Source organism: Prosthecodimorpha hirschii (assembly GCF_001305515.1).
Taxonomy (GTDB): domain Bacteria; phylum Pseudomonadota; class Alphaproteobacteria; order Rhizobiales; family Ancalomicrobiaceae; genus Prosthecodimorpha; species Prosthecodimorpha hirschii.
The window spans coordinates 824,688-939,282 of record NZ_LJYW01000001.1 but is presented as its reverse complement, the minus strand read 5'-3'; the positions used below and the strand labels follow the sequence as shown (position 1 = coordinate 939,282).

Sequence of the window (114,595 nt, the reverse complement as noted above, 5' to 3'; positions counted from 1 at the left end):
CGATCCGCTCTCGCCGGTCTTTGCCGGCGATCTCGGCCTCGGCCCCAATCCGAAGCTGATCGCGCGCGCCAAGGCGGCGGACCTGATCGTGCTGGTCGGTGGCCGGCTCGGCGAGATCCCGTCGCAGGGCTATACGCTGCTCGACCTGCCGGCGCCGCAGACGAAGCTGGTCCATGTCCATCCGGGTGCGGAGGAACTCGGCCGGGTCTATCGGCCGACGCTCGCCATCCATGCCGCGCCGACCCGCTTCGTGCCGGCGCTCGCCCGTCTCGGCGTGGCGCCGAAGCCGTCCTGGCGGGCCGAGGCCGAGGCCGCCCATGCCGACTATCTCGCCTGGAGCGGCACGGCGACGCCGCAGCCCGGCGACGTCAATCTCGGCGACGTGATGATCTGGCTGCGCGAGAACCTCCCCGACGACACCATCCTGTGCAACGGGGCCGGCAACTACGCCTCCTGGATCCACCGCTTCTACCGCTTCCGCCGCTACATGACGCATGTCGCCCCGGCCTCGGCCTCGATGGGCTACGGCATGCCGGCGGCGGTCGCGATGAAGCGGCTCTTCCCCGATCGCCCGGTCATCTCGGTCAACGGCGACGGCGACTTCCTGATGAGCGGCCAGGAATTCGCCGCCGCGGTGCAGTATCGGCTGCCGATCGTGGTGGTGATCGCCGACAACGGCCAGTACGGCACCATCCGCATGCACCAGGAGCGCGACTATCCCGGCCGCGTCTCGGCGACCGAACTGGTCAACCCCGATTTCGCCGCCTATGCCCGCGCCTTCGGCGGCTTCGGCGCCACGGTCGAGCGCACCGAGGAGTTCCCGGCCGCCTTCCGGGCCGCGGAAGCCTCGGGCTTGCCGGCGATCGTGCATCTGAAGATCTCGCCCGACGCCATCCTGCCGGGCACCACGCTGACCGCGATCCGCGACAAGGCCCTGGCCAGCCGGTGAGGGCCGGGCGGGCGGCGCCCTTCGCGGCCCCGCGGTCCCGGACCGCAGCCGGCGCCGAGGGGGGCGGCCGCCTCTTGGCCCGATCAGCCGAGATAGGCGCCGCCGTTGACGTGCAGGGTCTGGCCGGTGACGTAGCGGCCGGCCGGGCCGGCGAGCAGGCGCACCATGGCGGCGACCTCGTTCGGGCGGCCCGGGCGGCCGACCAGCGGCATCGCCTGCGCCGGCGCGACGCCGGCGCTCGGGCCGCGGCGGGTCTCGATCACGCCGGGGACGACGCAGTTGACGGTCGCGCCCTGGGCCGCGAGGTCGTGCGCCAGCGCGCGGGCGAGGCCGGCGAGGCCGGCCTTGGCGGCGACCACATGGGCGCGCCCGGCCGCGCCGGCATGGCCCGACATGCCGCCGATGACGACGATCGCGGCGCCGTCCGAACCGGCGAGCAGCGGCGCGGCGGCGCGGGCGAGCCAGAAGGCGGCATCGAGATCGACCGCCATCACCTGGCGCCAGTCGGCCGGCTCCAGGTCGGCGAGCCGGGCCGCGCCGCGCAGGGCCGCGTTGTGGACGACGATGTCGAGCCGGCCGAAGGCGCCGACCGCCGCGCGGACCAGATCGCCCGCCGTCTCGGGCCGGGCGAGGTCGCCGAGCGCGAAGGTCGCCCGGCCGCCGGCCGCCCGGATCAGCCGGGCGGTCTCGGCCACCTCCGCCTCGGCACTGCGCGCATGCGCCACCACCGCCGCGCCGGCATCGGCCAGCGCCAGCGCGATCGCCCGGCCGATATTGGCCGAGGCCCCGGTGACCAGGGCGACCCGGCCGGCCAGTTCGCCGCCGAAGGCGATCGGCGTCACGTCGCTCATCGGAACATGTCGCTCATGGGGTGTCGCCCGCCCGTCAGCCGGCCGCGGCCGGCTGGAAGAACTCGGCCAGGCGGTTCTTCTGCACCTTGCCGGTCGTGGTCAGCGGCAGGTCGGCCTCCTTCACGAAGCGGAAGGCGCGCGGCAGCTTGTAGGCGGCCAGTTCGCGCCGGCAGCGATCCATCAGCTGCGCCTCGGTGATCTCGGCGCCCGGCTCGGCGACCACCACCGCGCCGATGATCTCGTCGCGCACCGCATCCGGCACGCCGACCACATAGGCGACCTTGACGGCCGGCTCGGCCATCAGGATCTCCTCGACCTCGGCCGGGGCGACATTGATGCCGCCGGTCTTGATCATCTCCTTCAGCCGGCCGCGGAAGAACAGGAAGCCGTCGGCATCCAGGAAGCCGAGATCGCCGGTGCGGAAATAGCCGTCCGGCGTGAAGGAGGCGCGGTTCTTGTCCTCGTCCTTGTAGTAGCCGATCGTGACGTAGCCCTTCATCTGCACCTCGCCCGGCTCGCCGACGCCGCGCGGCGCGAAGGTCTCCGGATCGACGATGCGCAGGTCGACGCCCGGCAGCGGCCGGCCGACCGAGGCGTAGCGCTTCTCCGGCGGGTCGAGCCGGCCGTCGGACACGGTGCAGTTGCCGTAGGTCTCGGTCAGCCCGTAGATGTGGCAGATCTCCGTGACGCCGAGCTTGATCAGCCGCTGGAACTGCTCCGGCGAGCCGGTCGAGCCGCCCGAGCGCAGGCGGGAGAGGTCGTATTTCGGCCGGTCGGGATGTTCGTCGAGCGCCTGGGCGATGTTCGGCGTGCCGTAGAACAGCGTGCAGCGCTCGCTCTCCAGGATGGCGAGCGCCTCGCCGGCATCGAAATGCTCCTGCAGCACCGTGCAGGCGCCGTGGGTCAGCATGTTGAAGAGCGCATTCTCGCAGCCGAGGCCCCAGTAGAGCGAGACCACCAGCCACAGGCGGTCCTCAGCGGTGACGTGCATCCGCTCGCCGATGTTCCACATGTTCTCGATCAGGCCGAAATGCTGGATCTGCACGCCTTTCGGGGTCGAGGTCGAGCCGGAGGTGTAGAGGAGATAGGTCACGTCGAGCGGCGATATCGCCGCCTCGGCCGAGGCCAGCGCCGCGTCGGGGACGGGACGCCCCCGCGCGAAGACATCCGCAAAGGCGATCGAACCCTTCGGACCGGCCGCGCCGACATGGATGATGGTCTTCAGGCAGGGCAGGCTTTCGGCATGCGGCTCCATCTCGGCCAGCATGGCGACATAGTCGTATTTGAGGAAGCGGTCGGCGACGACCAGCCCGTCGGCATCGGAATGCTTCAGGATGTAGTGCAGTTCGCGCGTCGTCACCCAGGTGTTGACCGCCACCATGATGCCGCCGATCGAGCAGATGGCGAGGTCGGCGACGACCCATTCGGGCTTGTTGCCCATCAGGATGGCGATCCGGCTGCCCTTGCCGAAGCCGAGCGCGATCAGCCCCTTGGCGAAGGCGCGCACCTCGTCGCGCAGCGTCGCGTAGGTGTAGCGGACCGGGCCGGCGACGAGCGCCTCGTGGTCGGGATAGCGGGCGGCCTGTTCGGCGAGCAGGGCCGGAACGGTGCGGCTCGAAGGCATGGGCATCGGGGCGTCCTCAGGCGAGCGAATAGAAGCGGCGGGCATTGGCGCCGGCAATGGCGGCAGCCTCCGCAGGCGTGAAGCGGGTGCCCCAGCGGGCGGCCCGGGCGGGCAGGTCGCGGATGAAGCCGGTCCAGTGCGGCAGTTCCGAGCGCTCGCCGCTGAAGCGCGCCCCGGAGGCCTGGTCGGAGGCGAACAGGATGCGCTCGATGCCGACCAGGCCGCGCCAGGTCGCCAGCCGGGCGACCAGCTCGGCCTCGTCATGGCCGAGCGTCTCGTTCCAGTTGGAGATGTCGAGCACGCAGTTCGGCAGGTCGGCGATCAGTTCGGCGGCGCGCTGCCACCAATGCGGAAAGCCCGCATGGCAGAGCACGATCTTCAGGTCCGGCACCTCGCGCGCCAGCCGCGCGACATGGACCGGGTGGACCGGATTGGCCTCCGAGAAGTCGAAGCCGGCGAACTCGGTCCAGACCCCGGTGCGGGTATGGATCTGCACCGGCACGCCGAGATCGGCGGCGAGCCGCATCAGCGGGCGGAACGCTTCGTCGGCGACCGAGAAGCCGTCCGGGGTGATCTCGCCGATGCCGACGAGGCCGCCGTCGCGGATCGCGCGGCGGACCATGTCGAGATGGCCCGGGCGGCGGTGATCGACGCCGGCATGGCAATAGAGCCGGCCGGGATGCCGCTTCTGCAGCGCCGCGTAGTAGTCGATCTGCGCCTCGACGCCGACCTCGGGCTCCTCGCCGAAGACCGGCGCGCCGACATCGATCATCATGATCAGCGAGGTGGCGACGCCGGCGGCATCCATATTGGCGACGAACTGGTCGCCGTCCGGGTCGACGATGCCGGAGAGCAGTTTCGGCAGGATCATGTCCGGCCGGCGGTCGGGCGCCTTGGCGGCCCAGCCCTCCGCCGCCCGGGTGAAGAAGGCCGGCGGCACGAAACCCGCGCCCCAGACATGCGCATGCGAATCGACGAAATCCACGAGCGGTCTCCCTGCCCGGCATCTGCGGCCGGGTCGTTCCCGGTCGCGAGTGTTGGGCAAGAGCCCGGCGCGGACAACGCCCGCCACGGCTGTCGGCCGGTATAGCAGCTATAGGGCGGCGCGGGGCGGGGTGGGGCGGGGCGGTGCGGGGTGGGGTGGGACGGGGTGAGCCGGTCCCGCCCCGGGCGGCGGATTGCGCAGCGTTTTGCGGAACCCTCCCCAATCTCGCAACGGATCCCCGGCCGGAGCGCCAGCGGAGAGCCGGGGCCTACTCTCACGGCGACTTGCCGCTGTGCTCGGATTCGGAACGCGGTTCTGATGCGGCTGCGAGGCGAGTGGGTCCCGGATCGGCGGCCCTACGGGCCTTGTCCGGGATTGCGGTTTGGGGGGGCAGGGAGCCTCGCACGATGGCCGGGTTCCCCGGCGAGGCCGGGCGGCCCCGCTGCGGTCGGAGCCACAGCCTGGGGCGGCCCTCGATCTCTCAACGGATCCCCGGCCGGAGCGCGAGCGGAGAGCCGGGGCCTACTCTGCCGGCGACGGGCCGCCGCGCCGGGCTTCGGAACGCGGTTCTGATGCGGCTGCGGGGCGAGTAGGTCCCGGATCGGCGGCCCTACGGGCCTTGTCCGGGATTGCGGTTTGGGGCAGGGGGCCTCGCACGATGGCCGGGCGCTCCGGCGAGGCCGGCGATCCCGATGCGGTCGGAGCCACAGCCCGGGTCGGAGCCACTGCTGCGGTCTGAGCCACAGCCAGGGGCGGCCCTCGATCTCCCAACGGATCCCCGGCCGGAGCGCCAGCGGAGAGCCGGGGCCTACTCTGCCGTCGACTTGCCGCTGTGCTCGGCTTCTGAACGCGATCTTGATGCGGCTCGGAGGCGAGTAGGTCCCGGATCGGCGGCCCTTCGGGCCTTGTCCGGGATTGCGGTTTGGGGGGGCAGGGAGCCACGCACGATGGCCGGGTTCCCCGGCGTGGCCGGCGACCCCGATGCGGTCTCAGCCTCTACTGCGGTCGGCGCCACAGCCTGGGTCGGAGCCGCTGCCAGGGTCGGCGCTCGATTTCGCAACGGATCCCCGGCCGGAGCGCGAGCGGAGAGCCGGGGCCTACTCTGCCGTCGACAGGCCGCTGTGCTCGGCTTCCGAACGCAATCTTGATGCGGCTGCGAGGCGAGTAGGTCCCGGATCGGCCGCCCTACGGGCCTTGTCCGGGATTGCGGTTTGGGGCAGGGGCGCCTCGCACGATGGCCGGGCGACCCGGCGAGGCCGGCGACCCCGATGCGGTCTCAGCCACTGCTGCGGTCAGCGCCACAGCCAGGGTCGGCCCACCATCTCCCAACGGATCCCCGGCCGGAGCGCGAGCGGAGAGCCGGGGCCTACTCTGGTGTCGACAGGTCGCCGCGCCCGGTTTCTGACCGCGATCTTGATGCGGCTGCGGGGCGAGTAGGTCCCGGATCGGCGGCCCTTCGGGCCTTGTCCGGGATTGCGGTTTTGGAGGTGGTCACCGGTTCTGCCACAGCCAGGGTCGGCGCGAGCCGTCAAGCGCCCTGGCCTTCGGGACGGTCCCGCTCAACCGTCCGGGCGGTTGGATTTCGGCATCCAGATGCCGTCGTGGACCAGGTCGCGGACCAGTTGGGTGACGGTGCGGGCGAGGGCGCGGGTGGTCTGGGTCATCGGGCGCTGGGTCGATGTGGCGAGCACCAATTGGCGCGCCAGGCGCGGCTCGACGATCGGGGTGACGACGAGCTGGCCGGCGGCGACCTGGCGGTGGACGCCGGCATAGGGCAGCACCGTATAGCCGAGCCCCTCCTCGACGAGGCCGAGACAGGCCTGGAAGCTGTCGATCTCGTATTCGACGTTGAGCTCGACCTGATGCGCCGCAAGGAGATTTTCCAGGAGCACGCGCAGGCCGTGCGGATGGGACGGCAGGATCATCGGCAGTCCGGCGAGGTCCTTGCCGGTGACCGGGCCGGCGCGCAGGGCGGCCGGCGTCGTCGGCGGGCCGATCAGCAGCAGTTCTTCCTCGATCAGCGGCTGGGTCAGCAGGGTCGAGGTCTTCGGCGCGTTGTAGAGCACGGCGACATCGATGCGGCCGGTCGAGAGCCATTCGAGCACATGGCCGCTATAGCCCTCCTGCACCTTCAGGCGGACGCGCGGCAGTTCCTTGCGGAAGCGCTGGATCAGCGGCACGGTCAGCACCGCCCCGGCGGTCGGCGGCAGGCCGATCACGATCTTGCCGGACGGGTCGCCGCGCATCTGGTCGATCTCGGCGGCAGCCAGCCGGGCCGTGTCGAGGATGGTCCGGGCGCGCGCCACGAAGGCGGTGCCGGCCTCGGTCAAGACGATGCCGCGGCCGTTGCGATAGAGCAGCTCGATGCCGAGTTCCTCTTCCAGGCTGCGGATCTGGCGCGACAGGACCGGCTGCGCCGCCGCCAGCATCACGGCCGCCTTGGAGAAGCTGCCGAGATCGGCCACGGCCAGAAAATATTTGAGCTGCTTCATCTCCATGGTCGGAGCCGCCTCCCAGCGTTGCCGCGCCTTATCGTTCGAATATATCAGCTAGCGCGGCGCGACAGCTTATCGGGCGTCCGGGTCCGGTTACCATGCAGTCCGAACCCATCGGCCATGCAACGGACGAGGATGGACGTGCTCGACACCCCGACTTCAACGCCCCAGGATTCGCTGCGCGACCACATCCGCGATGCCGTGAAAGCCCTGTGCGCGCGCTTTCCCGGTGCCTACTGGCGCGAGGTCGACGGCGAACGACGATATCCCGGCGAGTTCGTCGCCGCCATGACCGAAGCGGGCTATCTCTCGGCCTTGATCCCCGAGGCGTTCGGCGGCTCGGGCCTCGGCGTCACCGAGGCGGCGACGATCCTCGAGACGGTCCACGGCATGGGCTGCAACGGCGCCGCCTGCCACGCGCAGATGTATGTCATGGGCATCATCCTGCGCCACGGCAATGCCGAGCAGAAGCAGCGCTGGCTGCCGGCCATCGCGCGCGGCGACCTGCGCCTGCAGGCCTTCGGCGTGACCGAGCCGACCGCCGGCACCGACACGACCTCGATCGCCACCACGGCGGTGCGCCGGGGCGACCGCTACGTCGTCAACGGCCAGAAGATCTGGACCTCGCGCGCCGAGCATTCCGACCTGATGGTGCTCTTGGTGCGCACCACGCCGCAGGCCGAGGTCAGGAAGCGGTCGGAGGGACTGTCGATCCTGGTCGTCGACATGCGCGAGGCGGTCGGCCGCGGCATGACCATCCGGCCGATCCGGACCATGATGAACCACGCCACCACGGAGGTCTTCTTCGAAAACCTTGAGGTGCCGGCCGATCATCTGATCGGCGAGGAGGGGCGCGGCTTCAAATATGTGCTCGACGGGATGAATGCCGAGCGCCTGCTGATCGCCGCGGAGTGCATCGGCGACGCCACCTGGTTCATCGACAAGGCCTCCGCCTACGCCTCGGAGCGCGTCGTGTTCGGCCGGCCGATCGGCCAGAACCAGGGCGTCCAGTTCCCGATCGCGCGCGCCTATGCGGAGATGTCGGCGGCCCGGCTGATGGTCTACGAGGGCGCGCGGCGCTACGATGCCGGCGAGCCCTGCGGCAAGGAGGCCAACATGGCCAAGCTGCTCGCCTCGGAGGCCGCCTGGCATGCCGCCGAGGCCTGCCTGCAGAGCCATGGCGGCTTCGGCTTCGCCGAGGAATATGACGTGGAGCGCAAGTTCCGCGAGACCCGGCTCTATCAGGTCGCGCCGATCTCCACCAACCTGATCCTCGCCTATATCGGCGAACACGTCCTCGGCATGCCGCGCAGCTATTGAGCCGGCCCCGCCCGCCGCCGCGGCCGCTTTGTCCGGCGCGCGACGGCGGCGGGCGGGCGCGGCCTCAGAGCATCTGCTTCAGGGCTTCCAGCAGATAGGGCCGGAAGTCGCGATAGTTCTCGATCATCGGGAAGTGGCCCATGCCCTTCATGATGGTCAGCGAGGCGCCGGGGATCGCGGCGGCCGCCTGCTCGGTCTGTTCGGGCGTGCAGCTGTAGTCGTATTCGCCGGTCAGCAGCGCGACGCGGCAGCGGGCGGTGTCGATCGTCTTGATGTCCTCGCGCGCGTCCCAGTCGAGGCTGTAATAGTGCACGTCGCCCTGGTACACGCCGGGGCCGGATTGCGAATAGTACCACCAGTTCTCGCGCCGGCTGGCCTCCGGCGAGGTCGGTGCGTTGAGGCCGTAGGTATAGCTGGCGCAGAGTTCGCCGCCATGGATCGCCGGATGGTGCAGCAGCTCGTTGTAGCGGCCGGGCGCATAGGCGGCGCTTTCCAGGCCGACGATGCCGGTCAGCTCGTCCTGGTAGTCGGCCGCGACCTTGAGCACGATCGCCCCGCCCATCGAGCAGCCGAGCACCACCGGCCGGTCCAGTCCGAGCGCCTGCCAGACGGCCCGGATGGTCGCCAGATAGCCGGCCGTGGTCAGCCGGTAGCGGGTCAGCCACCAGTCGTCCGGCGGGTTGGAGCGGCCGTGCCAGGGCATGTCGAAGGCGATCACCCGGAAGCGCTCGGTCACCCAGGCGTCGTTCAGGAGGTGGCGGTACTGACGGCTGTCGGCACCGGCCGTGTGCAGGCAGAGCAGCGGCAGGCCCTGGCCGGCCTCCTCCAGGAAGATGCGGTGGTCGACGCCGTCGATCGCGACCGTCAGGTAGCGCCCGGCAATGGGTTCGAAATCAGGCATCGGGCGCCCCCGTCTCGCGCATGATGTTCATCATCCGGTGCAGCGCCCGGGCATTCTGCATGGCGGCGAGGCTGTCGCCCTCCAGCACGAAGGCCGGCACCCGCATCAGCATGGCGAAGAAGTCGTGGTAGAGCGGCGGCGGGTTGGGCGACAGGAACTTCGCCCAGACCTCGACGGGGGCGCGGAAGCCGAAGGTCGCGCGCACGTCGAATCGCGGTGCGGCGACGATCTCCGCGATCCGGCCCTCGACCACCTTCACCGCATGGCGGTTCTCGCCGAAGGTGAGCATGAAGGTCGCGGTGAACCAGCGACCGATGATGCCGAGTTCGCGGTCGGCATTCACGCGCGACCGGTATCGCTCCATCCAGTCCGGGCCCGGATAGGGGCCGGCTTCTGCCGACATGGCGCTTTCCTCCCGATTTTCTTGCAGGACAGGACGGACGCTAGCGCCGCCGCCGCGGCAATTCGACCGATAACAGGTATTCCGGGCGCGACAGCGGCCCGACCCCGGTTGCCCGCTTCGCCGCCGCCGCGCTTCCGAACGCCGCCGACGCGGAAAAGGTCTTGAATGCGGGCGCGAAACCCACTAAGCGACTGCCCGGTTCGTTTCCGGCCCGGCCGGACCCCGTGTAGGACAGGACGACGATGGCCAAAGAGAAATTCAACCGCGACAAGCCGCACTGCAACATCGGGACGATCGGTCACGTCGACCACGGCAAGACGTCGCTGACGGCCGCGATCACGAAGGTGCTCGCTGAGACGGGCGGCGCGACGTTCAAGGCCTACGATCAGATCGACGCGGCGCCGGAAGAGAAGGCGCGCGGGATCACGATCAACACGGCGCATGTCGAGTATCAGACGCAGAACCGTCACTACGCCCACGTCGACTGCCCCGGTCACGCCGACTACGTGAAGAACATGATCACGGGCGCGGCGCAGATGGACGGCGCGATCCTGGTCGTGTCGGCGGCCGACGGCCCGATGCCGCAGACGCGCGAGCACATCCTGCTCGCCCGCCAGGTCGGCGTTCCGGCGATCGTGGTGTTCCTGAACAAGTGCGACATGGTCGACGACGCCGAGCTCCTGTCGAGCTACGGCTTCCCGGGCGACGACATTCCGATCGTGAAGGGCTCTGCGACCGAGGCGCTGAACAACGGCGACGCGAAGCTCGGCCATGACGCGATCCTGGAGCTGATGCGCAACGTCGATGCGTACATTCCGCAGCCGGAGCGTCCGGTCGACCTGCCGTTCCTGATGCCGGTCGAGGACGTGTTCACGATCTCGGGCCGCGGCACGGTTGTGACGGGTCGCGTCGAGCGCGGCATCGTGAAGGTCGGCGAGGAAGTCGAGATCGTCGGCATCCGCCCGACGCGCAAGACGACCTGCACGGGCGTCGAGATGTTCCGCAAGCTGCTCGACCAGGGCCAGGCCGGCGACAATATCGGCGCGCTGCTGCGCGGCATCGAGCGCAAGGACGTGGAGCGCGGCCAGGTGCTGTGCAAGCCGGGTTCGGTGACGCCGCACACCAAGTTCGAGGCCGAGGCCTATATCCTGACCAAGGAAGAGGGTGGCCGTCACACGCCGTTCTTCTCGAACTACCGCCCGCAGTTCTACTTCCGCACGACGGACGTGACCGGCGTCTGCCAGCTGCCGGAAGGCACCGAGATGGTGATGCCGGGCGACAACGTGAAGCTCGTCGTCGAGCTGATCGTGCCGATCGCCATGGAGGAGAAGCTCCGCTTCGCCATCCGTGAAGGCGGCCGCACGGTTGGAGCAGGGGTGGTCGCCAAGATCATCGCCTGATCTTGGCGAACGGCCCGTCGCGGACAACCGCGACGGATGGCGGTGCCGGCGTCGTCGCCAAGATCATCGCCTGACAAAGGCGAACCGCCTGTCCCCGATCGGAAAATTGTTCGGTCGGAGGGGCAGACGCGGTGGAAAAACGGCATCGGGGGCTTTCGCTTCCGGCGCCGGGATGGTAGCCAAGGCCACGGCCCAATGGCTACGCTGATGGACTACAGGGGTATAGCTCAGTTGGTAGAGCGGCGGTCTCCAAAACCGCAGGTCGCGGGTTCGAGCCCTGCTGCCCCTGCCATCAACTTGCAGAAGATGCATGATTCACTCTTGTGGTCGGCGTCGGAACGCATTAGGTAGACGGTTCCTTTCAGGGCGTGTGGGGGTGGTCGCCTCTACGCGCCCGCCTGTCGTGAGCGGCGGATGGCCAAGACGAATCCTTTCATGTTTCTGCAGCAGGTCCGCGACGAGGTTGCCAAGGTCACTTGGCCAACCCGTAACGAGACCGCCATCACCACCGTCATGGTGTTCGTGATGGCGACGATCGCGGCCATCTTCTTTCTCGTCGCCGATCAGGTGATGGGATGGGCCGTCAGTTTGATTCTCGGCCTCGGCCGTTGAGCGACGCGAGACCGAGCACCGTCATGGCCAAGCGCTGGTACATCGTCCACGCCTATTCGAACTTCGAGAACAAGGTCGCCGAATCGATCCGGGAGCGTGCGCAGCAGCAGCAGCTGTCGCATCTCTTCGAGCAGATTCTGGTTCCGACCGAGAAGGTCGTCGAGGTCAGGCGCGGTCGCAAGGTCGATGCCGAGCGCAAGTTCTTCCCCGGCTACGTGCTGGTGAAGATGGATCTGACCGATCAGGCCTTCCACCTGATCAAGAACACCCCGAAGGTGACCGGCTTCCTCGGCTCCGACAACAAGCCGATGCCGATCACCGAATTGGAGGCGATGCGCATCCTGCAGCAGGTGCAGGAAGGCGTGGAGCGCCCGAAGCCGTCGATCTCCTTCGAGGTCGGCGAGCAGGTGCGCGTCTCCGACGGCCCCTTCGCCTCCTTCAACGGCGTCGTCGAAGAGGTCGACGAGGAGCGCGCGCGCCTCAAGGTGGCGGTCTCGATCTTCGGCCGCGCGACGCCGGTCGATCTGGAATACGGCCAGGTCGAGAAGGTTTGACCGGTCGCCGGCCCGTCCTGCCGGTCGCGTCTTCGGGATGCGGCCGGATGTCGGGGCGACCAGAGTGCTCGTGAGTGTCAGCGTCCGTCGGACCGGTCGAGCAGGGCTCCTCCGGCGCGGACGCGATCGGAATTTGACCGCTGCGCAGAGGCGTCCGACGCCGGCGGAACGGTCCGATCGGAACCGATCGCCGTTCGGGGAGGACCCGACGGGACCGGTTCCGGGAGCCCGCGGAGATGGCCCGCGGGTTCGAACGGATCGGGACGGCTCGGAAGAGCGGGACCGGTCCGGGTTCGCGGCGAAGGGGCGGCCCAACTCGGCCGTCTTCGCGGGGAACCGGGAACGTCGATGGCGGCCGCGTTCGGACCCTTGGGGTTTCGGGGCACGGCACGGCATCAACCCGGCGGACGCCTTCGGGCGGACGGCGGGGGCGGGGGGTCGAACGGTCGTCGCCGGACCGTGAAGCCGAACCGCCACTCCGACGCCGCACGGACTTCCGGTCCGGGGCGGCACCACCGAAGGAGAGAGTGAAATGGCGAAAAAGGTCCAGGGCTACATCAAGCTCCAGGTACCGGCCGGCGCGGCCAACCCGTCGCCGCCGATCGGTCCCGCGCTCGGTCAGCGCGGTCTGAACATCATGATGTTCTGCAAGGAATTCAACGCGAAGACCCAGGAGATGGAGAAGGGCACCCCGTGCCCTGTCAAGATCACCTACTTCACGGACAAGAGCTTCACCTTCGAGATCAAGACGCCCCCGACGGCGTATTTCATCAAGAAGGCGGCCAAGCTCGAGACGAAGAAGAAGCCGGGCAGCGGGTCGAAGACCCCGGGCCGCACCTTCGTCGGCGAGATCGACAAGACTCAGGTCAAGGAGATCGCCGAAAAGAAGATGAAGGACATGAACGCGAACGACATCGAAGCGGCCATGCGAATGGTCGAAGGGTCGGCCGCGGCCATGGGCATCCGGGTGGTGGGGTGAGACCATGAGCAAGCTTCCGAAGCGCATTGCCAAGTCCCGCGAGGGCATCTCCCGCACTAAGCTCTATCGCCTCGACGAGGCCGTGAAGCTGGTCAAGGACCGCGCCAGCGCGAAGTTCGACGAGACCGTCGAGATCGCGATGAATCTCGGCGTCGATCCCCGCCATGCCGACCAGATGGTCCGCGGCGTCTGCAATCTGCCGAACGGCACCGGCCGTACCGTGCGGGTCGCGGTCTTCGCCAAGGGCGCCAAGGCCGATGAGGCCCGCGCCGCCGGTGCCGACATCGTCGGCGCCGAAGATCTGGTCGAGCGCATCAATGGCGGCACGATCGACTTCGATCGCTGCATCGCCACCCCGGACATGATGCCGCTGGTCGGCCGCCTCGGTAAGGTGCTCGGCCCGCGCGGGCTGATGCCGAACCCGAAGGTCGGCACCGTCACCATGGACGTGACCAAGGCCGTCAACGACGCCAAGGGCGGCGCCGTCGAGTTCCGCGCCGAGAAGGCGGGCATCGTGCATGCCGGCATCGGCAAGGCCTCGTTCACCGAGGGCGCGCTGCTCGAGAACATCCGCGCCTTCGCGGATGCGGTCAGCAAGGCCAAGCCGACGGGCGCCAAGGGGACCTATCTCCAGCGCGTCTCGATCTCCTCGACCATGGGCCCCGGCGTCAAGATCGACCCGGCGAGCCTGTCGGTCGCGGCGAACGGCTGAGTGCGGACCGGCGCCTCCGAGGAGGTGCCGTCCCAGACGATTTCCCGGTCGGTCCGCTCGCGGATCGGTCGGGACGAGCCGGACCGGACGGGCGGGTTTCCGCCTCCCGGTCCGACCTGTCCGAGACTGCAGGTGCCGGTTCGCCGGCCTAATCCCTACCGCCGGGTGCGATCCGAGGGGGCCTGCATGAGACGGGGAAGAGCAGTTTCTCCGGAGCCGTCGCGCTCCGGCGGATCGGTTCGGACCGTTGGTCCTCGAGCCCGCGGAAGCGGGGGAGAGGGGGCAGGAAGTGAGCGGGCTTCCGTATCGGCCGCAAGGCCTGTCCGGGCGCCCATTTGCAACCCGCCCTCGGGATCCTCTCGAGGGCATACGAGAACGAGGCAGTCGTGGATAGAGCGGCAAAGCGCGAACTCGTTTCGACCCTGAGCGTCCAGTTCAAGAACACTGGATCCGTGGTCGTTGCGGGCTATCAGGGACTGACGGTGGCCGAGATGAATGCCCTCCGGGGCAAGGTCCGGGCCGCCGGCGGAACCGTCAAAGTCGCGAAGAACCGCCTTGCCAAGCTGGCTCTTCAAGGCACTGAACTCGAGCCCATCGCCGGCCTCTTCAAGGGGCCGACCGTGATCGTGCAGGCGACCGACCCGGTCGCCGGCCCGAAGGTGGCGGTCGAGTTCGCCAAGACCAACGACAAGTTCGTCATCCTCGGCGGCGGCATGGGCAAGCAGGCCCTGAACCCCGACGGGGTCAAGGCGCTGGCAGCCCTGCCGTCGCTGGACGAACTCCGGGCAAAGCTCGCGGGCATCATCAATCAGCCCGCCACCAAGCTCGCGTCGGTCATCGCCGCACCGAGCGGAGCTCTTGCCCGCGTCATCAAGGCGAATGCCGAGAAGGACCAGGCCGCGTGAGGCCGGAATGCCCGGTTCGCCGCCGCGGCGCCTGATGGCGCCGGCTGCGGACCGGACCCGAACCGAAATCCGAATTGTCATTCTGAAGGACACTGAAAATGGCTGACCTGTCGAAGATCGTCGACGATCTCTCCGCCCTCACCATCCTCGAGGCCGCCGAGCTCGTGAAGCTCCTCGAAGACAAGTGGGGCGTCTCCGCCGCCGCTCCGGTGGCGGTTGCCGCCGCTGCCGGCCCGGCCGTCGCCGCCGCCCCGGTCGAGGAGAAGACCGAGTTCACCGTCGTCCTCACCGACGCCGGCGCGAACAAGATCAACGTCATCAAGGAAGTCCGTGCGATCACCGCGCTCGGCCTGAAGGAAGCCAAGGACCTGGTCGAGGGCGCTCCGAAGCCGGTCAAGGAAGGCATCTCGAAGGACGAAGCCGAGAAGCTCAAGAAGCAGCTCGAGGGCGCCGGCGCCAAGGTCGAACTCAAGTAATCCTGTTGCCGGGGCTTTCGGGCTCTCGTGCAATCCAATGCCGCGTGCCGGGGCCGACTTCGTCGGCTCCGGCCGTGTCGCCGAAGGGGGTCGGTTCCGACCTTCCTCCGGCCCAGTGAACGGAATCAATCGGTTGAAGGCTTCTGTTGAAGTTTTCGACAAATGCAGGGCGCCTTCGGCGACCATCCCGAGAGCCAGACCGCCGCGGCGGCGGATGCGGTTCTCCGGATTGCCGTCGGATACCCGAGCGAGGAGCGACAATGGTCCAGACGTTCAACGGTCGCAGACGTGTCCGCAAGTTCTTCGGTTCGATCCGCGAGGTCGCGGAGATGCCGAACCTCATCGAGGTGCAGAAGGCGTCCTACGACCAGTTCCTGCAGATCGACGAGCCGAAGGGCGGGCGGGCCGACGAAGGCCTCCAGTCGGTCTTCAAGTCCGTCTTCCCGATCTCGGACTTCCAGAATCGCGCGCTCCTCGAATTCGTCCGCTTCGAATTCGAGCTGCCGAAGTATGACGTCGACGAGTGCCGCCAGCGCGGCATGACCTTTGCCGCGCCGCTCAAGGTGACGCTGCGGCTGATCGTGTTCGATGTCGACGAGGATACCGGCGCCCGCTCCGTCAAGGACATCAAGGAGCAGGATGTCTACATGGGCGACATGCCGCTCATGACCGACAACGGCACCTTCATCGTCAACGGCACCGAGCGCGTGATCGTCTCGCAGATGCACCGCTCGCCGGGCGTCTTCTTCGATCACGACAAGGGCAAGACCCATTCGTCGGGCAAGCTCCTGTTCGCCGCCCGCATCATCCCGTATCGCGGCTCCTGGCTCGACATCGAGTTCGACGCCAAGGACATCGTCTATGCGCGCATCGACCGGCGCCGCAAGATTCCCGTGTCGTCGCTGCTGTTCGCCCTCGGTCTCGACGGCGAAGAGATCCTCGACACCTTCTATTCGAAGCTCAGCTACATCCGGGTCGGCAAGTCGTGGCGCACGCCCTACGACCCGAACCGCATGCGCGGCTACAAGGCGACCCAGGACCTGATCGACGCCGACACCGGCGAGGTCGTCCTGGAGGCCGGCAAGAAGCTGACCGCCCGCCAGGCCCGCATCCTGATGGAGAAGGGCCTCAAGGCGCTCAAGGTCTCGGACGAGGACGTGATCGGCCAGTATCTGGCCGAGGACGTCGTCGACGCCTCGACCGGCGTGATCCAGGCCGAAGCCGGCCAGGAGATCACCGAGAAGCTGCTCAAGCAGCTGCTCGAATTCGGCTATGAGGAACTGACCGTCCTCGACATCGACCACGTCAACACCGGCGCCTATATCCGCAACACGCTGGCGGTCGACAAGAACGAGACCCGCGAGGACGCGCTGTTCGACATCTACCGCGTGATGCGCCCCGGCGAGCCGCCGACGGTCGACACCGCGGAGGCGATGTTCCATTCGCTGTTCTTCGACGCCGAGCGCTACGACCTGTCGGCCGTCGGCCGCGTCAAGATGAACATGCGCCTGGACCTCGACGCCGAGGACACCGTGCGCGTGCTGCGCAAGGCCGACATCCTGGCGGTCATCAAGACCCTGGTCGACCTGCGCGACGGCAAGGGCGAGATCGACGACATCGACAATCTCGGCAATCGCCGGGTGCGTTCGGTCGGCGAGCTGATGGAGAACCAGTACCGCGTCGGCCTGCTGCGCATGGAGCGGGCGATCAAGGAGCGCATGAGCTCGGTCGAGATCGAGACCGTCATGCCGCAGGACCTGATCAACGCCAAGCCGGCGGCCGCGGCGGTGCGCGAGTTCTTCGGCTCCTCGCAGCTGTCGCAGTTCATGGACCAGACCAACCCGCTCTCCGAGATCACGCACAAGCGGCGTCTCTCGGCGCTCGGCCCGGGCGGTCTGACCCGCGAGCGCGCCGGCTTCGAGGTGCGCGACGTGCACCCGACCCATTACGGCCGCATCTGCCCGATCGAAACGCCGGAAGGCCCGAATATCGGTCTGATCAACTCGCTGGCGACCTTCGCCCGGGTCAACAAGTACGGCTTCATCGAGGCGCCCTACCGCAAGGTCAAGGACGGTAAGGTGACCGAGGAGGTGCAGTATTTCTCCGCGATGGAGGAATCCAAGCACTATGTCGCCCAGTCCAACGCCAAGATGGACAAGGACAACCGGCTGACCGAGGAACTGATCGTCTGCCGGCATGCCGGCGAAGTGATGATGGTTCCGGTCGATCGCGTCGACTACATGGACGTGTCGCCGAAGCAGCTGGTCTCGGTCGCCGCGGCGCTGATCCCGTTCCTTGAGAACGACGACGCCAACCGCGCGCTGATGGGCTCCAACATGCAGCGCCAGGCGGTGCCGCTGGTCCGCGCCGAGGCCCCCTTCGTGGGCACCGGCATGGAGGCGGTCGTCGCCCGCGATTCCGGCGCCGCCATCGCGTCGAAGCGGTCGGGCATCGTCGACCAGGTCGACGCCACCCGTATCGTGATCCGCGCGACCTCCGATCTCGATCCGTCGAAGTCGGGCGTCGACATCTACCGGCTGATGAAGTTCCAGCGCTCGAACCAGAACACCTGCATCAACCAGCGCCCGCTGGTCAGCGTGGGTGACGTGATCGAGAAGGGCGACATCATCGCCGACGGCCCGTCGACCGATCTCGGCGATCTCGCCCTCGGCCGGAACGTGCTGGTCGCGTTCATGCCGTGGAACGGCTACAACTTCGAGGACTCGATCCTGCTCTCCGAGCGGATCGTGCGCGACGACGTGTTCACGTCGATCCACATCGAAGAGTTCGAGGTGATGGCCCGCGACACCAAGCTCGGGCCGGAAGAGATCACGCGCGACATCCCGAACGTCTCGGAAGAAGCGCTGAAGAACCTCGACGAAGCCGGCATCGTCTATATCGGCGCCGAAGTCCGCGCCGGCGACATCCTGGTCGGCAAGATCACGCCGAAGGGCGAAAGCCCGATGACGCCGGAGGAGAAGCTCCTGCGCGCCATCTTCGGCGAGAAGGCCTCCGACGTCCGCGACACCTCGCTGCGCGTGCCCCCGGGTGTGCAGGGCACGGTCGTCGAGGTGCGCGTGTTCAACCGGCACGGCGTCGAAAAGGACGAACGTGCCATGGCGATCGAGCGCGAGGAGATCGAGCGTCTCGCCAAGGACCGCGACGACGAGCAGGCGATCCTGGACCGCAACGTCTACGGCCGTCTGAACGAGATGCTGACCGGCAAGGTCGCCATCGCCGGTCCGAAGGGCTACAAGAAGGATCAGACCGTCAATCAGGAGCTCCTTGAGGAGTATCCGCGCTCGCAGTGGTGGCAGTTCGCCGTCGCCGACGAGAAGCTGATGGGCGAGATCGAGGCGCTCCGGAACCAGTATGACGAGAGCCGCAAGCGCCTCGAGCAGCGCTTCATCGACAAGGTGGAGAAGCTGCAGCGCGGCGACGAGCTGCCCCCCGGCGTGATGAAGATGGTCAAGGTCTTCGTCGCGGTGAAGCGCAAGATCCAGCCGGGCGACAAGATGGCCGGCCGGCACGGCAACAAGGGTGTCGTGTCGCGCATCGTGCCGCTCGAGGACATGCCCTATCTGGAAGACGGCCAGAACGTTGACATCGTGCTCAATCCGCTCGGCGTGCCGAGCCGCATGAATGTCGGGCAGATTCTGGAGACGCATCTGGGCTGGGCCTGCGCCGGCATGGGCAAGCAGATCGGCAAGCTGCTCGACGCCTACAAGAAGAACGGCGAGCTGGCGCCGCTGAAGTCGACCATCGTCGACATCTACGGTGCCAACATCAAGGGCGAGCAGCCCTCCGAATACGACGACGCCTCGGTCGTCCGCCTGGCCGAACAGGTCAAGCGCGGCGTCTCGATCGCGACGCCGGTGTTCGACGGCGCCAAGGAGCACGACATCGAATCGGCTCTCGGCAAGGCCGGTCTGGCCCTGTCGGGTCAGATGACGCTGTATGACGGCCGCACCGGCGATCCCTTCGATCGCAAGGTCACGGTCGGCTACATCTACATGCTGAAGCTGCATCACCTGGTCGACGACAAGATCCACGCCCGGTCGATCGGTCCCTACTCGCTCGTCACCCAGCAGCCGCTGGGCGGCAAGGCGCAGTTCGGCGGTCAGCGCTTCGGCGAAATGGAAGTCTGGGCGCTGGAGGCCTATGGCGCGGCCTACACCCTGCAGGAGATGCTCACCGTCAAGTCGGACGACGTGGCCGGCCGCACCAAGGTCTACGAGGCCATCGTGCGCGGCGACGACACCTTCGAGGCAGGCATCCCGGAGAGCTTCAACGTGCTCGTCAAGGAAATGCGCTCGCTCGGCCTCAACGTCGAGCTGGTCAACGCCAAGGGGCGGCCGGATGACGGCCCGCTCAAGATCGACGCCGCCGAGTGAGGCGCCGGTCTCGGGGATGAGGTGAGCGCGGCGGCCCGGCTGCCGCGCTGCCGCCGCGGTTCCGCCTCACCCGGTCTGTATGTGTTTGGCTGAAATGGAATTCCTTTGGCGGGATGCCGGTGCGACTGGCCACGCGTCCGGTGCCCCGCAGGAGAAACGGCCGATGAATCAAGAAGTCATGAACATCTTCAATCCGCAGGCGACGGTCGCCCAGACCTTCGACGCCATCCGGATTTCGATCTCCAGCCCGGAAAAGATCCTGAGCTGGTCGTACGGCGAGATCAAGAAGCCGGAGACGATCAACTACCGGACCTTCAAGCCGGAGCGGGACGGTCTGTTCTGCGCGCGGATCTTCGGGCCGATCAAGGATTACGAGTGCTTGTGCGGCAAGTACAAGCGCATGAAGTACAAGGGCGTCATCTGCGAGAAGTGCGGCGTCGAAGTGACCCTGTCGCGCGTCCGGCGCGAGCGCATGGGCCATATCGAGCTGGCCGCCCCGGTCGCCCATATCTGGTTCCTGAAGTCGCTGCCGAGCCGCATCGGCATGCTGCTCGACATGACGCTCAAGGACCTCGAGCGCATCCTCTATTTCGAGCACTATGTCGTCACCGAGCCGGGCCTGACCCCGCTCAAGCTGCACCAGCTCCTCTCGGAGGAGGAGTTCGTCAAGGCGCAGGACGAATATGGCGAGGACAGCTTCACGGCGATGATCGGCGCGGAGGCCATCCGCGACCTGCTCGCCTCGCTCGACCTGCCCAAGCTGACCGAGACCCTGCGCCAGGAGATCGCCGAGGCCACCGGCGAGCTGAAGCCGAAGAAGCTCGCCAAGCGGCTGAAGCTGATCGAATCCTTCATCGATTCCGGCAACAAGCCCGAATGGATGATCCTGACCGTCGTCCCGGTCATCCCGCCGGACCTGCGTCCGCTGGTGCCGCTCGACGGCGGCCGCTTCGCGACCTCCGACCTGAACGACCTCTACCGTCGCGTCATCAACCGCAACAACCGCCTCAAGCGGCTGATCGAACTGCGCGCGCCGGACATCATCATCCGCAACGAAAAGCGCATGCTGCAGGAGGCCGTCGACGCGCTGTTCGACAACGGCCGCCGCGGCCGCGTCATCACGGGCGCCAACAAGCGGCCGCTGAAGTCGCTCGCCGACATGCTGAAGGGCAAGCAGGGCCGGTTCCGCCAGAACCTGCTCGGCAAGCGCGTCGACTATTCGGGCCGTTCGGTCATCGTCGTCGGTCCGGAGCTCAAGCTGCACCAGTGCGGCCTGCCGAAGAAGATGGCGCTCGAGCTGTTCAAGCCCTTCATCTATTCGCGTCTCGACGCGAAGGGCCTGTCGTCGACCGTCAAGCAGGCCAAGAAGCTGGTCGAGAAGGAGCGTCCCGAGGTCTGGGACATCCTGGACGAGGTCATCCGCGAGCATCCGGTGATGCTGAACCGGGCGCCGACGCTGCATCGCCTCGGCATCCAGGCCTTCGAGCCGGTCCTGATCGAAGGCAAGGCGATCCAGCTGCATCCGCTGGTCTGCACCGCCTTCAACGCCGACTTCGACGGCGACCAGATGGCCGTGCATGTGCCGCTCTCGCTGGAAGCCCAGCTCGAAGCGCGCGTGCTGATGATGTCGACCAACAACATCCTGCACCCGGCCAACGGTCTGCCGATCATCGTGCCGTCGCAGGATATCGTGCTCGGCCTCTACTATCTGTCGATCATGGCGGAGAACGAGCCGGGCCAGGGCATGGCCTTCTCGAACCTCGGCGAGCTCTATCATGCGCTCGAGGCCAAGGCGATCACGCTGCACACCAAGGTGCGCGGCCGGTATTTCGGCGTCGACAAGGAGGGCAACCGCACCTCCAAGATCTACGAGACGACGCCCGGCCGCATGCTGATCGGCAACCTGCTGCCGAAGCATCATGCCGTCCCGTACGATGTCTGCAACCAGCTCATGACCAAGAAGACCATCTCGGGCATGATCGACGCGGTCTACCGCGCCTGCGGACAGAAGGAGACGGTGATCTTCTGCGACCGGATCATGTCGCTCGGCTTCTACCATGCCTTCAAGGCCGGCATCTCGTTCGGCAAGGACGACATGGTCATCCCTGACACCAAGGCCAAGCTGGTCGAGGACACCCAGGCCGCCGCCAAGGAGTTCGAGCAGCAGTACCAGGACGGCCTGATCACGCAGGGCGAGAAGTACAACAAGGTCGTCGACGCCTGGGCCAAGTGCACCGACCGCGTCGCCGAGGAGATGATGAAGCGCATCTCCGCGGTGCATAAGGACGATGACGGCCGCCAGCGTCCGATCAACTCGGTCTACATGATGAGCCACTCGGGCGCCCGCGGCTCTCCGGCCCAGATGAAGCAGCTCGCCGGCATGCGCGGCCTGATGGCCAAGCCGTCGGGCGAGATCATCGAGACCCCGATCGTCTCGAACTTCAAGGAAGGCCTGACCGTGCTCGAGTACTTCAACTCGACCCACGGCGCCCGTAAGGGTCTGGCCGACACCGCGCTGAAGACGGCGAACTCGGGCTACCTGACCCGCCGCCTCGTCGACGTGGCCCAGGACTGCATCATCACCGAGCAGGATTGCGGTACCGATCAGGGCATCCGCGTCCAGGCGGTGCTCGATGCCGGCCAGGTGATCGCCTCGCTCGGCATGCGCATCCTCGGTCGCGTCACGACCGAGGATCTGGTCGACCCGAACACCGGGGCGGTCGTGATCGGCAAGAACCAGCTGATCGCGGAAGCCGACGTGAAGCGGATCGAGGCGGCCGGCATCCAGTCGGTGCGCATCCGGTCGGTGCTGACCTGCGACACCAAGATCGGTGTCTGCGTGCAGTGCTACGGTCGCGACCTCGCGCGCGGCACGCCCGTCAACATGGGCGAAGCCGTGGGCGTCATCGCGGCGCAATCGATCGGCGAGCCGGGCACCCAGCTCACCATGCGCACCTTCCACATCGGCGGCACCGCGCAGGTGGTGGACTCGTCCTTCGTCGAATCGAACTTCGAAGGCACGATCCGCATCCGCAACCGCAATGTCGTGCGCGATGGCGACGGCAAGATCATCGTGATGGGCCGCAACCTGGTCGTCGTGGTCGTCGACCAGGACGGTTCGGAGCGGGCGACCCATCGCCTGATCTACGGTTCGCGCCTGTTCGTCGACGACGGCGACAAGGTGAAGCGCGGCCAGCGTATCGCCGAATGGGACCCCTATACCCGTCCGGTCATCTCCGAACTGGACGGCGTCGCCGGCTACGAGGATCTGATCGACGGCCAGTCGATCCAGGAATCGACCGACGAGGCGACCGGCATCACCAAGCGCGTGGTCATCGACTGGCGCGGCTCCAGCCGCACGGCCGACCTCAAGCCGGCGATCGTCGTGAAGGGCCAGGACGGCAAGATCCTGCGCCTGTCGCGCGGCGGCGAGGCCCGCTACATGCTGGCCGTCGAGGCGATCCTGTCGGTCGAACCGGGCGCTCCGATCCGGGCGGGCGATGTCATCGCCCGTATCCCGCTCGAAAGCGCCAAGACCCGCGACATCACCGGCGGTCTGCCGCGCGTCGCCGAACTGTTCGAGGCCCGGCGTCCGAAGGATCACGCGATCATCGCGGAGATCGACGGCACCGTGCGCTTCGGCAAGGACTACAAGAACAAGCGCCGGATCATCATCGAGCCGTCCGACGCTTCGCTCGAGCCGCGGGAATATCTGATCCCGAAGGGCAAGCACGTCCATCTGCAGGATGGCGACATCATCGAGAAGGGCGACTTCATCCTCGACGGCAATCCGGCGCCGCACGACATCCTGGCGATCAAGGGCGTGGAGGCGCTGGCCGCCTACCTCGTCAACGAGATCCAGGAAGTCTACCGGTTGCAGGGCGTGGTGATCAACGACAAGCACATCGAGGTGATCGTTCGCCAGATGCTGCAGAAGGTCGAGGTCACCGATGCCGGCGAGAGCCCGGAACTGATCAACGGCGAACAGATCGACAAGATCGAGTTCGACGCGATGAACGAGAAGCTGGTCTCCGAAGGGCTGAAGCCGGCCTCCGCGGTGCCCGTGCTGCTCGGCATCACCAAGGCCTCGCTGCAGACCCGGTCGTTCATCTCGGCCGCGTCGTTCCAGGAGACCACCCGCGTCCTCACCGAGGCCGCGGTCGCCGGCAAGGCCGACAACCTGGAAGGCCTCAAGGAGAACGTCATCGTCGGCCGTCTGATCCCGGCCGGCACGGGTTCGGTGATGAGCAAGATCCGCTCGATCGCCACCCATCGCGACGATCTCATCCTCGAGGAGCGCAAGGGCCAGCAGCCCGCCGGCACCGGCGAACAGCCGGCCATCGCGCTGCCCGCGGCGGAGTGATCCGCACGGGCTTTGCCCGGACCAAGGCATGAGGGCAGGGGCCGCGGCGCAATCCGCGGCCCCTGCTTTTTGTCGTTCGGAGCATTCGGGCTGCCCTGGGGCCGGCCGCCCGGCCAACCGACCGACTCGGCGGCCCGGTCACCGGACCGCACGGGACGAATCGTCAAAGGGCCGCGGCATCCGCGCGGCCGGACGACCCTGCCGATGCGGTCCCGACGACGGTGCGGGGGCTCGGTCGCCGATTCTGCATGGCGGCGGCCCGCCGTCGCTGGCTTATGCCGGACCAGCAGGCGGTCTGACCCGTGATCAAACGCCAGCGACTGTGGCGGCGGTGCCGGATCTCGGCGCAGCCCGGTCCGGGCCGGTCCGGCGGAATGCCCGTTGCAACAGGATGTTGTCGCGGGATCCGAAGCCATCGGACGAAGCCGGCCGGGACGCTTCGGCCCGGACGGCCCACTGCCGCTGCGGCATCGGATTGGATGCAAGGGCATCGCGTCGGGGCGCCCGGCGGGCTCCGAAGCGGGGTGGCGGCGGGGGGGCGGGATCGCGGAAAGCGCGGCTTTCCGGCTCTTTTGCCCCAGAGATGGCTTGACTGCGACGGACGACCCTCCTATGTTCCGCCCACTTTCGCGGCAGGCCCGTCGGTAGCCCGTGATCGAGTGAGTCCAATGCACTCGAACAATGGCACCGAGACGCTCTCGCGAAACCGTGACCTAGGAAAGCCGAGGATCATGACCCGAGCGGTTTAGCCGTTCCGGTCCTCTGACTTTTCGCGCCGAGCGCGGACGTAAAGTCCGCAGCCCGGTGCTTGTCGTCGTTGTCGCGAGCGAATCGGATTCGCAGCGCTGGCGGCAAGAGGTGCGAGCGGCGAACCCTGACGGGTGGGCCTGAGGCGAATTGCGATCGCGTCCCGTAAGGGCGCAGACGAGGTAGAGAAGACGCATGCCGACGATCAACCAGCTGATCCGCAAGCCGCGCGTTGCGCCCGTGTACCGGGAAAAGGCCCGCCATCTCGAGGCCTGCCCGCAGAAGCGCGGCGTTTGCACGCGCGTCTACACGACCACGCCGAAGAAGCCGAACTCGGCGCTCCGCAAGGTCGCCAAGGTTCGCCTGACCAACGGCTTCGAAGTGATCGGCTACATCCCGGGTGAAGGCCACAACCTTCAGGAACACTCGGTGGTGATGATCCGCGGCGGCCGCGTCAAGGACCTTCCCGGCGTGCGCTATCACATCCTGCGCGGCGTGCTCGACACCCAGGGTGTCAAGGACCGCAAGCAGCGGCGCTCGAAGTACGGCGCCAAGCGTCCGAAGTGATCTGAAACGGGGGCGGAGATCGCCGCTGGGCTCTGGCGAGCCGCCGGTCTCCCGCCCCCTCGTCTTGTCTTACGACCGAGGAATTCTGTCCATGTCCCGTCGTCACAGTGCCGAGAAGCGCGAAATCCAGCCGGATCCGAAGTTCGGCGACAACGTCGTTTCGAAGTTCATGAACAACGTCATGCGCGACGGCAAGAAGTCGGTCGCCGAGACCATCGTTTATGGCGCCTTCGACATCATCGAGAAGAAGACCCGGCAGGACCCGGTGTCGATCTTCCATCAGGCGCTCGAGAACGTCATGCCGCACACCGAGGTGCGGTCCCGCCGCGTCGGCGGCGCGACCTACCAGGTCCCGGTCGACGTTCGTCCGGAGCGTCGCCAGGCGCTGGCGATCCGCTGGCTGTTGACCGCCTCCAACGGCCGCAACGAAAAGACGATGACCGAGCGCCTCTCTGCCGAGCTGCTCGATGCATCGAACAACCGCGGTAACGCGGTGAAGAAGCGGGAGGATACTCACCGCATGGCGGATGCGAACCGCGCATTCTCCCACTATCGCTGGTGATCCTTCTTTCTGCTCTTCCGACGAGGTTTCGACATGGCCCGCACCTACGCCCTCGAAGACTACCGAAATTTCGGTATCATGGCGCACATCGACGCCGGCAAGACCACGACGACCGAGCGCGTGCTCTACTACTCGGGCAAGTCGCACAAGATCGGTGAAGTCCATGAGGGCGCGGCCACCATGGACTGGATGGAACAGGAGCAGGAGCGCGGCATCACGATCACGTCGGCCGCGACCACGACCTTCTGGAACGGCAAGCGCCTGAACATCATCGACACCCCCGGCCACGTCGACTTCACCATCGAAGTCGAGCGTTCGCTCCGCGTGCTCGACGGCGCCGTCTGCGTTTTGGACTCCTCGCAGGGCGTCGAGCCGCAGACCGAGACCGTGTGGCGCCAGGGCGACAAGTACAACGTGCCGCGCGTCGTGTTCTGCAACAAGATGGACAAGGTCGGCGCGGACTTCGACCGCTGCATCAACGACATCAAGGTCCGTCTCGGCGCCAAGCCGGTCGCCATCCAGCTGCCGATCGGCGCTGAAAGCGACTTCAAGGGCATCGTCGACCTGGTCCGCATGAAGGGCGTCGTCTGGGCGGACGAGTCGCTCGGCGCGAAGTTCTCCGATGTCGAAATCCCGGCCAACCTGGTCGAGAAGGCCGAGGCCGCGCGCATCGAGATGATCGAGGCCTGCGTCGATCTCGACGAGACCGCGATGGAACAGTATCTCGAAGGCGAGATGCCCGACGAGGCGACCATCAAGCGTCTGCTCCGCAAGGCGGTGCTGACCGGCGCCTTCTATCCGGTGATGTGCGGCTCCGCCTTCAAGAACAAGGGCGTGCAGCCGATGCTCGACGCGGTCGTCGACTATCTGCCGTCCCCGCTCGATCGCCCGGCGATCAAGGGCATCGACGTGAAGTCCGGCGAAGAGACCGACCGCAAGTCGTCCGACGCCGAGCCGCTGTCGATGCTGGCCTTCAAGCTCATGGACGACCAGTACGGCGTCCTGACCTTCTGCCGCATCTACTCGGGCAAGCTCGAGAAGGGCGTCACGCTCCTGAACACGGTGCGCGAGAAGAACGAGCGCGTCGGCCGCATGGTTCTCATGCACGCCAACAACCGTGAAGACATCACCGAGGCCTTCGCCGGCGACATCGTCGCCCTGGTCGGCCTCAAGGATACCCGCACCGGCGATACGCTCTGCGATCCGTCGAAGCCGGTCATCCTCGAAAAGATGATCTTCCCGGAGCCGGTCATCGAGATGGCCATCGAGCCGAAGACCAAGACCGACCAGGAAAAGATGGGCGTCGCGCTCGCCAAGCTGGCGGCCGAGGATCCGTCCTTCCGCGTCACCACGGACTCGGAAAGCGGCCAGACCATCATCAAGGGCATGGGCGAGCTTCATCTCGACATCAAGGTCGACATCCTGAAGCGCACCCACAAGGTCGAAGTCAATGTCGGCGCCCCGCAGGTCGCCTATCGCGAGACCATCCGTCGCGCGACCGAGATCGACTACACCCACAAGAAGCAGACCGGCGGCACGGGCCAGTTCGCCCGCGTCAAGTTCCAGATCGAGCCGGGCGAGCCGAACACGGGCTTCCACTTCGAATCGAAGATCATCGGCGGTTCGGTGCCGAAGGAATATTTCCCGGGTGTCGAAAAGGGCCTGAACTCGGTCATGACCTCCGGCCCGATCGCGGGCTTCCCGGTCGTGGACGTGAAGGTCGCGCTGATTGACGGCGCCTATCACGAGGTCGACTCCTCGGCGATCGCCTTCGAAATCGCCTCGCGCGCCGCTCTGCGCGAAGGCCTGCAGAAGGCGAACCCGGTTCTGCTCGAGCCGATCATGAAGGTCGAATGCGTGACCCCCGAGGAGTATCTCGGCGGCGTCATCGGCGACCTGAACTCGCGGCGCGGCCAGATCGCCGGCACCGATACGCGCGGCAACGCGCAGATCGTCAACGCCATGGTGCCGCTCGCCAACATGTTCGGCTACGTCAACACCCTGCGGTCGATGAGCCAGGGTCGCGCCAGCTACACCATGCAGTTCGACCACTACGAAGAAGTGCCGTCGAACGTCGCACAGGAAGTCCAGAAGAAGTTCGCCTGATCCGACCGATCGGCTAGAGCAAGAACCGGCCGGGACATCTGCCCCGTCCGGACATAGCTTGCGACGATAATCAGATGATAGGAGCGGTTGCTGCCGCTCTAGACGAGAGATCACGGAGAGGCTCCGATGGCCAAAGAGAAATTCAACCGCGACAAGCCGCACTGCAACATCGGGACGATCGGTCACGTCGACCACGGCAAGACGTCGCTGACGGCCGCGATCACGAAGGTGCTCGCTGAGACGGGCGGCGCGACGTTCAAGGCCTACGATCAGATCGACGCGGCGCCGGAAGAGAAGGCGCGCGGGATCACGATCAACACGGCGCATGTCGAGTATCAGACGCAGAACCGTCACTACGCCCACGTCGACTGCCCCGGTCACGCCGACTACGTGAAGAACATGATCACGGGCGCGGCGCAGATGGACGGCGCGATCCTGGTCGTGTCGGCGGCCGACGGCCCGATGCCGCAGACGCGCGAGCACATCCTGCTCGCCCGCCAGGTCGGCGTTCCGGCGATCGTGGTGTTCCTGAACAAGTGCGACATGGTCGACGACGCCGAGCTCCTGGAGCTGGTCGAACTCGAGGTGCGCGAGCTCCTGTCGAGCTACGGCTTCCCGGGCGACGACATTCCGATCGTGAAGGGCTCTGCGACCGAGGCGCTGAACAACGGCGACGCGAAGCTCGGCCATGACGCGATCCTGGAGCTGATGCGCAACGTCGATGCGTACATTCCGCAGCCGGAGCGTCCGGTCGACCTGCCGTTCCTGATGCCGGTCGAGGACGTGTTCACGATCTCGGGCCGCGGCACGGTTGTGACGGGTCGCGTCGAGCGCGGCATCGTGAAGGTCGGCGAGGAAGTCGAGATCGTCGGCATCCGCCCGACGCGCAAGACGACCTGCACGGGCGTCGAGATGTTCCGCAAGCTGCTCGACCAGGGCCAGGCCGGCGACAATATCGGCGCGCTGCTGCGCGGCATCGAGCGCAAGGACGTGGAGCGCGGCCAGGTGCTGTGCAAGCCGGGTTCGGTGACGCCGCACACCAAGTTCGAGGCCGAGGCCTATATCCTGACCAAGGAAGAGGGTGGCCGTCACACGCCGTTCTTCTCGAACTACCGCCCGCAGTTCTACTTCCGCACGACGGACGTGACCGGCGTCTGCCAGCTGCCGGAAGGCACCGAGATGGTGATGCCGGGCGACAACGTGAAGCTCGTCGTCGAGCTGATCGTGCCGATCGCCATGGAGGAGAAGCTCCGCTTCGCCATCCGTGAAGGCGGCCGCACCGTCGGCGCCGGCGTCGTCGCCAAGATCATCGCCTGATGTCGGTTCGGGAATGCGGGGCGCGCGGTTCCGCCGCGCCCCGCTTCCCGTCTGAACCTTCGAGGATACCGAAATGAACGGTCAGAACATCCGAATCCGCCTCAAGGCGTTCGACCACAGGGTGCTGGACGCCTCGACGCGCGAGATCGTCTCGACGGCCAAGCGCACCGGCGCTCATGTCCGCGGTCCGGTCCCGCTGCCGACGCGGATCGAGAAGTTCACGGTGAACCGGTCGCCGCACATCGACAAGAAGAGCCGCGAGCAGTTCGAAATCCGGACGCACAAGCGGCTCCTGGACATCATCGACCCGACCCCGCAGACCGTGGACGCGCTGATGAAGCTCGACCTCGCCGCCGGCGTCGACGTCGAGATCAAGCTCTGAGACCCCAAGCTCCTTCTGGGCGGACCCGGTCGGAGCCTCTGCTGACGTACACACGGGACATCACGGTTCAGTGACGTTTCCGGCAACAATAGAGAGAACGCCATGCGTTCAGGTGTGATCGCAACGAAGCTGGGGATGACCCGCATCTACATGGAGTCGGGCGAGCAGGTGCCGGTGACGGTCCTGAAGCTCGACGCCTGTCAGGTGGTGGCTCATCGGACCCAGGAGAAGAACGGCTATACGGCGCTGCAGCTGGGTGCCGGCCTCGCCAAGGTGAAGAACACGAGCCGCCCGATGCGCGGCCACTTCGCCAAGGGCTCGGTCGAGCCGAAGCGCAAGGTCGTTGAGTTCCGGGTCGACCCGGACAAGATGATCGAAGTGGGCGCGGAGATCACCGCCGACCATTTCGTCGTCGGCCAGTTCGTCGACGTGACGGGAACGTCGATCGGCAAAGGCTTCGCCGGCGTCATGAAGCGCTGGAACTTCCGCGGTCTGCGTGCAACGCACGGCGTCTCGGTCTCGCACCGCTCGCCGGGTTCGACCGGCAACCGTCAGGACCCGGGTCGTACCTTCCCGGGCAAGAAGATGGCCGGCCATCTCGGCAACGAGCGGGTCACCACGCAGAACCTGAAGGTCGTCCGTACCGATGTCGAGCGCGGCCTGATCATGGTCGAGGGCTCGGTTCCGGGTTCGAAGGGCGGCTGGATCCTGGTGCGCGACGCGGTCAAGCGCGCTGCGCCGGCCAACCTGCCGCTGCCGGGCGCCTTCCGCTCATCCACCGCGGCCGCCGAGGCCACTGCCGAGAAGGGGGCCGAGTGATGGAAATCACGGTCAAGACTCTCGAGGGTGCCGACGCCGGCACCATCACTCTGTCGGACGCGATCTTCGGGCTCGAGCCGCGCATCGATCTGCTTCAGCGCGTCGTGCGCTGGCAGCTCGCCAAGCGCCAGGCCGGCACCCACAAGACCAAGACCCGGGCCGAAATCGCCCGCACCGGCAAGAAGATGTACAAGCAGAAGGGCACCGGTTCGGCCCGCCATCACTCGGCGCGCGCCAACCTGTTCCGCGGCGGTGGCCGGTCGCACGGCCCGGTCGTGCGCAGCCACGCCCATGATCTGCCGAAGAAGGTCCGCGCCCTCGGCCTGAAGCATGCGCTTTCGGTCAAGGCGGGCACGGGCGCCATCGTGATCCTGGCGGCCGCGGCCGCCGAGGCTCCGAAGACCAAGGCGGTCAAGGCGCAGCTCGACAAGCTCGGTCTCGCCAACGCCCTGTTCATCACGGGCGCGGAGGTCGATACCAATTTCGGCCTCGCCACCCGCGCGATTCCGAACGTCGACGTGCTGCCCGTCCAGGGCATCAACGTCTACGACATCATGCGCCGGCAGACCCTGGTCCTGACCAAGGACGCCGTCGACGCGATCGAGGCCCGGTTCCGGGTGGAGGCGTGAGCATCATGATCAATCTCGCTCACTACGACATCATCCGTTCCCCGGTCATCACCGAAAAGGCGACGATCGCGGCGGAGCAAAACAAGGTGGTCTTCAACGTCGCCATCACCGCGACGAAGCCGGAGATCAAGGCCGCCGTCGAGGCGCTGTTCAAGGTGAAGGTGACCGCGGTCAACACGCTGGTCCGGCAGGGCAAGGTGAAGCGCTTCCGCGGCTTCGTCGGCAAGCGGGACGACGTGAAGAAGGCGATCGTGACCCTCGCCGAGGGGCACCGCATCGACGTCACGACGGGCCTCTGAGCCAAAAGGGTATCGCACAATGGCGCTCAAGACTTTCAAGCCCGTCACGCCCGGCCTCCGCCAGCTGGTGATCGTCGACCGGTCGAGCCTGTACAAGGGCAAGCCGGTCAAGACCCTGACCGAGGGCCTCAATCAGACGGGCGGCCGCAACAACCTCGGCCGTATTACGGTCCGGTTCCGCGGCGGCGGCCACAAGCGGTCCTACCGCATCATCGACTTCAAGCGGCGCAAGTTCAACGTGCCGGCGACGGTCGAGCGGCTCGAGTACGACCCGAACCGGACCGCGTTCATCGCGCTGATCCGCTATGCGGACGGCGAGCTGAGCTACATCGTGGCGCCGCAGCGCCTTGCGGTCGGCGACACGGTCGTGTCGGGTCCGTCGGTCGACGTGAAGCCGGGCAACTGCATGCCGATCGGCAACATGCCGGTCGGCACGCTGGTCCACAATGTCGAGATGAAGCCCGGCAAGGGCGGCCAGGTCGCCCGTTCGGCCGGCAATTTCGCTCAGATCGTGGGCCGCGACCAGGGCTACGTGATCCTGCGCCTCAACTCCGGTGAGCAGCGCCTGGTCCACGGCACCTGCCTCGCCACCGTCGGTGCGGTTTCGAACCCGGACCACATGAACACCTCGATCGGCAAGGCCGGCCGGCAGCGCTGGCTGGGTCGTCGCCCGCACAACCGCGGCGTGGCGATGAACCCGGTCGATCATCCGCATGGCGGCGGCGAAGGCCGCACTTCGGGCGGCCGGCATCCGGTCACGCCCTGGGGCAAGCCGACCAAGGGCAAGAAGACGCGTTCGAACAAGGCGACCGACAAGTACGTCGTCCGCTCGCGCCACGCCAAGAAGGGTTGATCTAAACCATGGCTCGTTCTGTCTGGAAAGGCCCGTTCGTCGACGGTTACCTCCTGAAGAAGGCCGAGAAGGCGCGCGCCTCCGGCCGGGCGGAAGTTATCAAGATGTGGAGCCGTCGCTCCACCATCCTTCCGCACTTCGTCGGGCTCACCTTCGGCGTCTATAACGGTCACAAGCATATTCCGGTGCTGGTGTCGGAGGACATGGTCGGCCACAAGTTCGGCGAGTTCTCGCCGACCCGGACCTACTACGGTCATGCGGCCGACAAGAAGGCGAAGAGGAAGTAACCGATGAGCAAGCCGAAAGCCGAGCGCGCGCTCAAGGACAACGAGGCTCAGGCGGTGGCGCGGAACATCCGCGTCAGCCCGCAGAAGCTCAACCTCGTCGCCTCCATGATCCGCGGCAAGAAGGTCGCCACCGCACTGGCGGAACTGACCTTCTCGCACAAGCGCATCGCCATCGACGTCAAGAAGACGCTCGAAAGCGCGATCGCCAATGCTGAAAACAACCACGACCTCGACGTGGACAGCCTGGTGGTGAGCCAGGCCTATGTCGGCAAGGCCATGGTGATGAAGCGCTTCCATGCCCGCGCCCGCGGTCGTGCCGGGCGTGTCGAGAAGCCGTTCTCGCATCTGACGATCGTCGTTCGCGAAGTGGAGTCCGCCTGATGGGACAGAAGGTCAACCCGATCGGGCTGCGGCTCGGCATCAACCGGACCTGGGACTCGCGCTGGTACGCCGGCAAGGGCGAGTACGGCAAGCTGCTCCACGAAGACATGAAGATCCGCAAGTATCTCATGACCGAGCTGAAGCAGGCCGCCGTCTCCAAGGTCGTCATCGAGCGCCCGCACCGCAAGTGCCGCGTCACCATCCACTCGGCCCGTCCGGGCGTGGTGATCGGCAAGAAGGGCACCGACATCGATCGTCTGCGCAAGGGCGTCGCCGCCCTGACCGACAGCGAAGTGCACATCAACATCGTCGAGGTGCGCAAGCCCGAGACGGACTCGACCCTCGTGGCCGCGTCGATCGCCCAGCAGCTCGAGCGTCGCGTCGCCTTCCGTCGCGCCATGAAGCGCGCCGTGCAGTCGGCCATGCGGCTCGGTGCCGAAGGCATCCGCATCAACTGCTCGGGCCGTCTCGGCGGGGCGGAGATCGCGCGTCTGGAATGGTATCGCGAAGGTCGCGTGCCGCTGCACACGCTGCGCGCCGACATCGACTTCGGGACCGCCACGGCGATCACCGCCTACGGCACCTGCGGCGTCAAGGTCTGGATCTTCAAGGGCGAAATCCTTGAGCACGATCCGATGGCCTCCGAGCGTCGCGCCTCCGAGCCGGAGACCGGCCGCCGCGAGCGTGGCGACGGTCGCGATCGGGATCGCGACAACGACCGTCGCGGCCGTGGCCGTGGCCGCGATCGTGGCGATCGCGATGCCGAACGGGCCGGCTGACGGCTTCGGTTGAACAGGAAATCGAGAGAGAACGACGATGCTGCAACCGAAGCGCACGAAGTTCCGGAAACAGTTCAAGGGCCGCATCCGCGGTACCTCGAAGGCCGGCTTCAACCTTGACTTCGGCTCGTTCGGCCTGAAGGCCCTCGAGCCGGAGCGCGTCACCGCCCGTCAGATCGAAGCCGCGCGCCGCGCGATCACGCGTCAGATGAAGCGCCAGGGGCGCGTCTGGATCCGCGTGTTCCCGGACGTTCCGGTTTCGTCCAAGCCGACCGAAGTCCGCATGGGCAAGGGTAAGGGTGCACCGGAATTCTGGGCGGCTCGCGTCGCTCCCGGGCGCATCCTGTTCGAGATCGACGGCGTGCCGTTGGAGACCGCCGAAGAGGCGCTCCGCCTCGGCGCGGCGAAGCTCCCGATCCGCACCCGCTTCGTGGCCCGCATCGCCGACTGATTGGGGAGAGCCATGAAAGCGTCCGACATCCGTACCAAGACGACCGACGAGCTCAGCGACGAGCTCGCCCGTCTGAAGAAAGAGCAGTTCAACCTTCGCTTCCAGAAGGCCACCGGACAGCTCGAGAATACCGCGCGCGTCCGTGAGGTCCGGCATGACATCGCCCGGATCAACACGGTGCTGCGCGAGAAGCGCGTCTGAAGGAGGGCGAAACCATGCCGAAGCGTGTCCTGCAGGGCGTCGTCGTCTCCGACAAGAACGACAAGACGATCGTGGTCGAGGTGGAGCGCCGCTTCACCCACCCGCTGCTGAAGAAGACCGTCCGCCGGTCCAAGAAGTACCATGCGCACGACGAGACCAATCAGTACAAGGTGGGCGACATCGTCTCCATCGAGGAAGGTCGGCCGATGTCGAAGCAGAAGCGTTGGGTCGTGCTCGGCCCGGTCGGCGCGGCCGGCTGAGCCGTCACGTTCAGATAATCAGAAAGGCGTTCGGTCATGATCCAGATGCAAACTAACCTCGATGTCGCCGACAATTCCGGCGCCAAGAGGGTCATGTGCATCAAGGTCCTCGGCGGTTCGAAGCGGAAGTACGCCACCGTGGGCGACATCATTGTCGTCTCGGTCAAGGAGGCGATCCCGCGCGGCCGCGTCAAGAAGGGCGACGTGATGAAGGCGGTGGTGGTGCGTGTGTCCAAGGACATCGCCCGTCCCGACGGTTCGGTGATCCGGTTCGACCGGAATGCCGCCGTACTGATCAACAATCAGAAGGAACCGATCGGGACCCGCATCTTCGGACCGGTTCCGCGCGAACTGCGCGCGAAGAACCACACGAAGATTCTCTCGCTCGCGCCGGAGGTGCTGTGATGGCCGCGAAGATCAAGAAGGGCGACAAGGTCGTCGTGCTTTCGGGCCGCGACAAGGGCAAGACCGGTGAGGTCCTGCAGGTGATGCCGACCGAGGACCGCGCCGTGGTGCGCGGCGTCAACGTCGTGCAGCGCCACACCAAGCCGCAGGGCGCCAACGAGGGCGGCATCATCCGCAAGGAAGCGCCGATCCACCTCTCCAACCTGGCCGTTGCCGACCCGAAGTCGGGCGAGGCGACCCGGGTCGGTTTCAAGATTCTGGACGACGGGCGGAAGGTCCGGTTCGCCAAGCGTTCGGGAGATCTGATCGATGGCTGAGGTCGTCAACTACGCGCCGCGGCTGCGCAAGCACTATGACGAAGTGGTGCGCCCGGCCATGATCGAGAAGTTCGGGTACAAGAACCCGATGGAAGTGCCGAGCCTCGACAAGATCGTCCTGAACATGGGCGTCGGCGAAGCCACCGGCGATTCCAAGAAGCCGTCGGTCGCGGCTGCGGATCTCGCGATGATCGCCGGTCAGAAGCCGGTCGTGACCCGCGCCCGCAAGGCGATCGCGACCTTCAAGATTCGCGAGAACATGCCGATCGGCGCCAAGGTCACCCTGCGCAAGACCCGCATGTACGAGTTCCTGGATCGTCTCGTGACCATCGCGCTGCCGCGCGTCCGGGACTTCCGGGGCCTCAACGCCAAGAGCTTCGACGGCCGCGGCAACTATGCCATGGGCGTCAAGGAACACATCATTTTCCCGGAGATCAACTACGACAAGGTCGATCAGATCTGGGGAATGGACATCATCGTCTGTACGACGGCGAAAACGGACGAGGAGGCTCGGGAGCTTCTGAAGCTCTTCAACTTCCCGTTCCGTCAGTGAGCCGTTACGGCAGAGGATAGGACAAAATGGCCAAGACGAGTTCGATCGAGAAGAACAACCGGCGTCGCAAGATGACCGCCAAGTTCGCCAAGAAGCGGGCGGAGCTGAAGTCCGTGGTCATGGACCGCGAGACGTCGCCGGAAGTGCGCATCCAGGCGGTGATGAAGCTCGCCCAGCTGCCGCGCAACGGCGCCAAGGTGCGGATCCGCAATCGCTGCGAAGTGACCGGCCGCCCGCGCGCCTTCTACCGCAAGCTGAAGATGTCGCGTCTCGCGCTTCGTGAACTGGGCAACCAGGGCATGATTCCGGGCCTCGTGAAGTCGAGCTGGTGAGGAGCGCCCGATGACCATGACCGATCCCCTGGGCGATATGCTGACCCGGATCCGCAATGCGCAGATGCGGCGCAAGTCGAAGGTTCTGACCCCGGCTTCCAAGCTGCGCGCCAACGTGCTCGACGTTCTCAAGACCGAGGGCTACATCCGCGGCTATGAGCTCGTCGATGTCGACGGCGGCAAGTCGGAGTTCGAGATCGAACTCAAGTATTACGACGGCGAGCCGGTGATCCGCTCGATCCAGCGCGTCTCGAAGCCTGGTCGCCGCGTCTATTCGTCCGTTGCCAACATTCCGCGGGTCGCCAACGGCCTCGGTGTGACCATCCTGTCGACCCCGAAGGGCGTCATGGCCGATCACGCCGCGCGCGACTCGAATGTCGGCGGCGAAGTGCTCTGCACCGTGTTCTGATCGGGAGAGGACCTTATCCATGTCTCGTATCGGAAAGAAGGCGGTCCCGGTTCCCGCCGGCGTCAATGCCGAGGTTGCCGGCCAGACCGTCAACGTGAAGGGCCCGAAGGGCGCTCTGTCGTTCGTGGTGCACGACCTCGTCGAGGTCACCAAGGGCGACGAAGGCATCGCGGTGAAGCCGCGCGACGAGTCCAAGCAGGCGCGCTCGCTCTGGGGCATGTCGCGCACGATGATCTCCAATCTGATCGTCGGCGTCTCCAAGGGCTTCGAGAAGAAGCTCGAGATCAACGGCGTCGGCTACAAGGCGGCGCTCGCGGGCAAGAACCTCAATCTCTCGCTCGGCTACAGCCACGACGTGATCTATCCGGTGCCGGAAGGCATCACGATCGCGGTCGCCGGCCAGAAGCAGGATCAGATCAGCATCTCCGGCATCGACAAGCAGCGTGTCGGCCAGGTGGCGGCTGAGATCCGCGAATTCCGCGGCCCCGAGCCCTACAAGGGCAAGGGCGTCAAGTACGCCGGTGAGAAGATCTTCCGCAAGGAAGGCAAGAAGAAGTAAGGAGCGGTCATCATGGCTCATGCGTCTACTACGGAGCGCCGTCGCGCCCGCGTTCGCCGTGCCGTGAAGGCCGCGGCCAACGGTCGTCCGCGCCTTTCGGTGTTCCGGTCCTCGAAGAACATCTACGCCCAGATCATCGACGACGTGGCCGGGGCGACCCTGGCCTCGGCGTCGACCCTCGAGAAGGACCTCAAGGGGTCCCTCAAGACGGGCGCCGACGTGGAAGCCGCCAAGGTCGTCGGCAAGCTCCTGGCGGAGCGGGCCAAGTCGGCCGGCGTCGAGCAGGTCGTGTTCGATCGCGGCGGCTACATCTACCACGGGCGCGTCAAGGCGCTTGCGGAGGCTGCGCGCGAGGGCGGCCTCGACTTCTGAGGCATTCCGGGGATCTCAAGCGCGCGCCTTCGTCGGTGCAGCGCGGCAAGGATGATTGACTATGGCAACCCGCGAGCGTGAAGAACGCGACAGCGAATTCGTCGACCGGCTGGTTCACATCAACCGCGTCGCCAAGGTGGTGAAGGGCGGCCGGCGCTTCGGCTTCGCCGCCCTGGTCGTCGTCGGCGACCAGAAGGGCCGCGTCGGCTTCGGCCACGGCAAGGCCCGCGAAGTCCCCGAGGCGATCCGCAAGGCGACCGAGGCGGCCAAGCGCAGCCTGGTGCGTGTTCCGCTCCGCGAGGGGCGCACGCTGCATCATGACGTGAACGGCCATCACGGCGCCGGCAAGGTGATCCTGCGTGCGGCTCCGGCCGGTACCGGCATCATCGCCGGCGGCCCGATGCGCGCCGTGTTCGAGACGCTCGGCGTCCAGGACGTGGTCGCCAAGTCGCTCGGTTCGTCGAACCCCTACAACATGATCCGGGCGACCTTCGACGCCCTCAAGCACGAGGACAGCCCGCGCTCCGTCGCGGCGCGGCGCGGCATCAAGGTGTCGACGCTGCAGTCCCGCCGGCGCGAAGAGGGCATCGACGCGACCAGCGCCGAGGCCTGACCGGGTCGAAGTTTCGAAATCGCCGGGGCCGCTTGAATGAGAGCGGCTCCGTCCCCAGCTGAAGCAACAGGGGTCAAGACCCATGTCGACGACTGACAAGACCGTCACGGTCGAGCAGATCGGCAGCCCGGCCCGCCGTCCCGGCGACCAGCGCGCCACTCTGATCGGACTCGGTCTCAACAAGCGGCATCGCCGCTCCACCCTGAAGGATAGTCCTCAGGTCCGGGGCATGATCGCCAAGGTGCAGCATCTCGTCCGCGTTGTGGACGAGTAAACCGGCCTCGAGGAACCTCCCATGAAGCTGAATGAGATCAGCGACAATCCGGGCGCTGCCAAGAAGGGCAAGCGTCTCGGCCGTGGCATCGGTTCGGGCCTCGGCAAGACCTCCGGTCGCGGCGTGAAGGGTCAGAAGGCCCGCAGCGGTGTGGCCGTGAACGGGTTCGAAGGCGGCCAGATGCCGCTGCATCGGCGCCTGCCGAAGCGCGGCTTCAAGAACATCTTCCGGGCCGACTACAACGAGGTCAGCCTGGATCGTGTCGCGCAGGCGATCGAAGCCGGCCGTCTCGATGCGACCCAGACGGTGACCGCGGAGGCGCTGGTCGCCGCCGGCGTCATCCGCCGCGTCAAGGACGGCGTGCGGCTGCTCGGGCCGGGCGAACTCGGCCAGGCCGTGACCTTCGAGGTCGCGGGCGCGTCGAAGCCGGCCGCCGAGGCGATCGCCAAGGCCGGTGGCGCGCTGGTCCTGCCGGAAGCCGCTGCGGCGGAGTGACCGGTTCGAAATCATCACCGGGGCCGCGGCAGCGCGGCCCCGGTTGCCTGTCGTCACGGATCCGAAGCGTCGTCGTGCCAGCTTGGCGCCGAGGCGGTTCGGGCCGATACGAGGGCGGGAGCGGCATCCGATTCGGTTTTGTGCGGATCGGATCCTGCTCCCGTCTTGCCCTGAAGCGAGCGGGCGCCCTGGAACATCGGAGTGAGGCGAATGGCTTCTGCAGCCGAACAACTGGCAGCTAACCTCAACTGGGGCGCCTTCGCGAAGGCCGAGGAACTCAAGAAGCGGATCTGGTTCACCCTCGGCGCGCTGCTGGTCTACCGGTTCGGCACCTACCTGCCGCTTCCGGGCATCGATCCGGAGGCGCTGTCGCGCGCCTTCTCGAATGCCCAGACCGGCATCATCGGCCTGTTCAACATGTTCTCGGGCGGCGCCGTCGGGCGCATGGCGATCTTCGCCCTCGGGATCATGCCGTACATCTCGGCCTCGATCATCGTCCAGCTGCTGACCACCGTCCTTCCGGCCTTCGAGGCCTTGAAGAAGGAGGGCGAGTCGGGCCGCAAGCAGCTCAACCAGTACACCCGCTACCTGACCGTCATCCTGGCGGTGTTCCAGGCCTATGCGATCGCCGTCGGTCTCGAAGGCTCGCAGAACAGCATCGTCGGCGATCCGGGCGTGTTCTTCCGCATCTCGGCCGTGCTGACGCTGGTCGGCGGCACCATGTTCCTGATGTGGCTCGGCGAGCAGATCACCTCGCGCGGCATCGGCAACGGCATCTCGCTGATCATCTTTGCCGGCATCGTCGCCGAGCTGCCGCGCGCCATCGCCGGCACCCTCGAGCTCGGCCGCCAGGGCGCCATCTCGACCCCGGTGATTCTCGGCATCATCGTGCTGGCCGTGATCGTGATCGCCTTCATCGTGTTCATGGAGCGCGCCCAGCGCCGGCTGCTGATCCAGTATCCTAAGCGGCAGGTCGGCAACCAGATCATGCAGGGGCAGTCGTCGCATCTGCCGCTGAAGCTGAACACCGCCGGCGTCATCCCGCCGATCTTCGCCTCCTCGCTCCTGCTGCTGCCGGCGACGGTCGCCAACTTCCAGGCCGGCCAGGCCGGCGGCTGGCTGACGACCGTGACGGCGATTCTCGGCCACGGGCAGCCGCTCTACATGCTGCTCTACACGGCCCTGATCCTGTTCTTCTCCTTCTTCTATACGGCGATCGTGTTCAATCCGACCGACACCGCCGACAATCTGAAGAAGCATGGCGGCTTCATCCCGGGCATCCGGCCCGGTGAGCGGACTGCCGAGTACATCGACTACGTGCTGACCCGGATTACGGTGGTCGGTGCGATCTACATCGCCGTCGTTTGTCTCTTACCCGAATTCCTCATTTCCTGGACCGGCGTGCCGTTCTATTTCGGTGGTACGTCGCTGTTGATCGTGGTCTCCGTGACCATGGATACGGTGTCGCAAATCCAGGGACATCTGCTCGCCCATCAATACGAAGGTATGATCAAGCGGGCGAAGCTCAAAGGGGGAAGGCGATGAGACTGATTCTGCTCGGGCCGCCGGGCGCCGGCAAAGGCACCCAGGCGTCGCGGCTCGTGGCGAAGTACGGCATCGTGCAGCTGTCGACCGGCGACATGCTGCGCGCGGCCGTCAAGGCGGGCACCGAGGTCGGCCTCAAGGCCAAGGCGGTGATGGATGCCGGGCAGCTGGTCTCGGACGATATCGTGATCGGTGTCGTCGCCGATCGGATCGTCGAGGCGGACTGCGCGAAAGGCTTCATTCTCGACGGCTTCCCGCGGACGGTCCCGCAGGCGGAGGCGTTGACCTCGATGCTGCGCTCGAAGGGCATGAAGCTCGACGCGGTGATCGAGCTCAAGGTCGACGAGGACGCCCTGGTGCGGCGCATGGAGAGCCGGGTCGCGGAGACCCAGGCGGCCGGTGGCCAGGTCCGGGCGGACGACAATCCGGAGAGCTTCAAGAAGCGGCTGACGGAATATCGCGAGAAGACCGCGCCGCTGTCGAACTACTATGCCGGGACCGGCGAGTTGCGAACCGTCGACGGCATGCTGCCGATCGATCAGGTGTCGGTCGAGATCGCGACGATTCTCGGAGCCTGATACCGGTCCGGGGCTCGGAGGGCAGGGGCCCTGCGCAACCGGCGGCAGCGGGACTTCGAACCGGGCCGGGATCCTTGGGGATCGGGGGTCGGTAAGTGGCAAACAAGAGTCCGCGCCGGGTTGACTGCCTTGCGCGGACTCACTATATCCCGACGCTCAATCGCGACGATCGTGCGATCGGCGTCGGACCCTGGAGGGGACCGGCCCCGGTCGGTCGTTCTGTGTGCGGTTCCTTCCGGAGACAGGTCCTTGATGGTGGCGGTCGTCTCCGGACACCGCATCGACTGGAGAGAAATGCCGTGGCCCGCATTGCAGGCGTGAACATTCCGACCAACAAGCGCGTCCTCATCGCGCTGCAGTACATCCATGGGATCGGGCAGAAGAACGCCCAGGAGATCGTGGAGAAGGTCCGCATCGCTCCGGAACGGCGCGTGCACGATCTCTCGGACGCCGAGGTGCTGCAGATCCGCGAAGTGATCGACCGCGACTATATGGTCGAGGGCGACCTTCGCCGCGACGTGGCGATGAACATCAAGCGTCTGATGGATCTCGGCTGCTATCGCGGCCTGCGTCATCGTCGCGGCCTGCCGGTGCGCGGTCAGCGTACCCATACCAACGCGCGGACCCGCAAGGGCCCGGCCAAGCCGATCGCCGGCAAGAAGAAGTGAGGATGACCGCCTTCGCCGGCCGCGCGTGAGCGTCGCCGGATCCGGGGGCGGCGGTCCGACCGCACGAGACCGATCGGGTCACGAAAGAATTCGAGGATCAGCCACATGGCTAAAGAAGCCCAGCGCGTCCGCCGCCGCGAACGGAAGAATATCTCCTCCGGCGTTGCGCACGTGAATTCGACCTTCAACAATACGATGATCACCATCACCGACGCGCAGGGCAATACGATTGCCTGGTCGTCGGCCGGTGCCAACGGCTTCAAGGGCTCGCGCAAGTCGACCCCGTTCGCGGCCCAGATCGCCGCCGAAGAGTGCGCGCGCAAGGCCCAGGAGCATGGCATGCGGACGATCGAGGTCGAGGTCCGCGGTCCCGGTTCGGGTCGCGAGTCCGCGCTTCGCGCGCTGCAGGCGGCCGGCTTCATGGTCACCTCGATCCGCGACGTGACGCCGATCCCGCACAACGGCTGCCGTCCGCGCAAGCGGCGCCGGGTCTGATTCGACGGCGGCCGGGCGCCCGAGGGCGGCCGGCCATTTCTGTACGCGACGGCCGGATGGTCCGGTCGGGCCGGAAATCGAATTTCAAAGGGTGGCCCGTCCGCATGCGGGGCATCCTCCAGGCGGACGGGGCGTCGGATCAACCGGATCCGGCACCGTCCGTCGAGTCGTTCGGAGGGAGTGCCGTCCCGGTGGCGGATACGGCTCCTAAGCCCGAGCGGCCTTCTCGAACCATCGGGTGCGACCCATGACCATTCACAAGAACTGGCAAGAGCTCATTCGCCCGAACAAGCTCGACGTGAAGGCCGGCGACGACGCCCGCCGGATCGCCACCGTGGTGGCTGAGCCTCTGGAGCGCGGCTTCGGCCTGACGCTCGGCAATGCGCTGCGCCGCGTTCTTCTGTCGTCGCTGCAGGGCGCGGCCGTCACGGCCGTGCAGATCGACGGCGTGCTGCACGAATTCTCGTCGATTCCCGGCGTGCGCGAGGATGTGACCGACATCGTCCTCAACATCAAGGAAATCGCCATCAAGATGCAGGGCGAGGGACCGAAGCGCATGGTCGTGCGCAAGTCGGGCCCCGGCATCGTCACCGCCGGCGACATCCAGACCGTCGGCGACATCGAGATTCTCAATCCGGAGCTCGTCATCTGCACCCTCGACGAGGGCGCGGAGATCCGGATGGAGTTCACCGCCAATACCGGCAAGGGCTATGTCGCGGCCGACCGCAACCGCCCCGAGGATGCCCCGATCGGCCTGATCCCGGTCGACAGCATCTATTCGCCGGTCAAGAAGGTCAGCTACCGCGTCGAGAACACCCGCGAAGGCCAGGTGCTCGACTACGACAAGCTGACCCTGACGGTCGAGACTGACGGTTCGGTCAAGCCGGAGGACGCGGTGGCCTACGCGGCGCGCATCCTGCAGGACCAGCTCGCGATCTTCGTCAACTTCGAAGAGCCGCGGAAGGCCGAGGTCGAGGAGCGTCTGCCCGAGATCGGCATCCCGCCGGCGCTTCTGAAGAAGGTCGACGAGCTCGAACTGTCGGTCCGCTCGGCCAACTGCCTGAAGAACGACAACATCGTCTATATCGGCGACCTGATCCAGAAGACCGAGGCGGAGATGCTCCGCACGCCGAACTTCGGTCGCAAGTCGCTGAACGAGATCAAGGAAGTTCTCGCGCAGATGGGCCTGCACCTGGGCATGGAAGTCCAGAACTGGCCGCCGGAGAACATCGAAGAGCTGGCCAAGCGCTACGAGGATCACCAGCTCTGATTCGCCTTTTCCGGTCGGACGCCGTCGCGGTCTCGCATGGCGCCCGGTCGGGCCGGTCCCTGACGGGGCCGCATTCGGAAGACGGCGGGTCCAAGGCCCGGCGACAAGGACTATTCAAACCCGGATGACGCATGCCCGGGGGTGCGACGGCCTTCCCGCGGGGAGGGCCGGGGCTCCGGGGCGCGTCCCCGGTTCCCTAGCGAGGCGCTCAAGGCGCCGCCCGGCCGGGCCGGGCCACCCGAGGAGAGACTTCCATGCGTCACGGCAATTCCGGCCGTCGGTTCGCCCGCACTCACGAGCACCGCAAGGCCATGTTCGCCAACATGGCGTCGTCGCTCATCACCCACGAGCAGATCGTGACGACCCTGCCGAAGGCGAAGGACCTGCGTCCGATCGTCGAGAAGCTGATCACGCTGGCCAAGCGCGGCGACCTGAACTCGCGCCGCAACGCGGTCGCCCAGATCCGCGACGAGAAGGCCGTGAAGAAGCTCTTCGACGTGCTCGGCCCGCGCTACAAGGATCGCAACGGCGGCTACACCCGCGTGCTCAAGGCCGGCTTCCGGCATGGCGACAACGCCGCCGTCGGCGTCATCGAGTTCGTCGATCGCGACGTGTCGGCCAAGGGCGCCGAGGACCGCGCCCGCGCCGAGGCCGCGGAAGGCTGAGGCCACGAAAGGCTGAGGCCCATGAGGGCCGAGGCCGCGGAAGGCTGATCGATTTCCGGTTTCCGGAATCACCAACGGGCGGCCCCAGGGCCGCCCGTTTTGTTTTCCCCTGCGCTGTGTCGACGGGAGCGCTGACGGAGAGGCCGCGCGATCCCGGTCAGCGGGCGCTCAGTAGCTGTTCTCGTAGCGGCCGACGGCGCGGGCATTGTCGTGGCGGGCGCGGGCGCGCTGGGCGGGGGTGACGCAGACATGGTCGCCCGGGAAGGCTTCGCGCCAGACATAGCCGTTGCGGCAGGTGTCGCGGCCATAGGCGCCGCCCGACGGGTTGACGCGGTACTTGGCGGCGAAGTTGTCGGCCTTGGCGCGGGCGCGCTCGGCCGGGGTGACGCAGACGGTGTCGCCGACGAAGGACTCGCGCCAGACATAGCCCTGGCGGCAGGTGTCCGGGCCGTAGGCCCCGGCGGCCGCGGCGGGGCCGGCGGCGGCGAAGATCGAGAGACCGCCCAGGACGGCGGCGGCGACGGCGAGGGAAGCGGAGCGCAGGGTCAGCATGGTCGGTTCTCGCGGGGTCTGGAGGAGAGCGGCGGTTTGTTTCGTCCCGTCCGCTGATGTTTCGAGACTATTGCGTCGCCGCTGAACCGGCTCTGAGACCCGCTTGCAGGATCCGTTAATCGTGATTTTTCTCGGGTCGGTGGTCGGGCCGGGGTGAAACTGCATCCGATGTTGGCCTCCGACGCCGGTCCCGAGGCCGCCCCGTACTCTCAATCCGGTTAGAACGTGCAGAATGACACTATGGGCTGTATGAAATTCAATCCACGCTGTATCCTGTGACCGTTTTGATGGTCTGCGCCGCGCTGCTGGCGGGGCGTCGGCCACCCGGCATCGGGAGGTTTTTATGAGCGCTATCGCAATTCTGCATGGTTGGAGCGATACGTCGTCTTCATTCAAGGGCTTACGGGAATTCCTCGTCGCCAACGGACACCAGGCCAGCGACATCCATCTGGCGGACTACTGGTCCATGCGTGACGATGTCCGGATCGCCGACGTGGCGAGACGGATGGATACGGTGATCGCGGGCATGATCGCCGACAAGACGCTGACGGACCCGTTCGATATGATCGTCCATTCCACGGGTGGATTGGTGGCACGGGAATGGATCGTCGGGCGGATGGAGCGCGGCGAACCCGTTCCGGTGAAGCGCCTGATCATGCTGGCGCCGGCCAATTTCGGGTCGAGCCTCGCCCGGCTCGGCAAGAGCATGCTCGGCCGCGTGATCAAGGGGTGGGGGAGCTGGTTCGAGATCGGCCAGGAAATGCTCAACGGTCTGGAACTCGCCTCGCAATACCAATGGGATTTGGCGCGCCGCGACCTCCTCGATGCCACCGGCGGGCAGGCGGCGGGCCCCTACGGTCCGGGCAAGACGCTCCCCTTCGTGATCACGGGCACGAAGCCCTATACGGAAGCCTTGCGGCAGGTGGTCAACGAACCCGGCGCGGACGGAACCGTCCGGGTCCCGGCGGCCAACATGAACGTCTCCGGCTATACGATCGATTTCACCCATAGTGCCGGTCCCGATACGGAAATGACGGCCAAGCCGTGGACATGGCGTGCCGGACCGGGCGTCGAGATCCCGTTCGCGGTGCTGCCGGATCGCGACCACACCACCATCACGCAGCCCGCATCGTCCTCGGGTGCCGATGGCGAGACATCGGGACGCCTGGCGGCGTTGATCCTGGAAGCGCTCGACTGTACCGATGCCGGATACGCCGCCGTGGCAGCGTCCTGGAAGTCCGTCTCGGATGCGACCGGTGCGCTCGGTGCCGGCGGGGCCGTGCCGGCATTCCCGGATGTGGAGGCAGAATATTTCCATCAGCACATGCAGTTCATCACCCACGCGATCGACAACGCCGGCGATCCGGTTCGCGACTATTTCGTGGAGTTCTTCTCAAGCGCTCCGAATTCGATCAAGGATACGGTCGCCTTTCAGGGCAAGGTGCTGCGCGATTGCGCCAAGAATTCAATCGACGAAAGTTTTCTGTGTTTCTATATCGACCGCGAACTGCTCTTGAGCCAATTCTACAAGGCCGTCCAGGCGAAGTATACGGAGCTGCGGGTGAGCATTTCCGCGGCGGCGCCGGGCGGCAATGTCCGGTATTTCGAAAAGCACAATTCGGCCGGCTATCTCACCATCCACTATGCGGACGGTCCGACTCGGGAGGCGATGCCGATCGACCGTCGCCTCCGCCGCAATGCGACCCACCTCGTCGAGATGCGTCTGCCCCGCAATCTGGATAAAGAGGGCTTCCACTTCTGACACGCGGCGACACCGTCGCCGGTGGGCATGGCGCCATGGCGCTCGAAACGCAAAACGGCCGCCCCGGGGGGCGGCCGCCGCGTCGTGAACCTGCGGGGTCCGTGGATCAGTAGCTGTTCTCGTAGCGGCCGTTGGCGCGGGCATTGTCGTGGCGGGCGCGGGCGCGCTGGGCGGGGGTGACGCAGACATGGTCGCCCGGGAAGGCTTCGCGCCAGACGTAGCCGTTGCGGCAGGTGTCGCGGCCATAGGCACCGCCCGACGGGTTGACGCGATACTTCGCGGCGAAGTTGTCGGCCTTGGCGCGGGCGCGCTCGGCCGGGGTGACGCAGACGGTGTCGCCGACGAAGGACTCGCGCCAGACATAGCCCTGGCGGCAGGTGTCCGGGCCGTAGGCCCCGGCGGCCGCGGCGGGGCCGGCCGCGGCGAAGATCGAGAGACCGCCCAGGACGGCGGCGGCGACGGCGAGGGAAGCGGAGCGCAGGGTCAGCATGGTCGGTTCTCGTGGGGTCTGGAGGAGGGCGGCGGTTTGTTTCGTCCCGTCCGCTGATGTTTCGAGACTATTGCGTCGCCGCTGAATGGGCTCTGAGAGTGGCTTGCAGGCCTCGTTCATCGCGAATTTTTTCGGCCGCCGCGTTCCCCGACCGGTGGCATGACCGTCGTCCCAGGCCGGGGCGCGAAGGCTTTGCTGCACTGCGCGTCGATGCGACCACCCGCGTCGCATTTCGACAACTCCAGGCCGGGTCCCGGTGGCAGTCTGACGGCTCCTCCTCCCTGTTGCTCCCGGATCCGCCATGCTCTCCCGAGCCCCCCTCGACATTCCCCGTCTGATCGCCGAGCGCCGGCGCGGCTACACGCTGGCCGCGCCGTTTTATCGCGCCCGCGAGATTTTCGATCTCGACCTGGAGGTGATCTTCGGGCGGCACTGGATCTTCGCCGGCGTCGAGGCCGAGCTGCCGGAGCCCGGCGACTACACCCGGCTCGATATCGGCCATCTCTCGATCGTCATCGTGCGCGGCGACGACGGCGCGGTGCGCGCCTTCCACAATGTCTGCCGGCACCGCGGCGCGCGGCTGGTGACGCAGGAAGCCGGCTGCGTCGGCAAGCTGGTCTGCCCCTATCACCAGTGGACCTACGAGCTGACCGGCGAACTGATCCATGCCAGCCATATGGGCGAGGATTTCGATCCCAGCTGCCACGGCCTGAAGCCGGTGCATCTGCGCTCGATCGGCGGGCTGATCTTCGTCTGCATGGCCGCCGAGGCGCCCGCCGACATCGACGATCTCGCCGCCGTGCTGGAACCCCGGCTGGCGCCGTTCGACCTGCGCAATGCCAAGGTCGCCAAGCAGGTCGATCTGGTCGAGGAGGGCAACTGGAAGCTCACGATGGAGAACAACCGCGAGTGCTATCACTGCGCGGGCAACCATCCGGAGCTCGGCCAGAGCTTCAACAAATATGCGGTCGGCTTCGTGCCGGATGCCGACGATCTCGCCGGCCAGGCCGAGGCGGCCGCCTATGAGGCGCAGGTCGCCGCACAGGTCGCCGACTGGGAGGCGCGCGGCTTCCCGAGCGTGGCGGTCGAGCATCTTTCCGGCCGGGCGACCGGCTTCCGGACCGAGCGGATCATGCTCGACGGGTCCGGCGAGAGCCAGACGCTCGACACCAAGGCGGCCTGCCGCAAGCTCCTCGGCGGGCTGAGCGACGCCAAACTCGGCGGCCTGCATCTGTGGACCCAGCCGAACAGCTGGCACCATTTCATGGGCGACCACGCGGTCACCTTCTGCGCCATCCCGCTCGATCCGGAGCACACGCTGGTGCGCACCCGCTGGCTGGTGCACAAGGATGCGGTCGAGGGCGTCGACTACGATCTCGACCGCTTGACCGAGGTCTGGAACGCCACCAACGCCCAGGATGCCGCGCTGGTCGAGCTCGCCCAGCAGGGCGTGCGCAGCCCGGCCTACGAGCCCGGCCCCTATTCGCCGCTGACCGAGGGCCTCGTCGACCAGTTCGCCACCTGGTATGTCGAGCGCCTCCGCGCGCATCTCGGGTGACCGGCCGATGAGCGTGAGTGCGACCGCCGCGCCGGCCTGGTGGGATCCGGACATCGACGACCGTCTGATCTGCCGCGCGGTCCTGACCGAGACGGCGGACGTGAAGACCTTCGTGTTCGAGGCGCCGGGCGGCCGGCGCTTCGCCTATGCGCCGGGCCAGTTCGCCAATTTCGAGGTCGAGTGCGGCGGCGGCGTCGAGACCCGCTCCTACACGCTCGCCTCGGCGCCGACCCGGCCGGACCGGGTCGCCATCACGGTCAAGCGCATCCCGGGCGGGATCGTCTCGAACCATCTGCACGACCGGCTGAAGCCGGGCGATGCGATCAAGGTGCAGCTGCCGCTCGGCGACTTCTCGACGGCACGCCATCCGGCGCCGAAATATCTGTTCCTGGCCGCCGGCGTCGGCGCGACCCCGCTGATGTCGATGCTCCGGGCCGAGGACGATCTGGCCGGCGGCGCCGACATCGTCTTCGTCAATGTCGCGCGCCGGCCGGAGGAGCTGGTCTTCCGGCGCGAGCTGGAGGCGATCGCGGCGCGCAACCGGACGGTCCGGCTCGCCCATGTCGTGACCGGCGAGGGCGCGGAGCCCTGGGCCGGCCATCGTGGCCGGCCGACCCGGGCGACGATCGAGGCGATCGCGCCGGATTTCCGCACGCGCGAGATCTTCGTCTGCGGCCCGGACGGCTTCATGGCCTCCGTGCGCGGCGTCCTCGCGGAGGCCGGTTTCGACATGGCCCGCCACCATGAGGAGAGCTTCACCTTCGGGGCGGATGCGGCCGCCGAGGCGGCGGCGGCTCCGGTGGACCCGGCCGAGAAGACCTGGCGCATCACCTTCACGCGCAGCGGCAAGGTGGTGCTGTGCGACGGCACGACGCCGATCCTGACGGCGGCGCGCAAGGCCGGCGTGGTGCTGCCGTCCTCCTGCACCAAGGGCCTGTGCGGCACCTGCAAGTCGAAGAAGCTCGACGGCGAGGTCGAGATGAAGCATTCGGGCGGCATCCGGCCGCGCGAGATCGAGGCCGGCCAGGTGCTGCTCTGCTGCTCAAGGCCGCGCTCCGACGTGACCATCGAGCGATAGGACGGGAGCCGCCGGGACCATGGGCGAGGTGACGATCATCTACTGGCGCGACATTCCCGCCCAGGTGCTGCACGGCTCCGGCCGGCGCGCGACCAAGCGCGAGCTGCCCGAGCGCTTCCAGGTCGCCATCGACATGGCGGCGATGCGCGGCGGGGCGCGCGAGACCGACGCCTATCTGGCCGACTGGCGGCGCGCGCCGATGCCGGCCGATGGCGCCGATCCGGAAGCCATGGTCGCAAATGTGACGGCGCGGATCGAGGCCGAATACGATCCTGAGCGCCTGCGCCGGCTGGTCGAGGCCGGCGGCAAGGAAGCCTGACCGGACCCGCCGATCCCTCCAGCGGCACGGACCGGACCGAACCCCGTCCCGAACCGGCCCGCGCGCACCGTCGCGCCGAGCCTGCCGCGAGGCCCCATGCTGCGCGTTCCCGCCGCCTTCGAACCCCCCGGCAAGCCACCCCGGCCGCGCGACCGTTTCGCGCTGCGCTTCTGGTCGATCCGCCATGCCGGCGGGCTGGCGCGCCTCTACGCGGCCTTCGAGCGCGCGCTGGTCGCCGCCGCGCCGCTCGCCGCGAAGCTCGGCTGGACGCGGCTGGAGCGGCCGGTCGCGGCGGTCGAGCGGACCGTGAAGGGGGCGCTGTTCGACTGCCGCATGTGCGGCCAGTGCGTGCTGTCCTCGACCGGCATGTCCTGCCCGATGAACTGCCCGAAGAACCTGCGCAACGGCCCCTGCGGCGGCGTGCGCGGCGACGGCAACTGCGAGGTCTATCCGGAGATGCCCTGCGTCTGGGTCAAGGCCTGGGAGGGCTCGCGGCTGATGGCCGAGGGCGACCGGATCGGCGACGTGCAGCCGCCGATCGACCATCGCCTGAAGGGCCGGTCGAGCTGGCTGGCCGTGGCGCAGGAGAAGTCCGGCACGGGAGGGGCGGCATGAACCCGCGCCTGCATCCGGAGGATTTCGGCGAGAATCCGTGGGATCCGCTGCCCGCGCTGCCGGGCCACACCTCGCGCGGCCGTCTGGAGCGCGTGCTCCGGCGCGGCGAATTCGCCGTCACGGCGGAGCTCAATCCGCCCGATTCGGCGCTCGCCGAGGATGTCTACAAGCGCGCGGCCGTGTTCGAGGGCTGGGTCGACGCGATCAACGCCACCGACGGCTCGGGCGCCAACTGCCACATGTCGTCGATCGCCATCTGCGCGCTCCTGACCCGGATCGGCTTCTCGCCGGTCTTGCAGATCTCCTGCCGCGACACCAACCGCATCGGCATCCAGGGCAACGTGCTCGGCGCCTCCGCGCTCGGCGTCAACAATGTGCTCTGCCTGACCGGCGACGGCGTGCAGTCGGGCGATCATCCGGAGGCGAAGCCTGTCTTCGACCTGGATTCGACCTCGCTGCTCGCCACCATCCGGCGCATGCGCGACGAGGCGAAGTTCCTGTCGGGCCGCAAGATCACCACCCCGCCGCCGGTCTTCATGGGCGCGGCCGAGAACCCCTTCGCGCCGCCCTACGATTTCCGCCCGCTGCGGCTGGCCAAGAAGGTGCGGGCCGGCGCCCAGTTCATCCAGACGCAATATTGCTTCGACGTGCCGCTGCTCGAGCGCTTCATGGCCAAGGTGCGCGACATGGAACTGGAGAAGCACTGCTTCATCCTGGTCGGCGTCGGTCCGCTCGCTTCGGCCAAGACGGCGCGCTGGATGCGCTCCAACGTCGCCGGCGTGCACATCCCGGACGCGATCATCGAGCGGCTGGAGAAGGCCAAGGACCAGAAGGCCGAGGGCAAGCGCATCTGCGTCGAGATCATCCAGCAGGTGCGCGAGATCGCCGGCGTGGCCGGGGTCCATGTCATGGCCTACCGGCAGGAGGAGTATGTCGCCGAGATGGTCCACGAATCCGGCGTCCTCAAGGGCCGCCAGCCCTGGCGCCGCGACCTGACCCGGCCCGGCTTCGATCTCGACCAGCGCCTGACCGAGAACCTGGCGCGGGCCGGGGAGGGGTAACCTGTCGGCCCTGGTCCGGCGCCCAACCGGCCCTGGTCCGGCGCTCGCGCGGCCGCAGTCCGGCACGCGCCATGGCCGGCGGCGAACCGCTTCCGGGAAGGGAAAATTTACCGTTCCGAACGAGGATCGCGACAGGACGAGGCCGGGGGGCACCCGTCCGGTGCCTCCTCAGTCGGTGAGTCCCATGGCAGGTGCGTTCAACGGTCCGTCGCATGCTTCCGCGTCGGAAAAGGCTGCCCCCGAATGGCCCGTCGGGCGCGTCTGGTTCTGCTTCCTCGACGAGGATGTCGACGACGCCAACCTTCCCTTCGACGCCCCGCCGCCGCGGCTGCGGCGCGTGACCGAGGGGCCGCTGCCGCGGCGGGTCTGACCCGCACTAACCCGTTCAATCCGCCGGATCCCGAAGGAAGGCGTCGAGTTCGGCCCGTGTCGGCGCCCCGGCACGGCCGCCGAAGCGCCGGCATTTGAGGGCGGCCGCCACAGTGGCGAAGCCGAGCGCCTCGGCCTCCGGCCGGCCCTCCGCCAAGGCGAGCGCGAAGGCGCCGTGAAAGACATCGCCGGCGCCGAGCGTATCGACGGCCGTGATCGCCGGCGCGGCCAGATGCCGGATGGCGCCGGCACGGTCGAGCCAGACGACCCCGCGCGCGCCGAGCGTCACCGCCAGGAAGGCATCCGTCATCCGCGCCGCGGCCCTCAGGCCGTCGGCCGGATCGCCAAGCCCGGTCGTCGCCGCCAGGCAGGCCGCCGACAGGATCGCGTGGCTGGGCACGGTCAGTGCAGCCGGCGGCAGGCCATCGGCGCGGTCGCCATCGAGCACGGCGGGGCGGCCTCGGCGGCGCGCGGCGGCGAGGAGCGGCGCGACGAAATCGAGGAAGCGGTCGTCGGCCAGGACCGCATCGGACCCGGCGGCGAGACCGTCCGGATCCGGGATCGGCGGCGGCGGACCGCCCGGCGTCCGCCAGGACAGGACGGTGCGCTCGCCGTCGGCCTCGACGATGGCGGCAGTGACCGGAGAATGCCCGCCGGCGATCACGATCGCCGCGAGGTCGATGCCCTCGGCGGCGAGATCGCGCGCGATCATGGCGCCGACCATGTCGTCGCCGAGCGGGCAGACCAGCCGCACCGACGCCCCGAGGCGCCGCGCCGCAACCGCCGCATTGGCCGCGCTGCCGCCGCCGACCGAGGCGAAATCCGCCGCGACGGTCTTGCTGCCGCGTGCCGGGAAGGCGGCGACACGGTAGATCAGGTCATGGCCGGCCGCCCCCGCCACCACCAGGCGAGGCCGCCGATCGGCATCGGGCGGCGCAGTCATGGTCCCAGTCCCAGTCCCAGTCCCAGTCCCAGTCCCAGTCCCAGTCCCGAGCATGATCGGATCCGAAGGGACCGCGATGATGCTCCGCATGCTTTTGTTCGCACGAGCGTTTTCCGATCGGCAGGGACCGCGCGCCCGCCCGTCACGGCTTCGGCGCGTTCGTCCGCGACTGCTTCAGCATCTGGCGGAATTCGTCGCGCTTGTCGTGGATCGAGGCGATCACCGGTCCCATCGGGACGCCGAGACCGACCAGGGCGGCCTCGGACAGCTGCAGGCTGGCCTCGATGGTCTCCGGCACCGCGTTTGTGACCCCCATCGCGTAGAGCTTGGTAGCGTGGGCCGCGTCGCGGGCGCGGGCGACGATCACGGCTTCGGGCCGCAGGGTGCGGATGACGGTGACGATGTCGTCGACGAGGGTCGGCGAATTCACGGTGACCACCACGGCCCGGGCGGTGTCGAGGCCGCAGGCGCGCAGGAAGTCGGGCTTGGTGATGTCGCCGAAATAGACCGGACGGCCCTTGCGGCGCGCCAGCGTGACGGTGGTCGGGTCGCGGTCGATGGCGATATAGGGCTGGCGGTGGCGCTCCAGCATGGTGCCGATCAGGGCGCCGACGCGGCCGTAGCCGACCACGATGGTCCGCCCGCCGGCCTCTTCCGGCGGGGCGACCAGGGTTTCCGGATCGGCCGGCAGGGCCTGCGCGAGGCGCCGGCCGAGATGGCGGCCGAGCGAGGCCATGGCCGGCAGGGCCGCCATGGTGATCGCCACCACGGTCGGGGCGATCGAGCCGGCGGCCCGCTCGACGATCCCGGTCGTCATGGCCAGCCCGATGACGATGAAGGCGAATTCGCCGCCCGCACCGATCAGCGCGCCGGTCTCGATCGCGGCCGGCCAGGCGACGCCGAAGCCGCGCGCCAGGAGCGTGCAGATCAGCATCTTGACGGCGACCAGCGCGACGGCGAGGCCAAGAATGAGGACCGGGTCGGCGATCAGGCGGCCGAAGTCGATCGACATGCCGACGGAGAAGAAGAACACGCCGAGCAGCAGCCCCTTGAACGGCTCGATGGTGTGCTCGACGGCCCGGCGATACTCGGTCTCGGCGATCAGCAGGCCGGCCACGAAGGCGCCGAGCGCCATCGACAGGCCGGCGGCGGCGCTGGCCACCCCGGTGCCGACCACGACCAGCAGCGTCGTGGCGATGAACAGTTCGTTGTCGCGGGTCTCGGCGACGAAGCGGAACAGCGGCGACAGGACCAGCTTGCCCAGGCCGACGATCAGCGCGATCGCGACACCCGCCTGCACGAGCGCCCAGCCGAGCCCGGCGACCAGCGATCCGTCCCGCCCGGCGCCGAGCGTCTCGACCAGGAACAGGATCGGCACCACGGCGAGATCCTGCAGCAGCAGGATCGCGAAGGTGACGCGGCCGGTCGTCGAGGTCAGGCGCTTGCGCGTCGCCAAGAGTTCCACGACGATCGCCGTCGAGGACAGCGCCAGCGAGGCGCCGATCAGGATGGCGGCGTCGGGCTTGAGGCCGAACAGGCTGGCCAGTGCGGCCAGCACCGCGCCGCTGATCAGGACCTGCAGCAGGCCGAGCCCGAAGACGTAGCGCCGCATGGTGGCGAGGCGGCCGAACGAAAGCTCCAGGCCGATGAAGAACAGCAGGAAGACGATGCCGAGTTCGGCGATGCCGGCGATCTCGTCGGTCTTCTGGATCGTCACCCATTCGAGATAGGGGACGCGGGTGTGGAACTGCCCGAGACCGTTCGGCCCGAGCGCCGCGCCGGCGGCCAGATAGCCGAGAATGGGGCTGACCTTCAGACGGTGGACGATCGGGACCACGATGCCGGCCGTGCCGAGCACCAGCAGGGCATCCTTGAAATGCGTCAGATCAACCTGTCCCGCCATCCGATTCTCCAGGGGTCCGAACGGAGTTTCGCAGTTCGGACGGGCGCATTGAAAGGGCTGCGGGCAGGATGCAATCGATTTGGATGCGGTCGGGCGCCATTTCGCCCGCCGCGGGCACGATCCCGCCGACCACGGGGTCTTCCGGATGGCGCCGCCGGCCGGCGGGGGCGATGGTGGGGCTTCTCCGTCAGCTTGGTGTCATGAATGCCGGTCGAAGACCTCTCCGCCGCTCCCCCCTGGCACCGGCTCACCCCGACCGAGGCCGCCCGCCGCCTCGAAGCCGACGGCGACCGTGGGCTCGACGAGGCCGAGGCCGCCGTCCGGCTCGCCCGCTTCGGCGCCAATCGTCTGAAGCCGGCCGCCGGACGGACGCTGGCGGCGCGCGTCGCCGGCCAGTTTCGCGATGTGCTGGTGCTGGTTCTGGTCGCGGCGGCGGCGGTATCGCTGGCCATCGGGGAGGGGCTCGACGCCGGGGTGATCCTCGCCGTGGTGGTCGCCAATGCGGCGATCGGGCTCGTCCAGGAGGGGCGCGCGGAGCGGGCGCTGGCCGCGATCGGACAGATGCTGTCGGCGGAGGCGCGGGTCGTGCGCGCGGGGCGCGAGCGGATCGTGCCGGCCGAGACGCTGGTGCCGGGCGACCTCGTCGCCGTGGAGGCCGGCGACCGCATCCCGGCCGATCTGCGCCTCATCGAGACCGTCCGCTTCTCCACCGAGGAGGCGGCGCTGACCGGCGAATCCGCCCCTGTCGCCAAGGCTATCGACCCGGCCGCGGATGGCGCGATCGTGTCCGACCGGCATTCGATGGCGCATGCCGGCACCTTCGCGGTCACCGGCCGGGCGCGCGGGCTGGTCGTCGCCACCGGTTCGGCGACGGAGATCGGCCGCATCAGCCGGATGATCGAGACCGTCGAGGCGCTCGACACGCCGCTCTTCCGCAAGCTCCTGGTCTTCGGCCGCTGGCTGACCGCGATCGTGCTGGCGGCGACCGCGCTCTTGTTCCTGGTCGGCTGGCTCGGCGGCACCATGCCGCCGGCCGAGATGTTCATGGCGGCGGTCGGGCTCGCCGTGGCGGCGATCCCCGAGGGGCTGCCGGCGATCGTCACCGTCGGGCTGGCGATCGGGGTCGAGCGCATGGCGGCGCGCGGGGCGATCATCCGGCGCATGCCGGCGATCGAGGCGCTCGGCGCCGTGACGGTGATCGCGACCGACAAGACCGGCACGCTGACCGTCAACGAGATGACCACCGAGCGGATCGTCACCGCTTCCGATCGGATCGCGATCGGCGGCATCGGCTATGCGCCGGTCGGCGAACTGACCGCCGAACATGGCGACAGCGACAGCCAGGAGGTGGCCGCCCTGATCCGCGCGGCGGCACTTTGCAACGACGCCAGCCTGGACGAGAGCGGCGGCCGCTATGCGGCGCTCGGCGATCCGGTCGATGCCGCGCTGATCACGCTGGCGCTGAAGAGCGGGCTCGATCCGGAGGCCTTGCGCCGCGACCATCGGCGCGAGGATCAGGTGCCGTTCGATCCGGCGGCGCGGATCATGATCGTGGCGCTGCGCGAGCCGTCCGGCATGCGCCGGGTGATCGTCAAGGGCGCGCCCGAGCGGCTGCTGGCCTTGGCCGACCGCGAGCGGGTCGGGGGCGCCGAGCGCCCGATCCGACGCGAGGCCTGGTTCGATGCGCTCGACGACATGGCCGCCAAGGGCCTGCGCATTCTCGCCCTCGCCGAGCGGATCGACGGCGGATCGGAGCCCGGCGAGACGGATCTGGGGCTCGACCGCGGCGGCTTCGTGTTTCTGGGGCTCGCCGGCATGCGCGATCCGGAGCGCGCGGAGAGCGCCGCGTCGGTGGCGGCGGCGCGCCGTGCCGGCATCCGGGTGGTGATGATCACCGGCGACCATGCCGCGACCGCCCGCGCGGTGGCGCTGCGGGTCGGCCTGCCGGCCGACGCGACGGTGATCGAGGGTACCGCGCTCGACGGGCTGGCGCGGGAGGAATTCGCCCGGGCGGCGGCCGGGGCCGACGTGGTCGCGCGGGCGACGCCGGAGGTCAAGTTGCGCCTGGTCGAGGCCCTGCAGGCGCAGGGCGAGGTGGTCGCCATGACCGGCGACGGGGTCAACGACGCGCCGGCCCTGAAGCGGGCCGATGTCGGCGTCGCGATGGGCGCCAAGGGCACCGAGGTCGCCCGCCAGGCGGCCGCCATGGTGATCACCGACGACGATTTCTCGACCATCGTCGGCGCGGTCCGGGCCGGACGCGTGGTCACCGACAACCTCGTGAAATCGATCCTCTACATCCTGCCGACCAACGGCGCGGAGGCGATCGGGCTGATCGCCGCCGTGCTGGTCGGCTTCGACCTGCCGATGACCGCCCTGCAACTGCTCTGGATCAACCTGGTCACCGAGAGCCTGCTGTCGCTGTCGCTGGCCTTCGATCCGGCCGAGCCCGACGTGATGCGCCGGCCGCCGCGCGACCCTAAGGCGCCGCTGGTCACGCCGCTGCTGCTCTGGCGCATCCTGTTCGTCTCGGCCCTGATGGGCGCGGCCTCGACCGGGCTCTTTCTCTGGGAACGGGCGCAGGGCGCCGATCTGGCGGTCGCCCGCACGGTCGCGGTCAACGCGCTGGTCGCCGCCGAGATCGCCTACCTGTTCAATGCCCGCCATCCGGCCGCCGCCTCGCTCAATGCCGAGGCCTTCCTGGGCAACCGCCTCGCGCTCCTGGGCACGGCGGTGCTGATCGGCGTGCAGATCGCCTTCACGACCTGGCCGCCCTTGCAGACCCTGTTCGGGACGGCGGCGCTGGACGGGCGCCAGGTGCTGACGATCGCGGCGGTCGCCGTCGTGGTGTTCTTCGTCGCCGAAGCCGAAAAGGCGGTGCTGCGCCGGCTGGTGCCATTTGGCGGTTGACCCGGACCGGCGGTTCGGGAGAGAAGGACCCGCCAGTCGGCCGGGCGGCCGCTCTTCCCCTCGCGGGGGAGGGAGGAAAGTCCGGGCTCCACGGAACAACGGTGCCGACTAACGGTCGGCGGGGGCGACCCCAGGGACAGTGCCACAGAGAACGAACCGCCGCGGATGCGTCCGCGGCAAGGGTGAAAAGGTGCGGTAAGAGCGCACCGCGGGACCGGCAACGGGACCGGCATGGCAAACCCCACCGGGAGCAAAACCAAATAGGGGCGACGCGGGTTCTTCGCTTCGGCGGAGACCCAGTCCGTTCCGGACCAGTCGCCCGGGTCGGTTGCGCGAGGCGTCCGGCAACGGGCGTCCCAGATGAATGGCCGCCGCGTCGGGGGAAACCCCGGCCTTACAGAACCCGGCTTATAGGCCGACTGGCACTTTTCCCCCACCCGGCCGCACGCCCGCCGCCCCCGCCGCAAGGCCGGCCGGCCCGCGCGGCCGCGCCCGTGGATTTTCGATCCGCCGGGCCGTCGCTTTAAATCAGCCGGAGTTTCAGTTTAAATCTGCCGGCCGTTCACTTTAAATTAGCCAGGCGCAGGCTTAAAATCTGCCGCATGGGTGCATCGACCTCTCCCTCTGGCGGCTATATCCGGCGTCGTGTCGTCGCGCGCATCGAGACGGCCATGGCGGATACCCGCGTGGTCCTTCTGACGGGGCCGCGCCAGGCCGGAAAGACGACCTTGCTCCGGCATCTGGCCGGTCCCGAGCGGACCTATCTGACCCTCGACGATATCGGCACCCTGGCGGCGGCCCGCGCCGATCCGGTCGGCTTTCTGCGCGGCCTGGATCGGGCCGCCATCGACGAAATCCAGCGGGCGCCGGACCTTATCCTGGCGATCAAGGAAGCCGTCGACCGCGATCCCGCACCGGGCCGCTTCCTGCTGACCGGATCGGCCAACCTCGCGACGGTGCCGGCCGTGGCGGACTCCCTGGCCGGGCGCATGGCCGTGGTGCCGCTGCTGCCTTTCGCCCAGGCCGAACTGCGCGAGGCGCCGGGCCGCTTCCTCGACCTTGTCTTCGGCGGTGAGACCGTCTGGTCGGCCGACGGAACGGTGACCGGCGACGCACTTGTCGACTGCGTGCTGGCTGGCGGCTATCCCGAGGCGGTGCGCCGGCGCTCGCCGGAACGTCGCCGGGTCTGGCTGGAGGACTATGTCGCCCTCATCCTCGACCGCGACGTGCGCGACATCGCCCGGATCGATCAACTCGAACGGCTGCCGCGGCTTCTCGCCGTGCTCGCCGAGCATGCCGGTCAACTCGTCAATCATGCCAGCTACGGCGCCGCGCTCGGGCTCTCGTCGGTCACGGCGCAGAAATATGTCGGCATCCTGGAGCGGCTGTTCCTGGTCCGCAGCCTCGTGCCCTGGTCGTCGAACCGGCTGTCGCGCCTGGTCAAGTCGCCGAAACTGCACTTCCTGGACAGCGGCCTGCTCGCGGCGCTCCGCGGCCTCGACGGCGATCTGATCGCGGCCAACCGGACAGCCTTCGGGGCGGTGCTGGAGAGCTTCGTCTATTCCGAAATCCTGAAGCTCGCCGCCTGGTCCTTCCGCCGCCTGAGCTTCTCGCATTTCAGGACCCGCGACGGAGACGAGGTCGATCTCGTCATCGAGGACCGCCGCGGCCGGCTGGTCGGCATCGAAGTCAAGGCGTCGGCAACCGTGCGGGACGACGATTTCAAAGGCCTGCGCAAGTTGCAGGAGGCGGCTGGCGACCGGTTCCTGCGCGGGCTGGTGCTGTTCGACCATGATCGGGTCATTCCGTTCGGCGAAAGGCTGACCGCCGTGCCGATTTCCAGCCTCTGGACCTGGTAGCGCGGGGCTGCGGCACGGCAGCCGCGGCGGCGCGCCGGGGCGGCGGCGATCGCCACAAATCTTGCCGGATTCCTAATCGGATCAAGCGCTTTGTGCCGTCGGCGTGGACGGAATGTTAACCTTGATCGGGCGTCAATAGGGGCTATGCGTACCGGCTGATTCCATTGACCCCCATGCCATCCCATGCTATCCCAAATTATCCCGTTCGCGCGTTGCAGGGCAGCCCGTCGAACCCGCCGAGGCCGTTCGCGGCCAGACGGGTCGCTGCGGATCGTTGTCCGATGGCGGTTTCGCGGTCTGCGGGGAGGGTCGAGGGGCTGAGCCGCCCGTCGGCATGTCGAAGCTGGGGCTGTGTCATGAGGCAGGGCCTTCGGGATGGGCGGTGCGGGTCAGGGCATGGAGCGGTTTCTCGGCCGGCACCCGAAGAAGATCGACGCGAAGGGTCGCGTTTCGATCCCGGCGCCGTTCCGTGCCGTGCTGGCTCACGACGGCTTCGAAGGGCTCTTCTGCGTGCGCGCCTTGTGGGAACCGGCCGTGGAGGCCGGCGGCAACGCGCTGATCGCGCAGATCGATGCCGCGGTCTCCGGCTACGACGGCTTCTCGCCGGAGCATCTGCATCTTGCCGCCACCCTGATGGGGGCGGGCGATACGCTGTCGATCGACGGGGAGGGGCGCATCGTGGTGCCGGACTGGATCCGCGAGGCCGCCGGCATCACGGACGAGATCGTCTTCGTCGGGCTCGGCCAGAAATTCCAGTTCTGGGCACCAGAAGCCTTCAAGGCCTTCGAAGCCAAGGCGCGAGCCGCAGCCGCGGAGCTGCTGGCGCGCGGACGCGAGGTGCGGACATGAGCCGCGCCGCCGACGATGGCACCGCGCCCGTCCTCCCGGCCCTGCCGACCGCCATGGGCCTGCCGGATGCCGGCCCCTTCGCGCCCGATCCGCGCCACCGCCCGGTGATGCTCGCCGAGGTGATCGCCCATCTGGCGCCGCGGCCCGGCGAGGTGCATCTCGACGGCACCTTCGGCGCCGGCGGCTACACCCGCGCCATCCTGGGCGCCGGCGCTTCCGTCATCGCCGTCGACCGCGACCCTACCGCGATCCGCGCCGGCCAGGCCCTGGCCGAGGCGGCCGAAGGACGTCTGACGCTGGTCGAGGGGCGCTTCGGTGATCTCGATGCCCATGTCCGGGCGGCCGGACGGGAGACCGTCGACGGCGTCGTGCTCGACATCGGCGTCTCCTCGATGCAGTTCGACGAGGCCGAACGCGGCTTCTCGTTCCGTTTCGACGGGCCGCTCGACATGCGCATGGGCGGCGACGGGCCGAGCGCGGCCGACATCGTCAACACGGCCGAGGAAATCGAGATCGCCCGCATCCTCTGGGTCTATGGCGAGGAGCGCAAGTCCGGGCCGATCGCGCGCGCCATCGTGCGCCGCCGCGCCGAACGGCCGTTCGAGCGCACGCGCGAGCTCGCCGATCTGTGCGAGGCGGTGCTCGGGCGGGCCAAGAAGCCGCACGAGATCCATCCGGCAACGCGCACCTTCCAGGCCCTGCGCATCCATGTGAACGGCGAACTCGACGAACTGGCCCGCGCGCTCGGCGCGGCCGAGGCGGTGCTGGCCGAGGGCGGCCGGCTGGTGGTCGTCTCGTTCCATTCGCTCGAGGACCGCATCGTCAAGCGCTTCCTGGCCGACCGCAGCCGGGAGCGGGCCGGCGGCTCGCGCCACGCGCCCGAGACGGCCGTGCCGGATCCGACCTTCGTGATGATTGCCAAGGGGGCGGTCGAGCCGGGCGAGGCCGAGACGGCGGTCAACCCGCGCGCGCGCTCGGCCAAGCTGCGGGCCGCGCGGCGCACCGGCGCGCCGGTGCGCCGCGCCATCGACGCAGAAGCGCTCGGCGTGCCGGATCCGGCGCCGCGGCGGGGGAGGGCACGCGCATGATGCGGACGGTCAACATCATCCTGATCGGCGGCATGATGGCCGGCGCCGGCGTGGTCTACTTCCTGAAATACGAGGCCGAGCACGCCACCACGCGCGTCGCCCAGCTGAGCCGGCAGATCCAGCAGGAACGCGAGGCGATCGCGACGCTTCGGGCCGAGTGGAGCCTCCTGAACCAGCCCAAGCGGCTGCAGGAGATGGCCGACCGCTACCACACCTATCTGGAGCTGGAGCCGCTCGACCCGAACCAGGTCGCGACGCTCGACGACATCCCGTTCCGGCAGGTCATGCCCGACGGCGGCACGGCTGGCGGCAAGGGTCCGGAGCGCCTCTTCGCCGGCGTCAAGCCGATCGAGCATACCGGCACGATCAGGAAGTCGACCGATCGGGTCGGCAAGACGGACAAGCCCGAACCGAAGGGGGTCGATCCGAAGCCGAACGATCTCCTGAACACCATCATCCGATAGGCGGGAGTGACGACCGTGAGCACCACGATGGACGCGTTCGCCACCGACTTTCACCGCGGGCCGGCCGCCGAGGAGACCAGCGCGCCGACCCAGGCGCCCGCCCGCGGCAAGACCCGACGCTCGGCCGCCGCGGCCGGGCGGACCCGCGTCAAGGTGGCGATGCTCGGCTTCGTGGCGATCTACGGCGCCATCGCCGGCAAGCTGGTCTATCTCGGCCTGAAGGGGCCGGAGCACAGCAACACTCTCGGCGCCGCGATCGTGCAATCCTCGCCGCGCCCGGATCTGCTCGACCGCAACGGCGAAGTGCTGGCGACCGACATCAAGACTTCCTCGCTGTTCGCCGAGCCGCGCCGCATCCTCGACGTGGACGAGGCGATCGAGGCCCTGTCGAGCGTGCTGCCGGACATGCGCGAACCGTCGGTGCGCCACAAGCTGAAGAGCGGCGCCGGCTTCGTCTGGCTGAAGCGCGAGATCACCCCGGAGCAGCGCTTCCGCATCCACCGGCTCGGCATTCCGGGCATCGGCTTCCTCGACGAGAACAAGCGCTTCTATCCCGGTGGCGGCATGGCCAGCCACGTCGTCGGCCACGTCAATGTCGACAACCAGGGCATTGCCGGCATCGAGAAGTATATCGACGACGAGATGAACCTGAACGAGCTGCACAAGCTCGGCATCGTCGCCGACCGCGGCCTGAAGGCGCGCAAGCTGTCGCTCGACCTGCGTGTCCAGCATGTGGTGCGCGACGAAATCGCGGCCGCCAAGGAGCGCTTCCATGCGGTGGCGGCCGTCGGCATCGTGCTCGACGTGCATACCGGCGAGGTCATCGCCATGTCGTCGCTGCCCGACTACGACCCGAACAATCCGGCCGAGGCGCTGGAGAAGGACCGGATGAACCGGGCCACCGCCGGCGTCTTCGAGATGGGCTCGGTGTTCAAGACCTTCAACTCGGCGATGGCGCTGGATTCCGGCCGCGTCAGCCTCAACGACAGCTTCGACGCGCGCGGCGGCCTGGCCTTCGGCGGGCAGCGCATCTCCGACTTCCACGGCAAGAATCGCATTCTGAGCGTGCCGGAGATCTTCATCTATTCGTCGAATATCGGCTCCGCCCGGATGGCCCTGAAGGTCGGTCCGCAAGGCCAGTACGACTTCTTCACCAAGATCGGCTTCCACTCCAAGATCAAGACCGAACTGCCCGAGGTGGCGCTGCCGCTCTGGCCGAAGCGGCTCTCGGAAGTGTCCTCGGCGACCCAGTCCTTCGGTCACGGCATCTCGGTCTCGCCGATGCACACGGCGGCCGCCACCATCCCGCTGATGAACGGCGGCAAGATGATCCCACCGACCTTCTTCGTCCGCAGCCGCGCCGAGGCCGATGCCCTGGCGGTGCAGGTGGTCAAGCCCGAGACCAGCGAGAAGATGAAATATCTCTTCAAGCTCAACGGCCAGATCGGTTCCGGGACACGCGCCGACGTGGCCGGCTACCGGGTCGGCGGCAAGACCGGCACGGCGGAAAAGATCGAGAACGGCCGCTACGCCTCGAACAAGCGGTTCAACTCCTATCTCGCCGCCTTCCCGATCGACGACCCGCAATATGTCGTGCTGGCGGTCCTCGACGAGCCGAAGGCCGAGAAGGAGATCGGCGCGGCGACCGCGGGTCTGAACGCCGCCCCGACGGTGGCGGCGATCGTCAAGCGCATCGCGCCGATGCTCAACGTGCCGCCGCGCTTCGATCTGGCGCCGGCGACGCTCGCCTCCAATTGACCGTTTCGTTGCGTTCCGCTACCCGCGGGTTCGAGTTTTCGACCGAAGGATCGGGACGATCATGCGCCTCGACGCACTCCTCGACGAATTGACGCCGGGCCTGCCGGACGGCCTCGGTGCCGTGGAGGTGACCGCGGTCACGTCCGACAGCCGCAAGGTCGCTCCCGGCGGCCTGTTCGTGGCGCTCGCCGGCGCCAAGGCGGACGGCGCCCGTTTCGCCGGCGATGCCGTCGGTCGCGGCGCCGTTGCGGTGCTGGCCGCGGATGCTGCCGCCCTCGGCGGCCTGCCGGTTCCGGTGATCACGGCGCCCGATCCGCGCCGCGCCCTGGCCATCGCCGCCGCCCGGCTCGCCGGCCCGCAGCCCGGCACCATCGTCGCCGTCACCGGGACCAGCGGCAAGACCTCGATCGCCGCCTTCGTCCGCCAGATCTGGGCCGATACCGGCAAGGCCGCCGCCTCGATCGGCACGATCGGGGTGGTCGGCCCGAAGGGCGCGCTCTACGGCAGCCTGACGACGCCCGATCCGGTCGATCTCGCCGGCACGCTGGCCGGCCTCGCCGCCGAGGGCGTCTCCCATGTCGCGCTGGAGGCCTCCTCGCACGGGCTCGACCAGCGCCGGCTCGACGGCGTCCGCATCGGCGCCGGCGCCTTCACCAATCTGTCGCGCGACCATCTCGACTACCATCCGACGGTGGAAGCCTATTTCGCCGCCAAGATGCGGCTCTTCGACGAGTTGCTGGCGCCCGGGCAGGGGGCGGTGGTCGATGTCGACACCGAACACGGCCGGCGCGCCGCCGAACATGCGACCCGGCGCGGGCTCGACCTGCTGACCGTCGGGCGGGCCGGGACGGCCCTCAAGGTGCTCGACGTGGAGCCGGACGGCTTCCGCCAGATCGTCAGGATCGCGGCGGCGGGAGGCACCCACACCGTCCGCCTGCCGCTGCTCGGCACCTTCCAGGTCTCCAACGCGCTGGTCGCCGCCGGGCTCGCCATCGTCACCGGCACGTCCGTCGCCGAGGCCCTGGCGGCGCTCGAAGGCCTGACCGGCGCCTCCGGGCGGCTCGATCTGGTCGGCACCACCGCGGCCGGCGCGCCCGTCTTCGTCGACTATGCGCACAAGCCCGACGCGCTGGAGAAGGTGCTGGAGGCGCTCAGGCCCTTCGCGCGCGGACGGCTGATCGCGGTGTTCGGCTGCGGCGGCGACCGCGATCCCGGCAAGCGGCCGATCATGGGCGAAATCGCCAGCCGCCTCGCCGATGTCGCGATCGTCACCGACGACAACCCGCGCAGCGAGGATCCGGCCGCGATTCGCCGCGCCATCCTGGCCGCCGCACCCGGTGCGATCGAGATCGGCGACCGGGCGGAGGCCATCCGCCGGGCGGTCGGCCTGCTGAAGGACGGGGATATTCTCGTCATCGCCGGCAAAGGCCACGAAACCGGCCAGATCGTCGGCGACCGGGTGCTGCCCTTCTCCGACCACGACGCCGCCCGTGCGGCCCTCGCCGAGGTATCCGCATGACTGCGCCGCTCTGGACCCTCGATGCCCTGGCGACCGCCATGGCCGGCCGCGTGGTCGGCCCGGCCGGCGCGGCGGCGACCGGCATCTCCATCGACAGCCGCACGATTCAGCCCGGCGAGGCCTTCTTCGCCATCAAGGGCGACCTGCATGACGGCCACGACTTCGTCGCCAAGGCGCTCGAACGCGGCGCGGCCTTTGCGGTGGTCGCCGAGGCGCGGCTCGCCGATCTGCCGTCGGACGGGCGCTATGTCGCGGTCGACGACGTGCTCGCCGCGCTGGTCCGGCTCGGCATCGCGGCGCGGGCGCGCACGGCGGCGCGGATCGTCGCGGTGACCGGCTCGGTCGGCAAGACCTCGACCAAGGAGGCGCTGGCCATGGTGCTGCGCGAGCACGGCCGGGTGCATGCCTCGGTCGCCTCGTTCAACAACCATTGGGGCGTGCCGCTGACGCTGGCGCGCATGCCGGCCGACACCGAATTCGGCGTGTTCGAGATCGGCATGAACCATGCCGGCGAGATCACGCCGCTGACCGGCATGGTCCGTCCGCATGTCGCGGTCGTCACCACGGTCGCGCCGGTGCATCTGGAATTCTTCGCCTCGGTCGACGAGATCGCGGCGGCGAAGGCCGAGATCTTCTCCGGGCTGGAGCCCGGCGGCCATGCGGTCGTCAACGGCGACATCCCGACCGCCCCGATCCTGATCGAGACCGCCCGCCGCTGCGGCGCCACGGTGCATCGCTTCGGCGAAGGCGAGGGGCTGGAGAGCCGACTGCTCACGGTCGACCTGCGCCCCGACGCCAGCACGCTGACCGCCAGCATCCTCGGCCGCACGGTGACCGCCGAGATCGGCGCGCCGGGCCGGCACATCGCCATGAACGCGCTGGCGATCCTGACCGCCGCCGTGCTGCTCGGCGCCGATCTCGACCGCTCGGCCGCCGCCCTGGTCGGGCTCGCCCCGCCGAAGGGCCGCGGCGCCCGCTTCACGCTCGCCCTGCCGGATGGCACCGCGACCCTGATCGACGAAAGCTACAACGCCAATCCGGCGTCCATGCGGGCGGCGATCGCGCTGCTCGGCCAGTCCCGTCCCGGACCGGGCGGGCGCCGCATCGCGGTGCTCGGCGACATGCGCGAATTGGGGCCGACCGGCGCCGAACTGCACGCCGCGCTCGCCGGACCGCTGGCCGAGGCGGGCGTCGACCGGGCCTATCTGTGCGGACCGCTGATGCATGCCCTTTGGCAGGCCTTGCCGGACCCCCTGCACGGGGCCTATGCGGAAACGTCGGCCGGTCTCGAACCGAATCTGCCCGGCGAGATCCGCGCCGGCGACGTGGTCATGGTCAAGGGATCGCTCGGCAGCCGCATGATCCCGATCGTGGACGCGCTCAAGGCGCGCTTCGCGGCCCAGACGGAACCGGAACGGGCCTGACCCCGGGGAGGAACCCGAACGTGCTCTATCTCCTCGGCGAATTCTCCGACAAGCTCGCGGCGCTGAACGTCTTTCGCTACATCACCTTCCGCACCGGCGGGGCGATCCTGACCGCGCTGATGTTCGTCTTCCTGTTCGGACCGGCGATCATCAACACGCTGCGCGTCAAGCAGGGCAAGGGCCAGCCGATCCGCGCGGACGGGCCGCAGTCGCACCTTCTGAAGAAGGGCACGCCGACGATGGGCGGGCTGATGATCCTGTCCGGCGTGATCTTCTCGACGCTGCTCTGGGTCAACCTGACCAACATCTACATCTGGGTCGTGCTGATCGTGATGGTCGGCTTCGGCATGATCGGCTTCTTCGACGACTTCCTGAAGGTCACCAAGCAGTCGCACAAGGGCTTCTCGGCCTGGCAGCGCATGGGGTTGGAAATCCTGATTTCCGGCGTCGCGGTCTGGACGATCATGTCGGCCGGCAAGATCCCCTATGCGACCTCGCTGACCTTCCCGTTCTTCAAGGATGCGCTGATCAATCTCGGCTGGTTCTTCATCCCGTTCGGCGCGGTGGTGATCGTCGGGGCCGGCAATGCCGTCAACCTGACCGACGGCCTGGACGGCCTCGCCATCGTGCCGGTGATGATCGCCGCCGGCAGCTTCGGCATCATCGCCTATGCGACCGGCAACGCCGTCTTCGCCGACTATCTGAACATCAACCACACGCCCGGCACCGGCGAACTGGCGGTGGTGCTCGGCGCGGTGATCGGGGCGGGTCTCGGCTTTCTGTGGTTCAACGCGCCACCGGCGGCAATCTTCATGGGCGATACCGGCTCGCTCGCCCTGGGCGGCCTGCTCGGCACGGTCGCGGTCGCCACCAAGCACGAGATCGTGCTCGCCATCGTCGGCGGCATCTTCGTGATGGAGGCGCTCTCGGTCATCATCCAGGTGACCAGCTTCAAGCTGACCGGCAAGCGCGTGTTCAAGATGGCGCCGATCCATCATCATTTCGAACAGCTCGGCTGGAAGGAGCCGCAGGTCGTGATCCGCTTCTGGGTGATCGCCTTCGTGCTCGCCCTGATCGGCCTGTCGACCCTGAAGCTGAGGTGAGCCGATGATCCCGGTCGAAAGCTTCCGAGGTCTCAAGGTCGCGGTGGTCGGGCTCGGCGGCTCGGGCATGGTGACGGCGGAGGCCCTGCGGGCCGGCGGGGCCGTGCCGATCCTCGCCGACGACAATGCCGAGGCGATGGCGCGCGCGGCGGCGGCGGGCTTCGCCACGGATCCGCTGCGCGATGTCGATTGGCGCGGCCTGTCGGCTCTCGTGCTGGCGCCGGGCGTGCCGCTGACCCATCCGCGGCCGCATTGGAGCGTCGACCTCGCCCTGTCGCACGGCGTGCCGATCCTCGGCGATGTCGAACTCTTCTGCCGCGAGCGGCGCGCGCGCTGCCCGGACGCGCCGCTGATCGCCATCACCGGCACCAACGGCAAGTCGACCACCACGGCGCTGATCGCCCATCTCCTCGCCCATGCCGGCCGCGACGTTCAGATGGGCGGCAATATCGGCCGCGCGGTGCTGTCGCTCGACCCGCCGCAGCCGGGCCGCCACTACGTCATCGAGTGCTCGTCCTTCCAGATCGACACGACGCCGTCGATCGATCCGACCGTCGGCATCCTGCTCAATCTGAGCGAGGACCATCTCGACCGGCACGGAACCATGGCCAATTACGCCGCCATCAAGGAGCGCCTGGTCGCGGGCGCGGCGACCGCGATCGTCGGCGTCGACGACCCGCTCTCGGCGGCGATCGCCGACCGGATCGAGCAGCGCGGCACGCGCGTCGTGCGGATCTCCAACCGCAACCCGGTCGCCCACGGCTTCTACTACGAGGCCGGCCACATCATCGAGGCGGCGACGGCGTCGGCGACGGTCGCGGGCGATCTCGGCGGCATCGCCGCGCTGCGCGGCGCCCATAACGGCCAGAACGCCGCCGCCGCGGTCGCCGCCGTGCGCGCGCTCGGCCTCGACCACCGCACCATCATGGCGGGCCTCAGGACCTTTCCGGGGCTCGCCCACCGCATGGAACTGATCGGCCGCCGCGGCCGGGTCCTGTTCGTCAACGATTCCAAGGCGACCAACGCGGATTCGACCGCGCAGGCGCTGGCCAGCTTCGACCGCATCTACTGGATCGCGGGCGGCAAGCCGAAGACGGGCGGCATCACGTCGCTGGAGAGTTTCTTTCCGCGCGTCGCCAAGGCCTATCTGATCGGGGTCGCGACCGAGGAGTTCGCCGGCACGCTCGACGGCAATGTCGCCTACGAGAAGAGCGGCACCGTTGCGGCGGCGCTGGCGGCGGCGGCGCGCGATGCGGCCGAGGACGGCGCGCCGGAATCGGTCGTGCTCCTGTCGCCCGCCTGCGCGTCCTACGACCAGTTCAAGAATTTCGAGGTCCGCGGCGACCATTTCCGCACCCTCGTGCGCCAGATCGACGGGCTCGTCCCGCGCGAGGGGGCATAGATGCGTGCCTGCCGGGGAAAGTCCGTGGCTCCAGGTGGATGAACGGGTATCCTCACGTCGGGCATTCGCTGCGTTGCCGGCGGGTTTCAGGCCGGTCCTCAGTTTCCAGTCGCGTCCAAGCGTATTCCGTGCCGTCCGGCGCCGTTCGAGCCGCCTGGCTAACGAAGTGTCAAGGTTAAGACTTTATTGGTCTGCCGATGCGTCCCGCAGGTGCTTCGCCGCACCCGCCCGGCCGCTTCTCGCAGGGGAGAGATCATGGTCGCCCGTACGGATCGCTCGAGCTTTGCGGAATGGTGGTGGACCATCGACCGCTCGCTGCTCGCCGCCTTCGTCGCCCTGATGGTGACGGGGCTGGTGATGTCCTTCGCGGCCAGCCCGCCGGTCGCCGAGCGGATCGGCGCCGACCAGTTCCATTTCGTCAAGCGGCACGCGGCCTTCTTCCTGCCGGCCCTGCTGGTGCTGTTCGTCGGCTCCTTCTTCACGCCCCGCCTGGTCCGGCGCATGGCGCTGGTGACCCTGATCGGCGGCATCGCGCTGCTCGCCGCGACGCTGTTCTTCGGCCAGGAGATCAAGGGCGCGCGGCGCTGGCTGACGATCGCCGGCATCACCGTTCAGCCGTCGGAATTCGTCAAGCCGGCCTTCGTGATCGTGGTCGCCTGGCTGTTCGCGGAGCGCCAGCGGCGACCGGAGATCCCCGGCATCCTGTTCGCCGTGCTGCTGCTGATCGCGATGATCGGGCTGCTCGTCGCCCAGCCCGATTTCGGCCAGACCATGCTGACCGTGATCGCCTGGGGGTCGATCTTCTTCGTCGCCGGCGTGCCGATCTTCTGGGTCATGGTGCTCGGCGCGGCCGGCGTCGGCGGCATCTATGCGGCCTATACGATGCTGCCGCACGTGACCGCGCGCATCAACAAGTTCCTGGCCAAGTTCAACGGGATGGAAGGCGCCAAGGCGAACTCGACGGCGTTCCAGGCCGACAAGGCGCTGGACAGCTTCGCCAGCGGCGGCTGGCTCGGCCGCGGTCCGGGCGAGGGCACCGTCAAATGGATCCTGCCGGACAGCCATACCGACTTCATCGCCGCCGTGATGGGCGAGGAATTCGGCATCCTGGCCTGCCTCATCCTCGCCTCGGTGATCGCCTATGTGGTGCTGCGCGGGCTGAGGCACGCGCTCGCCACCGACGATCCCTTCATCCGCTTCTCCGTGACCGGGCTCGTCACCCTGTTCGGGGTGCAGAGCGCCATCAACCTCGCCGTGAACCTGCATCTGGTCCCCTCCAAGGGCATGACGCTGCCCTTCATCTCCTATGGCGGGTCGTCGCTGATCGCGGTCGCGCTCGGCATGAGCTGGCTGCTGGCGCTGACCCGCCGGCGGGCGCAGACCACGCGCATCGCGCGTTCGATCCACGATGAGCAGCCCCTGGAGGCTTTGGCGTGAGAAGCGGCACGATCCTGGTCGCCGCCGGGGGAACCGGCGGCCATCTCTTTCCCGCCGAATCGCTCGCCGCCGAACTCGGCCGGCGCGGCTGGACGGTGGATCTGGCCACCGACGAGCGCGCCGACAAATACGGCCGCGCCTTCCCGGCCCGGGCGATCCACATCATCGATTCCGAGACCTACCGCGGCCGGTCGCCGATCGCGGTGATGCGCACCGCCTGGCATATGATCCGCGGGCTGCGGCAGTCCTGGAAGCTGCTGGCCGATGTCAATCCGGCCGCCGTGATCGGCTTCGGCGGCTACCCGACCGTGCCGCCGCTGCTCGCGGCCGTCATCCACCATGTGCCGACCATCCTGCACGACCAGAATGCCGTGATGGGCCGTGCCAATCGCGCAATGGCGAAACGCGTCAACCGGATTGCGCTGTCCTTTTCGCGCACCCGCCATGCCGAACCCTTCGCCGCCAAATGCGTCCATACCGGCAATCCGGTCCGCGACATGGTCATCGAGGCGGCGACGATCCCGTATGATCCGCCGGTCGCCGGGGGCGAGTTCCGGCTCCTGGTCTTCGGCGGCAGCCAGGGGGCCCGCTTCTTCTCCGATGCCGTGCCGCCCGCGCTGGCCCTGCTGCCGGCCGACCTGCGCGCGCGGCTGAAGCTGGTGCAGCAGGTCCGCGCCGAGGACATGGAGCGGACCCGGACGGCGCTGTCCGGGCTCGGCATCGAGGCCGAGACGGCGCCGTTCTTCGTCGACCTGCCGGCGCGGATCGCGCAGGCCCATCTGGTGCTGTGCCGCTCCGGCGCGTCGACGGTCGGCGAACTGGCCGTGATCGGCCGGCCGGGCCTGATGGTGCCGCTGCCGCATGCGCTCGACCAGGACCAGGCCGAGAATGCGCGCGTGCTCGAGGAGGCCGGCGGCGGCTGGACGATCCGGCAGGCCGAGCTGACGCCGGAGCGCCTGGCCGAGACCCTCGCGGGCTTCATGCGCGAACCCGATCGGCTGGCTGCGGCCGCCGCGGCGGCGCGGGCGCAGGGGCGCCCGGATGCGGTCGCCCGGCTCGCCGATCTCGTCGAGGCGGTCGCACAAGGTTGATTTCGCGGGGTCGAAAGACCCGATACCACAAGCGGTTGGCGCCTCATCCCAAGACGGCGCTCGAACCGGACGGTCCGCCCGGACCATCGGACAGACATGCCCCAGAAGGGGCCGCACAGGAGAGACGACCCATGAAGATGCCTTCCACGATCGGCCCCGTTCATTTCGTGGGGATCGGCGGCATCGGCATGAGCGGCATCGCGGAGGTGCTGCACACGCTCGGCTTCAAGGTCCAGGGTTCGGACGTGGCCGAGAATGCCAATGTGCTGCGCCTGCGCGAGAAGGGCATCCCGGTCTCGGTCGGCCATGACGGCGCCAATCTGGGCGAGGCGCGCGTGGTCGTGGTCTCCTCTGCGATCAAGCGCGACAATCCGGAACTGACCGCCGCGCGCGACCGGCTGCTGCCGGTGGTCCGCCGCGCCGAGATGCTGGCCGAGCTGATGCGCTTCAAGTCGGCCATCGCCATCGGCGGCACCCACGGCAAGACCACCACGACCTCGATGGTCGCCGCCCTGCTGGATGCCGGCGGCATGGACCCGACGGTCATCAACGGCGGCATCATCAACGCCTACGGCACCAATGCCCGGCTCGGCGGCGGCCAGTGGATGGTGGTCGAATCCGACGAATCCGACGGCTCCTTCGTCAAGCTGCCGGCCGACGTGGCGGTGGTCACCAATATCGACCCCGAGCATCTCGACCACTACGGCAGCTTCGATCCGCTGCGCAACGCCTTCAAGCAGTTCGTCGAGAACGTGCCCTTCTACGGCTTCGCGGTGATGTGCCTCGACCACCCGGAGGTGCAGGCCCTGATCGGCCGCATCGAGGACCGGCGCGTGATCACCTACGGCACCAATCCGCAGGCCGACGTGCGCTACCAGAAGGTCGAATCCAAGGGCCGGGCGTCGCAGTTCTCGGTCGTCATCCGCGATCGCGTCACCGGTTCGGAGAAGTCGATCGACGACCTCGTCGTCAACATGCCGGGCATCCACAACGTCTCCAACGCCACCGCGGCGATCGCGGTCGCCGACCAGCTCGGCATCAAGCCGGAGGCGATCCGCAAGGGCCTGGCCGGCTTCGCGGGCGTCAAGCGCCGCTTCACGCTGACCGGCGAATGGAACGGCGTGCAGATCTTCGACGATTACGGCCACCACCCGGTCGAGATCATGGCCGTCCTCAAGGCGGCGCGCGCGTCGGTCACCGGCGAGGGCCGCGGCGGGCGGGTCGTCGCCATCCTGCAGCCGCACCGCTATTCGCGGCTGTCGGCGCTGTTCGAGGAATTCTGCCAGGCCTTCAACGACGCCGACACGGTCATCGTGGCCGACGTGTATGCGGCCGGCGAGGCGCCGATCCCAGGCATCAGCCGCGACGGCCTGGTCGGCGGGCTGCGCGCCCGCGGCCATCGCAACGTGATCGCGCTGGAAGGCGCCGACCAGATCGCCGGCCTCCTGCGCGGCCGGCTCCAGCCCGGCGACTATGTCGTCTTCCTCGGCGCCGGCAACATCACCCAGTGGGCCTATGCGCTGCCGAAGCAACTGGCCGCGCTCGACGCCCCCGGCACGGTGGCGTGAGCGGCCCGGCCATGAGCGACCTCCTCGCCCAGATCGACACGACCGGCATCCGCGGCGCCCTGCAGCCCGGCTACGACCTCACCGGGCTGACCTGGTTCCGCGTCGGCGGCCCGGCGGAGCTCCTGTTCCAGCCGGCCGACGAGGCCGATCTCGCCGTCTTCATGGGTCGCGTGCCGGCTGGCGTGCCGATCACGGTGATCGGCCTCGGCTCCAACCTGCTGGTGCGCGAGGGCGGCATTCCGGGCGTCACCATCCGGCTGTCGGCGCGCGGCTTCGGCCAGGTCGAGTCGGTCGCGCCGAACCGGCTCAGGGCCGGCGCGGCGGTGCCCGACAAGAAGCTGGCCGAGGCCGCGCTCGCCGCCGGGCTCGGCGGCTTCGCCTTCTATTTCGGCATCCCGGGCGGCATCGGCGGCGCGCTCCGGATGAATGCCGGCGCCAATGGCGGCGAGACGCGCGAGCGGGTCGTCGAGGTCCGCGCCGTCGACCGGCAGGGCCGTCTGCACACCCTGACCAATGCCGATATGGGCTATGCCTATCGGGGTTCGTCCGCACCCGCCGATCTGATCTTCACCTCCGCCCTGTTCGAGGGCGTGCCGGCGCCGGAAGACGAGATCCGCGCCGCCATGGCGGCGGTCACGGCGCATCGCGAGGCGGCCCAACCGATCCGGTCGCGCACCGGCGGCTCGACCTTCAAGAACCCGGCCGGACACAGCGCCTGGAAGCTGATTGACGCGGCCGGATGCCGGGGATTGCGCGTCGGCGACGCCCAGGTCTCCGAGATGCACTGCAACTTCCTGATCAATCTCGGCGCCGCCACCGCCCATGACGTGGAATCCCTCGGCGAGACCGTGCGCGCCCGCGTCTACGAGGCGACCGGCGAACGCCTGGAATGGGAGATCAAGCGGTTCGGGCATTTCGCGCCCGGTCGCGAGATCCTGCCGTTTCACGGTCTGATCTGACGCGAAATCGCATGTGTCCTGGCGGATGCGCCCCGGCCCGGATCGGCCGGGCCATCCCGATTCGACCGGAGGGATGGAAATGACGAAGCACGTCGCGGTGCTGATGGGCGGTTGGGATTCCGAGCGGCCGGTCTCGCTGAAGTCGGGCGCGGCCTGCGCGGCGGCGCTGGTCGAGGCCGGCTACCGGGTCAGCGAGATCGATGTCGGCCACGATATCGCCGAACAACTGGCGGCCCTGCGCCCCGACGTGGCCTTCAACGCCCTGCACGGGCGCTTCGGCGAGGGTGGCTTTATCCAGGGTCTCCTGGAGACGCTGCGCATCCCCTACACCCATTCCGGCGTGCTGGCCTCGGCGCTGGCCATGCAGAAGGACAAGGCCAAGATGGTGTTCGAGGCGGTCGGCCTGCCGGTCGCCGAAAGCCGCACCGTCAGCCGACAGGAGGCCGCGCGCGAGCACGTCCTGCCGGCGCCCTATGTGGTCAAGCCGGTCGCGGAGGGCTCCTCCTTCGGCGTCATCATCGTCAAGGAGGATCGGACCCATCCGCCGCAGGAACTTCTGCGCGAAGACTGGCCCTATGGCGACCGTGTGATCGTCGAGCGCTACGTGCCCGGACGGGAACTGACCTGCGCGGTGATGGGCGACAGGGCCCTCGGCGTCACCGAGATAATCGCCAAAAGCGAAGCCTTCTACGGATACGACGCCAAGTATGCCCCAGGGGGCTCAGAACACATTCTTCCGGCTCGGCTTAAACCATTTATTTACCAAGGTATCCAAATGATGTCCGTGAAGGCGCACCTGGCGCTCGGCTGTCGCGGCATTTCACGAACCGATTTCCGCTTCGACGACCGGGGTGACGGGGAGGGCGAGGTCATCGTGCTCGAGGTCAACACTCAGCCCGGCATGACCGCAACGTCCCTGGTGCCCGAGATGGCAGCACACGAGGGCATGTCCTTCGCGGCGTTGGCGAAATGGATCGTGGAGGACGCGAGTTGCGATCGTTGACGGGACAGGGGCGGGCCGACCGGGCCGCGACTTCGGAGGGCGCAGTTGCTGCGAGCTTCCGTCGGTCGCGCACGGGCCGGCTTGTCCGTCGCGTCACCGGTACGGTCGGGCGAATCGCCGAGACCCTCGACCGGCGCAACGGCACCGTGCTGGCGCTCGCCTTCCTGGGCGGCTGGATCGGCTACGGCATGGCGCTCGGCGGCCAATACAAGCTGGTCGCCGACGAATTAACCTCTGCGGCCGGATTCGGCGTCCAGCAGATCGAGATTCGCGGGCTCGCCGAATCCGATTCGACCGAGATCGTCGACCGGATCGACGTGACGCCGACCTCGTCGCTCCTGTTCATGAATGCCGAGAAGGCGCGCGCGCGGATCGCCGAGATCCCGTGGCTCGCCGACGTCTCGGTCAAGAAGATCTACCCCAACAAGGTCGTGGTCAGCCTGCGCGAGCGCCGGCCCTATGCGCTCTGGCAGGATGACGGCCGCATCCGGGTCGTCGACAAGACCGGCGCCGTGATGGCCGAGACCCTGGAGCCGCGCCACGCCAACCTGCCGCTGGTGGTCGGGATCGGCGCCAATCTGCGCGCCGAGGAGGCGACCCGCCTGATCGAATCGGCGCCCTCGATTCGCGCCAAGATCCGGGCCGCGGTGCTGGTCGCCGAGCGGCGCTGGAACCTCGTCACCGTCGACGGGGTCGAGATCCGGCTGCCCGAGGATGCGCCGGCCGGCGCGCTCGCCCAGGTCGCCCGTCTCGACGAGACCAAGAAGCTGCTCGACCGCGACATCACCGCCATCGATCTGCGCTCGCCGGACCGGCTCTACGTGAAGCTCTCCGATGCGGCCGCGACGGCGCGGCGCGAGGCGATCAAGCTGCGCTCGGCCAAGAAGAAGGGGGCTGCCACATGAAGCGCTCGACCCCAGGCCAATCGGTTCCGCGCATGAGGCCGCTTTCCGGAAGGCGGCCGACCGTCGTTTCCGTGCTCGATGTCGGCTCCTCCAAGGTCGCCTGCCTGATCGCGCAGCTGACGCCGCGCACGCCCGACAAGATCCTGCCCGGCCGCACCCACGACCTCGCCGTGCTCGGCTACGGCATGCAGCGCGCGCGCGGCATGAAGTCCGGCATGGTGATCGATCTCGACGAGGCCGAGCAGTCGATCCGGCTCGCGGTCGACGCCGCCGAGCGGATGGCCGGGCTGACCATCGAATCGCTGATCGTGAACCTGACCGCCGGACGCCTGCGCAGCGAGATCTTCCGCGCCAGCGTCGACGTGGCCGGCGTCGAGGTCGACGAGAGCGACATCCAGCGCGTGCTCGCCGCCGGCGGCTCGCATTCGGTGACCGACGACCGCTCGCTGCTGCATTCGCTGCCGATCGGCTACGCGCTCGACGGCTCGCGCGGCATCAAGGACCCGACCGGCATGCTCGGCCGCAAGCTGTCGGTCGACATGCATGTGGTCACCGCCGAGACGGCGCCGATCCGCAATCTGGAGCTCTGCGTCAACCGCTGCCATCTCGAGGTCGAGACCATGGTGGCGACGCCCTATGCGGCGGGCCTGTCCACCCTGGTCGACGACGAGGCCGAACTCGGCTGCGCCTGCGTCGACATGGGCGGCGGCACCACCTCGATCGCGGTCTTCGCCGACGGCCAGTTCTGCCATGCCGACGCGATCGCGATCGGCGGCCAGCACGTCACCATGGACATCGCGCGCGGCCTGTCGACCCGGCTCGCCGATGCCGAGCGGATCAAGACGCTGCACGGCTCCGCGCTCGCCACCTCGTCGGACGATCACGAGATCGTCGGCGTGCCGTCGGTCGGCGAGGACAGCCACGACATCATCAACATTCCGCGCGGCTCGCTGACCCGGATCATCCGGCCGCGCATCGAGGAAATCCTGGAGCTGACCCGCGACCGGCTGGCCGCCTCCGGCTTTGCCGGGCGCGTCGGCCGCCGGGTCGTGCTGACCGGCGGCGCCAGTCAGCTGACCGGCGTGGTCGAGGTGGCGCGGCGGATCATGGGCCGGAACGTCCGGCTCGGTCGTCCGCTCGGCATCGCCGGTCTGCCGCAGGCGGCCAAGGGGCCGGCCTTCGCGGCGTCGGTCGGGCTTCTGATCTATCCGCAGGTCGCGCAGATCGAGCAATTCGAGAGTCGCGCCCGGGGCGGGCTCCTGACCGGAACGGGCGGCTACATCGCCCGCGTCGGTCAGTGGCTGAAGGACAGTTGGTAAGGCGCGCGGCGGCCGGGCGGCCGTTGCGCGCGAAGAGGCGAGGGCGCCCGCCCCGGATGCGAGAAGCGCAGCCGGGTCGGGAACGGAACACGGGGACGCGACCGCTGATGCGGCGGGCCGTCGAGCAGGCGAGGGTGCCATGACGTTGAATCTGAAGATGCCCGACATTCGGGAGTTGCGGCCGCGGATTACCGTGTTCGGCGTTGGCGGCGCCGGCGGCAACGCCGTGAACAACATGATCCAGACCGGCCTCCACGGGGTGGATTTCGTGGTTGCCAACACCGATGCCCAGGCGCTGACCCTGACCAAGTCGGACCGGGTCATTCAGATGGGCGTCGCGGTGACCGAAGGCCTCGGCGCCGGGTCGCAGCCCGAGGTCGGCCGGGCGGCCGCCGAGGAGGTGATGGACGAGATCGCCGATCACCTGTCGGGCGCCCACATGGTCTTCATCACCGCCGGCATGGGCGGCGGCACCGGCACCGGTGCGGCGCCGGTCGTGGCCCGTGCGGCGCGCGAGCAGGGCATCCTGACCGTCGGCGTGGTGACCAAGCCGTTCCACTTCGAAGGCGCCCGTCGCATGCGGATCGCCGAGGCCGGCATTTCCGAACTGCAGAAGCAGGTCGACACCCTCATCGTCATCCCGAACCAGAACCTGTTCCGCATCGCCAACGAGCGCACCACCTTCGCCGATGCGTTCGCGATGGCCGACCAGGTCCTCTATTCGGGCGTCGCCTGCATCACCGACCTGATGGTCAAGGAAGGCCTCATCAACCTCGACTTCGCCGACGTGCGTTCGATCATGCGCGGCATGGGCAAGGCGATGATGGGCACGGGCGAATCGACCGGCGAAAAGCGCGCCCTGCAGGCGGCCGAGGCGGCGATCGCCAATCCGCTGCTCGACGAGACCTCGATGAAGGGCGCCCGCGGCGTCCTGATCTCGATCTCGGGCGGCAAGGACCTGACCCTGTTCGAGGTCGACGAGGCCGCCACCCGCATCCGCGAGGAGGTCGACCCGGACGCCAACATCATCCTCGGCGCCACCTTCGACGACAGCCTGGAAGGCGTGGTCCGCGTGTCGGTCGTGGCGACCGGCATCGACCAGGTCGCCGGCGACATGCCGATGCCCGGCGACTATCGCCAGCCCGAGCCGCCGGTGCGCATCCGCTCGGCGACCCCGGCCGCGGCGCCGGCCCCGGTGCTGCGTCAGCAGCCCGAGACGGCCCTGCGCCCGACCGCCGAGCCGGCGTTTCGTCCGGTCATGCAGCCCCCGGTGATCCAGTCGCGTCTGGAGCCGTCGGCGATGGCCTACCAGAGCGAGGCCGAGGCGCGCCTCGACCGCGAGATGCAGCTGCCCGAGCCGCCGACCCAGATCGTCTCCGAGATGGCGCCGGTCGCCGTGGCGGATGATCCGGCGGTCACGATCCAGCGCTACGAGCCGCCGGTCACCAGCCGCTACGACGACATGGCCGATCCGATCCAGGAGATCGATCAGCCGCGCGCGATGCGTGCCGAACCGGCCATCGACCGCCGGCCCTATATTCCGCCGACCGCCGAGCGGCCGGCCGATCCGCGCCCGCATCGCATGCCGCGCATCGACGAATTCCCGCCGGTCGCCCAGCGTGTCGCCCAGCCGCAGGCGCAGGCGGAGCATCACGACGACGACCGTCGTCCGCTCAGCCTTCTGAAGCGTCTCGCCAACGGCTTCGGCTCGCGGCGGGAGGAACACGACGAGGCGCTGACCCAGGCGCCGCAGGCCCAGCCGACCTACCAGCAGCCGCCGGCGCAGGACTATGCCAAGCGCCCGCCGCAGCGCCCGGCCTTCGCCGAACAGGGCCTGCGCGCGCCGGCCGGCAACCATGACGGCCATGGCCGTCAGGCCCCGGCCCAGCACGACCAGCAGGTGCGTCCGTCCCGGTCCGCCGAGGACGAGCATCTCGAAATCCCGGCCTTCCTGCGGCGCCAGGCGAACTGACGCCACAATTCGGACGGGTCCCAACCGGCGGAACCCGGGTGCTCGCACCCGGGTTCCCGCGTGTTGTCCGGCGGGTCGTATTCAATAATCCTGTCAACGAGTTATCGGTGGCCGGAGTGGTAACAATGTGTAACCAAGCGTGATTTTGTGAATGCCGGTCCGGTCGGTAACTTGCCTCGCAACGGGACGGGCCTGGGTCGAGTCGCTCACGTCAGTGAGCCAAATTCGGCGAAACCAGGGCCAAGGCAATCCGATCCGATCGCAGGCGCAAAGCCGGGGTCGAGACGGCAAGCGGGTGGACACGATGGCACGAAACGGGGTGCACGCCCAGAAGACGATCGCCGAGGCGGTTAGCCTGATCGGGATCGGCGTTCACAGCGGCGAGCGTGTCCGGGTCACCCTGCATCCCTCCGATATCGATACCGGCATCACCTTCCTGCGCACCGCCCGCAACAGCCGGGATGTCGAGATCGCCGCCGAATGGCGCAACGTCTCGGCGACCGAGCTCTGCACGGTGATCGGCAATCCGGCCGAGACCAGCATCGCCACGGTCGAGCACCTGATGGCGGCCATCCGCGGCCTCGGCATCGACAATCTTCTGGTCGAGATCGACGGCGCCGAAGTTCCGGTGATGGACGGCAGCGCCCGTGCCTTCGTCGAGGCGATCGACCAGGTCGGCGTGATCTCGCAGGTCGCCCGGCGCCGCTACGTGAAAGTGTTGAAGCCGATCCGGATCGAGAACGGCCCCGGCTTTGCGGAACTGCGGCCCTATGACGGCTCGCGTTTCGAAATCTCCATCGATTTCGCCTGCAAGGCGATCGGCCAGCAGACCTTCGAGATCGATCTCACGCCGGATGTGTTCCGTCGCCAGATTGCCGGCGCCCGCACCTTCGGCTTCGTCTCCGATCTGGAGCGGCTGCTGCCGCTCGGTCTGTGCCGCGGCTCCTCCCTGGAAAACTCGATCGCCATCAAGGACGATCGGGTGCTCAATCCGGAAGGCCTGCGCTTCGCCAACGAATTCGTCCGGCACAAGACGCTCGACGCGATCGGCGATCTCGCCCTGGCCGGCGCGCCGATCCTGGGCCACTACCGCTCCTATCGCGGCGGCCATCGCCTGAACTTCCAGACCCTCAACGCCCTCTTCTCCGACCCGACCGCCTGGACGATGGTCGAGGCGCCGACGCGGCGCGAAGCTCCGGCCGCCGAGATCGGCACCGGGATGGTCGCCCCGGCCTTCGGTCCGGTGGTGCGCTGAGCGGTTTGCCGACCGGCCGGATGGCCGTTCATCTCCGAACATTTCCATTCCGGGCCGCAGGTCGATGCGGCCGGGTCCGGGCGGTTCAGAAACCGGTTGGCGTTCGGCGCCGGCCGGTTTTGTATTTTGGCGCCTCCGGCGGTTTTGTGTTTTGGCGCCTCCGGCTCTATGGTCCGGCGCCGGTCGCCTGTCGCGCGCGGCGGCAAGCCCCGTGCTCTTCCGGCATCAGCCGCGCGAGATCGTGGCGGCAATCCGGATCGGTCACAAATTCGGACCATTCGGGCGCGAGGGCTGAGGCTCCGGTGCGCGGCGCCGAATCCCGTCCGGTGCCGGCAGCTGCCCGGCCACGGTGCGGTGAGGGCGGCGCGGCGAAACGGACGACCGGATCCGACGCATGAACCGGCCGACAAGGCTCGGGGAGCGGCCGGGCCGGGGGAGGGCCAGGTTCGAGGAGGGGTCGGGTCTGGAAACGGGCCGAACCCCGAAACGGGCCGGGCGCCGGAATGGATCAGGTGCTCGAACGAGCCGGGCGCTCGAATGACGCGGGCGCTCGAACGAACCGGGTGACCGGAATGCCGCGGGCTTCGATCCGATCTCGCATCGGATCGGTGGACCGCTCAGAACTTGCGCCGTTCCGGTGGGGCCTCGTGCCGATTCCGGGTGCGGCGCGCGGTGTCAGAGAAGAGCAGGTTGCGTTTCCCTTCGCGCGCGGCATGCTCTAGAGCAAGGTTGCGCCGGAACGCGCGCCTCGCTTCAGGAACGATGGGTGACGTGTTGATTTCTCTCTGCCGGACCCGCCTTTCATCCGATCGTCCTCGCACCGCGGGCAACGGCGGCAGCATGCGCCGCCTGCGCCTCGTCGCGGCGGTCGCCGCGGCCGGGCTGGCGCTGGCGGCCTGTTCGTCGACCGACGACACCGTCGACAAGACCGCGCCGCCCGACGTGCTGTTCAATACCGGCCTCGCCCAGCTCGAGGCCGGCAAGACCACCTCGGCGGTGAAGAGCTTCGAGGATGTCGACCGGCTGCACCCCTATTCGGAGCTGGCCAAGAAATCGATCCTGCTGCAGGCCTATTCGAACTTCCAGAAGGGCTCCTATACGGACGCCATCCAGGCCTCCAAGCGCTTCGTGACGCTCTATCCGAGCCACAAGGACGCGGCCTATGCGCAGTATCTGATCGGCGAATCCTACTATGCGCAGATCCCCGACATCACGCGCGACCAGGACATCACCAACAAGTCCCTGGAAGCCTATGGCGACGTGATCAAGAAGTATCCGGACAGCCCCTACGCCAAGGATGCGCAGAAGAAGATCGACTTCGCCCGCGACCAGCTCGCCGGCAAGGAGATGGAAGTCGGCCGCTTCTACCTGGCGAAGAAGCAGTATCTGGCGGCGATCTCGCGTTTCCGGAAGGTGGTCTCCGACTACCAGACCACCCGCCATGTCGAGGAGGCGCTGTCGCGTCTGGTCGAGAGCTACTATGCGCTCGGCGTCGTCAAGGAGGCGCAGACCGCGGCGGCCGTTCTCGGCCACAACTTCCCGGACAGCCAGTGGTACAAGGATTCCTACGCGCTCCTGAAGAGCGGCGGCTACGAGCCGGAAGTCGCCTCGGGCAGCTGGATCACCAAGGCGCTCGGCAAGATCAACGTGATCTGAGCCGCCGGCGGGTCCGTGGAACGGTTCCTGTTCCGTTCCATTCCGGACTCTGCTAGAGAAGCATGCAAGGCTCGAATCCTGCGGCCTGTCCCGGCGGCTCGTCCGGAACGGGGCGCGGGAGGCGGGTTTCACAACCGCGCCGCAGCGGCGGTCCGGTTTCCGGACTGCCAGGATCCTCCGGAGATCTCGGTTCCTTCATGCTCGCCGCCCTTTCGATCCGCGACATCGTCCTCATCGAACGGCTTGAGATCGATTTCGTCCGCGGCCTGACGGTGCTGACCGGCGAGACCGGCGCGGGCAAGTCCATCCTGCTTGATTCGCTGTCGCTGGCCCTCGGCGGCCGCGGCGATGCCGGCCTAGTCAGGGCCGGCGCCACGCAGGGGCAGGTGACCGCGGTCTTCGATGTGGCCGCCGACCATCCGGTCCGCCGGGTCCTCGCCGACAACGAGATCGACGCCCAGGGCGAGGTGATCCTGCGCCGCATCCAGTCGGCGGACGGGCGCACCCGCGCCTTCGCCAACGACCAGGCGGTCAGCGCCACGCTGCTGCGCGAGATCGGTGCGCAACTGGTCGAAATCCACGGTCAGCATGACGATCGCGCGCTGGTCGACGAGCACGAGCACCGCCGCCTGCTCGATGCCTTCGGCGGGCTCGAAGCCGAGGTCGCCGCGGTCGGGGCGGCCTGGACCCGGTGGCGCAAGGCGGCGCGCGAGCGCGACCAGATGCGGGCGCGGATCGACGCCACCCGCCGCGAGGCCGACTATCTGCGCGCCGCGCTGGAAGAACTCGACGCCCTGAAGCCGGTCCCGGGCGAGGAAGCCGAACTGGCGGGTGCGCGCCACGCCATGATGCAGGCGGAGAAGATCGCCGCCGACCTCAAGGAGGCGGTCGACACGCTCGACGGGCCGGGGTCGCCGGTGCCGGCGGTGGCCGGCCTGATGCGCCGCCTGGAACGCAAGGCGGGCGGCGCGCCCGGCCGGCCGGGCGAACCGAGCCTCATCGACGGGGTCGTCAAGGCGCTCGGCCAGGCGCTCGATCTCCTGGAGGAGGCGCGCGGCGGCCTCGACGCGGCGCTCAGGGCGGCCGATTTCGATCCGCGCGTGCTGGAGAAGACCGAGGAGCGCCTGTTCGCCCTGCGGGCAGCCGCGCGCAAGCACGACGTGACGCCGGATGCGCTCGCCGCGCTGCGCCGGACCATGACGGCCAATCTGGCCGATCTCGACCAGGGCGAAGAGCGGCTCGGCCGGCTGGAGGAGGAGGCCGCGGCGGCCGAGACCGCCTATATGGCGGCGGCCCGCACGCTCTCGGCGGCGCGCGTCAAGGCCGCCAAGGCGCTGGAAGCGGCGGTCGCCGGCGAGCTGCCGTCGCTGAAGCTCGAACGGGCCCGCTTTCTGGTCGATCTCGCCGCGGAGCCGAGCGCGGCCGCGGCCTCGGGGATCGACCGGGCGGAATTCCATGTCCAGACCAATCCCGGCACGCGCGCAGGCCCGATCCTCAAGGTCGCGTCCGGCGGCGAACTGTCGCGCTTCCTGCTGGCCCTCAAGGTCTCGCTCGCCGACCGCGGCTCGGCGCCGACGCTGATCTTCGACGAGATCGATACCGGCGTCGGCGGGGCGGTCGCGGAGGCGATCGGGGTCCGGCTGGGACGCCTGGCCGAACGGGTGCAGGTCATCTCGGTGACCCATGCGCCGCAGGTCGCCGCGCGCGCCGATTCCCACCTGCTGATCGCCAAGGAGCCGGTCGCCGGCGGCGCCGAGGACCGCGTCGCGACCCGGGTCGTGCCGCTCGGCGCCAAGGCACGGCGCGAGGAGATCGCCCGGATGCTGGCCGGCTCCGTGGTCACCGACGAGGCCCGTGCGGCTGCGGCGCGGCTGATGGCCGGCGCCTGATCGCTCGGCGGTCACCGGTCAAATCGTCGGACGATCAAGACGTCCTGCGTCAAACCGTTTTGGTTTGACGTCGATGGAGGCCGCTGCATTGGCGCTTCTTTGACGCAGAATTCCGGATCGTTCTAAAGTCGGAAGTGCCGAACCGAAAGCACAAGTCTTGGCTGCATCTGGCTTTTGCGGGTGCCCTCCGTGCGTAACATTTCGGATGCGTGAAAATCATCAATTGCCTGTATCTTGGTCTTTCAGAATATCCCGATCTCGATACATTCCCGCAGCGATGTGTACAACGCAGCTTCGCGGACGGGGAATGGGCATGGCGGCAGTGCATTTCGGTCAGACGGATGTATCGGTCGACATGGTGGTCTCCGGGGCGGTCAAGGCGCGCAGCCTGACGGAGACCAAGATCGCCGGCATCCGGGCGGTCACCGGGCGCCTGCGCATCCTGGCGCTGAATGCTATGATCGAGGCGAACCAGGCCGGCGATCACGGCCGCGGCTTTGCGGTCGTCGCCCAGGAGGTGCGCGCCATCTCGGCCGAGGTCGAGGCCCTGTCGGGCGACTTCTCGACCGAACTGATCCGCGAGATCGCCCGGCTGGAGGAAACCGCGCGGCGCATGGCGACGGCCGCCCAGGGACGCCGCCTGATCGACCTCGCCCTCAATGCCGTCGAACTGATCGACCGCAATCTCTACGAACGCAGCTGCGACGTGCGCTGGTGGGCGACCGACTCGGCGATGATCGATGCCCTGGCCCGCCCGGGGTCCGAGACCGCCGCCTTCGCGGCGCACCGGCTCGGCGTGATCCTGGATGCCTACACGGTCTATCTCGATCTTTGGCTGTGCGATCCGTCCGGCCAGATCGTGGCGTCCGGGCGGCCCGGGCGCTTTCCGGTCGCCGGCCAGTCGGCCGCCGGGCGGCCCTGGTTCACCGCGGCGCGCGCGCTCGCCGACGGCAACGATTATGCGGTCGCCGACATCTCAGCAGAACCGCTGCTCGGCGGCGCCCATGTCGCCACCTATGCGGCCGGGGTCCGGGAGGGCGGCGACCCGCGTGGCCGGCTGATCGGCATCCTTGGCATCCAGTTCGACTGGGCGCCGCAGGCCCGCGCCATCGTCGAGGGGGTGCGGCTGACCGAGGACGAGCGGGCGCGCAGCCGGGTGCTTCTGGTCGACGCCGACCGCCGCGTGATCGCCGCCTCCGACGGGCAGGGCGTCCTGCGCGACCGCATCGACCTGCCGGCGGGCCAGGAGGCGGGCAGCCTGTTCGCCCCGGACGGGACCCTGGTCGCCTTCCATCACACCCCCGGCTACGAGACCTATCGCGGCCTCGGCTGGTACGGAGTGATCCAGCAGCGGCCCTGATCCGGCGCCGCACCGGATCACGGCGCGGCCGGGGTGTGGAGCCGGGCGGACCGATCGCTGTCCTCCGGGCGCGGCCCTGCTATAACGGCGCGACGCCCCCCGCCGAGGACGCCCGACCGCCATGACTGACGCGCTGCCGACCGCCGCCACGCTCCCCGTCGAGCAATTGACCGAGCCGCAGGCGGCCGCCGAATTGGAGCGGCTGGCCGCGGAAATCGCGATCCACGACCAGGCCTATTTCAACGAAGACGCCCCGCTCATCTCGGACGCCGACTACGATGCGCTGCGGCGGCGCAATCTCGCCGTCGAGGCGCGCTTCCCGCATTTGAAGCGCGCCGATTCGCCCTCCGAGCGGGTCGGCCTCGCGGTCTCGGCGAAATTCGCCAAGCTGCGCCATGCCGTGCCGATGCTGTCGCTCGACAATGCCTTCGCGGATGGCGACGTGGCCGACTTCGCCGAGCGCGTGCGCCGCTTCCTGAAGCTCGGCGAGGCCGAGGTCGCCTTCACGGCCGAGCCGAAGATCGACGGCCTGTCCTGCAATCTGCGCTACGAGGCCGGCCGGCTGGTCTCGGCGGCGACGCGCGGCGACGGCTTCGAGGGCGAGAACGTCACCGCCAACGTGCGCACCATCGGCGACATTCCGGACCTCCTGCCGGCCGGCGTGCCCGAGATCGTCGAGGTGCGCGGCGAGGTCTATATGAGCCACGCCGACTTCGCCGAACTCAACCGGCGCCAGGCCGAGGCCGGCGAGAAGGTCTTCGCCAATCCGCGCAACGCCGCGGCTGGGTCGTTGCGCCAGCTCGATCCGAACATCACCGCCGCGCGTCCGCTGCGCTTCTTCGCCTATGCCTGGGGGGAGATGGCGGCGATGCCGGCCGAGACCCAGATGGGCATGGTGCAGGCCTTCGGGTCCTGGGGCTTTCCGATCAATCCCTTGATGGTGCTGTGTCGGACGACCGAGGAGCTGATCGCCCATTACCGCATGATCGAGGGGCGGCGTGCCGGGCTCGGCTACGACATCGACGGCGTCGTCTACAAGGTCGATCGGCTCGACTGGCAGGAGCGGCTCGGCTTCGTCTCGCGCAGCCCGCGCTGGGCGATCGCCCACAAGTTCCCGGCCGAGAAGGCGACCACGGTGCTGCGCGCGATCGACATCCAGGTCGGCCGCACCGGCGTGCTGACGCCTGTCGCCAAGCTCGAACCGGTCACGGTCGGCGGCGTCGTGGTCTCCAACGCCACCCTGCACAATCCCGACGAGATCGCCCGGCTCGACGTGCGCATCGGCGACACCGTGATGGTGCAGCGGGCCGGCGACGTGATCCCGCAGGTGCTCGGCGTGGTGCCGGAGCGCCGGCCGGCGGGCGCGGAGCCCTATGTGTTTCCGTCCGTCTGCCCGTGCCCGCTGCAGACCCCGGTGGTGCGCGAGACGACCGCCACCGGCGAGGCGGGCGTGCGCCGCATCTGCACCGGCGAATTTGCCTGCCCGCACCAGCGCCAGGAGCATCTGAGGCATTTCGTGTCGCGCCGCGCCTTCGACATCGAGGGGCTGGGCGAGAAGCAGATCGAATTCTTCTTCCGCGATCCCGACCTGCCGGTTCGCGAGCCGGCCGATCTCTTCACGCTCGCCGCCCGCGATGCCGCCAACCTGAAGAAGCTGAAGGACAAGGAAGGCTTCGGGGCGACATCGGTCGCCAAGCTTTTCGCCGCCATCGACGAACGGCGCCGGATCGGCCTGGAGCGCTTCGTCTTCGCGCTCGGCATCCGCAATGTCGGCGAGACCACGGCGCGCATGCTGGCCCGGGCTTACGGCTCCTGGGACGCGCTGCACGCCGCCGCCCTGGCGGTGGCGGCCGGCGATGCGGCGGCGCGCGAGGAGATGGATGCGATCGACCAGATCGGCGAGACGGTGATCGAGTCCATCGCCGACTATTTCGCCGAGCCGCACAATCTCACCGTCGTCGAGCGCCTGGTCGGCGAGATGACCGGCGGCATCGAGGATGCGGAGAAGCCGAAATCGGACACGGTCGTGGCCGGCAAGACCATCGTGTTCACGGGTTCGCTGGAGAAGCTGACCCGCGATGAGGCCAAGGCACAGGCCGAGCGGCTCGGCGCGAAGGTATCCGGCTCGGTCTCCGCCAAGACGGATCTGGTCGTCGCCGGCCCGGGTGCCGGATCGAAGCTGACCAAGGCGCGCGACCTCGGCATCGCGGTGATCGACGAGGACCAGTGGATCGCGATGGTCGGCGCCTGAGGCAAATCCTTACGGAAAGGACCTTTGCGGGCTGGTCCTGATGGGGGCTGCCCGACTGCCCATCATGGGTCCTGCGACATTAACTTCGGAGATGCCGGAACCGGGCTGGGGAGCGCCGGGTCGGCAGCCGGAGGAAGATCGTGCCGACCGCAGCCGTTTCCGCAATGCCCGAGCCCGTCGTGCCGCTGTCGTCCGCCCGGCGGGCGACCTCCGGACTTCCCGAACCGGTCGCACCGCTGTCGCCCGCCCAGCGGGCGGACTCCGGACTTCCCGAGCCGGTCGCACCGCTGTCGCCCGCCCAGCGGGCGGACTCCGGACTTCCTGAGCCGGTCGCACCGCTGTCGCCCGCCCAGCGGGCGGACTCCGGACTTCCCGAGCCGGTCGCGCCGCTGTCGCCCGCCCAGCGGGTGGCTCTGGCGGCGGCCGCGGCGACGCCGCTGCATGCCTATCGGCGCGGCTATGCGGCCGGCCGGTCCGGTCCGTTCTTCCGGCACGCCACCATTGCGGCGCTGACGGCGCGCGGTCTCCTGATGCTGAGCCCGGCCGGGGCGGTATGCCGGGTGACGTCGGCCGGATTTGCGCGTCTGCGCGACATCCGGACGCGTGCCCGTCGGTCCGCCTGGGCCTGGCCGGCCGGCGAGGAGGCCGCGGCCGGCGAGGCCTTCGATGATCGCGGCGCCGGCCGCCAGCGCAAGGGCGGCCGTGGCGCCGACGGGGCGGCGCCCTGACCGATCAGGCGAGCGGCGCGGTGGCGGCGTCCAGCCAGGCGCGGGTCTCGGCATCGACCAGCGGGCCGACGGCGGCGCGCACCCGCTCGTGATAGCGGTCGATCCAGGCGCGTTCGGCGGCGGTCAGCAGGGCGGTGTCGATCAGGCGCCGGTCGTAGGGCGCGAGCGTCAGCGTCTCGAAGCCGAGCATCGGCCGCTCGCCGCCCGGGATGGTCTCCGGCTCGGTCACCAGCACCAGATTCTCGATCCGGATGCCGTAGGCGCCGGTCTTGTAGTAGCCGGGCTCGTTGGAGACGATCATGCCCGGCTCCAAGGCCACCATCCCGGTCTTGGCGATCCGGTGCGGGCCCTCGTGGACCGACAGGAAGCTGCCGACGCCGTGGCCGGTGCCGTGGTCGTAGTCGAGGCCGGCCTGCCACAGCGCGATCCGGGCGAGCGTGTCGAGCTGCGCGCCGGTGGTGCCTTTCGGGAAGCGCGCCATCGAGATGGCGAGATGGCCCTTGAGCACCAGCGTCGCGCGCTGCCGGGCCTCCGCATCGGGCGTGCCGACGGCCAGCGTGCGGGTGATGTCGGTGGTGCCGTCGCGATACTGGGCGCCGGAATCGAGCAGGAAGACCGAATCCGGCTCGATCGGCCGGTTGGTGGCGCGCGTCACGCGGTAGTGCACGATCGCGCCGTTGGGGCCGGCACCCGAGATGGTGTCGAAGGAGATGTCCTTCAGCGCGCCGGTCTTCGCCCGGAAAGCCTCCAGCGTTTCGACGGCGGCGATCTCGTCGAGCCCGCCCTTCGGCGCCTCGCGGTCGAACCAGGCCAGATAGGCGACATAGGCGGCCGCATCGCGCAGATGCGCGGCGCGCGCGCCGGCGATCTCGGCCGCATTCTTGCGCGCCCGCGGCATCAGCACCGGGTCCTCGCCCTCGACGAGGCTGCCGCCGGCAGCGGTGATCGAGCCGGCGACCGCATCCGACGTCCAGGCCGGATCGACCAGCACCTGCGCCTTGGCGGCGCCGAGCGCGGCGAGCGCGGCCGGGAAGGCGGCCGGTTCGGCGATGTCGGCGATGTCCTCGAGCGTGGCGCGGACCTCGTTGCCGAGCTTGCGGCCGTCGATGAACAGTTCCGGCCGGCCGTCGCGATGCAGCACCGCATAGGAGATCGGCAGCGGGGTGTGGGACACGTCCGAGCCGCGGATGTTGAACGCCCAGGCGATCGAATCCGGCTGCGACAGGATCGCCGCATCGGCCTTGCGGTCGGCCAGGATGCCGGCCAGCCGGCCGAGCTTGGCGGCGGCGGTCTCGCCGGCGAGCTCCGGCGGGTGCAGCGCCACCGCGCCGAGCGGCGGTGCCGGCCGGTCGGCCCAGACGGCATCGAGCGGATTGCCGTCGACCGCGACGACCTCGGCGCCGGCCTTCTCGGCCGCCTTCTTCAGCCGCCGCATGCCGCCGATCGTGTGCAGCCAGGGGTCGAGCCCGAGCCGCGCGCCGGGGGCGAGATTCTTCTCCAGCCAGTCGGCGACCGGGGTCTCGACGATGTCGACCAGGTCGAACACCGCCATGTCGACCTGCGCCTGGGCCTGCAGGGTGTAGCGGCCGTCGACCAGGATCGCGGCGCGGTCGCGCAGCACGATCGCGGCGCCGGCCGAGCCGGTGAAGCCGGTCAGCCAGCGCAGGCGGTCGGCGGAGGCCGGGACATATTCGTTCTGGTGCTCGTCGGCGCGCGGGATGACGAAGCCGTCGAGGCCGCGCCGGTCGAGTTCGGCGCGCAGCGCGGCCACGCGGACGGGGCCGACGGTCGGATCGGTGATGTCTTCGAAGCTCTGGAACATCGGCGGGCGGCCTCGGATCGGGGGGGCTAGAGCGGCCCGCGTCCGAAAGGACGCGGACAAGGTGCTCTATATTATTAACTCTGGAGCAACCTGCGATCGGGCGTTCCACCCGATCGCAGGTTGCTCTAGGGGTCAGGCGCGGCTGTTGCGCAGGATCAGCGCCATCCAGTCGTCGCGTTCGATGGCATCGTCGAGATGGAGGCCCTGCATCCGCCAGGCGGCGAGGACCTTGGGGGCGTCGCTGGTGCGCAGGCCCGACAGGACGACGGTCGCGCGCGGGGCGAGCGTGCGCGCCACCGGCGCGGCCAGCCGCATCAGCGGGCGCGCCAGGATGTTGGCGACGACCAGATCGTAGGGCGCCTGCTCCATCAGCCGGCGCGCGCGCATGCCGTCGGCGACCAGGCATTCGACCAGCCCGCCGACGCCGTTCAGCCGCACGTTGCCGCGGGCGATCGTGACGGCGACCGGGTCGATGTCGGTCGCCAGCACCTTGACGCGCAGCACCCGTGCGATCGCGATGGCCAGGAGCCCGGTGCCGGTGCCGAGGTCGAGCGGGCGGGCGTAACGGTCCTTCTTGAACAGGCGGTCGAGCGCGGCGAGGCAGGCCCAGGTGGTGGCGTGGTGGCCGGTGCCGAAGGCCAGTTCGGCGTCGATCTCGATCGACTGGCCGGTCGGCGGCCGCCGGATGCGGTCGTGGCTGCCATGGACGAAGAAGCGGCCGGCCTGAACAGGGTGGCGGATCTCCTCGCTGAGCGCGATCCAGTTGGTGCCCTCGTCGAGCACGGTCGCCTGCGGTTCCAGCCCGAAGGCATCCGCGCCGAGCACGTCGATCACCCGCTCGATCGCCTCGCCCGGCTCGCTGTCGAGCACCAGGGCGAACACGGTCCAGACATTGCTGTAGGCCGGCGTCTCCTCGAGCGTGACCGGGAAGCCCTCCAACTCGAAGGCATCCTCCAGCAGGTCGGCGATCCGGCGGGCTTCCTCGAAGCCGGCGGTGAGACGGACCTGGACGGTGGGCATGGCGGCTCCGCGGCGGGGACGATGGAGGGGCGGGATCGGTCAGGGCCGCTGTTCTGGCACGGCAGCGGGCGGCCGGTCCAGTGCCGGAGGCTCAGCCAAGGAATGCATGACGGCGGGCGGGCTTCTCGAAGGTCAGCGAGGCCCATTCCTTCGCGGCCAGCCTGCGCACCAGCACGAGCCCGCGCGCCCGGTAGGCGGCCACCAGCCGGGCCTGTTCGCCGATCCGCAAGCCGGCGACCACCAGCCGCGCGCCCGGCGCCATCAGGCGGACGACCGGGCCGGCGAGGCGGCAGAGCGGATCGGGCAGGATGTTGGCGAGCACCAGGTCGAAGGGTGCGGCGCGGGCGAAGCGGATGTCGTCGAGCCCGTCGGCGAGGAGCGCGCGGAAGCGGCGCGAGACGGCGTTGCCGGCGCGGTTGGCCTCCGCCATGCGCACCGCGACCGGCTCGATGTCGGAGCCCAGCACTCTGGCGTCGGCGACCGCCCGGGCCAGCGCCAGGCCGAGAATGCCGGTGCCGGTGCCGAGATCGAGCACGTTGGTCGGGCGCGTGCGGCGCAGTTCGAGGTCCAGCGCCATCAGGCTCAGCTGGGTCGAGGCATGGTCGCCGGTGCCGAAGGCCGTCGAGGCCTGGATGACCAGGTCGGTGCGCCCGAGCCGGGCCGGATCGGCCGGGCGGTTGTGGTCGCCGAAGACGCGGAACCGGCCAGCCGCGACCGGCGGCAGGCCGTCGAGGCCGATCGCCTGCCAGTCGGCATCGTCATAGGCGCGCAAGGCTAGCCCGGACAGACGCCCGGCCGCGTCCGGGTCGTCGAGATGCAGGACCAGCCGTTCGGTCAGTTCGGCGAGATCGGGGCGGATCGAGAACCACGCCTCGGCCCGCCAGCCGCTGCCGCCGCCGAGATCGAAGGCGCCGGCCGCATCGGCCGCGATATGCTCGTCGCCGGTGATCCGGTCGGCGAGCGCGCAGACGAACCCTTCGGGACCGTCGAGGGACAGAAGCCAGGTGGTCACGGACGCTCCGTCATGGCAGGACCGGCGGTCACGGGCGGGTCACGAAACTGTCGAGCACCCGCTTGCGGCCGGCGCGGTCGAAATCGATGGTCAGCTTGTTGCCTTCCACCTCGGTGACGGTGCCGTTGCCGAATTTCTGATGGAAGACCCGCTCGCCGACCTTGAAGTCCGACGTCTCGGTGCCGACCGACTTGGCGATCAGCGTGCCCTCGATCAGCGCCGCCGCCTTGCGCGGGCGCACGGGATTGCCCCAGCGATCGCGCATCTCGCCACGCGCCGAGGCGCCGCCGAAATTCGAGCGCCCTTCCGCGAAGCCGCCGCTGCCGGTCTCGGGCTGCGCCCAGCCGCCGGAGCTGCGCTCCTCGCCGCCGCGCGCGCGCCCGTCGCCGCCAAGCGGGCGATCCTCGCCGCCCTTCAGGCGTTGCGCGCGCTGCCAGCCGGGCGACGAATAGCTCGAGCCGAACGGGTCCATCGCGTCGAAGCGGCTGCGGTCGTAGCCGCCATAGTTGGACGACGGCTCGCGCACCTCGACATGGGCTTCCGGCAATTCGTCCAGGAAGCGGCTGGGGATCGAGGCCTGCCAGGAGCCGTGGATGCGCCGGTTGGAGGCAAACCAGATCTTGGCCCGCTTGCGCGCCCGGGTGATGCCGACATAGGCGAGGCGCCGCTCCTCCTCGAGGCCGGCCGCGCCGTTCTCGTCGAGCGAGCGCTGGTGCGGGAACAGGCCTTCCTCCCAGCCGGGCAGGAACACGGTGTCGAATTCGAGCCCCTTGGCCGAATGCAGCGTCATGATGCTGACCTTGTCGGCGGTCGGGTCGTTCTCCGCATCCATCACCAGGGAGACATGCTCCAGGAAGGACGGCAGGGTCGGATAGTCCTCCATCGAGCGCAGCAGTTCCTTGAGGTTTTCCAGCCGCCCGGGCGCCTCCGCCGACTTGTCCTGCTGCCACATCTCGGTATAGCCGGCCTCGTCCAGGATGATGCCGGCCAACTGGCTGTGCGGCAGCCTGTCGAGATCGCCGCGCCAGCGCGCGAAGGAGGCGGCGAGGCCCGCCAGCGCACTGCGCGGCTTCGGCTTCATCTCCTCGGTCTCGACGATCTCGGCGGTCGCCTGCAGGAGCGGCACGCCCTTGGCGCGCGCATAGGCATGGACCTGCTGGATGGTCGCGTCGCCGAGCCCGCGCTTCGGCACGTTGACGATGCGCTCGAAGGCGAGGTCGTCGGCCGGCTGGCAGGTGACCCGGAAATAGGCCAGCGCGTCGCGGATTTCCTGGCGCTCGTAGAAGCGCGGGCCGCCGATGACCCGGTAAGGCAGGCCGATATTGAGGAAGCGCTCTTCCAGCTCGCGCATCTGGAACGAGGCGCGCACCAGGACGGCGATCTGCGACAGGGCGTGGCCGTCGCGCTGCAGCCGCTCGATCTCCTCGCCGATGGCGCGGGCCTCCTCCTGGCTGTCCCAGACCGAGGCGACCACGACCTTCTCGGCCGTCTTGTCCTCGGCGTCGGTGAACAGCGTCTTGCCGAGCCGGCCCTCGTTATGGGCGATCAGATGCGAGGCGGCGGCCAGGATATGGCCGGTCGAGCGATAGTTGCGTTCGAGCCGGATCACCTTGGCGCCCGGGAAGTCGTGCTCGAAGCGCAGGATGTTGTCGACCTCGGCGCCGCGCCAGCCATAGATCGACTGGTCGTCGTCGCCGACGCAGCAGACATTCTTCGAGCCGGTCGCGATCAGGCGCAGCCACATATACTGCGAGACGTTGGTGTCCTGGTACTCGTCGACCAGGATGTAGCGGAAGCGACGCTGGTAGTCGGCGAGAACGTCGGGATGGCCGCGCCAGATGGTGATGACATGCAGCAAGAGGTCGCCGAAGTCGCAGGCGTTCAGCGCCTTCAGCCGGTCCTGATAGGCGCGGTAGAGTTCGCCGCCCTTGCCGTTGCCGAAGGCGCGCGCCTCCAGGGGCGGGATGCGGTCCGGCGTCAGGCCCTTGTTCTTCCAGCCGTCGATGAAGGCGGACAGCTGGCGCGCCGGCCAGCGCTTCTCGTCGATGCCGGCCGCCTGGATGATCTGCTTCATCAGGCGCAGCTGGTCGTCCATGTCCAGGATGGTGAAATCGGACCGGAGCCCGACCAGTTCGGCATGGCGGCGCAGCACCTTGGTGCCGATCGAATGGAAGGTGCCGAGCCACGGCATGCCCTCGACCGCCTCGCCGACCAGCGACGAGATGCGGTGCTTCATCTCGCGAGCGGCCTTGTTGGTGAAGGTCACGGCGAGGATCTGGCCGGCGCGCGCGCGCCCGGTGGCCAGGATATGGGCGATGCGGGTGGTCAGGACGCGGGTCTTGCCGGTGCCGGCGCCGGCCAGCACCAGGAGCGGACCCTCGGTGGTCAGGATGGCGTCGTGCTGTTCAGGATTGAGATTGTCCAGATAGCCGGCTTCGGCCGGCGGGCGCAGGCCGGCGGCGCGGGCCGCGATGCCGCCCGGACGCGCCGTCGGCGGCGGTGCCGGCGCGCGCGATCGTGCCGGGGCGGCCGGAACCGGCTGGTCGGGATCGAACGGGAAGCCGCCGCCGGCCGCCGGATAGCCGGCGGCATCGTCCGCGAAGCGGTCGTGCGGATAGGCATCCGTTCCGCCGCCCGGCTCGTCGCCGAACGGGATCCGATCGAATGCGTCCGGATCGTAGCCGTCCGCCCCCGGACCGTGCGTCTCGGGTTCGTTCGGCAGATCGCCCGGAAAGGCCTCCGCAAAGGGATCGTCCAGGATGTCGTCCGGCGCCGCCGCGGGGCGGCGCGACGGCGGCTTGCCTGCGCTCATGATGTTTCCGACTCGTTCTCCTGATCCCCTATATAGGCCATGCCGGCGCGGCCGGGCAGGGCGGTCCGGCGGGATCTCTCGCGATGTGGTGCGCGGCCCGCGCGACCGGCCTTTTCCGGGCGGCGGCAAACCCGGAGAGGTCAGTTCACCTTCACGGCGATGCCGCGGAAGCGCTGTTGCGCGACCGGCAGGGCCTTGCATTCGACGCCGCCGACCTTCACGCCGCCGTCGTCGCTCAGGATCTGGATCTCGGACGACCCGGCGACGGCGAACAGGGCCTCGGGCCGCAGCGTGCCGAAATCGACGCCCGGCACGGCGACCGGGTCGGCCGCGCCGCCGGACCAGCGGTAGAGCGCGAAGCTGCCGGCATCGGCGGTCGGGCCGGCGACGATCAGGTAGCCGTCGCCGATCCGCTCCAGGCTGCGGATGCCGCGGCCGCCGAGCGCGACCAGCGCGACCGCGCCGATGGCCGGTGCAGCCCCGGCAACGATCTCGGCCGGATTGTCCAGGGCGACCACCAGCGCCTTGCCGCCGACCAGCGGATTGCGGAAGCCGACCAGGAGCCTGCCGTCGGGCGTCGCGGCAAGGCCCTCGATGTTGAGCCCGCCCTCGGCCTCCGGCGCGCGTTCCGCTGCGGCGTCGAGCCCGAAGCCCTTCAGCGCCGGTGCGGCGACGAGCGCCGGCAGGAGGCCGGTCGACGGCGTCCCGACGGGCTGAAACGTGGCGGTGGCGCCGCCCGGCACGATGTCGGTCGCAAACAGCCGCTGCCGCTCGGTACGCAGCTTGCCGCTCGAATTCCGCCCATGCGAGGCGATCCAGTAGATGCGGTTGCCGATGCGGGCGGCGCCTTCGAGGTCCGATTCGCGCGTGCCGGTCTTGAGGAAGCCGGCGAGCGGCACGGTGGCGGTCGGTGCGCCCCCGGAGAGGGCATAGACGCGCAGCACGTTGTCTTCGTCGCTCGCCACGACGAAATGCCCGGCGTCGATCGGCACGGCCGCCGACGCGTCGCACATGCCGGTGAAAACACGGCTTTCCGGCTCGGCTGCCGCCGGTACGGCCGCCGCCGAAGCGGCACCCCAGAGCCAGGCCGTCGCCAGCCCCAGGCCGATCAGTCGTCGGACGTCTGTCATGCTGCGGCTCCGCTCCGATGGCGGGGGCACTCTATCACGGGTGCGGCCGGCCCGCCGGTCGACGAAACCGGTCGACGGTGCCGGTCGGCGATACCGGTCGGCGACGTTGATCGGCGAAACCGGTCGACGGTGCCGGGTGCCGGATGGTGCCGCCGCGCCGCCCGCGGCCCGTCGCCCGCCAACCCGCGACGGGGCCAGGCCGCAGTTGCGCATTGCCGACGGGGCTCGCCTGCCGCTTCGGCGCTTCTCGGGGCGGGAATCCTGCCTTATTGGTGTGCAATGATCACACCGCCCACCGCGCCGCTGACCCACCGCCCGATCGTCTTCCTGACCGCGCTCGCCGCGGTGAACTGGTTCGGCTTTGCCGCCTGGAACGCGCTCCTGAACAATTTCGCCAAGGAGCAGGCCGGCTTCGACGGTCTCGCCATGGGGCTGCTGCAGTCGATCCGCGAGGTGCCGGGGCTGCTGGCGGTGTCGGCGCTGCTGTTCCTGCTGATCATGCGCGAACAGACGCTGGCCTATGTCAGCCTGGTGCTGCTCGGCATCGGCGTGGCGGCGACCGGCTATTTCCCGAGCATCCACGGGCTCTGGGTGACGACGCTGATCATGTCGGTCGGCTTCCACTATTACGAGACCATGGCGCAGTCGCTGACGCTGCAGCTCTTCTCCAAGCAGGAGGCGCCCAAGGTGCTCGGGCGGCTGTCGGCGGTGACGGCGGCCTCGCAATTCGTCGCCTTCGGCGGCATCGCGCTGATCTGGTGGGCGATCCGCCCGAGCTACCAGTCGGTGTTCCTGGTCACCGGCGGGCTGTGCATCGTCGGCGCGCTCGTCGCGATCGCGATCTTCCCGCGTTTCGAGGGACCCGTGCCGCAGCGCAAGTCGATGGTCATGCGCCAGCGCTACTGGCTCTATTACGCGCTGACCTTCATGACCGGCTCGCGCCGGCAGATCTTCACCGCCTTCGGCGCCTTCCTGCTGGTCGAGAAGTTCGGCTTCGGCGTCGCCGAGATCTCGATCCTGATGCTCGCCACCTATTCGATCAACACGGTGGTCGGCCCGCGGCTCGGCCACCTGATCAACCGGATCGGCGAGCGCCGGACGATCATGATCGAGAACATCTCGCTGATCCTGGTCTTCGCCGGCTATGCGCTCTCCGACCAGTCCTGGATCGCGGCGATCTGCTACGTCGCCGACGGCGTCTTCTTCACCTTCACGATCGCGCAGCGCACCTATTTCCAGAAGATCGCCGACCCCGCCGACATCGCCCCGACCGCCGGCGTCGCCTTCACCATCAGCCATATCGCGGCGGTGTTCATCCCGGTCCTGTTCGGCATGATCTGGCTGAAGAACCCGTCCCTGGTCTTCCTGATCGGCGCCGCGCTGGCCACCGTCTCGCTGACCTTCGCCTTCCTGGTCCCGCGCAACCCGGAACCCGGCCACGAAACCATCCTGTCGCCGGCCCGTCGGCCGGCGGTGGCGGAGTAGGGGCGTCGTCAGGCGTCGACTGCGCCGCGCGTCGGAGCCGTACTGTCACACAGGCCGGACCAGATGCGGCCGGGTCCCTCGGGCTTGAATCGACTTCCTGCCCGATGACTTTGACACATGCGTCCGCTGGCCCGTGGAGGGTCACCCCTTCCTGACAATCCCGATCTTGCGACCGGCGCGCTCCGGCCAGGGCTTGCCGTCGTCCTGGGCTTTCATGGCGGTCAGGGTGGCCATCACGTCCTCGGGGAAGGGGGCGGTGCGGCGGGCGGCCATGTCGACATGCAGGTACATCTGCTCGGAGGTGGCGGAGAGCCAGCCTTCGGTGGCGTGGCGCAGTTCGGCGAAGACATGCAGGCGCTTGGCGTCGAGATCCAGGAACCGCATGGTGACCGTGACCGGGTCGGCGAGGAAGACCTCGCGGACGTAGCAGACATGGATCTCGGCGGTCATGAAGGAGAGGTTGCGGGTTGCGATGTAGTCCGGGCCGAGCCCGGCATGGCCGAGGATCTCGTCGGCGGCGCGGTCGAACAGCACGTTGTAGTAGGCCATGTTGAGATGGCCGTTATAGTCGATCCAGGCAGGCTCGATCGCCATGACGCCGGTGACGAGCGGGATGGCGGCATGCGGTTCGGTCATCGTCTTCGGTCTTTCGCGGCGCGGGAGGGTTCGGATCGGGCTCGGATCGGCATCGAAGCGGCGATCTTCGATCCCCGGCCCGCTCCTGTCCAGCCGGACGAAGGGGCCGGCTGGCCTGCGAAGAAGCGGGTTGGCGTCCGGCACGGCGGGCGGTCTTGCGCCGAGGCTGTTCCCCACAAGGGAGCCCGCCCGCCGCCGCATGGTCGACCGGCTGCACAAGCCGAAGCCGATCGTGTAGCGTCGCGGCCCGTCCGCGCCGACGCGCGACTGCGGGGGCGGGGCCGCGCAAGTCGAGCACCAGCGCGGCGGAGCCGCGCAAGTCGAGCACCAACGCGGCGGAGCCGCGTCAGTCGAGCGACCGCGCGGCGGCACCGCGCAGGGCGCGCAAACGTTCAAAATCCATGATGCCGCCATCGGCGCCGCGTCATGATCGGGGAGGTTGGAAGTCCGATGACCGTGGCAGGTTTCATGTCGTCCCGTCCGGATCCGCAGGCGGTGGCGACCGCGATCGGCATCCTGACGCAGCGCTTCGGCGAGCGGCTGTCGACCTCGCTGGCGCTGCGCCAGCAGCATGCCCACACCACCACCTGGATCCCGGTCGAGGCGCCGGATGCGGTCGTCTTCGCGGAGAGCGAGGACGACGTCGTCGAGACCGTCAAGGTCGCCGCCGCCTATGGCGTTCCGGTCATCCCCTTCGGCACCGGCACCTCGCTCGAAGGCCATGTCAACGCGCATTTCGGCGGCATCTCGATCGACACCTCGCGCATGAACCGGCTCCTCGCCGTGCACGCCGAAGATCTCGACTGCGTCGTCCAGCCCGGCATCACCCGCAAGCTGCTCAATGAACAGCTGCGCGACACCGGCCTGTTCTTCCCGATCGATCCGGGCGCCGACGCCTCGCTCGGCGGCATGGCGGCGACGCGGGCCTCCGGCACCAATGCGGTGCGCTACGGCACGATGAAGGACAATGTGCTCGCCCTGCGGGTCGTCACCGCCGACGGCTCGGTGGTCAAGACCGCGCAGCGGGCGCGCAAGTCCTCGGCCGGCTACGACCTGACCCGCCTCTTCGTCGGGTCGGAAGGCACGCTCGGCGTGATCACCGAGATCACGCTGAAGCTCGCCGGCATCCCGGAGGCGATCGCCGCCGGCTCCTGCACCTTTCCGTCCGTGAAGGCGGCCGCCGACGCGGTCATCGTCACGATCCAGTCCGGCATCCCGGTGGCGCGCATCGAATTGCTCGACGAGGTGCAGGTCCGCTCGGTCAATGCCTATTCGAAGCTGTCGCTGCCCGAACAGCCGCTGCTTCTGCTCGAGTTCCACGGCACCGACGCCTGGGTGGCCGAGCAGTCGCAGCGCTTCGGCGAGATCGCGGCCGACCATGGCGGCGGCCCCTTCAATTGGGTCACCAAGCCGGAGGACCGGACCCGGCTCTGGCAGGCCCGCCACGACGTCTACTGGGCGAGCCTCGGCCTCAGGCCCGGCGCCAAGGGCCTGTCGACCGATGTCTGCGTGCCGATCTCGCGGCTGGCCGACTGCATCGCCGAGACCAAGGCGGATATCGAGGCCATGGGCCTGATCGCGCCGATCGTCGGCCATGTCGGCGACGGCAATTTCCACGTCCTGCCGCTGATCGACATGGACAGTCCGGCCGAGATCGCGGCCGCCGAGCACTTCGTCGGCCGCATGGTCGAGCGCGCCATCGCGATGGACGGCACCTGCACCGGCGAACACGGCGTCGGCTCCGGCAAGATGAAGTATCTGGAGAAGGAGCACGGCGCGCCCGCGCTGATGGCGATGCGGGCCATCAAGGCGGCGCTCGACCCGAAGGGCATCATGAATCCGGGCAAGATCGTCGCGGCCGGGTAGGGGCCGCGGCGGGGGCGACGCGTGGCCGGCGGGGGCCTGGCAATGGCGCCCCGTTTTCGAGAGCTCATATCGACCAATGGCTTGCATGCCGATCTTGCCATCACGGTGGAATAGCGGCCGTCGATGGCGGTCGCGCCACCGTCGCGCCCGGACAGGGCGGCTGGTGCCTTTGTCCATCGATGAGGCAGTCCGCCCCGTCATGGGCGGCTGACGGGCGCCGCATATCCTCCTAGATTGAACGGGATCGTCTTCGCGCGCGTCACCCGGTTCGGGCGCGCCGGGATTCGGGGCGCGTGCGCGTGCGGGGAGGCAGTCGGTGAACTCGCTCTATATCGGCGTCGGGTTGACGATCATCACCGCCCTGGTGGCGGCGCTGGTCGGACCTTTTTTCATCGACTGGGGCCTGTTCAGGACCAGTTTCGAGGCCGAGGCGGAGCGCATCTTCGGCGCCAAGGTGACGGTGCTCGGATCGATCGACGCCCGTCTCCTGCCGAGCCCCTGGCTGTCGCTCGGCGACGTGGTGGTCGGCTCGGTCGACCGGCCGGCCGGCAAGATCGGCCGATTCGAGGCCCGGCTCGAACTGACCCCGCTGCTCAAGGGCGAGTTCCATATTTCCGAACTGCGGCTCGACCGGCCGAGCCTCTCGGTCGCGTTGAAGCGCAACGGCACGCTGGCGCTGACCGGCGATCCGGCGCCCGTCGCCGGCACCCGCCGCGATCTCGGCGATGCCAGCCTGGAGATGGCCGAGATCGTCGACGGCCGGATCGATTTCGCCGACGAGCGGGCAGGGCGCAGCTTCGCGCTGGAGCGGATCAACGGTATCGTCTCGGGAAGCGCGCTCGCCGGCCCGCTCAAGGCCGAGGGCGGCGCCGTCGCCATGGGGCAGAGCGTGGCGTTCCGCCTCGCCATGGGGCGGGTGACCGCCGAGCGCGCCGTGCCGGTGAAACTCCAGGTGACCCCGGGCGGCGAGCCGGTGGTCGTGACCGTCGACGCCGCGCTGTCGCTGACCGGCGGACCGCCGCGCGCGACCGGCACGGCCGTGGTCCAGCGGATCGATCCGGAGGCCAAGACCGACCGGGGCGATCCCGGCCCGACGCCATGGCGCCTGGAAAGCCGGTTCGCCGTCGATCCGGCCCGTCTCGACCTCGATCCCCTGACGCTTGCCATCGGGCCGGACGACCGGGCCTACCAGCTGAACGGCCGCGGCCGGATCGACCTCGGTCTGACGCCGAATTTCGACCTCGCCCTGACCGCCAAACAGATCGATCTCGACCGGGCGCTTGCCGGCCGGGTCGGCGAGGCGGTCGATCTGGACGGGGTCGCGCGGCGCGTGCTCGGCACGATTGCCGGATTGCCCGTGCCGGACATGCCCGGCCGGCTGGCGCTCGACGTACCCGGCCTGGTCGTCGGCGGCGGCGTCCTGCAGGACTTGCGGCTGATCGCCCGCCCGCGGCCCGGCGGCTACTCGCTCGAGGAACTGACCGCGCGCCTGCCGGGACGCAGCCAGGTGACCGCCTCCGGCCGGCTGTCGCTGGCCGGCGCGCCCGCCTTCGACGGCCGTCTCTACGTCGCCTCCGAGCAGCCGAACGCCTTCGCGGCCTGGCTCCGGCGCGGCGGCGTGCAGGGCCGGCTCGACCCCGTCAGCGTCGACGCGATCCTGAAGATCGATGCCGACAGCTTCCGGGCCGACCAGATGCTGGCGCGCATCGGCGCCGCGCAGGTGCGCGGCCATGTCCAGGTGTCCGGCATCGGCAGCGCGCCGCGCGTCGAGACCGGGATCACCGCGGACCGGCTCGATCTCGACCAGATCCGCGTGCTGGCGGGGCTGTTCGCCAGTCCCGCCGGTCTGGCGCCGGCCGCCACCCGGATCGATCTCGATGCCGGCCAGCTCGTGCTCGGCGGCGTCACGGCGCGCGGCGTCTCCGCCCGGCTCGCGGTCGATGGCGAGAGCGTCGAGGTCAGCCGTCTGTCGGTCCAGGATGCCGCCGGGGCGGCGCTGGACATGACCGGGCGGATCGATCGGTTCGCGGCCCGTCCCGACGGCAACCTGCAGGCGACCGTCAAGGCGGCGACGCTGGACGGCCTGGTGCGCATGCTGCGCTCGCTGTTCCCGGATACGCCGGCGCTCGATCGCTTCGCCGCCGCCGCGCCGCATCTGGCCCCGCTCGACGCGCGGCTGACCTTGACCGGCCAGGCCAATGGCGAGCGGGGCGACCTGCAGCTCGACGTGTCGGGCACGGCCGGGCCGAGCCGGCTCGCGGTGGCCGGCAAGCTCGCCGGCAGCCCCGCGGAATGGCGCGCCGGCCGGATCGATCTCAACGCCCGGCTCGACGGACCCGACGGCGGGCGGCTGATGCGCCAGCTCGGCATTCCGGCCCTGTCGCTGAAAGGGGCGGCCGGGCAGGCCTCCGTGACGCTCGCCGGCGTGCCGGCGACGGGGCTCGACGGCACCGCCGAACTGGAGGCGCTCGGCAGCCGGCTCGCTTTGTCCGGGCGGGTGATCGCCGGCGACGACGGGCGTCTCGCCGTCGACGGGCGCGGGCGGCTGGTCTCGGCCGATCTCGGGCCGGTTCTGACCGTTCTCGGCCAGCCGGCGGTCACGCCGCTCGGCCGTCTGCCGGTCGATCTCGGGGCCGGTCTTTCGGGGACCTGGCCGAAGCTCACGCTGAAGGCGATCGACGGCCGGCTCGGGGCCGGGCCGCTGCGCGGCGAGGCGACGGCGGATCTCGGGGCCACGCCGGTCAAGCTCGACGGGCGCCTGGAACTGGGCACGATCGGGCTGGCCGATCTGATCGATCTCGGCCTCGGCGCCGGCAGCCTGGAGGCGCTGCCGGATGCCGGGCAGGCCTGGCCGGGACAGGCGCTGCCGGGGCCGTCCGTGACCGGACTGGCGGCGGATTTGCGGATCAGCGCCGAGGCGCTGGCGATGGCCGACAAGCGAGTGGTCGAGCGCCCGGAATTCCGCTTGCGGCTCAGGCCCGGGGAGGTCGCGGTGGAGTCGTTTTCCGGCGGGCTCGCCGGCGGCAAGGCCAGTGGCCAGATGCGCATGCGCGGCAATGCCGGCGGCGGCGTGGCCGTTTCGGGCGACATCAAGATCGACGGCGCCGCCTTCGGGGAACTGGTCTGGCGACGCGACGGCCGCGCCGTCGCCTCGGGTCAGATGGACCTGACGGCGACCTTCGAGACCGCCGGCCGCTCGGTGGCGTCGCTGGTCTCCGGCGCGGCGGGCGGCGGTGCCTTCGGGCTGCGCAACGGAACCTTGCGGTCGGTGAACCCGGCGGCCTTCGATGCGGTCGTCGCGGCGGCGGACAACGGACTGGAATTGAAGGAGGATCGCATCCGCACCCTGTTCCAGAGCCGGCTCGATGCGGGTGAACTGCCGTTCGAGCGGGTCGATGCCGCCTTCTCGATCGGGGGCGGGATCGTGCGGCTGCGCGATGTGGCGGTGGCGAGCGGACCGGTGCGCACCAGCGGCACGGCCTCGCTCGATCTCGGCCGCTGGACGCTCGAAGCCGACTGGACCATCAAGGCCGATGCCGGGCGCAATGCCGTGACGGGCGCCGATCCGCAGGTCGGGGTGCTGTTCCGCGGTCCGCTCAATGCCCCGGTACGCAGCCTCGACGTGGCCCCGCTCAACGCCTTCCTGACCCTCAGGGCCTTCGAACGCGAGGTCAGCCGCGTCGAGGTCCTGCAGCAGGACATCATGGAGCGCGAGCGCTTCGCCCGCGAGGCGAAACGGCTGCGCGAAGAGAAGCTGCGCATCGAGCGCGAGGCGCGCGAGGCCCGCGAGGCCGAACAGCGCCGGGCCGACGAGGAGAAGCGCCGCCTCGACGAGGAGCGGCGCGCGCGCGACGCCGCCGAGGCGGCCCGACGCCTCGAGGAGAAGCGCAAGGCCGATGCCGCGGCTGCAGCGGCCGCAGCAGCTGCCGAAGCCGCCCGTCGGACCGAGGAGGAGCGGCGGCGCTCGTCGACGCAGGGCGGTGGGTCCAATGCCGGCGGGCAGCCCCCCGGCCTCGCGCCGCTGCCGCCGCCGATCCAGATCGGACCGGCGCCGGGAACCAGGCCGGCGCCGTCGATCAATGCCGACCGCGCGCCGCTCGATCTCTTCTCGCCCGGTCCGCCACCGGTGCCCCCCATGCCGATCGGCCGTCCGTAGCCCGCGCCCCGCACGCCCCGTTCGCAAGCGACCGTCGCCGCTCGGCCTGGCGAGAACAGGCCGGCGATGCGGCGCGTTCGGTCGCATGAGCAGCCGGGCGCCGGCGGAAGCGGGATCGGGCCGCCGGCCCGGAATGCCGCTCCGGCGGCCCGGAGTACCGCTCCGGCGGCCCGGAGTACCGCTCCGGAGAACTGCCCCGGAGAACTGCCCGGAGTACCGGCCCGAGATGCGGCCTCTGACCGGTCCGACCTCCCGCGCGCTGACGGCAGCTTTGCTCTCGGCCGAGGCCGATGCGGTCTCGCGCCTGATTCCGGATGTCGATCCCGCGGAACCGATCCGCTGCCGGTCGCCACTACCTTAGAATGACTATAATTCCGATGTAACGCGGCGCGTCAGACTACCTATTGACCGGAACCGGAGCCTCCTTTACCTGAAGATCAGGCTTCTGGATTGTCGGTTGTCATGATCGTCTGTCACTGCAACGTTATCAACGACCGACAGATCCGCGATGTGCTGGCCATCGAGCGGACACCGCGGCCGCGCACCGCCGGACAGGTCTACAAGTGCATGAATTGCCGCCCGGAATGCGGCCGCTGCCTGCCGACGATCCAGCGCATGCTGGTCGAGCACGGCGCGGCCTGCCAGGTCGGCTGCGCGGTCTGCCCGGCCGGCGCGATGATCGAAGCCCTGCAGGACGTGCAGGAGGCTCAAAGGATCGAAGGGCGCGACGAGACCTATCGGTTCGACGACGTCTACGCGGTCGCGGCCGAATAGCCGCCGGAAGACCGGGCCCGGCCGGTGAGACCGCTGTCCGGCCCACGATACGGGCGTGCCGACCCGTGCGGCCGGTGGCCGGCCGCCGCTTTTTCCTCGCGCTTCCCCTCGCATCCTGGGTGCCGAACACCGTTCGGCTTGGCTTGCGCGCGCCGGATGGCAGGTCGCAGGCCGGCGGTGCGGCCGGATCCGGCTCGTCCCTGCCGGTGTCTTTCGTCCGCAACGCGGGCGCTACATATTTGATGAAAATGGAATATCGGGCGATTGATTGTGAATTGGACCAGTTCTCGTCCGCGTGCCCCTTAATCGCTTCGGTCAACCGTGATTAGATGCGCTCGGGCTGGCGGCCGACGGTCCGCGTCGCCGACGCAGTCGGTCGCGGCCCGTGAGACGGCGGCGGCGACACGGGGTCGGCGGGCCGTCCGATCGCCCGCTGTCGGTGCCGGATCGGGTCGATGGACCCGGACCGTCCGGCGGCCGGTCGGGCGGCTTGAGCCTGGCGCAAGGACGCGCGCGGGATTCGATCGCCGAAGCCGATCCCGGTCGTATCGCATGGCGCGAACGGGGCGGTCTCTCGCATCCGGCAAAGCGGCCGGATCGGGGGCTTGCCGTCGCTGCGGAAGAGCCCATGTACCGTTTCCCGAGTTCCTGCAAACGCTGTGGAGTTGCCCATGAAAGGTGATCAGAAAGTCATCGAGTATCTCAATCGCGGCCTGCGCAGCGAATTGACCGCGGTCAGCCAGTACTGGCTGCATTATCGCGTGCTCGACAATTGGGGCTACAAGGACCTCGCCAAGTTCTGGCGCAAGGAATCGATCGAGGAGATGAACCACGCCGACCGGTTCATCGAGCGCATCCTGTTCCTGGAGGGCCATCCGAACCTGCAGCTGCTCGATCCGCTGCGCATCGGGGAGACGATCGAAGAGGTCATCCTGTCCGATCTCGCCGCCGAGATCGAGGCGCGCGCGCTCTACCAGGAGGCGGCGTCCTACTGCGAGACCGTGAGGGACTACCCGTCGCGCGACCTGTTCATCGCCCTGATGACCGACGAGGAAGGCCATATCGACTTCCTGGAGACGCAGCGCGACCTGATCAAGTCGATCGGCGTCGCCCTCTATGCGCAGAAGCATATGGGCGAACTGGGCGAGTGATCGCTGCCCCCCGGGACCCGGTCCGGTCGTCGAGGCCGGTCCGGGTGGCCGGGCCGATGCGCCCGAGGCGATCCAGGCGGTGGCATGGCCGATCCGCCGTGGCCTGGCCGGCGTGATGCTCGAACGCCCCCCGCGCCGCCACGCCGTCGCGGGGGCCGTTCATTGTCCGGTCGCGGCTCGATGGGCTGAACCCGCCCAACCGTGGCGGCAATTTCGGTCAGACTGTTTGCGCTTGCCGCGGCGTTCGGGAGGGCACCGGCACGATCGGCTGTCGGCCGACCTGCCGACAGGAGTGGGGCGCCGGCCCGCGACGGGCGGCGGTCCGGCGGGTCCGCTTATGGGCGGACCGCGGCTTCGGCCCGTTCGGCCCGCCCGCAGGCCAGGGACCACGCCGTCGACACGACCCGGAGGCCGAGGCGCGACGCTCCGGACGATCGGTCGGCCGGGGCGGGCGATGCGAACTCAGGCGACCAGGTCGGTGCGGCCGGCGCGGGTGCGGTAGTGGTCGAGGACGGCGAGCCGCACGGCGGAGGCGAGATTGGTGGCCGTGCGAGTGCGGTCGATCTCGGCGATCAGGCGCGGCAAGGTCAGGCTGCGTTGCGCGGCGATCTCTTCGAGCCCGTCCCAGAATTCCGCCTCCAGGGCGAGGCTGGTCCGGTGGCCGGCAATGGTCAGCGAACGCTTGTCCATGCCCGGGGCGGGCGAGGCCTCAGGCGGCAGGACCCGGGTCTTCAACGCACGCTGCTCCATCACGATTCGTCTCCCTCCCGCCGATGGCCTTCGAGCCGGCGCTCGGTCCGGTCCGTCTCGGCCGACTGGGCGGTCCGTTCCGCCTTGGTGCGGCCGAAGCGAACCCGGTTTTCCGCCGCGGTTTCGCGCCGTTCGGCCAGGGCTTTCGCCTTGCGCGCCTTGCCGAGGCTGACGATTTCGCCCATTGCCCGGATCTCCGTCCCTTGAACCTGACAATAACCTTTCTGACACGGACCTCGGCAAACGGCAACCCGTTCCGTCCCCGTTCCGGGTATGACGGTACTCCGTTAACGCATGGATGATGAGGAGTCGCGCCGGCTTCGGGCGATGCGATCGGCGACGTCGGCGCATGCGACGAGCGGCGGGGGCTGGCGGGGCCGCACGAGCGGGGCCCCGATCGGCGCGCCGGGGGAGGGCGATCGGGCCGGACCGGACCTCCGGACAGGGAACCCGCAGGCGCAACGGGTCCGCGGGACCGGCCGGGTGCCCGCGCCGCGCTCAGGTCTTCTTGCGGAAGCTGTCCATCGAGATGACCGTCGCCGACGGCGGCGGCTCCTCGGTCTTGCGGTCCGACGGCGGCGATTCGGGTGCCGCGGCGGCCGCAGGCTTCGGCTCGGGCTTGATCTCCGGAATGCGGGACGGCTCGGTCGGCACGATGCGCGGGCCGGCCGGCTTGGCCGCCGCGTCCGGAGCGGTCTCGACATCCTCGGCGACGACCTCGTCGTCGTCGTCTTCCGCCTCGGATTCGTCGCGCACCTCGAACTGCAGACCGAACTGCACGGACGGATCGAAGAAACCCTTCACGGCCGTGAACGGCACCAGCAGCCGTTCGGGAATGCCGCCGAAGGACAGGCCGACCTCGACCGCATGGTCGGTGACGACCAGATCCCAGAACTGATGCTGCAGGACGATGGTCATCTCCTCGGGATAGCGCTGGCGCATGCGCGTCGACAGGCGCACGCCGGGATGGCGCGTATCGAAGGAGATATAGAAATGATGCTGGCCGGGCAGGCCGGTCTTGACGACTTCCTGCAGTACCTTCCGGACCACGCCGCGCAGGGCCTCCTGCACCAGGACGTCGTAGCGGATCAAATCCTGGGTCGGCTCGGTCATTCTGGTCCGCGGTCGGTACGGCCCGCCGTCGGCGGACTGGAAAGGGAAGTGGAGGTTTCTGTTGCCAGGTACCTCCGAACCCCGCCTGACGGTGCTACCCGCCAGGACTTGGTACCGGATTAGTTACCGCTCACGCGGCAACCGCAACCGGAGCATAGTTGTCGTTGGCAACTATAAATTTGACCCGATAACGGCGGTATCATGCCGGGCGAAAGAACGCTCTTTAGGCCCTCGTCGATCCTAGTTCGCCCCCGCCGGAACCCGCCCCGGCATCGTGCCGGACGGGTTCGGGTGGAGGCGCCGGGTACCGCCCCCGGGTCCGAAAGGCTTATTACAACGGCCGTTTATCGCCATAGTCGCCTTGCGACGACGTCGTGAATATAGGGGTCCGGGCGCGCGAGGGGAAGAGGGCCGGCCAAACTTGCCCCGGACCGGCCGCCCGACGCCGCCGACCGGAACGACGTCTCCCGATCGGACGGGATCGTCCGATCGGGAAGGATGTCCTGAAACGTCAAGGGTTTGACCGGCGTCGGATCGGTTTTCGGCGATCCGTCGCCGGTCGAACCGGCGTCAGTTGGCGCCGCGGCAGTTCCCGGCCGGCACCGCCGCCGCATTGACCTCGAACTGGCTGACGATGGCCGGCTTGCGGGCGAGAATCTGGTTGCGGGCGTTCGACTGAAGATCGTCGTAGCCATAGGGGGCGATGCCCCAGGTGGTGACGGTCAGCTTGCCGGACTTGGCGTTGATCGCAAACTCGGTCCAGCCGTAGCTGTGCATCGCCTCGTAGCCGCCCTTGGTCAGCTTCGCCGGCACGTTGGAGCCGGCGAGCCCGAGCGGATCGTAGGAAAGCCCGGACATGGAGGAATTGATCACCGAGGCGACGAAGTCGTCCTTGTCGTTGACGGTCGCATCCGCGTCCGGCGCCGTCGGCAGGGACAGGTAATAGGTGTACTGACTGTTGTCGATCAGGCCGACCTGCTTGGCGAGGTCGACGATGGTCGGGCCGAACGGATCCTCGAAGGCGACCGCGCCGGTGACGATTTCCCAGGCCTTGGAGGCGAGGCGGGTATTGCCGACGTCGTAGGTCAGATTGTTGACCATGGTGCCGTGCAGGTCGGCGGTGACGAAGACCACGTTGTCGATCGCGTTGTCGGCGATGAACTTGAGCAGGTCGTTGCGCTCCCGGGCATAGCCCTCGTAGCGGTCGGAGGCGGCGAGCACGCCGAGATTCTGGACCGGTTCGGGCAGCATCACGAACTTCCACTGGATGCCGCGCGCCTTGGCGTCGAGCAGGTCGGCCTTCAGCTGGGCCAACTGGTCGCCGCCGAGCAGGGTGCGCGCCTGCGTGGCGCTTGCGACCAGGAAGTTGGTGATCTCGGTCGTGTTGGTCAGGTCGGTCACGCCCGGCAATTCGGTGTCGCGGAACGAGCGGGCATCGACCATGGCGAACATCGCGGTCTTGCCGAGAATGCGCGACCGGTAGAGCTTCGGCTTGCCGTTGAAGCGCGGATCCGCCGAGGACCAGGTCTGGTCGACGATCGGCATGAAGTCCGAGAAGGCCCGCATGCCCGCCTTGTAGCGGTTGGTTTCGTTGATGAAATTGCCGGTCTGATCGAACCGGGTCGGATCCGTGCCCGGGGCCGCGCCGCCGGCGAAATCGTTGACCACCTCGTGATCGTCGATCATGGCGAAGACCGGCGTCGTGGCGCGCAGATCCTTCCAGGTGTTCATCCCGTAGCGGGCGGTCAGCACCTCGGTGTGGCGGGCGCGATAGTCGGCGAGCGTCGACGCCACGATGCCGGTTTCGGGGCCGGAATAGCGTTCGGCATAGATGGTATCGCCGAGTTCGACGAAGAACTGCAGGCCGCGATCCGGCACGTTGCGGATCGACGGATAGGGGGCGATCTCGCCGCGCCAGTCGCCGCTGACGCCGAAGCGCACGTCGGACGTGGCGCAGGTCTGCGGCAGGGTGCGGAAGCGGCCGGCGCTGCGGTTGCCGGCGGCGTCGGTGGCCCGATACTCGTAGATGCGGTCCGGGAGGAGGCCGGTGGCGTGGAACTTGTGCGGCACGGCCGTGTCGGACACGTTGATGGCGGTCCCGATATAGGACTTGAAGTTCTTGCCGGTGGCGATTTCGAATTTCATCCGCCCGGAGACGGCCGCGCGCGCCCAAATGACCGCGCTGTTGGCGGTCACGTCGCCGGAGGCAACCCCGTTCGGAAGTTCGCCGGCCGCGGCCGGAGCCGTGATCGACAATGCAATGGCTGCTGCAAGAAAATGCCGCATCGGATGCCCCCACTCTGCGCTTTCAACGCGATGGGAACCGGCTAAACCTGGGCTGTAACGTGAGAATGACGTTTCGGCAATTTTGCCGTTCGGTCCGGCGAGGCCGGGCCATTCCGGATCGTCGGCGTCGCGGGCGGCGCATGGGGCGGCGCCACCCGCGGCGCGAGGGAGTGTGGCGACCCGCTCAATGCCAGCGCTCCTCCCGGCGGCGGGCCACCGGCCAGGACCGGTTGCGGATCGCCTCGTCGAGATCGTCGCGATGCAGGCCGATATCGGACAGCAGGTAGTCGTCGAGCTGCTCGATCTCGGCCAGCGCCCTGCGGCGGCGGCGATAGGTCATCGCCCGTGCGGCCAGGGCCGCGAGGCCGGACAGGAGCCGGCCGATCAGGGAGGGGGCGAACCCGTCCCGCTGGGAAGCGATCATGTAGGCGGCGTCACGCATGACAAAGTCCTCCTTGACGCGAAACGGCTGTTTCGGCCGTCTCGCGGTTTCAAACGATGGTTCGGCAGGGGCGGCCGGAGCACCCTCGAACAGGTTGCGTCGGCCGATGGGGAGACCATGCAGCACCCTGATTGATCAATCAAACGAAAAGGAGTAATGGATTGCTTCAGTGAAATTGATCGACGCGAGGAGGCGGACATGGCCCTGGTGGACGATATGGCAATCGCTGAGCGGCTCGGCGGCGAGCGGGATTTCGCCCCCGGCCCGGTGCTCGAAATCGACCTTCTGCGCACGCTGCTGGCGATCGTGTCGACGGGCAGCTTCAACCGCGCGGCGCGCGCCGTGTTCCGCACGCCCTCGGCCGTCTCCATGCAGATGAAGAAGCTGGAGGACATCGTCGGCAAGCCGATCTTCGCCAAGGACGGACGCGGCGTCGCGCTGACCGGCGACGGCGAGGAACTGCTCGGCTTCGCGCGGCGCATGCTGCAGCTGAACGACGAGGCGCTGGCGCGCTTCCGCTGCCAGTCGACCGAGGGGGTGGTCCGCCTCGGCACGCCGGACGACTATGCGACCGGCTTCCTGCCGCGCATCCTGGCGCGTTTCGCCGCGACCCACCCCCTGGTCCAGGTCGACGTGACCTGCAAGCCGTCGTCCGAGCTGGTCGACCTCGTCGACGAGGGCGAGATCGATGTCGGCCTGATGAGCGTCGGGGCGACCTGCGGCGTGCCGAATACCGGCGACATCATCCACCGCGAACGGCTGGTCTGGGCCGGGCTGCGTCATGGCCAGGTCCACACCCGCCGACCGCTGCCGATCGCCGCCTCGGGACGCACCTGCTGCTGGCGCGCCATGGCGACCGAAAAGCTCGACCGCGCCGGCATCCCGTATCGGATCGCCTATTCGAGCGCCCACTATGTCGGCCAGGTCGCCGCCGTGCTCGCCGATCTGGCCGTGGCGCCGCTGCCCAAGAGCGTGCTCGACGGCGATCTGGTCGCGATCGACGACCGTCTTCTGCCGGCGCCCGGCTATTACGAGATCCAGATCCGCACCTCGCCGCTGGCCTCCGGCGCGGCCGTGGAAGCGCTGGCCAATCACATCCGCCAGAGCTTCGAGACCGAGGCGCTGGCGGCAGCCTGACGATCGCCCGTCCGGCGGCCGACCGGATCCGGCCGTTGGCGAAATGTCATGTTGTGGCAATTAGATGCCGTCTTGCAACAGGCCGGCGGGATCGACGGCCGCGGTCGCCGGGGCTCTTGCGATCGTTGCATACAAGCTGCACGGTGACCTCGCCGCCTTGAGAGCGGCGGGGGAGACTCGGACGTGAAATCGACCATCGCAATCCTGCTGCTCGGCACCGTTCTGGCTCCCGCGGCGGTCTCCGCCGCCGATCTGTCCGTGCCGCTGCCGGCGCCGGCGCCGATCCCCGCTCCGACCCCGATGGCGCGCTGGACCGGACTGCATCTCGGTGCGGGTGCCGGCATCGCCAGCACGAAGCTGTCGATGTCCAATCGCTCCGTGCTCGATTTCTATTGGGATTGTGCGGGTCCCGGCCCGTGCCAGACCAACCGCTACGGGTCGTCCGGGTCGACCGACGGACGCTCGGTCTTCGCGACGCTCGACATCGGTTACGATGTCCAGATCGACCGCTTCGTGCTCGGTCTCGGCGCCAATGTCGATCTTTCGAACGGTGCCGGCGGCAAGGTCTCGGTCGACAAGTCGGTGCCGGGGATTCCCTTCCCCAACGGCTCCGCCTTCCAGGGATCGGGCCATGTCGGCAACGGGATGACCGCCTATGTCCGCGGCGGCGTGCTGGTGACGGATACCAGCCTGCTCTATGCGCTCGGCGGCTACTCCGTGGCCACTGCGAAGCTCGACGGCCGGTTCGGGGCCGGCGACACCAGCCTGTTCTATCTTTGGAGCGGCGGCGTGCGCGGCCGGGCTTCGGCGACCCTGTCGGGACCGACCGTGGGCGTCGGCTTCGAGCAGATGCTGACCGACCGCGTCTCGCTCAAGCTCGAATATCGCTACACCGACCTCGGCGGGCTGACGGCCACCGGCAAGACCAGCAGCGGCAATTGCAATTGCTACGTCTTCACGGCCAGAAGCCGGACCCAGATGGACGTGACGACGCAGTCGGTCCGGGCGGTGCTGTCCTATCGCTTCGACCTGTGACCCGATCGACGACGATATGGGATCCGGTGCGGCGCCTCGATAAGTGATCCGGCGCCGCGCAAATCTGGGGATATCCTGCCTTGAAGAATCGGGCCTGGCCCGATGACGCGCTCCGGCCTGCTATCCGGAGCGGCGAGGCGGGACCGACCATGCAGCAATACCACGACCTGATGCGGCGCATCCTGGAGACCGGCGCGACCAAGCACGACCGGACCGGGACCGGGACCCTGTCGGTCTTCGGCCATCAGATGCGCTTCGATCTGGCCGCGGGCTTTCCGCTGCTGACGACCAAGAAGCTGCATCTGAAGTCGATCCTCTACGAACTGATCTGGTTCCTGCGCGGCGACACCAATATCGGCTGGCTGAACCGGCACGGGGTGACCATCTGGGACGAATGGGCCGACGCCGACGGCAATCTCGGCCCGGTCTACGGCCACCAGTGGCGGTCCTGGCCGACCGCGGACGGCGGCACGATCGACCAGATCGCCTGGGTCGAGGCGGAAATCCGGCGCAACCCCGATTCGCGCCGGCTGATCGTGACCGCCTGGAACCCGGCAGACCTGCCGCGCATGAAGCTGCCGCCCTGCCACCTGATGTTCCAGTTCTACGTCGCCGACGGCCGGCTCTCCTGCCAGATGATGCAGCGCTCGGCCGATGTCTTCCTCGGCGTGCCGTTCAACATCGCCAGCTATGCGCTCCTGACCCTGATGATGGCGCAGGTGACCGGCCTCAAGCCCGGCGAATTCGTCCATACCCTCGGCGACGCCCATCTCTACCTGAACCATCTCGACCAGGCGCGCCTGCAATTGACCCGGGATGTCCGGCCGCTGCCGGTCATGCACATCAACCCGGACGTCCGGTCGATGAGCGATTTCCGCTTCGAGGATTTCCGGCTCGAGGGCTACGATCCGCACCCGCATATCGCCGCCGCCGTCGCGGTGTGACCGGGCGCCCGCAGTCCCAGGTCTGGCTGGGCCAGGTGGCCGGGCGCCCACGGTCGCACGGCCGGGGCGGGCCGGGTGGCGGAGCGGACCGGGTGACCGGGGTGGGGGGCGTCACATTTCCGCCCGCCCTGACGGGATAGCGTGACGGCCGCTCCACAGATTTGAGGCCGTCCATGCGATTTCTCGCCGCCGCCATCCTGTTCCTGATCGCCGTTCCGGCGCGCGCCGAGTTCGACGCGAGCCTGGTCGAGCGCAAGGTCGGCGAGGTCGCGGCCGATGTCGGCGGCGGCCGGCTCGGCGTCGGCATCCTCGATCTGAAGAGCGGGCAGGACTGGTATCTCGCCGGCGACGAGCGCTTCCCGATGCAGAGCGTGTTCAAGGCCCCGCTCGGGGTTGCGGTGCTGCGCCAGGTCGACCGCAAGAAGCTCGGCCTCGACCAGACCGTCACCATCACCAGGCGCGACGTCGCCATGGGCTGGAGCCCGATCGCCA

103 protein-coding genes, 1 tRNA gene and 2 other RNA genes (2 of these 106 only partly in view) are annotated in these 114,595 nt (G+C 68.7%); 84 read left to right on the top strand and 22 right to left on the bottom strand.

The window, feature by feature from the left end; all coding sequences use genetic code 11:
- Positions 1-949, top strand: partial view of a thiamine pyrophosphate-binding protein gene (locus tag ABB55_RS04025; protein ID WP_244471963.1) — the 3' portion only. The gene continues 731 nt to the left of window position 1, outside the view; only the last 949 of its 1,680 coding nucleotides appear in the window; its start codon lies beyond the left edge, outside the window; the stop codon is at positions 947-949.
- Between the two features lie 83 nt (positions 950-1,032).
- Here the strand turns inward: ABB55_RS04025 and ABB55_RS04020 are convergent, their stop codons facing one another.
- From ABB55_RS04020 to ABB55_RS04005, 4 genes are all read right to left on the bottom strand, one after another.
- Entirely contained in the window at positions 1,033-1,800 is a 768-nt protein-coding gene (locus tag ABB55_RS04020; protein ID WP_054357665.1) for an SDR family NAD(P)-dependent oxidoreductase, read from the bottom strand.
- A 34-nt stretch (positions 1,801-1,834) separates the two neighbouring features.
- Complete coding sequence (locus ABB55_RS04015) at positions 1,835-3,430, bottom strand: class I adenylate-forming enzyme family protein (protein WP_054357664.1); 1,596 nt, start codon at positions 3,428-3,430, stop codon at positions 1,835-1,837.
- 10 nt (positions 3,431-3,440) lie between these two features.
- Complete coding sequence (locus ABB55_RS04010) at positions 3,441-4,409, bottom strand: amidohydrolase family protein (RefSeq protein ID WP_054357663.1); 969 nt, start codon at positions 4,407-4,409, stop codon at positions 3,441-3,443.
- Positions 4,410-5,968: 1,559 nt separating this feature from the next.
- Complete coding sequence (locus ABB55_RS04005; RefSeq protein WP_054357662.1) at positions 5,969-6,907, bottom strand: LysR family transcriptional regulator; 939 nt, start codon at positions 6,905-6,907, stop codon at positions 5,969-5,971.
- A gap of 132 nt (positions 6,908-7,039) precedes the next feature.
- On the opposite strand from ABB55_RS04005, the gene ABB55_RS04000 reads away from it, so the two are divergent.
- On the top strand, positions 7,040-8,224 hold the full coding sequence (locus ABB55_RS04000) for an acyl-CoA dehydrogenase family protein (protein ID WP_054357661.1): 1,185 nt from the start codon (positions 7,040-7,042) through the stop codon (positions 8,222-8,224).
- A 64-nt stretch (positions 8,225-8,288) separates the two neighbouring features.
- On the opposite strand, the gene ABB55_RS03995 is transcribed toward ABB55_RS04000, so the two are convergent.
- Both ABB55_RS03995 and ABB55_RS03990 read right to left on the bottom strand, forming a co-directional pair.
- Complete coding sequence (locus ABB55_RS03995; protein WP_054357660.1) at positions 8,289-9,125, bottom strand: alpha/beta fold hydrolase; 837 nt, start codon at positions 9,123-9,125, stop codon at positions 8,289-8,291.
- Positions 9,118-9,528: a hypothetical protein gene (locus tag ABB55_RS03990; protein WP_054357659.1), complete on the bottom strand. Its 411-nt coding sequence runs from the start codon at positions 9,526-9,528 to the stop codon at positions 9,118-9,120. Before ABB55_RS03990 ends, ABB55_RS03995 begins: the two co-directional genes overlap by 8 nt.
- A 242-nt stretch (positions 9,529-9,770) precedes the next feature.
- Here ABB55_RS03990 and tuf (ABB55_RS03985) point away from each other — a divergent pair, with 242 nt between their 5' ends.
- The 41 genes from tuf (ABB55_RS03985) (at position 9,771) to rplQ (ending at position 44,113) form a co-directional block, all read left to right on the top strand.
- The gene (gene tuf, locus ABB55_RS03985; protein ID WP_054357658.1) at positions 9,771-10,928 is read left to right on the top strand and encodes an elongation factor Tu; all 1,158 of its coding nucleotides are present in this window, start codon (positions 9,771-9,773) and stop codon (positions 10,926-10,928) included.
- 216 nt (positions 10,929-11,144) lie between these two features.
- A tRNA-Trp gene (locus ABB55_RS03980) sits at positions 11,145-11,220 on the top strand.
- A 122-nt stretch (positions 11,221-11,342) separates the two neighbouring features.
- Positions 11,343-11,540 (top strand): preprotein translocase subunit SecE, encoded by a 198-nt coding sequence (gene secE / locus ABB55_RS03975; RefSeq protein WP_054357657.1) that lies wholly within the window; start codon positions 11,343-11,345, stop codon positions 11,538-11,540.
- A gap of 23 nt (positions 11,541-11,563) precedes the next feature.
- On the top strand, positions 11,564-12,094 hold the full coding sequence (gene nusG / locus ABB55_RS03970) for a transcription termination/antitermination protein NusG (RefSeq protein WP_054357656.1): 531 nt from the start codon (positions 11,564-11,566) through the stop codon (positions 12,092-12,094).
- A 532-nt stretch (positions 12,095-12,626) separates the two neighbouring features.
- A complete protein-coding gene (gene rplK, locus ABB55_RS03965; protein WP_054357655.1) occupies positions 12,627-13,073 on the top strand; it encodes a 50S ribosomal protein L11 in 447 nt (148 codons plus the stop codon).
- 4 nt (positions 13,074-13,077) lie between these two features.
- On the top strand, positions 13,078-13,785 hold the full coding sequence (rplA, locus tag ABB55_RS03960; protein ID WP_054357654.1) for a 50S ribosomal protein L1: 708 nt from the start codon (positions 13,078-13,080) through the stop codon (positions 13,783-13,785).
- A 386-nt stretch (positions 13,786-14,171) separates the two neighbouring features.
- Positions 14,172-14,690 carry a 50S ribosomal protein L10 gene (gene rplJ, locus ABB55_RS03955; protein WP_054357653.1) on the top strand — a complete coding sequence of 173 codons (519 nt, stop codon included), beginning with the start codon at positions 14,172-14,174 and terminating at the stop codon, positions 14,688-14,690.
- 98 nt (positions 14,691-14,788) lie between these two features.
- On the top strand, positions 14,789-15,166 hold the full coding sequence (gene rplL, locus ABB55_RS03950; RefSeq protein ID WP_054357652.1) for a 50S ribosomal protein L7/L12: 378 nt from the start codon (positions 14,789-14,791) through the stop codon (positions 15,164-15,166).
- Positions 15,167-15,426: 260 nt separating this feature from the next.
- Positions 15,427-19,560, top strand: a complete 4,134-nt coding sequence (gene rpoB / locus ABB55_RS03945; RefSeq protein WP_054357651.1) for a DNA-directed RNA polymerase subunit beta — start codon at positions 15,427-15,429, stop codon at positions 19,558-19,560.
- A gap of 163 nt (positions 19,561-19,723) precedes the next feature.
- Positions 19,724-23,923 (top strand): DNA-directed RNA polymerase subunit beta', encoded by a 4,200-nt coding sequence (gene rpoC, locus ABB55_RS03940; RefSeq protein WP_054357650.1) that lies wholly within the window; start codon positions 19,724-19,726, stop codon positions 23,921-23,923.
- Between the two features lie 942 nt (positions 23,924-24,865).
- Positions 24,866-25,237: a 30S ribosomal protein S12 gene (rpsL, locus tag ABB55_RS03935; RefSeq protein ID WP_054357649.1), complete on the top strand. Its 372-nt coding sequence runs from the start codon at positions 24,866-24,868 to the stop codon at positions 25,235-25,237.
- A gap of 91 nt (positions 25,238-25,328) precedes the next feature.
- The gene (gene rpsG, locus ABB55_RS03930) at positions 25,329-25,799 is read left to right on the top strand and encodes a 30S ribosomal protein S7 (RefSeq protein WP_054357648.1); all 471 of its coding nucleotides are present in this window, start codon (positions 25,329-25,331) and stop codon (positions 25,797-25,799) included.
- A 33-nt stretch (positions 25,800-25,832) separates the two neighbouring features.
- Positions 25,833-27,905 (top strand): elongation factor G, encoded by a 2,073-nt coding sequence (gene fusA / locus ABB55_RS03925; RefSeq protein ID WP_054357647.1) that lies wholly within the window; start codon positions 25,833-25,835, stop codon positions 27,903-27,905.
- A gap of 126 nt (positions 27,906-28,031) precedes the next feature.
- Positions 28,032-29,222: an elongation factor Tu gene (gene tuf / locus ABB55_RS03920; protein WP_054357646.1), complete on the top strand. Its 1,191-nt coding sequence runs from the start codon at positions 28,032-28,034 to the stop codon at positions 29,220-29,222.
- A gap of 73 nt (positions 29,223-29,295) precedes the next feature.
- Entirely contained in the window at positions 29,296-29,604 is a 309-nt protein-coding gene (gene rpsJ, locus ABB55_RS03915; RefSeq protein ID WP_054357645.1) for a 30S ribosomal protein S10, read from the top strand.
- A gap of 102 nt (positions 29,605-29,706) precedes the next feature.
- Entirely contained in the window at positions 29,707-30,423 is a 717-nt protein-coding gene (rplC, locus tag ABB55_RS03910) for a 50S ribosomal protein L3 (RefSeq protein ID WP_054357644.1), read from the top strand.
- Positions 30,423-31,052: a 50S ribosomal protein L4 gene (rplD, locus tag ABB55_RS03905; protein ID WP_054357643.1), complete on the top strand. Its 630-nt coding sequence runs from the start codon at positions 30,423-30,425 to the stop codon at positions 31,050-31,052. The genes rplC and rplD overlap by 1 nt, the downstream gene beginning before the upstream one ends.
- Before the next feature lie 5 nt (positions 31,053-31,057).
- Positions 31,058-31,351: a 50S ribosomal protein L23 gene (locus ABB55_RS03900; RefSeq protein ID WP_054361821.1), complete on the top strand. Its 294-nt coding sequence runs from the start codon at positions 31,058-31,060 to the stop codon at positions 31,349-31,351.
- A gap of 19 nt (positions 31,352-31,370) precedes the next feature.
- Positions 31,371-32,204, top strand: coding sequence for a 50S ribosomal protein L2 (gene rplB / locus ABB55_RS03895; RefSeq protein ID WP_054357642.1), 834 nt, complete (start codon positions 31,371-31,373; stop codon positions 32,202-32,204).
- An 8-nt stretch (positions 32,205-32,212) separates the two neighbouring features.
- Positions 32,213-32,491: a 30S ribosomal protein S19 gene (rpsS, locus tag ABB55_RS03890; RefSeq protein WP_054357641.1), complete on the top strand. Its 279-nt coding sequence runs from the start codon at positions 32,213-32,215 to the stop codon at positions 32,489-32,491.
- A 3-nt stretch (positions 32,492-32,494) separates the two neighbouring features.
- Complete coding sequence (gene rplV / locus ABB55_RS03885) at positions 32,495-32,872, top strand: 50S ribosomal protein L22 (RefSeq protein ID WP_054357640.1); 378 nt, start codon at positions 32,495-32,497, stop codon at positions 32,870-32,872.
- Positions 32,872-33,651 (top strand): 30S ribosomal protein S3, encoded by a 780-nt coding sequence (gene rpsC / locus ABB55_RS03880; RefSeq protein ID WP_054357639.1) that lies wholly within the window; start codon positions 32,872-32,874, stop codon positions 33,649-33,651. The genes rplV and rpsC overlap by 1 nt, the downstream gene beginning before the upstream one ends.
- Before the next feature lie 37 nt (positions 33,652-33,688).
- The gene (gene rplP, locus ABB55_RS03875) at positions 33,689-34,102 is read left to right on the top strand and encodes a 50S ribosomal protein L16 (protein ID WP_054357638.1); all 414 of its coding nucleotides are present in this window, start codon (positions 33,689-33,691) and stop codon (positions 34,100-34,102) included.
- 12 nt (positions 34,103-34,114) lie between these two features.
- Positions 34,115-34,303, top strand: a complete 189-nt coding sequence (gene rpmC, locus ABB55_RS03870; protein ID WP_054357637.1) for a 50S ribosomal protein L29 — start codon at positions 34,115-34,117, stop codon at positions 34,301-34,303.
- Positions 34,304-34,317: 14 nt separating this feature from the next.
- Positions 34,318-34,563, top strand: a complete 246-nt coding sequence (gene rpsQ / locus ABB55_RS03865) for a 30S ribosomal protein S17 (RefSeq protein WP_054357636.1) — start codon at positions 34,318-34,320, stop codon at positions 34,561-34,563.
- A 36-nt stretch (positions 34,564-34,599) separates the two neighbouring features.
- Positions 34,600-34,968 carry a 50S ribosomal protein L14 gene (rplN, locus tag ABB55_RS03860; RefSeq protein ID WP_054357635.1) on the top strand — a complete coding sequence of 123 codons (369 nt, stop codon included), beginning with the start codon at positions 34,600-34,602 and terminating at the stop codon, positions 34,966-34,968.
- Entirely contained in the window at positions 34,968-35,285 is a 318-nt protein-coding gene (gene rplX, locus ABB55_RS03855; protein ID WP_054357634.1) for a 50S ribosomal protein L24, read from the top strand. Before rplN ends, rplX begins: the two co-directional genes overlap by 1 nt.
- Positions 35,278-35,838 (top strand): 50S ribosomal protein L5, encoded by a 561-nt coding sequence (gene rplE, locus ABB55_RS03850; RefSeq protein ID WP_054357633.1) that lies wholly within the window; start codon positions 35,278-35,280, stop codon positions 35,836-35,838. Before rplX ends, rplE begins: the two co-directional genes overlap by 8 nt.
- A 26-nt stretch (positions 35,839-35,864) precedes the next feature.
- Positions 35,865-36,170: a 30S ribosomal protein S14 gene (gene rpsN / locus ABB55_RS03845; RefSeq protein WP_054357632.1), complete on the top strand. Its 306-nt coding sequence runs from the start codon at positions 35,865-35,867 to the stop codon at positions 36,168-36,170.
- 10 nt (positions 36,171-36,180) lie between these two features.
- Positions 36,181-36,579 carry a 30S ribosomal protein S8 gene (gene rpsH, locus ABB55_RS03840; protein ID WP_054357631.1) on the top strand — a complete coding sequence of 133 codons (399 nt, stop codon included), beginning with the start codon at positions 36,181-36,183 and terminating at the stop codon, positions 36,577-36,579.
- 19 nt (positions 36,580-36,598) lie between these two features.
- Complete coding sequence (gene rplF, locus ABB55_RS03835) at positions 36,599-37,138, top strand: 50S ribosomal protein L6 (protein ID WP_054357630.1); 540 nt, start codon at positions 36,599-36,601, stop codon at positions 37,136-37,138.
- A 12-nt stretch (positions 37,139-37,150) separates the two neighbouring features.
- The gene (gene rplR, locus ABB55_RS03830) at positions 37,151-37,510 is read left to right on the top strand and encodes a 50S ribosomal protein L18 (protein ID WP_054357629.1); all 360 of its coding nucleotides are present in this window, start codon (positions 37,151-37,153) and stop codon (positions 37,508-37,510) included.
- Positions 37,511-37,571: 61 nt separating this feature from the next.
- Positions 37,572-38,123, top strand: coding sequence for a 30S ribosomal protein S5 (gene rpsE / locus ABB55_RS03825; RefSeq protein ID WP_054357628.1), 552 nt, complete (start codon positions 37,572-37,574; stop codon positions 38,121-38,123).
- 82 nt (positions 38,124-38,205) lie between these two features.
- Entirely contained in the window at positions 38,206-38,397 is a 192-nt protein-coding gene (gene rpmD, locus ABB55_RS03820; RefSeq protein ID WP_054357627.1) for a 50S ribosomal protein L30, read from the top strand.
- 21 nt (positions 38,398-38,418) lie between these two features.
- Positions 38,419-38,892 carry a 50S ribosomal protein L15 gene (gene rplO, locus ABB55_RS03815; protein WP_054357626.1) on the top strand — a complete coding sequence of 158 codons (474 nt, stop codon included), beginning with the start codon at positions 38,419-38,421 and terminating at the stop codon, positions 38,890-38,892.
- Positions 38,893-39,102: 210 nt separating this feature from the next.
- Positions 39,103-40,437: a preprotein translocase subunit SecY gene (gene secY, locus ABB55_RS03810; RefSeq protein WP_054357625.1), complete on the top strand. Its 1,335-nt coding sequence runs from the start codon at positions 39,103-39,105 to the stop codon at positions 40,435-40,437.
- Positions 40,434-41,015, top strand: coding sequence for an adenylate kinase (locus ABB55_RS03805; protein WP_054357624.1), 582 nt, complete (start codon positions 40,434-40,436; stop codon positions 41,013-41,015). The genes secY and ABB55_RS03805 overlap by 4 nt, the downstream gene beginning before the upstream one ends.
- A gap of 299 nt (positions 41,016-41,314) precedes the next feature.
- Entirely contained in the window at positions 41,315-41,683 is a 369-nt protein-coding gene (rpsM, locus tag ABB55_RS03800) for a 30S ribosomal protein S13 (protein WP_054357623.1), read from the top strand.
- Between the two features lie 105 nt (positions 41,684-41,788).
- The gene (rpsK, locus tag ABB55_RS03795) at positions 41,789-42,178 is read left to right on the top strand and encodes a 30S ribosomal protein S11 (RefSeq protein WP_054357622.1); all 390 of its coding nucleotides are present in this window, start codon (positions 41,789-41,791) and stop codon (positions 42,176-42,178) included.
- 247 nt (positions 42,179-42,425) lie between these two features.
- Positions 42,426-43,448, top strand: a complete 1,023-nt coding sequence (locus ABB55_RS03790; protein WP_054357621.1) for a DNA-directed RNA polymerase subunit alpha — start codon at positions 42,426-42,428, stop codon at positions 43,446-43,448.
- A gap of 254 nt (positions 43,449-43,702) precedes the next feature.
- Positions 43,703-44,113: a 50S ribosomal protein L17 gene (gene rplQ / locus ABB55_RS03785; protein ID WP_054357620.1), complete on the top strand. Its 411-nt coding sequence runs from the start codon at positions 43,703-43,705 to the stop codon at positions 44,111-44,113.
- Between the two features lie 168 nt (positions 44,114-44,281).
- On the opposite strand, the gene ABB55_RS30185 is transcribed toward rplQ, so the two are convergent.
- Positions 44,282-44,665 (bottom strand): hypothetical protein, encoded by a 384-nt coding sequence (locus ABB55_RS30185; RefSeq protein WP_054357619.1) that lies wholly within the window; start codon positions 44,663-44,665, stop codon positions 44,282-44,284.
- A 343-nt stretch (positions 44,666-45,008) separates the two neighbouring features.
- Here ABB55_RS30185 and ABB55_RS03775 point away from each other — a divergent pair, with 343 nt between their 5' ends.
- Positions 45,009-46,427, top strand: a complete 1,419-nt coding sequence (locus tag ABB55_RS03775; RefSeq protein WP_152981913.1) for an esterase/lipase family protein — start codon at positions 45,009-45,011, stop codon at positions 46,425-46,427.
- Between the two features lie 106 nt (positions 46,428-46,533).
- Here ABB55_RS03775 and ABB55_RS03770 read toward each other — a convergent pair whose 3' ends face one another.
- Positions 46,534-46,917: a hypothetical protein gene (locus ABB55_RS03770; RefSeq protein WP_054357617.1), complete on the bottom strand. Its 384-nt coding sequence runs from the start codon at positions 46,915-46,917 to the stop codon at positions 46,534-46,536.
- 301 nt (positions 46,918-47,218) lie between these two features.
- On the opposite strand from ABB55_RS03770, the gene ABB55_RS03765 reads away from it, so the two are divergent.
- The 6 genes from ABB55_RS03765 (at position 47,219) to ABB55_RS03740 (ending at position 51,918) form a co-directional block, all read left to right on the top strand.
- Positions 47,219-48,475, top strand: a complete 1,257-nt coding sequence (locus ABB55_RS03765) for an aromatic ring-hydroxylating oxygenase subunit alpha (protein WP_054357616.1) — start codon at positions 47,219-47,221, stop codon at positions 48,473-48,475.
- 7 nt (positions 48,476-48,482) lie between these two features.
- Entirely contained in the window at positions 48,483-49,553 is a 1,071-nt protein-coding gene (locus ABB55_RS03760; protein ID WP_244471962.1) for an FAD-binding oxidoreductase, read from the top strand.
- A gap of 19 nt (positions 49,554-49,572) precedes the next feature.
- Positions 49,573-49,872 carry a virulence factor gene (locus ABB55_RS03755; RefSeq protein ID WP_054357614.1) on the top strand — a complete coding sequence of 100 codons (300 nt, stop codon included), beginning with the start codon at positions 49,573-49,575 and terminating at the stop codon, positions 49,870-49,872.
- Between the two features lie 96 nt (positions 49,873-49,968).
- The gene (locus tag ABB55_RS03750) at positions 49,969-50,487 is read left to right on the top strand and encodes a methylenetetrahydrofolate reductase C-terminal domain-containing protein (protein WP_054357613.1); all 519 of its coding nucleotides are present in this window, start codon (positions 49,969-49,971) and stop codon (positions 50,485-50,487) included.
- Positions 50,484-51,548 (top strand): methylenetetrahydrofolate reductase, encoded by a 1,065-nt coding sequence (locus tag ABB55_RS03745; RefSeq protein WP_054357612.1) that lies wholly within the window; start codon positions 50,484-50,486, stop codon positions 51,546-51,548. The genes ABB55_RS03750 and ABB55_RS03745 overlap by 4 nt, the downstream gene beginning before the upstream one ends.
- 184 nt (positions 51,549-51,732) lie before the next feature.
- On the top strand, positions 51,733-51,918 hold the full coding sequence (locus ABB55_RS03740; protein ID WP_054357611.1) for a hypothetical protein: 186 nt from the start codon (positions 51,733-51,735) through the stop codon (positions 51,916-51,918).
- A gap of 15 nt (positions 51,919-51,933) precedes the next feature.
- Here the strand turns inward: ABB55_RS03740 and ABB55_RS03735 are convergent, their stop codons facing one another.
- Together ABB55_RS03735 and ABB55_RS03730 are read right to left on the bottom strand one after the other, a co-directional pair.
- Positions 51,934-52,860: a PfkB family carbohydrate kinase gene (locus ABB55_RS03735; RefSeq protein ID WP_054357610.1), complete on the bottom strand. Its 927-nt coding sequence runs from the start codon at positions 52,858-52,860 to the stop codon at positions 51,934-51,936.
- Between the two features lie 142 nt (positions 52,861-53,002).
- Positions 53,003-54,763 (bottom strand): cation:proton antiporter domain-containing protein, encoded by a 1,761-nt coding sequence (locus ABB55_RS03730; RefSeq protein ID WP_054357609.1) that lies wholly within the window; start codon positions 54,761-54,763, stop codon positions 53,003-53,005.
- Between the two features lie 204 nt (positions 54,764-54,967).
- Here ABB55_RS03730 and ABB55_RS03725 point away from each other — a divergent pair, with 204 nt between their 5' ends.
- The 25 genes from ABB55_RS03725 to ABB55_RS03610 all read left to right on the top strand — a co-directional run bounded on the left by ABB55_RS03725 (position 54,968) and on the right by ABB55_RS03610 (position 88,532).
- Positions 54,968-57,673: a cation-translocating P-type ATPase gene (locus tag ABB55_RS03725; protein WP_054357608.1), complete on the top strand. Its 2,706-nt coding sequence runs from the start codon at positions 54,968-54,970 to the stop codon at positions 57,671-57,673.
- 32 nt (positions 57,674-57,705) lie between these two features.
- Positions 57,706-58,100: RNase P RNA component class A (gene rnpB, locus ABB55_RS27820), an RNA gene on the top strand.
- A 244-nt stretch (positions 58,101-58,344) separates the two neighbouring features.
- Positions 58,345-59,532 carry an ATP-binding protein gene (locus ABB55_RS03720; RefSeq protein ID WP_083463323.1) on the top strand — a complete coding sequence of 396 codons (1,188 nt, stop codon included), beginning with the start codon at positions 58,345-58,347 and terminating at the stop codon, positions 59,530-59,532.
- 396 nt (positions 59,533-59,928) lie between these two features.
- Positions 59,929-60,381, top strand: coding sequence for a division/cell wall cluster transcriptional repressor MraZ (locus ABB55_RS03715; RefSeq protein WP_054357606.1), 453 nt, complete (start codon positions 59,929-59,931; stop codon positions 60,379-60,381).
- 53 nt (positions 60,382-60,434) lie between these two features.
- Complete coding sequence (gene rsmH / locus ABB55_RS03710) at positions 60,435-61,469, top strand: 16S rRNA (cytosine(1402)-N(4))-methyltransferase RsmH (protein ID WP_054361820.1); 1,035 nt, start codon at positions 60,435-60,437, stop codon at positions 61,467-61,469.
- Positions 61,466-61,933 carry a cell division protein FtsL gene (gene ftsL / locus ABB55_RS03705; protein WP_181183972.1) on the top strand — a complete coding sequence of 156 codons (468 nt, stop codon included), beginning with the start codon at positions 61,466-61,468 and terminating at the stop codon, positions 61,931-61,933. Before rsmH ends, ftsL begins: the two co-directional genes overlap by 4 nt.
- A gap of 27 nt (positions 61,934-61,960) precedes the next feature.
- Positions 61,961-63,691 (top strand): peptidoglycan D,D-transpeptidase FtsI family protein, encoded by a 1,731-nt coding sequence (locus ABB55_RS03700; protein WP_054357605.1) that lies wholly within the window; start codon positions 61,961-61,963, stop codon positions 63,689-63,691.
- Positions 63,692-63,752: 61 nt separating this feature from the next.
- Positions 63,753-65,210 (top strand): UDP-N-acetylmuramoyl-L-alanyl-D-glutamate--2,6-diaminopimelate ligase, encoded by a 1,458-nt coding sequence (locus ABB55_RS03695; protein WP_054357604.1) that lies wholly within the window; start codon positions 63,753-63,755, stop codon positions 65,208-65,210.
- Complete coding sequence (locus tag ABB55_RS03690) at positions 65,207-66,634, top strand: UDP-N-acetylmuramoylalanyl-D-glutamyl-2,6-diaminopimelate--D-alanyl-D-alanine ligase (RefSeq protein WP_054357603.1); 1,428 nt, start codon at positions 65,207-65,209, stop codon at positions 66,632-66,634. Before ABB55_RS03695 ends, ABB55_RS03690 begins: the two co-directional genes overlap by 4 nt.
- A gap of 20 nt (positions 66,635-66,654) precedes the next feature.
- The gene (gene mraY, locus ABB55_RS03685) at positions 66,655-67,737 is read left to right on the top strand and encodes a phospho-N-acetylmuramoyl-pentapeptide-transferase (RefSeq protein ID WP_054357602.1); all 1,083 of its coding nucleotides are present in this window, start codon (positions 66,655-66,657) and stop codon (positions 67,735-67,737) included.
- Positions 67,738-67,741: 4 nt separating this feature from the next.
- On the top strand, positions 67,742-69,139 hold the full coding sequence (gene murD / locus ABB55_RS03680; RefSeq protein WP_054357601.1) for a UDP-N-acetylmuramoyl-L-alanine--D-glutamate ligase: 1,398 nt from the start codon (positions 67,742-67,744) through the stop codon (positions 69,137-69,139).
- Positions 69,140-69,394: 255 nt separating this feature from the next.
- Positions 69,395-70,576 (top strand): FtsW/RodA/SpoVE family cell cycle protein, encoded by a 1,182-nt coding sequence (locus ABB55_RS03675; RefSeq protein ID WP_054357600.1) that lies wholly within the window; start codon positions 69,395-69,397, stop codon positions 70,574-70,576.
- Positions 70,573-71,667: an undecaprenyldiphospho-muramoylpentapeptide beta-N-acetylglucosaminyltransferase gene (gene murG / locus ABB55_RS03670; protein ID WP_054357599.1), complete on the top strand. Its 1,095-nt coding sequence runs from the start codon at positions 70,573-70,575 to the stop codon at positions 71,665-71,667. Before ABB55_RS03675 ends, murG begins: the two co-directional genes overlap by 4 nt.
- Before the next feature lie 131 nt (positions 71,668-71,798).
- Positions 71,799-73,235: a UDP-N-acetylmuramate--L-alanine ligase gene (gene murC, locus ABB55_RS03665; RefSeq protein ID WP_054357598.1), complete on the top strand. Its 1,437-nt coding sequence runs from the start codon at positions 71,799-71,801 to the stop codon at positions 73,233-73,235.
- Positions 73,236-73,246: 11 nt separating this feature from the next.
- Positions 73,247-74,194 (top strand): UDP-N-acetylmuramate dehydrogenase, encoded by a 948-nt coding sequence (gene murB, locus ABB55_RS03660; protein ID WP_054357597.1) that lies wholly within the window; start codon positions 73,247-73,249, stop codon positions 74,192-74,194.
- Positions 74,195-74,273: 79 nt separating this feature from the next.
- A complete protein-coding gene (locus tag ABB55_RS03655; protein ID WP_054361819.1) occupies positions 74,274-75,197 on the top strand; it encodes a D-alanine--D-alanine ligase in 924 nt (307 codons plus the stop codon).
- Positions 75,185-76,102, top strand: coding sequence for a cell division protein FtsQ/DivIB (locus ABB55_RS03650; protein ID WP_160321149.1), 918 nt, complete (start codon positions 75,185-75,187; stop codon positions 76,100-76,102). The genes ABB55_RS03655 and ABB55_RS03650 overlap by 13 nt, the downstream gene beginning before the upstream one ends.
- A gap of 32 nt (positions 76,103-76,134) precedes the next feature.
- Positions 76,135-77,421 (top strand): cell division protein FtsA, encoded by a 1,287-nt coding sequence (ftsA, locus tag ABB55_RS03645; RefSeq protein WP_244471960.1) that lies wholly within the window; start codon positions 76,135-76,137, stop codon positions 77,419-77,421.
- A 139-nt stretch (positions 77,422-77,560) separates the two neighbouring features.
- Entirely contained in the window at positions 77,561-79,393 is a 1,833-nt protein-coding gene (gene ftsZ / locus ABB55_RS03640) for a cell division protein FtsZ (RefSeq protein WP_054357594.1), read from the top strand.
- A gap of 304 nt (positions 79,394-79,697) precedes the next feature.
- Positions 79,698-80,648 carry a UDP-3-O-acyl-N-acetylglucosamine deacetylase gene (gene lpxC / locus ABB55_RS03635; RefSeq protein WP_054357593.1) on the top strand — a complete coding sequence of 317 codons (951 nt, stop codon included), beginning with the start codon at positions 79,698-79,700 and terminating at the stop codon, positions 80,646-80,648.
- 840 nt (positions 80,649-81,488) lie between these two features.
- Entirely contained in the window at positions 81,489-82,304 is an 816-nt protein-coding gene (locus ABB55_RS03630; RefSeq protein WP_054357592.1) for an outer membrane protein assembly factor BamD, read from the top strand.
- A gap of 197 nt (positions 82,305-82,501) precedes the next feature.
- Positions 82,502-84,193, top strand: a complete 1,692-nt coding sequence (gene recN, locus ABB55_RS03625) for a DNA repair protein RecN (RefSeq protein WP_054357591.1) — start codon at positions 82,502-82,504, stop codon at positions 84,191-84,193.
- Positions 84,194-84,506: 313 nt separating this feature from the next.
- Positions 84,507-85,553 (top strand): methyl-accepting chemotaxis protein, encoded by a 1,047-nt coding sequence (locus ABB55_RS03620; protein ID WP_200911997.1) that lies wholly within the window; start codon positions 84,507-84,509, stop codon positions 85,551-85,553.
- 121 nt (positions 85,554-85,674) lie between these two features.
- On the top strand, positions 85,675-87,804 hold the full coding sequence (gene ligA / locus ABB55_RS03615; RefSeq protein WP_054357589.1) for an NAD-dependent DNA ligase LigA: 2,130 nt from the start codon (positions 85,675-85,677) through the stop codon (positions 87,802-87,804).
- Positions 87,805-87,944: 140 nt separating this feature from the next.
- The gene (locus ABB55_RS03610; RefSeq protein ID WP_152981911.1) at positions 87,945-88,532 is read left to right on the top strand and encodes a hypothetical protein; all 588 of its coding nucleotides are present in this window, start codon (positions 87,945-87,947) and stop codon (positions 88,530-88,532) included.
- Between the two features lie 4 nt (positions 88,533-88,536).
- On the opposite strand, the gene ABB55_RS03605 is transcribed toward ABB55_RS03610, so the two are convergent.
- The 5 genes from ABB55_RS03605 to ABB55_RS03585 form a co-directional block, all read right to left on the bottom strand.
- Positions 88,537-90,354, bottom strand: a complete 1,818-nt coding sequence (locus tag ABB55_RS03605; protein ID WP_054357587.1) for an aminopeptidase P family protein — start codon at positions 90,352-90,354, stop codon at positions 88,537-88,539.
- 132 nt (positions 90,355-90,486) lie between these two features.
- On the bottom strand, positions 90,487-91,374 hold the full coding sequence (locus tag ABB55_RS03600; RefSeq protein WP_054357586.1) for a 50S ribosomal protein L11 methyltransferase: 888 nt from the start codon (positions 91,372-91,374) through the stop codon (positions 90,487-90,489).
- A gap of 91 nt (positions 91,375-91,465) precedes the next feature.
- A complete protein-coding gene (locus ABB55_RS03595) occupies positions 91,466-92,386 on the bottom strand; it encodes a 50S ribosomal protein L11 methyltransferase (RefSeq protein WP_054357585.1) in 921 nt (306 codons plus the stop codon).
- 28 nt (positions 92,387-92,414) lie between these two features.
- Positions 92,415-95,198, bottom strand: coding sequence for an ATP-dependent helicase (locus ABB55_RS03590; protein WP_083463321.1), 2,784 nt, complete (start codon positions 95,196-95,198; stop codon positions 92,415-92,417).
- A gap of 140 nt (positions 95,199-95,338) precedes the next feature.
- Positions 95,339-96,328, bottom strand: coding sequence for a DUF3616 domain-containing protein (locus tag ABB55_RS03585; RefSeq protein ID WP_054357584.1), 990 nt, complete (start codon positions 96,326-96,328; stop codon positions 95,339-95,341).
- Between the two features lie 279 nt (positions 96,329-96,607).
- On the opposite strand from ABB55_RS03585, the gene ABB55_RS03580 reads away from it, so the two are divergent.
- Entirely contained in the window at positions 96,608-97,813 is a 1,206-nt protein-coding gene (locus ABB55_RS03580; RefSeq protein WP_054357583.1) for an MFS transporter, read from the top strand.
- Positions 97,814-97,954: 141 nt separating this feature from the next.
- Here ABB55_RS03580 and ABB55_RS03575 read toward each other — a convergent pair whose 3' ends face one another.
- On the bottom strand, positions 97,955-98,449 hold the full coding sequence (locus tag ABB55_RS03575; protein WP_054361818.1) for a thioesterase family protein: 495 nt from the start codon (positions 98,447-98,449) through the stop codon (positions 97,955-97,957).
- A 450-nt stretch (positions 98,450-98,899) separates the two neighbouring features.
- Between ABB55_RS03575 and ABB55_RS03570 the strand changes: the two genes are divergently transcribed.
- The 4 genes from ABB55_RS03570 (at position 98,900) to bfr (ending at position 106,396) form a co-directional block, all read left to right on the top strand.
- Positions 98,900-100,315 carry an FAD-binding oxidoreductase gene (locus ABB55_RS03570; protein WP_054357582.1) on the top strand — a complete coding sequence of 472 codons (1,416 nt, stop codon included), beginning with the start codon at positions 98,900-98,902 and terminating at the stop codon, positions 100,313-100,315.
- Positions 100,316-100,631: 316 nt separating this feature from the next.
- Positions 100,632-104,471, top strand: coding sequence for an AsmA family protein (locus tag ABB55_RS03565; RefSeq protein WP_054357581.1), 3,840 nt, complete (start codon positions 100,632-100,634; stop codon positions 104,469-104,471).
- 462 nt (positions 104,472-104,933) lie between these two features.
- Positions 104,934-105,245, top strand: a complete 312-nt coding sequence (locus tag ABB55_RS03560) for a (2Fe-2S)-binding protein (protein ID WP_083463319.1) — start codon at positions 104,934-104,936, stop codon at positions 105,243-105,245.
- Positions 105,246-105,916: 671 nt separating this feature from the next.
- The gene (bfr, locus tag ABB55_RS03555) at positions 105,917-106,396 is read left to right on the top strand and encodes a bacterioferritin (protein WP_054357580.1); all 480 of its coding nucleotides are present in this window, start codon (positions 105,917-105,919) and stop codon (positions 106,394-106,396) included.
- A 462-nt stretch (positions 106,397-106,858) separates the two neighbouring features.
- On the opposite strand, the gene ABB55_RS03550 is transcribed toward bfr, so the two are convergent.
- The 6 genes from ABB55_RS03550 to ABB55_RS30800 all read right to left on the bottom strand — a co-directional run bounded on the left by ABB55_RS03550 (position 106,859) and on the right by ABB55_RS30800 (position 110,987).
- Positions 106,859-107,146, bottom strand: coding sequence for a ribbon-helix-helix domain-containing protein (locus ABB55_RS03550; RefSeq protein WP_054357579.1), 288 nt, complete (start codon positions 107,144-107,146; stop codon positions 106,859-106,861).
- On the bottom strand, positions 107,146-107,331 hold the full coding sequence (locus ABB55_RS03545; protein WP_054357578.1) for a DUF4169 family protein: 186 nt from the start codon (positions 107,329-107,331) through the stop codon (positions 107,146-107,148). The genes ABB55_RS03550 and ABB55_RS03545 overlap by 1 nt, the downstream gene beginning before the upstream one ends.
- A 313-nt stretch (positions 107,332-107,644) precedes the next feature.
- Positions 107,645-108,259, bottom strand: coding sequence for an SspB family protein (locus tag ABB55_RS03540; RefSeq protein WP_054357577.1), 615 nt, complete (start codon positions 108,257-108,259; stop codon positions 107,645-107,647).
- Positions 108,260-108,306: 47 nt separating this feature from the next.
- Positions 108,307-108,669: a transfer-messenger RNA gene (gene ssrA, locus ABB55_RS28675) on the bottom strand.
- A 160-nt stretch (positions 108,670-108,829) separates the two neighbouring features.
- Positions 108,830-110,545, bottom strand: a complete 1,716-nt coding sequence (locus ABB55_RS03535) for an alkaline phosphatase D family protein (protein WP_083463318.1) — start codon at positions 110,543-110,545, stop codon at positions 108,830-108,832.
- A gap of 184 nt (positions 110,546-110,729) precedes the next feature.
- Positions 110,730-110,987 (bottom strand): YjiS-like domain-containing protein, encoded by a 258-nt coding sequence (locus ABB55_RS30800; protein ID WP_054357575.1) that lies wholly within the window; start codon positions 110,985-110,987, stop codon positions 110,730-110,732.
- A gap of 198 nt (positions 110,988-111,185) precedes the next feature.
- Here ABB55_RS30800 and ABB55_RS03525 point away from each other — a divergent pair, with 198 nt between their 5' ends.
- From ABB55_RS03525 to bla, 4 genes are all read left to right on the top strand, one after another.
- Complete coding sequence (locus ABB55_RS03525; protein WP_244471959.1) at positions 111,186-112,124, top strand: LysR substrate-binding domain-containing protein; 939 nt, start codon at positions 111,186-111,188, stop codon at positions 112,122-112,124.
- A gap of 183 nt (positions 112,125-112,307) precedes the next feature.
- Positions 112,308-113,159 carry an outer membrane protein gene (locus ABB55_RS03520; protein ID WP_054357574.1) on the top strand — a complete coding sequence of 284 codons (852 nt, stop codon included), beginning with the start codon at positions 112,308-112,310 and terminating at the stop codon, positions 113,157-113,159.
- 149 nt (positions 113,160-113,308) lie between these two features.
- On the top strand, positions 113,309-114,103 hold the full coding sequence (locus tag ABB55_RS03515; protein WP_054357573.1) for a thymidylate synthase: 795 nt from the start codon (positions 113,309-113,311) through the stop codon (positions 114,101-114,103).
- Between the two features lie 173 nt (positions 114,104-114,276).
- A protein-coding gene (gene bla, locus ABB55_RS03510; protein WP_054357572.1) for a class A beta-lactamase crosses the window boundary here: on the top strand, positions 114,277-114,595 show its start. 674 nt of this gene lie beyond the right edge of the window; the window shows 319 of its 993 coding nt (coding positions 1-319); it begins with the start codon at positions 114,277-114,279; its stop codon lies off the right edge, out of view.

Bases quoted from the DNA above. Each gene is read 5' to 3' on its own strand.
- rplN (WP_054357635.1), top strand. From the start codon at position 34,600: ATGATCCAGATGCAAACTAACCTCGATGTCGCCGACAATTCCGGCGCC.
- ABB55_RS04000 (WP_054357661.1), top strand. From the start codon at position 7,040: ATGGACGTGCTCGACACCCCGACTTCAACGCCCCAGGATTCGCTGCGC.
- rplF (WP_054357630.1), top strand. From the start codon at position 36,599: ATGTCTCGTATCGGAAAGAAGGCGGTCCCGGTTCCCGCCGGCGTCAAT.
- ABB55_RS03715 (WP_054357606.1), top strand. From the start codon at position 59,929: ATGGAGCGGTTTCTCGGCCGGCACCCGAAGAAGATCGACGCGAAGGGT.
- ABB55_RS03805 (WP_054357624.1), top strand. From the start codon at position 40,434: ATGAGACTGATTCTGCTCGGGCCGCCGGGCGCCGGCAAAGGCACCCAG.
- tuf (WP_054357646.1), top strand. From the start codon at position 28,032: ATGGCCAAAGAGAAATTCAACCGCGACAAGCCGCACTGCAACATCGGG.
- rsmH (WP_054361820.1), top strand. From the start codon at position 60,435: ATGGGCCTGCCGGATGCCGGCCCCTTCGCGCCCGATCCGCGCCACCGC.
- fusA (WP_054357647.1), top strand. From the start codon at position 25,833: ATGGCCCGCACCTACGCCCTCGAAGACTACCGAAATTTCGGTATCATG.
- ABB55_RS03725 (WP_054357608.1), top strand. From the start codon at position 54,968: ATGCCGGTCGAAGACCTCTCCGCCGCTCCCCCCTGGCACCGGCTCACC.
- ABB55_RS03695 (WP_054357604.1), top strand. From the start codon at position 63,753: ATGCGCCTCGACGCACTCCTCGACGAATTGACGCCGGGCCTGCCGGAC.
- ABB55_RS03735 (WP_054357610.1), bottom strand. From the start codon at position 52,860: ATGACTGCGCCGCCCGATGCCGATCGGCGGCCTCGCCTGGTGGTGGCG.
- ABB55_RS03620 (WP_200911997.1), top strand. From the start codon at position 84,507: ATGGCGGCAGTGCATTTCGGTCAGACGGATGTATCGGTCGACATGGTG.
- ABB55_RS03720 (WP_083463323.1), top strand. From the start codon at position 58,345: ATGGCGGATACCCGCGTGGTCCTTCTGACGGGGCCGCGCCAGGCCGGA.
- ABB55_RS03730 (WP_054357609.1), bottom strand. From the start codon at position 54,763: ATGGCGGGACAGGTTGATCTGACGCATTTCAAGGATGCCCTGCTGGTG.
- ABB55_RS03690 (WP_054357603.1), top strand. From the start codon at position 65,207: ATGACTGCGCCGCTCTGGACCCTCGATGCCCTGGCGACCGCCATGGCC.
- rplB (WP_054357642.1), top strand. From the start codon at position 31,371: ATGGCGCTCAAGACTTTCAAGCCCGTCACGCCCGGCCTCCGCCAGCTG.
- rplD (WP_054357643.1), top strand. From the start codon at position 30,423: ATGGAAATCACGGTCAAGACTCTCGAGGGTGCCGACGCCGGCACCATC.
- ABB55_RS03675 (WP_054357600.1), top strand. From the start codon at position 69,395: ATGGTCGCCCGTACGGATCGCTCGAGCTTTGCGGAATGGTGGTGGACC.
- ABB55_RS03590 (WP_083463321.1), bottom strand. From the start codon at position 95,198: ATGAGCGCAGGCAAGCCGCCGTCGCGCCGCCCCGCGGCGGCGCCGGAC.
- ABB55_RS04005 (WP_054357662.1), bottom strand. From the start codon at position 6,907: ATGGAGATGAAGCAGCTCAAATATTTTCTGGCCGTGGCCGATCTCGGC.
- rplO (WP_054357626.1), top strand. From the start codon at position 38,419: ATGAAGCTGAATGAGATCAGCGACAATCCGGGCGCTGCCAAGAAGGGC.
- rpmC (WP_054357637.1), top strand. From the start codon at position 34,115: ATGAAAGCGTCCGACATCCGTACCAAGACGACCGACGAGCTCAGCGAC.
- rplQ (WP_054357620.1), top strand. From the start codon at position 43,703: ATGCGTCACGGCAATTCCGGCCGTCGGTTCGCCCGCACTCACGAGCAC.
- rpsS (WP_054357641.1), top strand. From the start codon at position 32,213: ATGGCTCGTTCTGTCTGGAAAGGCCCGTTCGTCGACGGTTACCTCCTG.
- rplK (WP_054357655.1), top strand. From the start codon at position 12,627: ATGGCGAAAAAGGTCCAGGGCTACATCAAGCTCCAGGTACCGGCCGGC.
- ABB55_RS03745 (WP_054357612.1), top strand. From the start codon at position 50,484: ATGAACCCGCGCCTGCATCCGGAGGATTTCGGCGAGAATCCGTGGGAT.
- ABB55_RS03535 (WP_083463318.1), bottom strand. From the start codon at position 110,545: ATGCGGCATTTTCTTGCAGCAGCCATTGCATTGTCGATCACGGCTCCG.
- ligA (WP_054357589.1), top strand. From the start codon at position 85,675: ATGACTGACGCGCTGCCGACCGCCGCCACGCTCCCCGTCGAGCAATTG.
- rpsK (WP_054357622.1), top strand. From the start codon at position 41,789: ATGGCTAAAGAAGCCCAGCGCGTCCGCCGCCGCGAACGGAAGAATATC.
- ftsA (WP_244471960.1), top strand. From the start codon at position 76,135: ATGAGGCCGCTTTCCGGAAGGCGGCCGACCGTCGTTTCCGTGCTCGAT.
- rpsN (WP_054357632.1), top strand. From the start codon at position 35,865: ATGGCCAAGACGAGTTCGATCGAGAAGAACAACCGGCGTCGCAAGATG.
- rplL (WP_054357652.1), top strand. From the start codon at position 14,789: ATGGCTGACCTGTCGAAGATCGTCGACGATCTCTCCGCCCTCACCATC.
- rplR (WP_054357629.1), top strand. From the start codon at position 37,151: ATGGCTCATGCGTCTACTACGGAGCGCCGTCGCGCCCGCGTTCGCCGT.
- rplP (WP_054357638.1), top strand. From the start codon at position 33,689: ATGCTGCAACCGAAGCGCACGAAGTTCCGGAAACAGTTCAAGGGCCGC.
- ABB55_RS03515 (WP_054357573.1), top strand. From the start codon at position 113,309: ATGCAGCAATACCACGACCTGATGCGGCGCATCCTGGAGACCGGCGCG.
- rplA (WP_054357654.1), top strand. From the start codon at position 13,078: ATGAGCAAGCTTCCGAAGCGCATTGCCAAGTCCCGCGAGGGCATCTCC.
- rplX (WP_054357634.1), top strand. From the start codon at position 34,968: ATGGCCGCGAAGATCAAGAAGGGCGACAAGGTCGTCGTGCTTTCGGGC.
- rpsG (WP_054357648.1), top strand. From the start codon at position 25,329: ATGTCCCGTCGTCACAGTGCCGAGAAGCGCGAAATCCAGCCGGATCCG.
- ABB55_RS04015 (WP_054357664.1), bottom strand. From the start codon at position 3,430: ATGCCCATGCCTTCGAGCCGCACCGTTCCGGCCCTGCTCGCCGAACAG.
- ABB55_RS03540 (WP_054357577.1), bottom strand. From the start codon at position 108,259: ATGACCGAGCCGACCCAGGATTTGATCCGCTACGACGTCCTGGTGCAG.
- ABB55_RS03740 (WP_054357611.1), top strand. From the start codon at position 51,733: ATGGCAGGTGCGTTCAACGGTCCGTCGCATGCTTCCGCGTCGGAAAAG.
- rpmD (WP_054357627.1), top strand. From the start codon at position 38,206: ATGTCGACGACTGACAAGACCGTCACGGTCGAGCAGATCGGCAGCCCG.
- rpsL (WP_054357649.1), top strand. From the start codon at position 24,866: ATGCCGACGATCAACCAGCTGATCCGCAAGCCGCGCGTTGCGCCCGTG.
- murC (WP_054357598.1), top strand. From the start codon at position 71,799: ATGAAGATGCCTTCCACGATCGGCCCCGTTCATTTCGTGGGGATCGGC.
- ftsZ (WP_054357594.1), top strand. From the start codon at position 77,561: ATGACGTTGAATCTGAAGATGCCCGACATTCGGGAGTTGCGGCCGCGG.
- ABB55_RS30185 (WP_054357619.1), bottom strand. From the start codon at position 44,665: ATGCTGACCCTGCGCTCCGCTTCCCTCGCCGTCGCCGCCGCCGTCCTG.
- rpoC (WP_054357650.1), top strand. From the start codon at position 19,724: ATGAATCAAGAAGTCATGAACATCTTCAATCCGCAGGCGACGGTCGCC.
- ABB55_RS03700 (WP_054357605.1), top strand. From the start codon at position 61,961: ATGGACGCGTTCGCCACCGACTTTCACCGCGGGCCGGCCGCCGAGGAG.
- rpsJ (WP_054357645.1), top strand. From the start codon at position 29,296: ATGAACGGTCAGAACATCCGAATCCGCCTCAAGGCGTTCGACCACAGG.
- rplV (WP_054357640.1), top strand. From the start codon at position 32,495: ATGAGCAAGCCGAAAGCCGAGCGCGCGCTCAAGGACAACGAGGCTCAG.
- ABB55_RS03550 (WP_054357579.1), bottom strand. From the start codon at position 107,146: ATGGAGCAGCGTGCGTTGAAGACCCGGGTCCTGCCGCCTGAGGCCTCG.
- ABB55_RS03765 (WP_054357616.1), top strand. From the start codon at position 47,219: ATGCTCTCCCGAGCCCCCCTCGACATTCCCCGTCTGATCGCCGAGCGC.
- ABB55_RS03570 (WP_054357582.1), top strand. From the start codon at position 98,900: ATGACCGTGGCAGGTTTCATGTCGTCCCGTCCGGATCCGCAGGCGGTG.
- recN (WP_054357591.1), top strand. From the start codon at position 82,502: ATGCTCGCCGCCCTTTCGATCCGCGACATCGTCCTCATCGAACGGCTT.
- rplE (WP_054357633.1), top strand. From the start codon at position 35,278: ATGGCTGAGGTCGTCAACTACGCGCCGCGGCTGCGCAAGCACTATGAC.
- ABB55_RS03760 (WP_244471962.1), top strand. From the start codon at position 48,483: ATGAGCGTGAGTGCGACCGCCGCGCCGGCCTGGTGGGATCCGGACATC.
- ABB55_RS03750 (WP_054357613.1), top strand. From the start codon at position 49,969: ATGCTGCGCGTTCCCGCCGCCTTCGAACCCCCCGGCAAGCCACCCCGG.
- ABB55_RS04020 (WP_054357665.1), bottom strand. From the start codon at position 1,800: ATGAGCGACGTGACGCCGATCGCCTTCGGCGGCGAACTGGCCGGCCGG.
- ABB55_RS03525 (WP_244471959.1), top strand. From the start codon at position 111,186: ATGGCCCTGGTGGACGATATGGCAATCGCTGAGCGGCTCGGCGGCGAG.
- ABB55_RS03560 (WP_083463319.1), top strand. From the start codon at position 104,934: ATGATCGTCTGTCACTGCAACGTTATCAACGACCGACAGATCCGCGAT.
- ABB55_RS30800 (WP_054357575.1), bottom strand. From the start codon at position 110,987: ATGCGTGACGCCGCCTACATGATCGCTTCCCAGCGGGACGGGTTCGCC.
- ABB55_RS03630 (WP_054357592.1), top strand. From the start codon at position 81,489: ATGCGCCGCCTGCGCCTCGTCGCGGCGGTCGCCGCGGCCGGGCTGGCG.
- murB (WP_054357597.1), top strand. From the start codon at position 73,247: ATGAGCGACCTCCTCGCCCAGATCGACACGACCGGCATCCGCGGCGCC.
- rpsE (WP_054357628.1), top strand. From the start codon at position 37,572: ATGGCAACCCGCGAGCGTGAAGAACGCGACAGCGAATTCGTCGACCGG.
- ABB55_RS03545 (WP_054357578.1), bottom strand. From the start codon at position 107,331: ATGGGCGAAATCGTCAGCCTCGGCAAGGCGCGCAAGGCGAAAGCCCTG.
- murD (WP_054357601.1), top strand. From the start codon at position 67,742: ATGATCCCGGTCGAAAGCTTCCGAGGTCTCAAGGTCGCGGTGGTCGGG.
- rpsQ (WP_054357636.1), top strand. From the start codon at position 34,318: ATGCCGAAGCGTGTCCTGCAGGGCGTCGTCGTCTCCGACAAGAACGAC.
- ABB55_RS03995 (WP_054357660.1), bottom strand. From the start codon at position 9,125: ATGCCTGATTTCGAACCCATTGCCGGGCGCTACCTGACGGTCGCGATC.
- ABB55_RS03600 (WP_054357586.1), bottom strand. From the start codon at position 91,374: ATGCCCACCGTCCAGGTCCGTCTCACCGCCGGCTTCGAGGAAGCCCGC.
- ftsL (WP_181183972.1), top strand. From the start codon at position 61,466: ATGATGCGGACGGTCAACATCATCCTGATCGGCGGCATGATGGCCGGC.
- secE (WP_054357657.1), top strand. From the start codon at position 11,343: ATGGCCAAGACGAATCCTTTCATGTTTCTGCAGCAGGTCCGCGACGAG.
- rpoB (WP_054357651.1), top strand. From the start codon at position 15,427: ATGGTCCAGACGTTCAACGGTCGCAGACGTGTCCGCAAGTTCTTCGGT.
- rpsC (WP_054357639.1), top strand. From the start codon at position 32,872: ATGGGACAGAAGGTCAACCCGATCGGGCTGCGGCTCGGCATCAACCGG.
- secY (WP_054357625.1), top strand. From the start codon at position 39,103: ATGGCTTCTGCAGCCGAACAACTGGCAGCTAACCTCAACTGGGGCGCC.
- lpxC (WP_054357593.1), top strand. From the start codon at position 79,698: ATGGCACGAAACGGGGTGCACGCCCAGAAGACGATCGCCGAGGCGGTT.
- ABB55_RS03655 (WP_054361819.1), top strand. From the start codon at position 74,274: ATGACGAAGCACGTCGCGGTGCTGATGGGCGGTTGGGATTCCGAGCGG.
- ABB55_RS03775 (WP_152981913.1), top strand. From the start codon at position 45,009: ATGAGCGCTATCGCAATTCTGCATGGTTGGAGCGATACGTCGTCTTCA.
- ABB55_RS03580 (WP_054357583.1), top strand. From the start codon at position 96,608: ATGATCACACCGCCCACCGCGCCGCTGACCCACCGCCCGATCGTCTTC.
- rpsH (WP_054357631.1), top strand. From the start codon at position 36,181: ATGACCATGACCGATCCCCTGGGCGATATGCTGACCCGGATCCGCAAT.
- ABB55_RS03585 (WP_054357584.1), bottom strand. From the start codon at position 96,328: ATGACAGACGTCCGACGACTGATCGGCCTGGGGCTGGCGACGGCCTGG.
- ABB55_RS03770 (WP_054357617.1), bottom strand. From the start codon at position 46,917: ATGCTGACCCTGCGCTCCGCTTCCCTCGCCGTCGCCGCCGCCGTCCTG.
- nusG (WP_054357656.1), top strand. From the start codon at position 11,564: ATGGCCAAGCGCTGGTACATCGTCCACGCCTATTCGAACTTCGAGAAC.
- tuf (WP_054357658.1), top strand. From the start codon at position 9,771: ATGGCCAAAGAGAAATTCAACCGCGACAAGCCGCACTGCAACATCGGG.
- ABB55_RS03900 (WP_054361821.1), top strand. From the start codon at position 31,058: ATGATCAATCTCGCTCACTACGACATCATCCGTTCCCCGGTCATCACC.
- ABB55_RS03755 (WP_054357614.1), top strand. From the start codon at position 49,573: ATGGGCGAGGTGACGATCATCTACTGGCGCGACATTCCCGCCCAGGTG.
- ABB55_RS03575 (WP_054361818.1), bottom strand. From the start codon at position 98,449: ATGACCGAACCGCATGCCGCCATCCCGCTCGTCACCGGCGTCATGGCG.
- rplC (WP_054357644.1), top strand. From the start codon at position 29,707: ATGCGTTCAGGTGTGATCGCAACGAAGCTGGGGATGACCCGCATCTAC.
- bfr (WP_054357580.1), top strand. From the start codon at position 105,917: ATGAAAGGTGATCAGAAAGTCATCGAGTATCTCAATCGCGGCCTGCGC.
- ABB55_RS03605 (WP_054357587.1), bottom strand. From the start codon at position 90,354: ATGTTCCAGAGCTTCGAAGACATCACCGATCCGACCGTCGGCCCCGTC.
- ABB55_RS03990 (WP_054357659.1), bottom strand. From the start codon at position 9,528: ATGTCGGCAGAAGCCGGCCCCTATCCGGGCCCGGACTGGATGGAGCGA.
- ABB55_RS03790 (WP_054357621.1), top strand. From the start codon at position 42,426: ATGACCATTCACAAGAACTGGCAAGAGCTCATTCGCCCGAACAAGCTC.